General features: G+C 68.7%; 91 protein-coding genes and 1 riboswitch. Of the genes, 40 read left to right on the top strand and 51 right to left on the bottom strand.

The genetic code is table 11. The features are described 5' to 3' along the window. The first annotated feature begins 750 nt into the window (after positions 1 to 750). The 7 genes from EIP75_RS17985 (at position 751) to EIP75_RS17955 (ending at position 4909) form a co-directional block, all read left to right on the top strand. On the top strand, positions 751 to 1182 hold the full coding sequence (locus EIP75_RS17985) for a hypothetical protein (RefSeq protein ID WP_125244665.1): 432 nt from the start codon (positions 751 to 753) through the stop codon (positions 1180 to 1182). 189 nt (positions 1183 to 1371) lie between these two features. Beyond that, the gene (locus tag EIP75_RS17980) at positions 1372 to 1998 is read left to right on the top strand and encodes a class I SAM-dependent methyltransferase (protein WP_125244664.1); all 627 of its coding nucleotides are present in this window, start codon (positions 1372 to 1374) and stop codon (positions 1996 to 1998) included. A 306-nt stretch (positions 1999 to 2304) separates the two neighbouring features. Continuing rightward, positions 2305 to 2595, top strand: a complete 291-nt coding sequence (locus tag EIP75_RS17975; protein WP_199758640.1) for a DUF2628 domain-containing protein — start codon at positions 2305 to 2307, stop codon at positions 2593 to 2595. Positions 2596 to 2808: 213 nt separating this feature from the next. Further along, complete coding sequence (locus EIP75_RS17970; RefSeq protein WP_158622899.1) at positions 2809 to 3270, top strand: glutaredoxin family protein; 462 nt, start codon at positions 2809 to 2811, stop codon at positions 3268 to 3270. A gap of 129 nt (positions 3271 to 3399) precedes the next feature. Continuing rightward, positions 3400 to 3909, top strand: coding sequence for a GNAT family N-acetyltransferase (locus EIP75_RS17965; protein WP_125244661.1), 510 nt, complete (start codon positions 3400 to 3402; stop codon positions 3907 to 3909). 179 nt (positions 3910 to 4088) lie between these two features. After that, positions 4089 to 4421: a YnfA family protein gene (locus EIP75_RS17960; RefSeq protein WP_125244660.1), complete on the top strand. Its 333-nt coding sequence runs from the start codon at positions 4089 to 4091 to the stop codon at positions 4419 to 4421. A 98-nt stretch (positions 4422 to 4519) separates the two neighbouring features. Next, complete coding sequence (locus EIP75_RS17955; protein WP_125244659.1) at positions 4520 to 4909, top strand: hypothetical protein; 390 nt, start codon at positions 4520 to 4522, stop codon at positions 4907 to 4909. 13 nt (positions 4910 to 4922) lie between these two features. Here EIP75_RS17955 and EIP75_RS17950 read toward each other — a convergent pair whose 3' ends face one another. Then, positions 4923 to 6053, bottom strand: coding sequence for a fatty acid desaturase (locus EIP75_RS17950; protein WP_125244658.1), 1131 nt, complete (start codon positions 6051 to 6053; stop codon positions 4923 to 4925). Positions 6054 to 6229: 176 nt separating this feature from the next. Here EIP75_RS17950 and EIP75_RS17945 point away from each other — a divergent pair, with 176 nt between their 5' ends. The 5 genes from EIP75_RS17945 (at position 6230) to modC (ending at position 10010) form a co-directional block, all read left to right on the top strand. Next, the gene (locus EIP75_RS17945) at positions 6230 to 7000 is read left to right on the top strand and encodes an oxygen-binding di-iron domain-containing protein (protein WP_125244657.1); all 771 of its coding nucleotides are present in this window, start codon (positions 6230 to 6232) and stop codon (positions 6998 to 7000) included. An 11-nt stretch (positions 7001 to 7011) separates the two neighbouring features. Further along, positions 7012 to 7359, top strand: a complete 348-nt coding sequence (locus EIP75_RS17940; protein ID WP_125244656.1) for a winged helix-turn-helix domain-containing protein — start codon at positions 7012 to 7014, stop codon at positions 7357 to 7359. A gap of 76 nt (positions 7360 to 7435) precedes the next feature. Beyond that, positions 7436 to 8203, top strand: coding sequence for a molybdate ABC transporter substrate-binding protein (gene modA / locus EIP75_RS17935; protein WP_125244655.1), 768 nt, complete (start codon positions 7436 to 7438; stop codon positions 8201 to 8203). Positions 8204 to 8215: 12 nt separating this feature from the next. Continuing rightward, a complete protein-coding gene (modB, locus tag EIP75_RS17930; protein WP_125244654.1) occupies positions 8216 to 8923 on the top strand; it encodes a molybdate ABC transporter permease subunit in 708 nt (235 codons plus the stop codon). Further along, a complete protein-coding gene (gene modC, locus EIP75_RS17925) occupies positions 8916 to 10010 on the top strand; it encodes a molybdenum ABC transporter ATP-binding protein (protein WP_125244653.1) in 1095 nt (364 codons plus the stop codon). The genes modB and modC overlap by 8 nt, the downstream gene beginning before the upstream one ends. A 31-nt stretch (positions 10011 to 10041) precedes the next feature. Here the strand turns inward: modC and EIP75_RS17920 are convergent, their stop codons facing one another. Further along, positions 10042 to 11568: an aldehyde dehydrogenase gene (locus tag EIP75_RS17920; protein WP_125244652.1), complete on the bottom strand. Its 1527-nt coding sequence runs from the start codon at positions 11566 to 11568 to the stop codon at positions 10042 to 10044. Positions 11569 to 11697: 129 nt separating this feature from the next. Here EIP75_RS17920 and EIP75_RS17915 point away from each other — a divergent pair, with 129 nt between their 5' ends. Beyond that, on the top strand, positions 11698 to 12321 hold the full coding sequence (locus EIP75_RS17915; RefSeq protein ID WP_125244673.1) for a nucleotide-binding protein: 624 nt from the start codon (positions 11698 to 11700) through the stop codon (positions 12319 to 12321). Between the two features lie 21 nt (positions 12322 to 12342). Here the strand turns inward: EIP75_RS17915 and EIP75_RS17910 are convergent, their stop codons facing one another. The 3 genes from EIP75_RS17910 to EIP75_RS17900 are packed head-to-tail and all read right to left on the bottom strand — an operon-like array spanning position 12343 to position 15960. After that, complete coding sequence (locus EIP75_RS17910) at positions 12343 to 13740, bottom strand: aspartate aminotransferase family protein (protein ID WP_125244651.1); 1398 nt, start codon at positions 13738 to 13740, stop codon at positions 12343 to 12345. Positions 13741 to 13764: 24 nt separating this feature from the next. After that, positions 13765 to 15135 carry a glutamine synthetase family protein gene (locus EIP75_RS17905; protein ID WP_125244650.1) on the bottom strand — a complete coding sequence of 457 codons (1371 nt, stop codon included), beginning with the start codon at positions 15133 to 15135 and terminating at the stop codon, positions 13765 to 13767. Positions 15136 to 15150: 15 nt separating this feature from the next. Beyond that, complete coding sequence (locus EIP75_RS17900; protein ID WP_125244649.1) at positions 15151 to 15960, bottom strand: gamma-glutamyl-gamma-aminobutyrate hydrolase family protein; 810 nt, start codon at positions 15958 to 15960, stop codon at positions 15151 to 15153. Positions 15961 to 16212: 252 nt separating this feature from the next. Between EIP75_RS17900 and EIP75_RS17895 the strand changes: the two genes are divergently transcribed. From EIP75_RS17895 to hisC, 6 genes are all read left to right on the top strand, one after another. Then, complete coding sequence (locus EIP75_RS17895) at positions 16213 to 17001, top strand: hypothetical protein (protein ID WP_125244648.1); 789 nt, start codon at positions 16213 to 16215, stop codon at positions 16999 to 17001. Between the two features lie 135 nt (positions 17002 to 17136). Beyond that, entirely contained in the window at positions 17137 to 18636 is a 1500-nt protein-coding gene (locus EIP75_RS17890) for a sensor domain-containing diguanylate cyclase (protein WP_125244647.1), read from the top strand. Positions 18637 to 18678: 42 nt separating this feature from the next. Then, positions 18679 to 20577 carry an ExeA family protein gene (locus tag EIP75_RS17885; protein ID WP_125244646.1) on the top strand — a complete coding sequence of 633 codons (1899 nt, stop codon included), beginning with the start codon at positions 18679 to 18681 and terminating at the stop codon, positions 20575 to 20577. Between the two features lie 3 nt (positions 20578 to 20580). Then, positions 20581 to 21429, top strand: coding sequence for a general secretion pathway protein GspB (locus tag EIP75_RS17880; protein ID WP_125244645.1), 849 nt, complete (start codon positions 20581 to 20583; stop codon positions 21427 to 21429). Between the two features lie 98 nt (positions 21430 to 21527). Next, positions 21528 to 21680: riboswitch (FMN riboswitch) on the top strand. Between the two features lie 79 nt (positions 21681 to 21759). After that, positions 21760 to 22278 (top strand): 6,7-dimethyl-8-ribityllumazine synthase, encoded by a 519-nt coding sequence (locus EIP75_RS17875; RefSeq protein ID WP_125244644.1) that lies wholly within the window; start codon positions 21760 to 21762, stop codon positions 22276 to 22278. Between the two features lie 257 nt (positions 22279 to 22535). Then, positions 22536 to 23618 (top strand): histidinol-phosphate transaminase, encoded by a 1083-nt coding sequence (hisC, locus tag EIP75_RS17870; RefSeq protein ID WP_125244643.1) that lies wholly within the window; start codon positions 22536 to 22538, stop codon positions 23616 to 23618. A gap of 29 nt (positions 23619 to 23647) precedes the next feature. Here the strand turns inward: hisC and EIP75_RS17865 are convergent, their stop codons facing one another. Beyond that, entirely contained in the window at positions 23648 to 24190 is a 543-nt protein-coding gene (locus EIP75_RS17865) for an isochorismatase family protein (RefSeq protein WP_125244642.1), read from the bottom strand. Positions 24191 to 24305: 115 nt separating this feature from the next. Here EIP75_RS17865 and EIP75_RS17860 point away from each other — a divergent pair, with 115 nt between their 5' ends. The 4 genes from EIP75_RS17860 (at position 24306) to EIP75_RS17845 (ending at position 29400) form a co-directional block, all read left to right on the top strand. Then, on the top strand, positions 24306 to 25397 hold the full coding sequence (locus EIP75_RS17860; protein WP_125244641.1) for a recombination-associated protein RdgC: 1092 nt from the start codon (positions 24306 to 24308) through the stop codon (positions 25395 to 25397). Positions 25398 to 25760: 363 nt separating this feature from the next. Then, entirely contained in the window at positions 25761 to 27140 is a 1380-nt protein-coding gene (locus EIP75_RS17855) for an esterase-like activity of phytase family protein (protein WP_233584933.1), read from the top strand. A gap of 176 nt (positions 27141 to 27316) precedes the next feature. Beyond that, entirely contained in the window at positions 27317 to 28882 is a 1566-nt protein-coding gene (locus EIP75_RS17850) for an AlkA N-terminal domain-containing protein (RefSeq protein ID WP_125244640.1), read from the top strand. Next, positions 28879 to 29400, top strand: a complete 522-nt coding sequence (locus EIP75_RS17845) for a methylated-DNA--[protein]-cysteine S-methyltransferase (protein WP_125244639.1) — start codon at positions 28879 to 28881, stop codon at positions 29398 to 29400. The genes EIP75_RS17850 and EIP75_RS17845 overlap by 4 nt, the downstream gene beginning before the upstream one ends. 29 nt (positions 29401 to 29429) lie before the next feature. Here the strand turns inward: EIP75_RS17845 and EIP75_RS17840 are convergent, their stop codons facing one another. Both EIP75_RS17840 and EIP75_RS17835 read right to left on the bottom strand, forming a co-directional pair. Continuing rightward, on the bottom strand, positions 29430 to 30356 hold the full coding sequence (locus EIP75_RS17840; RefSeq protein ID WP_420797176.1) for a GAF domain-containing protein: 927 nt from the start codon (positions 30354 to 30356) through the stop codon (positions 29430 to 29432). Positions 30357 to 30412: 56 nt separating this feature from the next. Further along, positions 30413 to 31306, bottom strand: a complete 894-nt coding sequence (locus tag EIP75_RS17835) for an AraC family transcriptional regulator (RefSeq protein ID WP_125244637.1) — start codon at positions 31304 to 31306, stop codon at positions 30413 to 30415. A 64-nt stretch (positions 31307 to 31370) separates the two neighbouring features. Between EIP75_RS17835 and EIP75_RS17830 the strand changes: the two genes are divergently transcribed. The 3 genes from EIP75_RS17830 (at position 31371) to EIP75_RS17820 (ending at position 33590) form a co-directional block, all read left to right on the top strand. Beyond that, complete coding sequence (locus EIP75_RS17830) at positions 31371 to 32618, top strand: MFS transporter (protein ID WP_125244636.1); 1248 nt, start codon at positions 31371 to 31373, stop codon at positions 32616 to 32618. Between the two features lie 84 nt (positions 32619 to 32702). Then, positions 32703 to 33095, top strand: a complete 393-nt coding sequence (locus EIP75_RS17825) for a VOC family protein (RefSeq protein WP_125244635.1) — start codon at positions 32703 to 32705, stop codon at positions 33093 to 33095. Positions 33096 to 33191: 96 nt separating this feature from the next. Continuing rightward, the gene (locus EIP75_RS17820; protein WP_125244634.1) at positions 33192 to 33590 is read left to right on the top strand and encodes a phosphopantetheine adenylyltransferase; all 399 of its coding nucleotides are present in this window, start codon (positions 33192 to 33194) and stop codon (positions 33588 to 33590) included. A gap of 96 nt (positions 33591 to 33686) precedes the next feature. Here EIP75_RS17820 and EIP75_RS17815 read toward each other — a convergent pair whose 3' ends face one another. Next, a complete protein-coding gene (locus EIP75_RS17815; RefSeq protein ID WP_125244633.1) occupies positions 33687 to 34046 on the bottom strand; it encodes an ankyrin repeat domain-containing protein in 360 nt (119 codons plus the stop codon). 35 nt (positions 34047 to 34081) lie between these two features. Continuing rightward, positions 34082 to 35857, bottom strand: a complete 1776-nt coding sequence (locus tag EIP75_RS17810) for an amidase (RefSeq protein WP_158622898.1) — start codon at positions 35855 to 35857, stop codon at positions 34082 to 34084. Between the two features lie 533 nt (positions 35858 to 36390). On the opposite strand from EIP75_RS17810, the gene EIP75_RS17805 reads away from it, so the two are divergent. Next, positions 36391 to 36822, top strand: a complete 432-nt coding sequence (locus EIP75_RS17805) for a hypothetical protein (protein WP_125244631.1) — start codon at positions 36391 to 36393, stop codon at positions 36820 to 36822. 24 nt (positions 36823 to 36846) lie between these two features. On the opposite strand, the gene EIP75_RS17800 is transcribed toward EIP75_RS17805, so the two are convergent. Further along, complete coding sequence (locus EIP75_RS17800; RefSeq protein ID WP_125244630.1) at positions 36847 to 37419, bottom strand: TetR/AcrR family transcriptional regulator; 573 nt, start codon at positions 37417 to 37419, stop codon at positions 36847 to 36849. Positions 37420 to 37641: 222 nt separating this feature from the next. Here EIP75_RS17800 and EIP75_RS17795 point away from each other — a divergent pair, with 222 nt between their 5' ends. Next, the gene (locus EIP75_RS17795; RefSeq protein WP_158622897.1) at positions 37642 to 38913 is read left to right on the top strand and encodes a pectin acetylesterase-family hydrolase; all 1272 of its coding nucleotides are present in this window, start codon (positions 37642 to 37644) and stop codon (positions 38911 to 38913) included. Positions 38914 to 39009: 96 nt separating this feature from the next. Here the strand turns inward: EIP75_RS17795 and EIP75_RS17790 are convergent, their stop codons facing one another. Both EIP75_RS17790 and EIP75_RS17785 read right to left on the bottom strand, forming a co-directional pair. Beyond that, on the bottom strand, positions 39010 to 40404 hold the full coding sequence (locus EIP75_RS17790) for a dicarboxylate/amino acid:cation symporter (RefSeq protein WP_125244628.1): 1395 nt from the start codon (positions 40402 to 40404) through the stop codon (positions 39010 to 39012). Between the two features lie 134 nt (positions 40405 to 40538). After that, on the bottom strand, positions 40539 to 41216 hold the full coding sequence (locus EIP75_RS17785; protein WP_125244627.1) for a glutathione S-transferase family protein: 678 nt from the start codon (positions 41214 to 41216) through the stop codon (positions 40539 to 40541). Between the two features lie 95 nt (positions 41217 to 41311). Between EIP75_RS17785 and EIP75_RS17780 the strand changes: the two genes are divergently transcribed. Then, positions 41312 to 42046, top strand: a complete 735-nt coding sequence (locus EIP75_RS17780) for a 5'-methylthioadenosine/adenosylhomocysteine nucleosidase (protein WP_125244626.1) — start codon at positions 41312 to 41314, stop codon at positions 42044 to 42046. A 31-nt stretch (positions 42047 to 42077) separates the two neighbouring features. After that, entirely contained in the window at positions 42078 to 42497 is a 420-nt protein-coding gene (locus EIP75_RS17775) for an MAPEG family protein (protein ID WP_125244625.1), read from the top strand. A gap of 4 nt (positions 42498 to 42501) precedes the next feature. Here EIP75_RS17775 and EIP75_RS17770 read toward each other — a convergent pair whose 3' ends face one another. Continuing rightward, a complete protein-coding gene (locus EIP75_RS17770; RefSeq protein WP_125244624.1) occupies positions 42502 to 44028 on the bottom strand; it encodes a C13 family peptidase in 1527 nt (508 codons plus the stop codon). Positions 44029 to 44071: 43 nt separating this feature from the next. Further along, positions 44072 to 44926, bottom strand: a complete 855-nt coding sequence (locus tag EIP75_RS17765; protein ID WP_125244623.1) for a helix-turn-helix transcriptional regulator — start codon at positions 44924 to 44926, stop codon at positions 44072 to 44074. 126 nt (positions 44927 to 45052) lie between these two features. Between EIP75_RS17765 and EIP75_RS17760 the strand changes: the two genes are divergently transcribed. The 3 genes from EIP75_RS17760 to EIP75_RS17750 all read left to right on the top strand — a co-directional run bounded on the left by EIP75_RS17760 (position 45053) and on the right by EIP75_RS17750 (position 49293). After that, positions 45053 to 45832 (top strand): class I SAM-dependent methyltransferase, encoded by a 780-nt coding sequence (locus EIP75_RS17760; protein ID WP_199758639.1) that lies wholly within the window; start codon positions 45053 to 45055, stop codon positions 45830 to 45832. A gap of 120 nt (positions 45833 to 45952) precedes the next feature. Further along, on the top strand, positions 45953 to 47491 hold the full coding sequence (locus EIP75_RS17755) for a hypothetical protein (protein ID WP_125244622.1): 1539 nt from the start codon (positions 45953 to 45955) through the stop codon (positions 47489 to 47491). Between the two features lie 89 nt (positions 47492 to 47580). Next, positions 47581 to 49293 carry a YncE family protein gene (locus EIP75_RS17750; protein WP_125244621.1) on the top strand — a complete coding sequence of 571 codons (1713 nt, stop codon included), beginning with the start codon at positions 47581 to 47583 and terminating at the stop codon, positions 49291 to 49293. Positions 49294 to 49465: 172 nt separating this feature from the next. Here EIP75_RS17750 and EIP75_RS17745 read toward each other — a convergent pair whose 3' ends face one another. After that, a complete protein-coding gene (locus EIP75_RS17745) occupies positions 49466 to 50392 on the bottom strand; it encodes a LysR substrate-binding domain-containing protein (protein WP_199758638.1) in 927 nt (308 codons plus the stop codon). 97 nt (positions 50393 to 50489) lie between these two features. Between EIP75_RS17745 and EIP75_RS17740 the strand changes: the two genes are divergently transcribed. Further along, complete coding sequence (locus EIP75_RS17740; RefSeq protein ID WP_420797177.1) at positions 50490 to 51089, top strand: FMN-dependent NADH-azoreductase; 600 nt, start codon at positions 50490 to 50492, stop codon at positions 51087 to 51089. Positions 51090 to 51117: 28 nt separating this feature from the next. Here the strand turns inward: EIP75_RS17740 and EIP75_RS17735 are convergent, their stop codons facing one another. Continuing rightward, positions 51118 to 53088: an alkyl/aryl-sulfatase gene (locus EIP75_RS17735; protein WP_125244619.1), complete on the bottom strand. Its 1971-nt coding sequence runs from the start codon at positions 53086 to 53088 to the stop codon at positions 51118 to 51120. 103 nt (positions 53089 to 53191) lie between these two features. Between EIP75_RS17735 and EIP75_RS17730 the strand changes: the two genes are divergently transcribed. Then, positions 53192 to 54154 carry a LysR family transcriptional regulator gene (locus EIP75_RS17730; protein ID WP_125244618.1) on the top strand — a complete coding sequence of 321 codons (963 nt, stop codon included), beginning with the start codon at positions 53192 to 53194 and terminating at the stop codon, positions 54152 to 54154. Between the two features lie 27 nt (positions 54155 to 54181). On the opposite strand, the gene EIP75_RS17725 is transcribed toward EIP75_RS17730, so the two are convergent. The 23 genes from EIP75_RS17725 to EIP75_RS17615 all read right to left on the bottom strand — a co-directional run bounded on the left by EIP75_RS17725 (position 54182) and on the right by EIP75_RS17615 (position 88681). Then, a complete protein-coding gene (locus EIP75_RS17725; RefSeq protein WP_125244617.1) occupies positions 54182 to 56353 on the bottom strand; it encodes a TonB-dependent siderophore receptor in 2172 nt (723 codons plus the stop codon). Positions 56354 to 56553: 200 nt separating this feature from the next. Further along, positions 56554 to 60039: an eCIS core domain-containing protein gene (locus EIP75_RS17720; RefSeq protein WP_199758637.1), complete on the bottom strand. Its 3486-nt coding sequence runs from the start codon at positions 60037 to 60039 to the stop codon at positions 56554 to 56556. A 26-nt stretch (positions 60040 to 60065) separates the two neighbouring features. After that, positions 60066 to 63659, bottom strand: coding sequence for a hypothetical protein (locus EIP75_RS17715; RefSeq protein ID WP_125244616.1), 3594 nt, complete (start codon positions 63657 to 63659; stop codon positions 60066 to 60068). Positions 63660 to 63720: 61 nt separating this feature from the next. Further along, the gene (locus EIP75_RS17710; protein ID WP_125244615.1) at positions 63721 to 64578 is read right to left on the bottom strand and encodes a hypothetical protein; all 858 of its coding nucleotides are present in this window, start codon (positions 64576 to 64578) and stop codon (positions 63721 to 63723) included. 27 nt (positions 64579 to 64605) lie between these two features. Continuing rightward, positions 64606 to 65994, bottom strand: a complete 1389-nt coding sequence (locus EIP75_RS17705) for a hypothetical protein (protein WP_125244614.1) — start codon at positions 65992 to 65994, stop codon at positions 64606 to 64608. Further along, positions 65991 to 68099 carry an AAA family ATPase gene (locus EIP75_RS24360; protein WP_199758636.1) on the bottom strand — a complete coding sequence of 703 codons (2109 nt, stop codon included), beginning with the start codon at positions 68097 to 68099 and terminating at the stop codon, positions 65991 to 65993. Before EIP75_RS24360 ends, EIP75_RS17705 begins: the two co-directional genes overlap by 4 nt. Continuing rightward, entirely contained in the window at positions 68092 to 69648 is a 1557-nt protein-coding gene (locus tag EIP75_RS17695; protein ID WP_125244613.1) for a hypothetical protein, read from the bottom strand. Before EIP75_RS17695 ends, EIP75_RS24360 begins: the two co-directional genes overlap by 8 nt. Continuing rightward, complete coding sequence (locus tag EIP75_RS17690) at positions 69645 to 71783, bottom strand: phage tail protein I (RefSeq protein ID WP_125244612.1); 2139 nt, start codon at positions 71781 to 71783, stop codon at positions 69645 to 69647. Before EIP75_RS17690 ends, EIP75_RS17695 begins: the two co-directional genes overlap by 4 nt. 17 nt (positions 71784 to 71800) lie before the next feature. Then, positions 71801 to 74065 (bottom strand): putative baseplate assembly protein, encoded by a 2265-nt coding sequence (locus EIP75_RS17685; RefSeq protein WP_125244611.1) that lies wholly within the window; start codon positions 74063 to 74065, stop codon positions 71801 to 71803. A 16-nt stretch (positions 74066 to 74081) separates the two neighbouring features. Continuing rightward, positions 74082 to 74495: a GPW/gp25 family protein gene (locus EIP75_RS17680; RefSeq protein WP_125244610.1), complete on the bottom strand. Its 414-nt coding sequence runs from the start codon at positions 74493 to 74495 to the stop codon at positions 74082 to 74084. Next, on the bottom strand, positions 74492 to 76324 hold the full coding sequence (locus EIP75_RS17675; protein WP_125244609.1) for a hypothetical protein: 1833 nt from the start codon (positions 76322 to 76324) through the stop codon (positions 74492 to 74494). Before EIP75_RS17675 ends, EIP75_RS17680 begins: the two co-directional genes overlap by 4 nt. Before the next feature lie 5 nt (positions 76325 to 76329). Further along, positions 76330 to 77004, bottom strand: a complete 675-nt coding sequence (locus EIP75_RS17670; RefSeq protein WP_199758635.1) for a phage baseplate assembly protein V — start codon at positions 77002 to 77004, stop codon at positions 76330 to 76332. 4 nt (positions 77005 to 77008) lie between these two features. Beyond that, positions 77009 to 78103: a phage late control D family protein gene (locus EIP75_RS17665; protein WP_125244608.1), complete on the bottom strand. Its 1095-nt coding sequence runs from the start codon at positions 78101 to 78103 to the stop codon at positions 77009 to 77011. Between the two features lie 38 nt (positions 78104 to 78141). Next, positions 78142 to 78321: a hypothetical protein gene (locus EIP75_RS17660; protein WP_125244607.1), complete on the bottom strand. Its 180-nt coding sequence runs from the start codon at positions 78319 to 78321 to the stop codon at positions 78142 to 78144. A 28-nt stretch (positions 78322 to 78349) separates the two neighbouring features. Next, positions 78350 to 79600, bottom strand: coding sequence for a CIS tube protein (locus EIP75_RS17655; RefSeq protein WP_125244606.1), 1251 nt, complete (start codon positions 79598 to 79600; stop codon positions 78350 to 78352). Further along, on the bottom strand, positions 79597 to 80160 hold the full coding sequence (locus EIP75_RS17650) for a phage tail protein (RefSeq protein WP_125244605.1): 564 nt from the start codon (positions 80158 to 80160) through the stop codon (positions 79597 to 79599). Before EIP75_RS17650 ends, EIP75_RS17655 begins: the two co-directional genes overlap by 4 nt. Before the next feature lie 11 nt (positions 80161 to 80171). After that, the gene (locus tag EIP75_RS17645; protein ID WP_125244604.1) at positions 80172 to 82217 is read right to left on the bottom strand and encodes a phage tail sheath C-terminal domain-containing protein; all 2046 of its coding nucleotides are present in this window, start codon (positions 82215 to 82217) and stop codon (positions 80172 to 80174) included. 29 nt (positions 82218 to 82246) lie between these two features. Beyond that, entirely contained in the window at positions 82247 to 82696 is a 450-nt protein-coding gene (locus EIP75_RS17640) for a phage tail protein (protein WP_125244603.1), read from the bottom strand. An 18-nt stretch (positions 82697 to 82714) separates the two neighbouring features. After that, positions 82715 to 84628, bottom strand: coding sequence for a phage tail sheath family protein (locus tag EIP75_RS17635; protein WP_125244602.1), 1914 nt, complete (start codon positions 84626 to 84628; stop codon positions 82715 to 82717). 30 nt (positions 84629 to 84658) lie between these two features. Further along, entirely contained in the window at positions 84659 to 85573 is a 915-nt protein-coding gene (locus EIP75_RS17630) for a hypothetical protein (RefSeq protein WP_125244601.1), read from the bottom strand. After that, positions 85573 to 86193, bottom strand: coding sequence for a Pvc16 family protein (locus tag EIP75_RS17625; RefSeq protein ID WP_125244600.1), 621 nt, complete (start codon positions 86191 to 86193; stop codon positions 85573 to 85575). Before EIP75_RS17625 ends, EIP75_RS17630 begins: the two co-directional genes overlap by 1 nt. Positions 86194 to 86381: 188 nt before the next feature. Beyond that, positions 86382 to 87548: a GGDEF domain-containing protein gene (locus tag EIP75_RS17620; protein WP_125244599.1), complete on the bottom strand. Its 1167-nt coding sequence runs from the start codon at positions 87546 to 87548 to the stop codon at positions 86382 to 86384. After that, entirely contained in the window at positions 87545 to 88681 is a 1137-nt protein-coding gene (locus tag EIP75_RS17615; protein WP_125244598.1) for a GGDEF domain-containing protein, read from the bottom strand. The genes EIP75_RS17620 and EIP75_RS17615 overlap by 4 nt, the downstream gene beginning before the upstream one ends. Before the next feature lie 161 nt (positions 88682 to 88842). Between EIP75_RS17615 and EIP75_RS17610 the strand changes: the two genes are divergently transcribed. Continuing rightward, positions 88843 to 89208, top strand: coding sequence for a phage holin family protein (locus EIP75_RS17610; RefSeq protein WP_125244597.1), 366 nt, complete (start codon positions 88843 to 88845; stop codon positions 89206 to 89208). A 6-nt stretch (positions 89209 to 89214) separates the two neighbouring features. Here EIP75_RS17610 and EIP75_RS17605 read toward each other — a convergent pair whose 3' ends face one another. Continuing rightward, positions 89215 to 90159: a CysB family HTH-type transcriptional regulator gene (locus EIP75_RS17605; protein WP_125244596.1), complete on the bottom strand. Its 945-nt coding sequence runs from the start codon at positions 90157 to 90159 to the stop codon at positions 89215 to 89217. 275 nt (positions 90160 to 90434) lie between these two features. Here EIP75_RS17605 and EIP75_RS17600 point away from each other — a divergent pair, with 275 nt between their 5' ends. Continuing rightward, the gene (locus tag EIP75_RS17600) at positions 90435 to 91121 is read left to right on the top strand and encodes a response regulator (protein ID WP_125244595.1); all 687 of its coding nucleotides are present in this window, start codon (positions 90435 to 90437) and stop codon (positions 91119 to 91121) included. Next, on the top strand, positions 91115 to 92896 hold the full coding sequence (locus tag EIP75_RS17595) for an ATP-binding response regulator (RefSeq protein ID WP_125244594.1): 1782 nt from the start codon (positions 91115 to 91117) through the stop codon (positions 92894 to 92896). Before EIP75_RS17600 ends, EIP75_RS17595 begins: the two co-directional genes overlap by 7 nt. Here the strand turns inward: EIP75_RS17595 and EIP75_RS17590 are convergent. The 3 genes from EIP75_RS17590 to thiL form a co-directional block, all read right to left on the bottom strand. Continuing rightward, complete coding sequence (locus tag EIP75_RS17590) at positions 92854 to 93372, bottom strand: CinA family protein (RefSeq protein WP_125244593.1); 519 nt, start codon at positions 93370 to 93372, stop codon at positions 92854 to 92856. The genes EIP75_RS17595 and EIP75_RS17590 overlap by 43 nt on opposite strands. Further along, positions 93369 to 93962 carry a phosphatidylglycerophosphatase A family protein gene (locus EIP75_RS17585; RefSeq protein WP_125244592.1) on the bottom strand — a complete coding sequence of 198 codons (594 nt, stop codon included), beginning with the start codon at positions 93960 to 93962 and terminating at the stop codon, positions 93369 to 93371. Before EIP75_RS17585 ends, EIP75_RS17590 begins: the two co-directional genes overlap by 4 nt. A gap of 72 nt (positions 93963 to 94034) precedes the next feature. Then, positions 94035 to 95030, bottom strand: coding sequence for a thiamine-phosphate kinase (gene thiL, locus EIP75_RS17580; RefSeq protein WP_125244666.1), 996 nt, complete (start codon positions 95028 to 95030; stop codon positions 94035 to 94037). Between the two features lie 167 nt (positions 95031 to 95197). On the opposite strand from thiL, the gene EIP75_RS17575 reads away from it, so the two are divergent. Continuing rightward, complete coding sequence (locus tag EIP75_RS17575; RefSeq protein WP_158622896.1) at positions 95198 to 96712, top strand: TolC family protein; 1515 nt, start codon at positions 95198 to 95200, stop codon at positions 96710 to 96712. Positions 96713 to 96724: 12 nt separating this feature from the next. Beyond that, entirely contained in the window at positions 96725 to 97522 is a 798-nt protein-coding gene (locus tag EIP75_RS17570) for a SapC family protein (protein ID WP_125244590.1), read from the top strand. A gap of 22 nt (positions 97523 to 97544) precedes the next feature. Here EIP75_RS17570 and EIP75_RS17565 read toward each other — a convergent pair whose 3' ends face one another. From EIP75_RS17565 to EIP75_RS17540, 7 genes are all read right to left on the bottom strand, one after another. Further along, on the bottom strand, positions 97545 to 98360 hold the full coding sequence (locus tag EIP75_RS17565) for an efflux RND transporter periplasmic adaptor subunit (RefSeq protein WP_125244589.1): 816 nt from the start codon (positions 98358 to 98360) through the stop codon (positions 97545 to 97547). Between the two features lie 8 nt (positions 98361 to 98368). Continuing rightward, on the bottom strand, positions 98369 to 100426 hold the full coding sequence (locus EIP75_RS17560) for a preprotein translocase subunit SecA (protein WP_233584932.1): 2058 nt from the start codon (positions 100424 to 100426) through the stop codon (positions 98369 to 98371). 4 nt (positions 100427 to 100430) lie between these two features. Continuing rightward, positions 100431 to 102593, bottom strand: a complete 2163-nt coding sequence (locus EIP75_RS17555; RefSeq protein ID WP_125244587.1) for a PqqD family peptide modification chaperone — start codon at positions 102591 to 102593, stop codon at positions 100431 to 100433. Continuing rightward, entirely contained in the window at positions 102575 to 104506 is a 1932-nt protein-coding gene (locus EIP75_RS17550; protein ID WP_158622895.1) for an efflux RND transporter periplasmic adaptor subunit, read from the bottom strand. Before EIP75_RS17550 ends, EIP75_RS17555 begins: the two co-directional genes overlap by 19 nt. After that, on the bottom strand, positions 104503 to 105165 hold the full coding sequence (locus EIP75_RS24170; protein ID WP_158622894.1) for a hypothetical protein: 663 nt from the start codon (positions 105163 to 105165) through the stop codon (positions 104503 to 104505). Before EIP75_RS24170 ends, EIP75_RS17550 begins: the two co-directional genes overlap by 4 nt. 93 nt (positions 105166 to 105258) lie before the next feature. Further along, entirely contained in the window at positions 105259 to 112857 is a 7599-nt protein-coding gene (locus EIP75_RS17545) for an Ig-like domain-containing protein (RefSeq protein WP_125244585.1), read from the bottom strand. After that, a complete protein-coding gene (locus EIP75_RS17540) occupies positions 112851 to 113276 on the bottom strand; it encodes a right-handed parallel beta-helix repeat-containing protein (protein ID WP_476561144.1) in 426 nt (141 codons plus the stop codon). Before EIP75_RS17540 ends, EIP75_RS17545 begins: the two co-directional genes overlap by 7 nt. Positions 113277 to 113294 lie beyond the last annotated feature (18 nt).

The raw sequence follows: 113294 nt of genomic DNA, 5'->3' as shown, positions 1-113294 counted from the left end.
TCTGCAGCCTCGTTAGGCCTCACTACTGCTATGTACTCGAATCATCGCTGCTCTAATCCTTGCTAAGAATGCAGATAGAGACTCATACAAAGTTCGCCGATCACTACGTCGCCAGCTGCGCGACAACGAACGCATCCTCCGCAGTTGCGAACGGCGAGGCTATACAAGTTCTCATGTGCACAGACCTGAAGGCTGAAATAGGCAAATATTCAAGCCAGGGATTTATCCAAGTAGGTCATGCGCAGTTCGTTGGAAAAGGGAACCTGGGAGTGCACCGTGAGGCACGTGAACAGGCGGTGAAGGTTGGCGCCTCCGTCGTACTGTTCACATTAGTCCCCTGCAAATTGCGCGCAATCCGCAAGGCCCCAAGCGGCGAAATCGACATGCAGGCAGTACTTGATGATCCACCTTCAAGAATTTCACCCACAGGGCACTCTGTGCTCACCTCAGCTTTCCTTGCCAAAGCGCAGAATGAGGTTTAAAGCCAGCCGAAAAGTGCAACGCCATGAGGGACACAGCCGCTCAAGCATCTGCCACCAGCCTAACCAGTTGTATATGGACTCCCCCACGAAGGCAAGAGGCTGACTGAATGGTTGGCAGCTTGGCGCTCGCCTTTGTCGCAGGTGTCGTGATTTTCGGGGGCTGGCGGCCATATGCTTAGGCCACTAGGTGCTCGGGCGCTGCTGGAGCGCAAGCGTCGTGAGCTCGGTGAGTAGCAACCATCCACCTATTGCCAGCCCCGCAGAATCCATGGCTCTATCACGTACTTCTGCCAAGTTGCGCCGCGCCATGCGTGCTGTCGCCACAATCGCCTTCTGCGCCATATTTGGGGCAACGGCTTTCGTGGCGGGCGTGTTCATACATGCGATGGGAACGGTGCCCATCGAACAGTGGGCTGATTTGGTCAAGGTGGCATTGCTGTTCTCCATAGCGGGAGCCCTGTTTGGAACCATCCTGGCACTTGACCGCTCGGCCATCATCGCCTTGCCTCGCGCTCTCAAACGCTTCGAGGCTCCGGTGTCGCGCGTGGTGATCTGCGCTTGTTTCGGGTTCTTGGCAGTGCTCTTGTTGCGCTCATGGACCAGCCCGAACCTCCCTTTGGTGTGGGCAGGCATCGGCGCATTGATCGGGGGCACACTTGGATGGTTTGGCTGGCGTTGGGCTAAACATGTGAACTTCTGAAATCCATACGCTCCGAGCGTTGCCCCATGGAGGCACTGCAGTGAAACTGGAACCAGAGAACATCGATATACCGCTGTCCAAACCAGGCTGGTACACGGTTTGGATGTTTCCCTCCAGCATCGTCACAGCCTAGTTGTTCCGTCGTCCCGATTTCCGAATTGTTATCACTGCCATCGAAGTTCCAGTCACATGAGCCACGACATCCCCAGCCCAATCGACCTCAGGACCATGCATGATGCAAAGGAATGGGAGTCGACAGCGATGCAGAAGCGTCCGTGGAGAACGGATTTTTTTGAAACGGTCGCGCAGGAGATTCGAAGCATTTCACGGCTTCGCGGTGTTCACGTGCTGGAGCTAGGCTCTGGCCCCGGCTTTCTTGCAAAGCACCTGCTCGATCACACACCGAACATCGCTCGGTATGTTGCGTTGGATTTTTCTCCGGCCATGCATCGACTTGCCATTCAACGCCTTGGCGAGCAGGCTTCTCGTGTGGAGTTCGTTGAGCGTAGCTTCCTGCAGTCAACATGGCACATTGATCTGGGCACCTTCGATTTTGTCGTCACGCATCAAGCTGTACACGAACTTCGGCACAAGAGACATGCTACCTCCCTGCATGCCAGCGTTGCCCAGATTCTGAAACCATCTGGCCTGTATCTGGTTTGCGATCACTTCTCTGGTGCAGGTGGCATGAAGAACACAGATCTGTACATGAGCAGCGATGAGCAGGCTCAGGCGCTCACACAAGGTGGCTTCATGTCCGTGCGTTGTCTGCGTCAGGAAGGCGGCCTTGTCCTTCATGGCGCATCCATCGAGTGACAACACCCAGATGTTGGCCCTTGTCCTCGTCGGCTTCCTTGCGGCCTTGATCATTCCCAGCCTCATCGAGGCTCGATGAAGACGCGCATGATGTAAGAGGTGCGCCAAGTAGGCCCGCAGACTAACGGACGGCACCTTCATACAAACACAAACATCGAAAGCACACCAATGAATCAGCCAGGGAGTTTCGCCACAACAAGTGCTCGTGCATCTGAGCAGCCAGGGCATGCCGACATCCAGTCTCTGCCCGTGCCTGAATCATGGAAGCACAAATTTCTCCTTATCGCGAAGGCAGGGGGGCCGAAGTTGCCGAACCTGAAGGCCCTTTCATTTGGAGAGAGGTTCAAGATCAGTTTCAACATTCTGGGGTTCCTCCTCGGGCCACTCTACTATCTGGCAAAAGGCATGTGGAAGAAGGCGCTTTCCTACTTCGGCGCCGGCCTGCTGTTCCTTGTCCTTGCGGGTGCGGCGCTGGATCTTGTCGGCCAAGGCAAAGTCGCCGATGCCTTGGGCTATGGCTTGGCGGCGCTTTTTGGCGTCCGCGCCAACATCGACTATTACAAGAAGATGGTCCTCGGTGAGAACGGCTGGTGGTAGGAACGCATCGCGGCAAGGCGATCCCCCTTGAGATCTATCATGGGGTGCCCGAGGGCTGGCATGCCTGCGAGACCATTGCCGAGCAGGCATCACGGATGGCTGAAGCCGTCATGCCCCCATTGCCACGGCGCCTCTACCTTCGGCTGCCTGGCAACGTTCAACCCAGGGAACGCGACGCAAAGGATGGCGCCTGACCGGGCCGCAAGCACAAGCATGGTCATCAAAGCCCTTCACCATATGCAAAACAGATCTGTTCGGCTTCGCGCGATCGTGAGAACCGTGTTGCTCACGCTCATTGTCGTCATACCCGCACTTTTCAGTGCCTACTGCTACGTCCACCGCGACCGAATCTTTCCGGAACGAGGCACCATCGTGCTGTATGGCCGGGAGACCTGCGGCATCACCCGCATGGTTCGAGACGGGCTCTCCGCCAAGGGCATTCCTTACCTGTTTGCCGATGTGAACATCGCGGCCATCAATGATGAACTTCGCTACAAACTGGGCCCGAAGTTCAATGAGCCCCGCTATACCTACCCCGTCGTACATGTGGGCGGCAGGATCCTCCTCACGCCAACGGCCGACCAGGTTCTCAAGGTGCTCTCTGCCGAACAAGCCGCAAAGGAGCGCGACTACGCCACGTTCCTTCAAGGCGCAGATCCGGTGCCTCACTACTGAACCCGGCACGTATCAGCGCCTACCGAGGCGACGAGAAGATCTTCCACAGTGGCGCCATCGACAGGCTCCGCTGCGATGACTCGCTGAGCAACTGCATCAGATGCCCTGCAAACCCTCCGACAGGCCCTCATGAACATCGCCATCGTTCCAAGCTCAGAGCACCATGCCGAAGGCTTTCACGCCTGCCTGGATGCTGTCGCGCGAGAGAGGACATTCCTGGCCCGGTTCGAAGCGCCTCCGCTTGAGCGCATCAAAGGGGTGCTGCGCGACAGCGCGGCAAGCGGCGCCTCCCAGTTCGTTGCCGTCGATGAAACACAGGTGGTGGGCTGGTGCGACATCTTCCCCTACGGGCAACCGGCGACACGGCACTGCGGCTCGCTGGGGATCGGCTTGCTGTCCAGCCACCGCGGCCTCGGCATCGGCCAGCGCCTGATGTCGGCCTGCATCCTCCAGGCGCAGGCCAAGGGCATCACCCGAGTGGAGCTGGAAGTGCGCGCCGACAATGCACAGGCGGTCAGGCTGTACCAGCGCATGGGGTTCGTGCACGAAGCCACCAAGCGGCGCGGCATGCGCTTCGAGGGCACATACCACGACACCTGGCTGATGAGCCTGCTTCTGGCCGAAGTGCGCAGCACCTGAACGGTGGGAGACACTCATCCGTTCATGCGCATGGCGCACGCCTTGCGGGCACTGGGCAAGACGGTCACGCTGTTCCAGCCCGTCCTTCAAGGGCTTCGCGCTTTCAGAGCAGGTGCGGCGCCGCGAGGGGCTCACGTATGCGACCGAGACAGGCCAGCCATGACCTACCATCCCCCTCCATGCCCGAAGCAAAAACCATTCTGCTGTTCCTGATCACCGCCCTGGCGGAGATCGTCGGCTGCTACCTCCCCACGCTGTGGCTCACCCAGGGCAGGAGCATCTGGTGGCTGGTGCCCGCGGCGTTGAGCCTGGCAGCCTTCGCCTGGCTGCTTTCGCTCCACCCTGAAGCCTCCGGCCGTGTGTACGCTGCTTATGGTGGGGTCTACATCTTCGTGGCCGTGCTGTGGCTGTGGGCCGTCGACGGCATCCGCCCGGGGCCGTGGGACTTGATCGGCGCGGCAGTGGCCGTGGCCGGCATGGCCATCATCATGTTCGCGCCCAGGCCGGCCTGAGCCGCCGGCTGTGCGACCGGACGACACCACCGAGACAGGGGGCAGCCACCTGCGACTACACTGACCCGGCCCGCAACACCACACCGAGGAGTTCCCGGATGGCCATCAGCTGGTTGACCGTTCTGCAAGCCGTGCCCTGGTCGGATGTGATCCGCAACGCCCCCAAGGTGGCAGAGGGTGCCGGCAAGCTGTGGGATGCCGTAGGCCGCAAGGTGTCCACCAAACCGGCCGCTACCTCATCTGCGGGGTCGACAGCTTCGTCCCCACTGGACACCCGGCTGGCCACGCTGGAAGCGACCGTGGCAGATCTGCATGCACAGATGCTGGCCTCGTCTCAGCTGATCAAGGACCTGGCAGAGCAGAACACTCAGTTGATCCGGCGCGCCGAGATCAACCGGGTGCGCACCCTGTGGTTGGCCGCGGTCACTGCCGCCTTGGCCCTGGCCTTGATCGGTGTGTGGGTGAACTGGCCCACAGCCCCCACCTGAATCGACAGCCTCTTCAAGCCGCGCTGGCCATCGCCACGCGCGGCTCGCTGGTGGCGCGCCCCGCAAAATCCGTCCAGCACTGCCGCGTGAAATCGTAAAGCTTGCAGGCCCGCGCGGTGTCGAAATACCAGCGCCACGAGAAGCGCTGGATGATGATGCGCTCGGGCAGCAGGTGCTCCAGCATCGCCTGGGCACCCTTGAGCTTGTACAGCGGGATGCTCATGTCCACGTGGTGGGCCGTGTGCTCCATGATGTGGTGCACCAGGGCGCCGATCTTCAGGGGAAAGGTCAGGTGCACGGTGGTCGACACGAAGGGCTGCGCCCGCTGCCATGCGGCGCGGTCGTCGTGCCATTGCACGCGCACGTGGGTGTGGTGGCCGTAGATCACGAAGCCCATCATCGTGAACCAGAACAGCACCGGCACCACGAAGCCCACGGTGCACAGCAGCCAAACGGATTGCCCCGTGGCCAGCGCCGATGCCACCAGCCCGGCCAGCCACAGCACGGCAAAGCCGGTCACCAGCAGGCAGTCCCGCGTGAAGACCGGGCGGTGCGTGCCGCCAGAAGTGGCCGGGTTGGGGAACATCATCTTGTTCCACCAGATCTCGACCATGTAGTACAGGCCAGGGCACCAGCCGCTGCGGTACAGGCGCTCCAGCAGGCGGCGCCGGGGCGACAGGGCCTGGTACTCGGCCTGCGTGAGCGGCGCCCACACAAAGTCCACCCCCTTGAGGTTGGTGAAGCCGTGGTGCACCGTGTTGTGCCCCATGTCCCACAGGCTGTAGGCCGTGAGCGAGGGCAGGAAGGCGATGCGGCCCAGCCAGCGGTTCAGGCGGCGATGGGGTGTGAGGCTCTGGTGGCAGGCGTCGTGTCCGATGATGAACAGGCGGCCGACCACGAAGCCGGCCAGCACCCCACTGAGCAGCTTGAGCCACAGAGGCTTGAAGAACACCGCGGCGGCCAGGGCCGTGCCCAGCAGCAGGTAGTCCAGGCACAGCAGAAGCACGGCGTAGGCCGTGGTGCGCTCCACCAGCGGCACCAGCCACGAGCGGATCACCTTGCGGTGCGGCAAAGGCGCTTCGGGCGGCAGGGGCTGAGGCCACTGCAAAGGGGGCGCGGTGTCGATGTCGGAGAGATGCTGCATGGCCAGGGACGCCGGCAAAGGCGCCAGTCGAGACGAGGCGGCACCGTATCAGAGCCATGTGAAGCACTTGTGACGGGGATCAAGCTTGGCGGAATTTCACCGGCAAGCCCAGCTCAGCGGCATCCGTGCAGCGCAGCGCTGCCTCCACAATGGCCCCACACCCGCCTAGACCCGCCATGCCCACTGAACTGTTCCGCCACGGCGGCCACGCCTGCCTGATGTTCTCCGACCTGTGCAAGGAAGGGGGCGAGGCGGTGCAGGCCAACCAGTTCCTGATCGTGGACGATGGCACGGGCGCGATCATCGACCCCGGCGGCAACCTGGCCTATGGCGAGCTCTACCTCGGCATGTCGCGGCACTTCCCGCCCAGCAAGCTGTCGGCCATCCTGGCCTCTCATGCCGATCCGGACATCATCGCCTCGCTGGACCGCTGGATGACGGCCACGCCCGATGCGCGCCTGTACGTGTCCACGCTGTGGGAGCGCTTCGTGCCGCACTTCTGCAAACCGGGCAAGACCACGGGCCGGGTGGTGGGCATCCCGGACCGGGGCATGCGCATCAGCATCGGCCGCCACGAGCTGCTCGCCCTGCCCGCCCACTTCATGCATGCCGAGGGCAACTTCCAGTTCTACGACCCGGTCAGCCGCATCCTGTTCTCGGGCGATCTGGGTGTGTCGATGCTCAGCGGTGCGCAGGCAAGGCAGCCCATCGACTCGCTCAGCCCGATGCCGCCGGGCATGGTGGCCTTTCACCGGCGCTATATGGTCAGCAACAAGATCCTGCGGCTGTGGGCGCGCATGGTACGCCAGTTGCCCATCGAGATGATCGCACCGCAGCATGGGGCACCGCTGGTGGGCGCGGCCATCGGGCAGTTCATCGACTGGGTCGAAGACCTGGCCTGCGGCGTGGACCTGATGGACAGCAGCATCTACACCGTGCCAGCGTGACAATAGGCACCATGAAACCCAAAGTGCAGTTCCGCCTGCGCGTCTACCGTGACAGCGCCATCGCCATCGGCCCCGGCAAGGTGGCCTTGCTGGAAGCCATCGCAGCCACCGGTTCGATCTCGGCCGCGGCACGCGAGTTCGGTATGTCGTACCGCCGCGCCTGGACCCTGGTGGACGAGATGAACCGCGCGCTGAAGGAGCCCGCCGTGGACACCGCCACCGGTGGTGCGCATGGCGGCGGAGCAACGCTCACCAAGGCGGGCCAGGCCATCGTGACGCACTACCGAGCCATCGAGGCCACCGCCAAGGCCGCCGCCGCAAAGGACATTGCCGCGCTGACACGGCTGCTGGCGTCTTGAGTGGATGGGGCGCAGCGCTGCTCGATCTGCAAGCACCGTTGTATCATCACAGACATAACGACTGGAGTTTCGAATCATGCAGATCTGGAACCGTGCACGCCAGGCCACCTTGAGCGTCTGGCTGGCCCTGGGGGCCAGCTTGGCCTGGGCAGATGAAGTGCAGGTGGCCGTGGCCGCCAACTTCGCCGCGCCGTTCCAGAAGATCGCCACCGGCTTCGAAGCCGCCACCGGCCACAAGGCCGTGGCCATCGTGGGCTCCACCGGCAAGTTCTACACGCAGATCAAGGCCGGTGCGCCCTTCGAGGTCTTGCTGGCCGCCGATGACGACACTCCACGCAAGCTGGTGGCTGAAGGCTTGGCCGTGAAGGGCCAGACCTTCACCTACGCCACGGGCAAGCTGGTGCTGTGGAGCAGCCAGCCTGGCTTGGTCGATGCGCAGGGCGATGTGCTCAGGAAGGGCAACTTCTCTCACCTGTCGATCGCCAATCCGAAGCTGGCCCCCTATGGCGCGGCCGCCGTCGAAACGCTCAAGGCCCTGGGGCTGTACGACGGCCTGACCTCCAAGATCGTTCAGGGCGAGAGCATCGGCCAGGCACACCAGTTCGTGTCCACAGGCAATGCCGAGCTGGGCTTCGTGGCGCTGTCGCAGGTGGCCCCGCCCGACAAGCCTGCTGCCGGCTCGGTGTGGGTGGTGCCTGCCAAGCTCTACACCCCCATCCTGCAGGATGCAGCGCTGCTGGCCAGGGGCGCCGACAAGGCCGCCGCGCAGGCCCTGCTGAGCTACCTGCGCGGCGACGCGGCCAAGGCCGTGATCAAGTCCTACGGCTACGGGCTGAGAGGATGAGCGGCAGTACCCGTGCTTGATCCTGCAGACATCCAGGCCCTGGCCCTGACCGCCAAGCTGGCGGGGCTCAGCACGGTGCTGCTGCTGTTGATCGGCACGCCGATCGCCTGGTGGCTGGCGCGCACGCGGTCACGCCTGAAAGGCGCGGTGGCCGCCGTGGTGGCGCTGCCCCTGGTGCTGCCGCCCACCGTGATCGGCTTCTACCTTCTGATGCTGATGGGCGCGCAAGGCCCCATCGGCCAGTTGACCCAATCCATGGGCCTCGGCCTGCTGCCCTTCACTTTCACCGGGCTGGTGGTGGGCTCGGTGCTGCATTCGTTTCCCTTCGTGGTGCAGCCGCTTCACCAGGCGTTCGAGGCCATCGGCACGCGTCCGATGGAGGTGGCCGCCACCTTGCGCGCCAGTCCGTGGGACCGCTTCGTCACCGTCGCGCTGCCACTGGCCGCGCCGGGCTTCCTCACCGCCAGCGTGCTGGGCTTCGCGCACACCGTGGGCGAGTTCGGCGTGGTGCTGATGATGGGCGGCAACATCCCGGGCGCCACGCAGGTGCTGTCGGTGGCCCTGTATGGCCACGTCGAGGCGCAGGAGCTGGCCAAGGCCCATGTGCTGGCCGGCGGCATGGTGGTGTTCGGCTTCGGGGTGATGCTGGCCCTGTACCTGTTCAACGGGCGCCTGGGCGGGCTGCGGCCCGGCACCAGCGTGGGGGCCGGCCGTGTCTGACATCCATGCCGACCTGGCCTTGAGCTACCCAGGCTTTGCCCTGCAGGTGGCCTTGCGCCTGCCCGGTCGAGGCGTGAGCGTGCTGTTGGGCCCTTCGGGCTGTGGCAAGACCACGGTGTTGCGCGCGCTGGCCGGGCTCACACGGGCACGGGGCCGCGTGGCGGTGGGCAGCGCATGCTGGCAGGACGACGCCCAGCACACCTGGGAGCCCGTGCACCGCCGCCCCATCGGCATGGTGTTCCAGGAAGCCAGCCTCTTTGCGCACCTGAGCGTGCGAGGCAACCTGGATTACGGCCTCAAACGCACGCCTGCCGCCGAGCGCCACGTGACGCTGGATGATGCCGTGGCCCTGCTGGGCATCGGCCACCTGATGGACCGCCGGCCCGAGAACCTGTCGGGTGGCGAGCGCCAGCGCGTGGCCATTGCGCGCGCGCTGCTGACCAGCCCGCGCCTGCTGCTGATGGACGAGCCCCTGTCGGCGCTGGATGCCGCTCGCAAGGCCGAGGTGCTGCCCTTCCTGGAACGGCTCAACGCCCAGGCCGGCGTGCCCGTGGTCTACGTGACGCATGCGCTGGACGAGGCCGCGCGCCTGGCCGATCACCTGGTGCTGATGGACGCCGGCCGTGTGCAAGCCACCGGCACGCCGGCCGAGCTGTTTGCGCGCCTGGACCTGCCCTTGAGCCACCTGGACGAAGCCGCCGCCGTGGTCCAGGCCACGGTGGCCGCACACGAACCGGCCTATGGCCAGAGCCGGCTGGAGGTTGGCGGCCTGCCTTTGTGGACGGGCCTGTCACCTGCGGCCATAGGCCAGTCTGTGCGCGTGCGGGTGCTGGCCCGCGACGTGAGCGTGGCCTTGAGCCGGGCTGTCGACAGCAGCATCGTCAACATCCTGCCGGCCACCGTGGCCAGCCTGCGCGACGACGGGCCCGACACGGTGACACTGCAACTGATGCTGGGCACGCCGCAGGCATCGCACGGCAGCACGCTGCTGCTTGCAAGACTGACACGCCGCTCCTGCGAGCACCTGAAACTGGCGCCCGGCCTGGCCGTGTTCGCCCAGGTCAAGGGCGCGGCCCTGATGGGCTGAGGGGCGCCCCTCTCGACCTCGTCAGCCCGCTTCAGTCGATGCGGATCCAGGTGGTCTTGAGCTCGGTGTACTTGTCCAGCGCGTGCAGCGACTTGTCACGGCCATTGCCCGATTGCTTGACCCCGCCGAAGGGCACGGTGATGTCGTCCTCGTCGTACTGGTTGACGTGCACGGTGCCGGCGCGCAGCGCGCGGGCCACGCGGTGTGCCCGGTCGATGTGGCTGCTCCACACGCTGGCCTGCAGGCCGTAGCTGGACTGGTTGGCCAGGGCCACCGCCTCGGCCTCGTCCTTGAACCGGATCACGCTGAGCACCGGCCCGAAGATCTCTTCCTTGGCGATCAGCATGTCGTTGCGCACCCCATCGAACACCGTGGGCGTGACATAGAAGCCGCCGGTCTCGGCCCGCGCCTGGGTGCCGCCCGCCACACAGCGCGCGCCCTCCTTGTGGCCCGCCTCGATGTAGCCCAGCACGGTGCGCAGCTGGGCCTCGTCGACCAGCGCCCCCATCACGGTGCTCGGATCCAGCGGGTCGGCAGGCTGGTAGTTCGGGGTCTGCGCCAGCACCCGGCCCACGAAGTCGTCGGCGATGCGCTCGTGCACCAGCAGGCGCGAAGGCGCATTGCACGATTCGCCCTGGTTGAAGAAGATCGAGCCCGCCACGGTCTGCGCGGCGCGCTCCAGCGCGTCGCTGTCGTCGAACACCACAAAAGCCGACTTGCCGCCCAGCTCGTTGAACACGCGCTTGAGGTTGCTGCGGCCCGCGTACTCCAGCATCTTGCGGCCCACGCGGGTGGATCCGGTGAAGCCCAGGGCATCGACATCCAGGTGCAGGGCCAGGGCCTCGCCGGCCTCCATGCCGAAGCCGGGCACCACGTTGAGCACGCCCTCGGGCAGGCCGGCCTTGAGGGCCAGCTCACCCAGGCGCAGGGCGGTCAAGGGAGATTTTTCGGAGGGCTTGAGCACCACGCTGTTGCCCGCAGCCAAGGCCGGGCCCAGCTTCCAGGCGGCCATGATCATCGGGTAGTTCCAGGGCACGATGGCGCCCACCACCCCGACCGGCTCGCGCTGGATCAGCGCCAGCGCGTTGCGCCCCGTGGGCGCGATCTCGTCGTAGACCTTGTCGATGGCCTCGGCGTACCAGGCGATGCAGCGCGCGGCGGCCGGCACGTCCACGCCCAGGCTGTGCTGGATGGGCTTGCCCATGTCCAGCGTCTCCAGCAGCGCCAGCTCGTCCTTGTGCTGGACGATGAGTTCGGCGAAGCGCTGCAGCACGCGCTTGCGCGCAGCCGGCGCCTGGCCCGCCCAGCGGCCGTCGTCGAAGGCTCGGCGGGCCGAGCCCACGGCCAGGTCGATGTCGGCCTGGCGGCCCCGGGCCACGGGGGTCAGCAGCCGGCCGTCGATGGGCGAGCGGCACTCGAAGGTTTCCTCGGCCACGGCCTTGACGCGCTGCCCCTCGACCAGGCCTCGGCCGTCGATCAGGCCCTCGGCGATCAGGGCATTGGCGCGGTCGCGCCAGATCAGGGCCTGGCCCGTGGGGGGTAGGGAGGCGTCGGTCATGGGGCTGCTCCTCGTGTCGTTGGTGGGTCCACTCTAGCCAATCACGCCGCGGCCTGCAGCATCCAAGTCACCGGCATGGCATATAGTGGACGGCACCTGTCCATCCTGAACAAGCGAGAGGAGCGCAGCATGCCGGTGATCGTGGTCGCCAATCCGAAGGGAGGCGTGGGCAAGTCCACGCTGTCGAGCAATGTCGCGGGCTACTGGGCCAACCAGGGGCATGCCGTGATGCTGGGCGACATCGACCGGCAGCAGTCCTCGCAGCTGTGGCGGCAATTGAGGCCGGCGCACCTGGCGCCCATCGCCGCCTGGGACATCGATCAGGACGAGATCGCCAAGCCGCCCAAGGGCACCACCCACGTCGTGCTGGACACCCCCGCCGGCATGCACGGCAAGAAGGTGGACGCGGTGATGAAGCTGGCCGACCTGGTGCTGATCCCGCTGCAGGCCAGCGTGTTCGACATCTACCCCACGCGCGAGTTCATCGCCGACCTGGCCGCGCGCAAGCGCTCGGACAAGGTGCGCATCGCCGTGGTCGGCAACCGCATCAAGGACCACACCAAGGCCACCGAGCACCTGCGCGAGTTCCTGGCCACGCTGGATGTGCCCGTGCTGGGCCTGCTGCGCGACACGCAGAACTACGCCCACCTGGCCGCCCACGGCCTGACCCTGTTCGATGTGGCGCCCGCCAAGGTCGAGAAGGACCTGGCGCAGTGGGCACCGATCACGCAGTGGCTGGACGGCAAGGGCTGAGCGTTCTGCGGCCCTGGGGCCTCACACCCAGCCGCGCTGCTGCACATCCACCCAGGTCAGCTCCAGGCAGCGGCGGATGCGCGCCATCATCTCGTCGATCAGTTCGCGCGTGAGGATCAGCGGCGGCGCGATGATCATGCGGTCGCCCACGGCGCGCATGATCAGGCCGTTGTTGAAGCAATGGCCACGGCACACCATGCCCACCGACAGGCTTGAAGCGAAGGGCTCGGCCGGCGCGTCGGCCGTGGCTTGGCGCCTCACCAGGCGGATCGCGCCCATCAAGCCGCAGGTCTCGGCCTCACCCACCAGCGGGTGCCCCTGCAAGGCGGCGAACTGCTGCGCCAGGTAGGGCCCGGTGTCATCGTGCACGCGCTGCACCAGCCCTTCGCGCTCGATCACGCCCAGGTTGGCCAGGGCCACGGCGCAGGCCACCGGGTGGCCGCTGTAGGTGTAGCCGTGGTTGAACTCACCGCCCTGCTCGATCAGCACGCGCGCCACGCGGTCACCCACCAGCACCCCGCCCAACGGGATGTAGCCCGAGCTCACACCCTTGGCGAAGGTGATCAGGTCAGGCCGGACGCCGAAGCGCTCGCAGCCGAACATGTGCCCCGTGCGCCCGAAGCCGCAGATCACCTCGTCGGACACCAGCAGGATGCCGTACTGGTCGCAGATGCGCTGGATCTCGGGCCAGTAGGTGTCGGGCGGGATGATCACGCCGCCCGCGCCCTGCACCGGCTCGCCGATGAAGGCGGCCACCTTGTCCGGGCCCACCTCCAGGATCTTGTACTCCAGCCACGAGGCGGCCCGGCGCCCGAACTCATCATGGCTCTCACCGGGCTGGGCATGCTGCGCAAAGTAGGGCTGCTCGATGTGCACGATGCCCGGGATGGGCAGGCCGCCCTGGGCGTGCATGTCGACCATGCCGCCCAATGAGGCGCCCGCCATCGTGGAGCCGTGGTACGCGTTGATGCGGCTGATGATGGTGTGCCGCCCGGGGTGGCCCTGCAGATCCCAGTAGCGGCGCACCAGGCGCACGATGGTGTCATTGCCCTCCGAGCCCGAGCCGCTGAAGAACACGTGCTGGAACTGCGGCGGGCTGAGTTGCGCGAGCTTTTCAGCCAACGCGATGGAGGGTGTCGTGGCGGTCTGGAAGAAGGCGTTGTAGAAGGGCAGGGTCTGCAACTGCTGCGTGGCCGCGTCGATCAGTTCCTGGCGGCCATAACCCACGTTGACGCACCACAGGCCGCTCATGGCGTCGAAGATCTTCTGGCCCTCGCTGTCCCACAGCCACACGCCCTCGCCGCGCGTGATGATGCGCGAGCCCTTGGCGGACAGGGCCTGGTGGTCGGTGAACGGGTGCAGGAAGTGGGCGGCGTCGGCGGCCTGCCAATCCTTGGTGGTGCGGTCCAGCGTGTTCATGTTCGAGGAGTCTCCCTTGAGGTGTCAGACGTGCAGCAGCAGGTGCTCGCGCTCCCAGGGCGAGATCACCTTCATGAACTCGGCGTGCTCCACCTCCTTGATCTCGGTGTAGACGGTGATGAAGTCCTGCCCCAGCACCTGCGCCAGGTCGGCCTCGTCGCGCAGTTGGGCCACGGCCTCGCCCAGGCTGCGCGGCAGCTGGAAATCGGCCAGGTAGGCATCGCCCCGGCACTCGGGCGTGGGCTCGATCTGCCGGGTCATGCCCAGGTAGCCGCAGGCCAGCGTGGCGGCCAGCGCCACGTAGGGGTTGGCATCGGCCCCGATGATGCGGTTCTCGATGCGGCGCGAGGCGGGTGTGGCCACCGGCGCCCTGAAGCCCACGGTGCGGTTGTCGGTGCCCCACTGGATGTTGATGGGCGCGGCGTTGGAGCGCACCAGGCGGCGGTAGCTGTTCACGTACGGCGCGAACAGGGCCATGGCCGCGGGCGCATAACGCTGCAGGCCGCCGATGAACCAGTAGAAGGCCTTCGAAGGGCTGCCATCGGGGTTGCTGAAGATGTTCTCGCCGTTGTCCACGCGCTCGATGCTCTGGTGGATGTGCATGGCGCTGCCCGGCTCGTTGGCCATGGGCTTGGCCATGAAGGTGGCGTACATCTCGTGGCGCAGCGCGGCCTCGCGGATGGTGCGCTTGAAGAAGAACACCTCGTCGGCCAGGCCCAGCGGGTGGTCGTGGAAGAAGTTGATCTCCATTTGCCCGGCGCCCACCTCGTGGATCAGGGTGTCCACGTTGAGCTCCATCTTCTGGCAATAGGCGTAGATGTCCTCGAACAGCGGGTCAAACTCGTTGACGGCGTCGATGGAATAGGCCTGGCGCGAGGTCTCGGCCCGGCCGCTGCGGCCACGGGGCGGGCGCAAGGGCATGTTGGGGTCGATGCTGCGCTCGATCAGGTAGAACTCGAGCTCGGGCGCCACCACGGGCGACCAGCCCTGGTCGGCGTAGAGCTGGCACACGCGCCTGAGCACGGAGCGCGGCGCATAGGGGATCAGGTGGCCATCGCGGTCATAGCAGTCGTGCACCACCTGGGCAGTAGGGTCGGTCGCCCAGGGCACGATGCGCACGGTGCGCGGATCGGGCTGCAGGTGCATGTCCCGGTCGGTGGGCGTGATGACGTCGTAGTAGGGGCCCTCTTCGGGGAACTCGCCCGTCACGCCGATGGCCACGATGGCCTCGGGCAGACGCATGCCGCGGTCTTCGGTGAACTTCTCGCGCGGCAGGATCTTGCCGCGTGCCACGCCGGTGAGGTCAGGCACCAGGCATTCGATCTCGGTGACCCGCCGCTCATCGAGCCATTGTTCGAGTTCACTGAAGGACGTGGGCACTCTGGATGGCGGCATGCGGGCTCCGGTGGGTCAGCGTTGCAATCGCTGTGGTGATCGTTGCAATCGTTCGTCGCGGTGCGCCAGGCAGGCCGCGCCGAAGGTCTCGAAGATGCGTCGGGACACAGGGTTCTCGGCCGCCAGCCACTCGGGGTGCCACTGCAGGCACAGGCTGAAGGCGGCGGGGCGGCCATCGTCGGGCGCCCAGGTGAAGGCCTCGACCACGCCATCGGGCGCCAGGGCCTCGGCACGCAGGCCGGGCGCCAGGCGGTTCACACCCTGGCCGTGCAGGCTGTTGACCATGAACTGCCCGTCCTGGACCGCGCTCACACCTTCGAGGGTCTGTTCGAGCACCCCGCCGCCCTGGATGTGCACGGGGTGCGAGAAGCCGTATTCGATGTCGACTGGCTGCGTGTCGTCACCCCGGTGATCTCGCAGGCCGGGCTGCTGGTGCACGGCCTGGTGCAGCGAGCCGCCCATGGCGACGTTGACCTCCTGAAAGCCCCGGCAGATGCCCAGCACGGGCACGCGCTCTTGCAAGGCGCGGCGGATGATGGGCAAGGTCCAGGCGTCGCGGTCTTGATCGAGCGGCAGGCTGGGGTCGAGCACCTCTTCGCCGAAATGGCTGGGGTGCACGTTGGAAGGCGAGCCGGTCAGCAGCAGGCCATCGGCCAGGTCGAGCAGGGTGTCCAGCTCATCGGGCAAGGCCCCGGGCACCACCAGGGGCACGCACCCGGCCAGGCGCACCGCATCGAGGTACTTCTTGCCGGCCACATGGAAGGGGTGGCGGCCCAACACCCGCTGACAGGCGGGGACCAGCACGACTGGCGCAGGGCGGTTCATCAGGGCACTCATTCTCTTGTTGTTGCAGCCAGTGTGCCAAAGCCCTGGCCTGTGTCAACGGGGCGGCTCCGCAGTGGGAGGGGCATGGCCATGATGCGCCGCATGACATGGCCGACATAGCCCCCTGACCAGGCGGAAAACAGGGCAGCGCGTCCGCAATCCCCCTCTTTGCCTCGGGCAGCCGGGCCAGCCCCGCTACACTGGGCTGCAACAAACCAACAGCCCGCCAGGGCCCACCAGGGAACCCGTTCAGTGGACCGCTCGACCGCAGCAGCCAACGCCACCACTTCTGCCGCCCCCCGCGGCAGCAGCGCCGCGCAAGCGCTCGGCCAGTTGCTGGGCCACCGCCCTCCGGTGCTGCTGGACCTGCGGGCTGCCTGCCGACGCGCCTACCGCGTGGAAGTGGCCGTCAGCGCCGCCCTGACCATGGCCAGCCTGGTGTTCGGCTTCCTGCTGCTGATCTCGGCCCTGCAGCCCGCCACCGCCCAGGACCTTCACGCGCCCCTGCTGGCCTCCGGCGCCCTGGCCGGCGTGCTGCTGGGCATCTACCTGACCTGGCGCCGCTGCCGGCCCCAACCCGGCACAGGCTTTCGCGACACCCTCGAATCTCGCGAGATCGACATCGTGCGCGGCGTGTTCCGCATCCATGTGTATGACCGCCAGACCCTGGCGCGCCAGTCGCGCTGCGAGATCGGCTTCGACCGCCTGGTGGCCCTGTGCGAGGTGGACCAGCGCCACCGCCTGCTGCCCTGGCCGCGCCGACCAATGGCCCGACTGACCCTGGTCGAGCGGGGCACGGGCCTGGACGGCCCGCGCCGTGCGCCGCTGTGGGCCATCCACACGGCCCCGGCCGTGCGCGCCGCCCCGCGCCGCAAGGGGGCCGCCTCCGCCTGGGACACCGCACGCACGGCCTGGGTGCCACCCGCCGAAATGCACGAGGTGATCCAGGTGTTCGTGGCCTGCACCGGCCTGCACGTGCGCCACGCGGCCATCGAACCGGACACCAGTTCGTCGTCCGAGACCCTGTCCATCAGCCACTGAGCGTGGCGAAGCCGGAACATGCGCGCGTAAATCCGTGCTTTTTGTCACACCGCAGGGCGGCATGAAACGCTAGTGTGGCAAGAGGCGCCATCCGTGTGGCTGGCGCGACACGCCAGGGCCTCACGGCCCGCGACAATGACGCAATTGCGCGCATTACCCCGAGAGACCGTCGTGACCGATCTGTACGCCGACATGTTCGAACTGGCCCCGGTATCGCTGTGGCTGGAGGATTACAGCGGCCTGAAGTCGCTGTTCGACCAGTGGCGTGAGGAAGGGGTCGTGCACCTGCGGGCCTTCCTGCGGCAGAACCCCGCGCGGGTGGCCGACTGCTCGCGCCGCATCCAGCTGCTGCAGGTGAACCGCCGCACGCTGGAGCTGTTCGGCGCGCGCGACCTGGAGCACCTCAAGGCCAACCTGCACGATGTGTTCCGCGACGACATGTTCGACCAGCACGTCGAAGAGCTGGTGCAGCTGTGGAACGGCCAGACGCACTTCCGCAGCCAGACGGTGAACTACACGCTGCAGGGCCAGCGCCTGAGCATCTCGCTCAACGCCAACATCCTGCCCGGCCACGAGCAGGATTGGTCGCGCGTGCTGCTGGCCATCGAGGACACCACCGAGCGCACCCGTGCCGAAAAAGCCCTGCGCCATAGCGAGCTGCAGGCCAAGGGCCTGTTCGAGCACTCGCCGGTGTCGCTGTGGCTGGAGGATTTCAGCGGCATCAAGGGCCTGCTGGCCGAGGTGCGCGAGCAAGGGGTGGAGAACTTTCGCACCTTCCTGGACGTGCATCCCGAGTTCGTCACCCGCTGCATGCTCGAGATCCGCGTGCTGGACATCAACCGACAGACCGTGGACACCTTCCGCGCGCCGGACAAGGCCACCTTGCTGGCCCACACCGACAAGATCTTCCGCGACGACATGCGCGCCAACTTCGCCGAGCAGCTGGTGGACCTGTGGCATGGCCGCCTGTTCCAGCAGCGCGAGGTGGTGAACTACTCGCTCGATGGCGAGAAGGTGCACGTGTACCTGCAGTTCTCGGTGATGCCCGGCCATGAAGAGCGCTGGGACCAGGTGCTGGTGTCCCTGACCGACATCACCGCGCGCAAGAAGGCCGAGGCCTACCTCGAGTACCTGGGCATGCACGACGCGCTGACCGGCCTGCGCAACCGCTCCTTCTTCAGCGACGAGCTCAACCGCCTGGACCGGCGCGGCCCCTGGCCCGTCAGCGTGGTCATCATCGACCTGAACAACCTCAAGGGCGTCAACGACGAATCCGGCCATGCCGGTGGCGATGCGCTGCTGCGCCGCGTGGGCGAGATCCTGCGCAAGGCGGTGGAGCGCCCGGCCACGGCCTCGCGCATCGGGGGTGACGAGTTCGCCCTGCTACTGCCCGGCGTCGACCTGCGAGGCTGCGAGCACCTGGTCGAGCAGGTTCACGAGTTGCTGGCCCTGAACAACCAGTTCCATGCCGGCGGCACGCAGGTGAGCCTGTCCATCGGGGCGGCCACCAGCAAGGACAACGAGCGCCTGGAAACCGTGGTGCACCGCGCCGACCAGCGCATGTACGCCGCCAAGCGCGACCATTACATCCGCCAGGGCCGCGACCGCCGCGGCGCCGTGCTCACCACGGACTGACCCGCTGCGGGCCCGGCCCCGCGCGGCGTTATCCTTCGGGCCATGTACGCGCAACATTTCGGCCTGAAGCAGGAGCCCTTCTCGATCGCGCCCGACCCGCGCTACCTCTTCATGAGCGAGCGCCACCGGGAAGCCCTGGCGCACCTGCTCTACGGAGTGGGCGGCGGCGGCGGTTTCGTGATGCTGACCGGCGAGATCGGCGCGGGCAAGACCACGGTGTGCCGCTGCTTCCTGGAGCAGATCCCGCGGCGCTGCAACGTGGCCTACATCTTCAACCCCAAGCTGACGGTGATCGAGCTGCTGCAGTCCATCTGCCACGAGTTCCGCATCCCGCTGCCCGAGGGCCTGGGCCAGCACCGCCAGGCCACCATCAAGGACTACGTCGACCCGCTCAACGAGTTCCTGCTCAAGACGCACGCGGTGGGCCAGAACAACGTGCNGTTCCTGCTCAAGACGCACGCGGTGGGCCAGAACAACGTGCTGATCATCGACGAGGCGCAGAACTTGTCGGCCGACGTGCTGGAGCAGCTGCGCCTGCTGACCAACCTGGAGACCAGCGAGCGCAAGCTGCTGCAGATCGTGCTGATCGGCCAGCCCGAGCTGCGCGACATGCTGGCCCAGCCCGAGCTGGAACAGCTGGCGCAGCGCGTGATCGCGCGCTACCACCTCGACGCGCTGAGCGAGGCCGAGACGGCGCAGTACATCCTGCACCGCCTGGCCGTGGCCGGCAAGACACACGGCCACCTGTTCGACGCCAAGGCCGTGCGCCGCATCCACCGCTGGACACGCGGGGTGCCCCGCCGCATCAACCTGCTGTGCGACCGGGCCCTGCTGGGCGCCTACGCGCTGGGCAAGGACGTGGTCAACCGCGAGATCGTGGACAAGGCCGCGGGCGAGGTGTTCGAGCGGCCGGCCGGGCGCCATGACACGGCGCGCAGCCCCGAGGCCTCGTCCAGTCGCACGCGGCCGGCGCCGCTCAATGCCGACCGGGGCCGGCGCGACCACGCCCAAGAAGGCGCACGCGGCAACCCGGCCCGCACCGCCGATGCTGCCGCGGGTGGCCTGGGCGCCACCTTGCGTCGCCCGCCGGTCTGGGCCTGGGGCCTGCTGGCCGGGGTGGCCCTGCCCGCCTTGGCCGCGCTGGCCCTGTGGAACCGCCCGGGCGGGCTGCCGCTGCCAGGCAAGGCCACGGGCGTGGCGGCCCACGGAGCCTCATCGCCCGCCTCTCCCGTCCAGGGAGCGTCCAGCACTTCCGCCCAGGCTAGCGGGGCCAAGGCGGCCTCTGCCCTGGTCACACTGGATGCCCCCGCCCTGGCCCAGGCCCTTCGTGAAGCCCCGGCACAGGAAAGCACCGCCTTGCGCGAGCTGGCCGCGCTCTGGCAGGCGCGCCTGGGCGAAGGGGGCGATCCCTGCCAGGCCGCCCCCGCCCGGCAGCTGCAGTGCTTCCGGCACAACGGCGGGCTGGCCCTGGTGCGCCAGTTGGACCGCCCCGGCGTGCTCACCCTGCACAATGGGCAAAGCCCCGTCTACGCGCTGATCACCGACCTGGGGCAGGACAGCGCCACCTTGCAGCTGGGCAGCACCCGCTACCGCGTGCCGCTGGCCGCCCTGTCCACCGTGTGGCGGGGTGATTTCGCCACCCTGTGGCGCTCGCCGCCAGACTACCGCCGCAAGCTGATGGAAGGCGACAGCGGCCCCGCGGTCGACTGGCTGTCCGCCCGCATGGCCACCCTGCATGGCGACGCAGTGCCCGCCGGCACGCGCCGCTTCGACGAGCAGCTCAAGGCCCGGGTGCACGCCTTCCAGCTGGCCCAGGGGCTCACGCCCGATGGCGTGGCCGGCGCGACCACGCTGATGCAGCTCAACCGCCTGACCGGCGTGAGCGAGCCGCGGCTGGGCCAGACGCCCACCGCCCCGGCCGCACCCAACACAGGAACCTGAGCGATGTCCTACATCCTCGACGCCCTCAAGCGGGCCGACGCCGAACGCGAACGCGGCGCGGTGCCCGGCCTGCACGCGCAGCCGGCCGCCATGGCGCTGCCCGACGACGGAGCCCGCCGCCCCCTGCCGCCCTGGGCCTGGGGCGTGGGCGGGCTGGTGGTGGCCCTGGCGGGCATGCTGGCCTGGTCTTTGTGGTCGGGCAGCGAAACGCCGCCGCCCGGCGAGGCGCCTCAGATGGCGCAAGGCGGGCCAGGTGCGTGGAACCCGAGTGAGCAGGGCGCCACGCCGCAGGCCCACCGAGCCTCAGGCGCATGGCCCGGTCCACAGGGAGGGATGCGGCCGATGCATGAAGGCGGCCCGGCCCTGGGTGGCCCAAGCATGGCCCCGACGACCGAGGGCAGCGCCGGCCAGCGCCCGCACCGCCCCGGCATGCACGAGCCTCGTACCGAGCAGGGCGGCGCGCCCACCGGCACGGATCGACGCCAAGCCATGGCACAGCATGACCCGGCCTCTGCGGGCCAGATGCGCCCCGCACGCCCGAACCGGGAAGCGGACACCGTCGCGGCGCCCTCGCCGTCCGCTCCCACATCCACCACCCAGGTCCCCACGGCCGAAGCCAGCACCCGCGTCTACGCCCTCCACGAGCTGCCCGACCACGTGCGCCGCAGCCTGCCGCAGCTGGTCATCGGCGGCGCCATGTATTCGGACAACCCCGGCAGCCGCATGCTGGTCATCAACAGCCAGCTCTTCCATGAAGGCGACAAGCTGGGCCCCGACCTCACGCTCGAAGAGATCAAGCTCAAATCGGCCGTGCTGCGCTACCGCAACTGGCGCTATGGCGTGACGTACTGAGCAGCGTCAAACCCCCAGGCCGGCATCGGCCTCGGCGATGTTCGTAAAATGCGGCCTGTCAGCGTGTGTGGAGCAGCCATGCGCCATGCACGCCGGCAAAGCGTTCTCAGGGCGGGGTGAAAGTCCCCACCGGCGGTGATGGGCCTCGTGCCCTCAGCCCGCGAGCGCCTGCCAGGCCACGCCTGGCAGGGTCAGCAGACCCGGTTTGATTCCGGGGCCGACGGTCACAGTCCGGATGAAAGAGAGCGCGGCACCTCCGTGCGGATGCTTCATGCGCCGCGCGGTGTTGTTCGTGCGCCCTGATTTCTGGTCCCGCCTTTCGAGGTCTCCATGAATCAGTCTGATCTTCCCATTGCTTCCCTTCCCGCCGCCAACAGCGAGGCCTCTGCGCCGCTGCGCGTGGCCTTCATCCAGGCCAACTGGCACGCCGACATCGTGGGCCGCGCCCGCGAGGGCTTCCTGGCCGAGGTCGGCCGCCTGGGCGTGCCCGTCGATCCCGTCACCGTGATCGATGTGCCCGGCGCCTACGAGATCCCCCTGCACGCCAGCACGCTGGCCAAGTCCGGCCGCTTCGATGCCATCGTGGCCTGCGGCCTGGTGGTCGATGGCGGCATCTACCGGCACGACTTCGTCGCCGGTGCCGTGATCGACGGCCTGATGCGCGTGCAGCTGGACACCGACGTGCCGGTGTTCTCGTGCGTGCTCACGCCGCACCACTTCCATGAACATGAAGAACACCGCCGCTACTTCAGCGAGCACCTCGTGACCAAGGGGGCCGAGGCCGCGCGCGCCTGCGTGACCACCGTGCAGAGCCTGCGCCGCGTGCGGCATTTGTTGGCAACCGCCTGAGCGGCATGCCAAGGCAAGCGCCCCGCCGGTTGCCAGCCGGGCCGGGGCCGTGCCACACTGGGGCCATGAGCCAGTACGTCACATCGCTGCACCGACACCACCGTCCGCCCACCGGCGCCGGGGTGTTGCCCGACCGCGTCCGTGCCGGGGCCTGCTGACCGCACAGCCCCCACAGACCAGTCGACCAGACCAAGGCGCCTTCGGGCGCCTTTTTTGTTGGCCCGCGTTTTTTTGTGCCCCTGCTGAGGAGAACCACCATGAGCCGCTTCTGGAGCCCCCTGCTGAACCAGCTGACCCCCTATGTGCCCGGCGAACAGCTGGCCGTGCCGCACCTGGTCAAGCTCAATACCAACGAGAACCCCTACGGGCCCTCGCCCCGCGCGCTGCAGGCCATTGCCGATGCGGCTGGCGACGCGCTGCGCCTGTACCCCGATCCGCACGCCACGGCCTTGCGCACCGCCATCGCGCAGCGCCATGACCTGGCACTGTCGCAGGTGTTCGTGGGCAATGGCTCGGACGAGGTGCTGGCGCACGTGTTCCAGGCCTTGCTGAACCACGGCCAGCCCGTGCTGTTCCCCGATGTGTCCTACAGCTTCTACCCGGTCTACTGCAAGCTCTACGGCATCCAGGCCCGCACAGTGCCCTTGAACGAACGCTTCGAGATCGAGGTGGCCGGCTATGGCGGCGCCTGCGGCGGCGTGATCATCGCCAACCCCAATGCGCCCACGGGCCTGGCCCTGCCGCTGGCCGACATCGAGCGCCTGCTGCAATTGCAGCCCGACCGCGTGGTCGTGATCGACGAGGCCTACGTGGATTTCGGGGGCGAGAGCGCGGTGCGCCTGCTCGGCCGACACCCCAATCTGCTGGTGGTGCAGACGATGTCCAAGTCACGCGGGCTGGCGGGCCTGCGCGTGGGCTACGCCATGGGCTCGGCCGAGCTGGTGCAGGGCCTGGAGCGCGTGAAGGAGAGCTTCAACTCCTACCCGGTGGACCGGCTGGCCATGGCCGGCGCCACGGCCTCGTTCGCCGACGAGGCCTGGTTCGAGCACACGCGGCAGGCGGTGATGCGCACACGCTCGGCATTGAGCACCTCGCTGCGCGAACTGGGCTTCGAGGTGCTGCCCTCGTCGACCAACTTCGTGTTCGCGCGGCACCCGGGCTTCGATGCGGGCTGGCTGGCGCAAGGCCTGAAGCAGCGCGCGATCCTGGTGCGGCACTTCAGGCTGCCACGCATCGAGCAGTTCCTGCGGATCACGGTGGGCACGGATGAGGACTGCGCTGCACTGCTGGCCGCGTTGCGCGACCTGACGGCGACGCCCGCGAGCATCCAGGCGGCATGACGCCGATGGCCGCGGCGCGCGGCCACTGTTCAGCGGATGAAGCCGCGCAGAACGGATTTGAACTCCGGTGCACCCGCGTGCACCAGCCACTCGAAGGCCACCATCTCGCGCGAGACGATGTCGGCGCCGTGGCGGCGCATGCGCTCCAGCGCCAGGGCCTTGTCATGCGGATCGCGCGAGGCCACGGCCTCGTCCACCACGAAGACCTCGCGGCCCAGCTCCAGCAGGTCGAGCACCGTCTGCATCACGCACACGTGCGCCTCCATGCCGGCCACGATCCACTGCACACGCTGGCCTTCCGGTGCGCGGAACAGGCCGCCCTCGCTCACCGCGGAGAAATGCGTCTTGTGCACCACGGCCGAGGGCGGCAGCAAGGGCCGCAACGCGCTGACCGAAGGCCCCAGCTTGTCGGCACAGTGCTCGGTGGCGATCACCGGCACCCCCACCCGCTGCGCCACGCGCACCAACCAGAGAACTTCGGACATCGCGGCCGTGCCATCCGCCACCACGCCCGCCAGCCGCTCCTGGACATCCACGACCAGCAGGACCGATTGCTCCACACGCATGCGCATAACTGCCGCCGCTTCTTGTCTGTTTCACCCGCTTGCAGACTACCCTAGCCCCCGCGCCGGGTCACCCATGGATAATCCCGGCCTTTGCTGAAGATCTCACGAGACAAGGACCTCCGTGTTCAAGAATTTGACGGTGTACCGCATCGGACCTGACTGGACAGCCGATGCCGGCGCGATCGAAAGCGCCCTCGACAAGCTGCGCTTCGTGCCCTGTGGTGCGACGCAGCAAGAGTCCAATGGCTGGGTCGAACCCCGGGGCGAGGACCATGGCCCGCTGGTGGAAACCGTGGCCGGCCAGCTCTTTCTCAAGCTGAAGTTCGAGAAGCGCCTGCTGCCGGGATCGGTGGTGAAGGAGCGTGTGGACGAGATCGCCGAGAAGATCGAGCAGGAAACCGGACGCAAGCCCGGCAAGAAGCTGACGAAGGAGCTCAAGGAGCAGGCCGTGCTGGAGCTGCTGCCCATGGCCTTCAAGAAGCAGTCGTCATTGATGGTGTGGATCGCGCCGCGCGAGCGCCTGCTGGTGATCGATGCGGGCAGCCAGGGGCGCGCGGACGAGGTGGTGGCCTTGCTGGTGAAGGCGCTGGACGGGCTGGCCGTGGCGCATCTGCAGACGGAGCTGTCGCCGGCGTCGGCGATGACGGGCTGGCTGGGCACGGGCGAGCCGCCCTACAACTTCGTGATCGATCGGGAATGCGAGTTGAAGTCGCCCGATGAGATGAAGTCGGTGGTGCGGTATGCGCGCCATCCGCTGGACACGGAAGAGGTCAAGCAGCACATCACGCAGGGCAAGGTGCCTACGCGGCTGGCGATGTCGTGGCTGGACCGGGTGTCTTTCGTGCTGACGGAGAGTCTGCAGGTGAAGAAGCTGGCCTTCCTGGATGTGGTGCTGGAGGCGCGGGATGCGGGGGGCAAGCCGTCCAAGGACGAGATGTTCGATGCGGATGCGGCTTTGGCGACGGGAGAGTTGCGGCGCTTGATTCCGGACCTGATCGAGGCCTTGGGTGGGGAGTTGCAGCAGTTGCCTGGGGGCGCGCGTGTGGCTGATGAGGCGCCTGCTGATGCTTCCGCGGCTGCTGTGGCTGCTGTGGCTGGTGTGGCTGGTGTGGCTGGTGTGGCTGGTGTGGCTGGTGTGGCTGGTGTGGCTGGTGTGGCTGGTGTGGCTGGTGATGCGGGGACCACGGCTACTGAGACTGAGGCGCCCTGGTAAAGGTGCTTTTCGGGGGGCTCCGCTTGGGGTGGTCTGGCGCGCAGGCCAGGCAGAGCGGATGGGCGTTCTCCGGTCCCCACGCGGGGGACGACCGCGCTGGGCATCGGTCACCTCTTGAACACCGGCCAGGTGGTTCAGGAGCCATGACACCGCGAATGGTCCCTCCGCCCGCCCATCCGCTCTGCCCAGCCTTCGAGACACCTTGCGCTTCGCGGGGTCTTGGGAAGGATGGGGGCCAACGGGCGTTTGCTTGAGGCTCTGTTTCTGTGTGCTGCGCGTGATGAGTCGCTCGGCTCATGGGGTGCCACGGGATCGACATGGGGCTTGCTTAAGGTGGCGCTTCCACCTTCAGGAGCTGTCGCCATGTCCATGTCTTCGATGCGCGCAGGTCGCGCGCTGTCTTCCATTGCTCTGGCCTGCGGGCTGATGGGCTCGGCCTTCGCGGGCGGTGCCTCGGGCTCCGGGCCCACGCTGGAAGGCTTTGCAGTGATGCCGGCCAATACCCTTGCCGATGGCCCTACATCGGGGCAGTTCGCGGGCACGGGGCAGTTTGGCAATGTGCTGCCTTTGGTGGGCAGGCAGCCTGTACAGGGCCTGTCGGCCGTGCTGGCGGGGCCGCTGCCTGGCACGTTCCGGGTGATGACGGACAACGGCTTTGGCACGCAGGCCAATTCGGCCGATGCGCTGTTGCGTGTGTACGCGGTGCGGCCGGACTTCAAGACAAGGCATGGCGGCAGCGGCACGGTCAAGCCGGTGAGCAATTTCTTCGGCCTGCCCTTGAAGGGCTTCAACGGGGCCAGCCGCATCACGCTGCGTGATCCTGATCACAAGCTGGGCTTTGCGCTGGTGGCCGACAGCACGCATTACTACAACGTCGAGGCCAATCCGCTGGTCGATCCGGCGATCAAGGCGCAGCGGCTGTTGACGGGGGCAGACCTGGACATCGAGGCGATGCGGCGCGACAAGCGTGGCAACCTGTGGTTCGGTGATGAGTTCGGGCCGTTCCTGGTCAAGACGGACGCCACGGGCAAGGTGCTGCGCCGCGAGATTCCCTTGCCCAACTTCTCGGGTGCGGGCGGCAATGCACTGGTGCAGTCGCCGCAGTACCCAGGGCTGGTGGCGGGCACGAACAACCTGCGCAACTCCAACGGCTTCGAGGGGCTGGCCATCAATCCGCAGGGCGACACGCTGTATGCGCTGCTGGAAGGGCCGCTGATCCCGGACACGAACCAGAAGCGGCTGCTGATCAATGAGTTCAGCATCGATCAAGAGCGCTACACAGGGCGCACGTACGCGTATCGGCTGGAGCCCGAGGGCACGAACATCGGCGACATGACAGCTGTCAATGACCACGAGTACCTGGTGATCGAGCGCAATGGCGGCACGGCGACGACGGCGCTTGCACCGTTCAAGAAAATCTTCAAGATCGATCTGAAGAAGGTGGATGCCGAGGGCTTCGTGAAGAAGACGGAACTGGTGGATCTGATGAACATCGCGGATCCGCATGATCTCAATGGCGATGGGGGCACGCGGTTCACGTTTCCCTACGTGACGATCGAGGATGTGCTGGTGCTGGATGCGCGCACGCTGCTGGTGATCAATGACAACAACTACCCGGGTGGTGGTGGTCGGGCTTTGGCTTCGGACAACACGGAGTTTCTGCGGATCCGCCTGGATGAGCGGCTGGATATGGATTCAGGACCTGGTTTGTCATGGGCGTGGTCTTGGGGGGATTGGTACTGATCTTTTGGGGGGCTTCGCTTGGGGTTGTCTGGCGCACAGGCCAGGCAGAGTGGGTGGGCGTTCTCCGGTCCCCACGCGGGGGGACCAACGGGTGCATCTGAGGGAGCCCCAACGGGCTTGAACATCAAGTCCGAAAACGGCGAGCGTGATGTGGGGTTGCGGCTCACAATGGAGGCATGTCATCGATTCGCAACCCCCATCGGAACGCCGCCGCTGCTGAGCAGCCGGAGCACGCCGCGCACTATGCGGCGCTGGTGGCGCGGGATGCGCGGTTCGATGGTCGCTTCTTCGTGGGGGTCACGTCCACGCGGATCTACTGCCGGCCGGTGTGCCGGGTACGCACGCCCAAGGCGGCGAACTGCCTGTTCTTCGGGCATGCGGCGGCGGCTGAGCAGGCGGGGTTTCGGCCTTGTCTGCGGTGCCGGCCCGAGCGTGCGCCAGGGCAGGCGCCCATCGATGCCAGCTCGCGGCTGGCCTGGGCCGCTGCGCAGCGCATCCAGGCCGGAGAGCTCGATGAACACGGGATGGAAGGGCTGGCCGGGCGGCTGGGCATCACAGACCGGCATTTGCGCCGCGTGTTCGCCGAGGCGTTCGGGGTCAGCCCCATCGATTACGCGCAGACCCAGCGGCTGCTGATGGCCAAGCGGCTGTTGGCCGACACCTCGTTACCCATCACGGAAGTGGCCCTGGCCGCGGGCTTTGGCAGCCTGCGTCGCTTCAACACCCTGTTCCAGGAGCGCTATGGGCTGGCACCCAGCCAGCTGCGCCGCAACATGGCGTCCACGCAGGTGTCTGGTGGGGATGAGGCCGACACCGACGCCGCGAGCAGCCTGCGCTTCGAGCTGGGCTACCGCCCGCCGCTGGACTGGGCGCGCCTGCTGGCCTTTCTGAGCCACCGCTGCATCGCGGGCGTGGAGCAGGTCGATGGGCTGGCCTATCGGCGCACCGTGCGTGTCGGCCTCGGGGCGCAGGCACCCACGGGGTGGCTGGAGGTCACGCAGGCCACGGGGCGCGACGCGCTGGCCGTGCGGATGTCTGCCGGACTGTTGCGTGCGCTGCCCGCAGTGCTGGCCGGCATGCGGCGCCTGTTCGATCTGGATTGCGATCCGCAGGCCGTGGGCCTGGTGCTGGGCGAGCTGGCGTCGGACGCGCCAGGGCTGCGCGTGCCGGGCGCCTTCGATGGCTTCGAGATGTCGGTGCGGGCCGTGCTGGGCCAGCAGGTCACGGTGCGCGCGGCGCACACGCTTGCCGGCCGACTGGCCGCCGCCCTGGGCGAGCCGGTGCCCACGCCCTTCCCTGCCCTCACGCACCTGTTCCCCAGCCCTCGGCGTGTGGCCGAGGCCTCGGCCGATGAGATCGGCTCGCTGGGCATCGTGCGCCAGCGCGTGGGCGCCATCCAGGCCCTGGCGCGCGAGGTGGCCGAGGGCCGGCTGGACCTGGGGCCGGCCGCCGATGTCGAGGCCACCATGGCACAGCTGGAAGCGCTCCCCGGCATCGGCCGCTGGACGGCCCGCTACATCGCGCTGCGCGCCCTGGGTTGGCCCGACGCCTGGCCCACCGGCGACATCGCCCTGCACAAGGCCTTGGGCGTGAGCAAGGCCGCACACGCCGACGCGATCGCCGAGGCCTGGAGCCCCTGGCGGGGCTACGCCACCCTGCACCTCTGGCGCCGGCTGGGCGAAGGGCTGCCGACGCTGGCCCCGCCCACCGACACCCCTCTTCCAACAGGAGCACGATCATGAACCGCCATCATCACCATGTGTGGACCACCCACGACACGCCCCTGGGCACGATGATCCTGGCGGCCAACGACGTCGGATTGCTGGGCGCCTGGTTCGAAGGGCAGCGCCACTTCAGCGGCCCGCAGGCCCACTGGGTCAGCGATTCGAGCCATGCCCTGCTGCGCCAGGCCAGCCAGCAGCTCGATGCCTGGTTCGCCCGCGAACTCACACGCTTCGAGCTGCCGCTGGCGCCCGTGGGCACCGCTTTTCAGCAGCAGGTGTGGCAGGCCCTGGCCCGCATCGACTTCGGCGTCACGCAGGCCTATGGGCACGTGGCCCATGCCATCGGGCGACCCTCGGCTTCACGCGCGGTAGGCGCCGCGACGGGTCGCAACCCCTGGTCCATCATCGTGCCCTGCCACCGACTGGTGGGCCACGGCGGCGCACTCACGGGCTATGCCGGTGGACTGGACCGCAAGGAAGCGCTGCTGGCCTTCGAACGCAGCGACAGGGTGCCGCTGGTGCGCCGGGCAGCCTGACACCGGCGTGGCCTAGGCCGCCTCACGCGTCAAAGCGTCAGCAACACCACCTCGGACACCTCGCCCTCGCTGACCACGGGCACGGCCACCAGTGAGCCTTCGGCCTGGGCTTTGAGCTGCGGCACACCGCTCAGGTAGGCATCGCCCACCAGCCCCTGGGCCGGCCCCAGCGTCAGGCTGGCATCGCCCAGGGGGCCTTCGGTCTCGTCGAAGCCGAAGGTGCGTTGCAGGGTCTGCGGCGCATCACCGGTGGTCCAGCCTTCCACCCGCTGTGCCACCGGCGTGCGTGAAGACGACAACAGCGCCACCACGTACTCGGCCTGCGTGTGCGCCGGCCACGGCAAGGCCAGGCCGCGCTCGATGCCCGCATCACGCGCGCTCTCTCCACGCAGGAAACGCGGCGCACTGGCCAAGTCCTCCATGAACACCGTGCGGCCCTGCTGCCACGCCAGACCCGGCAGGCCGGTGCCCCGCGGCAGGTAGGTGTCCTGCGACACCGCCTCGAGCGCATCGGCGCCGTGGCTGTAGACGCCTTCGACCAGGGTCATGTCGGTGGTGATGCGCGGGTCGTTGCGCCAGACCTCGATGGCACCGGCCTGCTCGTCGTCATCACCGCAGAACAGCACCAGCACGGCGGTGAGCGCGCCGCGCACGAACACCGGCAGCGCGATGGCACTGCTCAGGCGCGCCGCCCAGGCCGCTTCCGCACGCAGAAAAGGCAGGCCATGCAGCTGCTTGAGCAGCATGGGCCGGCCCTGCTGCCAGGCCAGGCCCGGCAGCCCTTCACCAGGTTTGAAGCGCATGGCCTGGCTGCTGGCACAAAAGCCCTGCCCCTCCGGCCCCGACACGCCTGCGCCATAGGTGAGCACGGTGTGACCGGCATCGGGCAGCCAGACCTCGGCAACACGGATGAACGTCTTCATGGCGGGGACCTCGCGGGAGCAGATGACACCCACGAACGCGGCAAGATCCGCGCCAAGCCCGAGCCCGCGGCTGGCCAGCGCTTGAGCGCTTACTGCCCCAGCGCGAAGAAGCGGCTGGGCGGCATGCCCACCGAACGCGTCACCATGGCGGTGAAGGCGCTGGCGCTGGCATAGCCCAGTTCGGCCGCGATGTGGCTCATGGGCCGCTTCCGCGCGGACAGCGACAGGGCCTTGGCCAGCAGCACCTGCTGGCGCCACTGCGCGAAGCTGGTCTGAAGCTCATCACGGAACAGGCGGGCCACCGTACGCGGGCTGGCGCCGACCTCGGCCGCCCAGCCGGCCAGCGTGGTGTGGCGGGCAGGCTCGTTCAGCACGGCCTCGCACAGGGCGCGCAGGCGCTTGTCGACCGGCAGGGCCACCCCCAGGGGCACGGGCTTGGCCTGGCGCATCTCGTCGAGGATCAGGGCGGCCAGGCAGCGCTCGCGCTCCGAGGGCTCACCGACCGGGAAATCACCTGCCGCATCACGGCCGGGCGCCGGCACGCGGGCCAGCTCCAGCACCAGCTCGCGCATCAGCGCTGTCACCTCCAGCACCCGGCATTCGCGCCACACGGACTGCTGCGCCGCGGGCACGCTGGGCCCGACCTCGCCAGCCTGCTGGTGCACATAGACCGTGCGCATGTCGGCATCTTCCAGCACGGTGACCGCGTGCACCACGTTCGGCGGGATCCACACCGCCCGGGACGGCGGCACGATGAAGGTGCTGCGCCCCGCGGTGATGCGGGCCACGCCCGTGGCAGAAAACGCCAGCTGGCCCCAGGCATGGCTGTGCGGCTCCACCTGCAGATCGGCCGTGATCACGCGCGCCTTGGCACGCACCGGCCGCCCCATGCTGGGGCCATAGCGCTGCGGATCCAGCGGCGGAATGGTGCGCCGCCCCGGGGCCACAGGCGCCGAAGCGGTAGATGGTGCGCGTTTTGGCATGATTTCGACAGAACTTGTCGATCTATCGTAACCCGGACACACCCCCGGCGCCTACAGTGCGGGCATGAACACGACCACCCTCGCGACCCCGGTGCCCGCCAGCGCCCGGCAAGATGCCACCACCATCGGCCTGATCGGGCTGGCGCACGGCACCTCGCACTTCAACCACATGCTGCTGCCGCCGCTGTTCCCGCTGTTCATCCGGGATTTCGGGCTGACGTTCTCGGAGCTGGGCCTGCTGGTGTCGGTGTTCTTCGTCATCTCGGGCGTGGGGCAGGCCATGGCCGGCTTCCTGGTGGACCGCATCGGTGCACGGCCCGTGCTGTTCACCGCACTGGGCCTGTTCGTGTGCGCCTCGCTGGCCGCCGCCACGGCGCACGGCTACCACGGGCTGATGCTGGCCGCGGCACTGGCCGGCCTGGGCAACGCGCCCTTCCACCCGGTGGATTTCACCATCCTCAACAAGCGCGTGTCGGCGCCGCGCCTGGGTCATGCCTTCTCGGTGCATGGCATCACGGGCAACCTGGGCTGGGCGGTCGCCCCGGTCTTCCTGATCGGCGTGACGGGTTGGGCCGGCGGCCAATGGCGCACCGCCTACCTGGCCACCGCCCTGGTGTCCTTGGCCGTGCTGGTGCTGCTGGTGCTCAACCGCGATGCCATCGACGACCGGCAAGGCCAGTGGGAGGATTCGTCCAAGGCCGGCGGCCAGTCTGCATCCGCCCCCAGCGAACACCCGATGGCCTTCCTGAAGCTACCCTCGGTGTGGCTGTGCTTCTCGTTCTTCTTCTGGACCACGGCCGCGCTCAGCGCCATCCAGAGCTTCGCCAGCCCTGCGCTGATGCGCATGTACGGCCTGCCCGAATCGATCACGGCCTTCGTGGTGACGGGCTACATGCTGTGCGGCGCGGCGGGCATGGTGATCGGCGGGTTCCTGGTGGCGCGCGTGGCGCGGCTGGAACGCACCATCGCGGTGGCCATGGCGCTGGCGGCCTTGCTGCTGCTGCTCACGGCCACGGGCTGGCTGCCACCCTACATCGCCGCAGGTGCCGCCGCACTGGCGGGTTTCGGCACGGGCCTGGCCGGCCCCTCCCGCGACATGCTGATCAAGCGCGCCGCGCCTCCGGGCGCCACGGGGCGCGTCTACGGTACGGTGTACTCGGGGCTGGATGTGGGCTTTGCCGTGGCTGCGCCGGTGTTCGGGGCCATGCTGGACCATGGTCAGGCCAATGGCGTGTTCTATGGGGCGTCGCTGGTGCTGGTGCTGGGCATTGCGTCGGCGGCGCTGGTGGGGCTGGGGCTGCACCGACGCTGAAGCCCACCGAGCAGCATGCGCTGCTGCACGGGCAAGCGGGCATATGCGTATATTGCGCCAAGCAGATGAGGAAGGGGAAACGCTGTGTTTTCACACATCATGGTCGGCGTCACTGACTTTGACCGGGCGATGGCGTTCTACAAGCCCGTGCTCGATGCGCTGGGCATCCAGTTTCGCTTCCAGGAAGACGACCGGCCATGGGCCGGCTGGCAATCATCTCCAGACCCGAGGCCGCTGTTTCTGATCGGCCGCCCCCACAATCAGCAGGCACACCATCCAGGCAACGGCCAGATGGTGGCCTTCCTGGCAAGGTCACGGGATCAGGTTCGTGAAGTCCACGCCATGGCCATGGCGAGTGGGGGCACCTGTGAGGGCATGCCAGGCCTGAGACCGGAGTATCACGCCCACTACTACGGCGCGTATTTCCGCGACCCAGATGGCAACAAGCTCTGTGTCGCGTGTCATCACGCCGAGTAGAGCGCGTCTCGTGTGCCGGCCTTGACCTCTGAGGTCATTGCGGCTGTCATTCCAGCCTGATAGAAGTCGTGCATCGACGATCTGTCGGGAGCCGAGATGCGCTACTTCATTGCCGCCACCCTCCTCGCCGGGGGCCTCATCCACCTGCTGCCTGTCGTGGGCGTGCTCGGCCCCGAGCGCCTGGCATCCCTGTACGGCGTGTCCATCGTCGATCCGAACTCGCTCATCCTGATGCGGCACCGCGCGGTGCTCTTCGGCCTGATCGGCGGGCTGATGGTGTTGTCCGTCTTCAAGCCTGCTCTGCAGCCCCTGGCCTTCGGGGTTGGCCTGATCAGCGCCAGTTCTTTCCTGTGCATCGCCTGGAGCGTGGGGCAGTACAACGCGCTGTTGTCCCGGGTCGTGGCCGTAGACATCGTTGCCCTTGCATGCCTTGTTGCGGGCGCGATTGCGCATGCACTGCAACGCGCAGAGCAGACAGGTGCCTCGCGATCCTGAAGGCAGCCTCGGCCTCCGGCAGCGGCCCCGGATGACAGGTCCGCCAACGAAGAAAGGGCCCTCAGGCCCTTTCACCGCATCGCGAGGACAGCAGACTCAAGAGCCGTCGCGCAGCAGGCCGATGACATCGATCGCCTTCTTGTCGACGGCGTAGTCATAGGCGGTGCGGCCTTTGGCGTCCGTCAGCTCCTTGTGTGCACCGCGGATCATCAGCGTCTGCACAAGCTGGAAATGGCCGCCGGCCGCCGCCGCCATCAACGGGGTGACGCCGTCGCTGTCGCGCGCATCGGGGCTGACGCCCTGGTCCAGAAGGGCCACCACGGCAGTCATCTGGCCACTGCCTGCAGCCTGGACGATGGGTGACCTGGTGGTTTGCGCCTGGACGGCACCCGCCGCTGCCACAGTCGCCATGCAGAACGAGACGTTGAGGAACAGGGATTTGAGGTTCTTCATCATGGAATCCTAAGATGGGGTAATACCGCGCTGGGCGATCACAGCTCCGGCGCCAGGGGGCTGGTCACGCGGGGAGAAGCGATGCTCTGCCAGCTGTAGGCCAGGCGGAACAAGGTGGTTTCGGCGAACGGTCGGGCCAGCATCTCGATGGCGACAGGCTGCACGGCCGTGGTGGACGACGAAGCCGGCACGAAGGCCACCGGCACCGCCATGGCCGGGAAGCCCGTGAAGGGGCTCAGGCGGTTGTTGCTGCCAGAGTTCACGCTCGTGCCGTTGAAGCCTTGCAGCACGGGGTACACCAGCACATCGTATGCCACGCCGAGTGTGGCGCCGGTCGCGTAGTCCACGTTGTTGAGCGCTGCCGTGACACGCGGAATGACGTAGTCGTCGCGCGGCGTCAGGTTGTTCAGGTAGACGGAGTTCGATTCCTTGTTGGTACCTGCCGTGACATAGAAACCGAAGTTGGCCACCCGGGTGGGCTCGAGCGTGGTCATGGCCGTCTGCACATCCTCTGCCGTGCGCCAGTGGCCATCGCCCAGAGAGCTCCAGGAGCTGAGGTACTCGGTGAGGTTGTCACGGAACTCATAGGTCGACAGGCTGGAGTAGCTCGTGAGGATCGTCGTCCTGTCCGTCAGGACCACGTCTTCCACGATCGCGCCCGCTGCGCGCATCTGGGTGAGCGCGGCCTCGATGGCATCGAGGAAGCCCTGGTTGGCCGACGTCGCGGTCGGGAACATGGCCCGGACCACCCCGATGCGCGCCCCCTTGAGTGCCGTTGCGGCCGAGGAGGAAGGCACGTAGGTGGCCGGCTGCGAGGTCATGGCCGCGTAGGCGCTCGCGTTGCCGACGAGCGGCGCGTTGTAGGCCTTGGCAACACGCTGGTTGCTGCCCGAGGAGGCGTCATAGCCCGCCATGGCATCGAGGGTCAAAGCGCAGTCCTGGACCTGGCGGCAGAGCACGCCGGCCGTGTCCTGCCCGTGCGCCAGCGGCACGATGCCATCCTGGCTGACCAGGCGAAGCGTGGGACGCAGACCATAGAGACCCGACACCGCAGCAGGCACACGGACCGAGCCGCCCGTGTCCGATCCCAGGCCCACCATCGCGAGGTTGGTCGCGATGGACGTGCCAGTGCCGGAAGAAGAGCCGCCGGCGCTGTTGGTGGCGATGTAGGCATTGGCCGTCTTGCCGCCCACGGATGAGCTCCCGGTGAAACCGAACGCGAACTCATCGAGGTTGGCCTTGCCCAGGATGATGCCGCCCGCAGCCCGGATCTTCGCGATGATGTAGGCATCGTCTGGCGGCTGGTTGTTGGCCAATGCAAGCGAGCCGGCGGTTGTCTTCATGTCGGCCGTGTCGATGTTGTCCTTGGCCAGCACAGGCACGCAGTGCATGGGGCCGACCATCTTGCCTGTCTTGAAGAAGGTGGCATCGAGTTGATCGGCGCGGGCCAGTGCCGCTGCGGCATTCACCGTGATGACGCTGTGCAGTGCCGGGCTGGCAGGGTAGGCGCTCGACACATCGGCATCGTAGGCCTCGATGCGCTTGAGGTAGCCCTGGACAATGTCCCGGCAGGAGACATCGCCATTGGCCATCGCAGCATGGAAGCCGCTGACGGTCGCCTCCACCAGCGGGAACGCTGCGCGGTTGGCCTTGAGCTCGATGGCGTTGGTGGGGGTGGTGACGGGGTCCGGGGTTCCTCCGCCACCGCCGCCGCACGCGACGAGCGAGGCCGTGATGACCGCGAGGAGGGAGGCCGACGCGAACCGGCTTGGAAGGGACTTGGCGGGCTTGTGGGTACTGCTGCTGATCGACATTTGGTTTCTCGATGGCTTCGCTTGGGTAAATTGGCGAAGCACCACCAAACGCAACCTGTGTGCCAGAGACCGGGCCCATCGGAGCACAGTTAAACGGAGCAGTATCAGAGACCAAGTAAGCATGTGCTTATCGGTCACCTGAGCGCAAAAACCTCGCAGGATCGGACAAACCAGACCTTCTTGATGCGCATCGGAAGCCTTGTTTCGGGAGATGATTCTCGTCAGATGAGGACCGATTTCGTGAGAAATGCACGCATCGATGCAGCAGGTACCCAGGGTGGGGTGACGGGCGCCCCAAGGCCACTCAAACGGACAATTAATCGGTCAGCGCGGTTTGGGGGTGACACAGCCCTCCGCTGCGTAAGGACCACAGGTAGAAGAAGGGTGCGACCCTGTCAGTTCCGTCCTACGGCACTTTCGGACCACGCTGTCCTGGCAAACACGGTCCAGCCGACTACGCGTTCAGTGGCGGATTTTTAGACTGTTACCTTCGATCCGGGCCTGTCAAACAGGCCGCAACAAGGAACATCGCCATGTTTGATCATCCCCGCGTGTGCATGAATCCCCATCGCCTGCGCATGGTTGCCACCGGCGCCATGGCCGCCATGCTCAGCATCACCACGGCGTTTGCAGCCGACGGCACCACGGCCGGCGACGCCGGATCTCGCTACAGCCGCGAGCGCGCCGCCTGTACCGACGGCACGTCGCAGCAGGACCGCGCCACTTGCCTGAAGGAAGCCGGGGCGGCGCTGGACGAGGCACGTCGTGGGCGACTCGAGGCTGGCAACTTGCCCAGTAACGCCAACGTCACGGCACGCTGCAACGCGCTGCCGGCGAAAGACAGAAGCGACTGTGTCGCCCGCATCAATGGCGCCGGCACCACCAGTGGCAGCGTGCGGGAAGGCGGGATCTATCGAGAACTGGTGACCACGACACCAGCCCCACCTGCTGCGTCGCAGGAATGACGCGCGCATCGCGGTGTCAACCGACTAGGCAGCGCCGGTCACGGCGCGAAGCAGTATCAGCCTACACGCCTTGCGGCTCGGACGCATCTGACTGTTGACCACCTGCCCGAGCAAGATCCCATTGACGGTGGCGATCAGCCCCGTCGCCACATTCTTCGGATCCTTGATCCCGAGGCGGTCCAAGGCCGCCACGGTCGCGTCGACAAAACGTTGATGCAGATCCTCCACCACCTTCTGAAGCGACGGCTCGCGTGAAGCGATGATAAAAATCTCGATCTGAGCCACGACGCGCGAGCGCTTCGCGGGCGACATCCAATCGTCCAGACGACCGGCCAGTGTGTCGATGAAGCTGTCCAGGGATGGCCGGGCCGCAGCCAGACGCTCCGCGTCGTCCTTCAGATCCTCGAGATTGCGTGCGGCATGGCGGTTCAACGCCAGGGCCACGAGGTCGAGTCGAGTCCGGCAACACGATGAGGTGGAGCCCGGCGGCAATCCAGCAAATGCGTCCACCGCGCGGTGTGTCAGGCCTCGAGCGCCTGCCGTGGCCAGCAGTTCGAGCGCCGCGTCTGCGACGGTTGTTTTGCGATCTTTCGTCATGAGTTGCCGGCTGCCGAGGCTGGAGATCTCCCATTGTCTCCGCGCATGCCCTGGGCCGATCTCCGCGCGTGCATCTGGTTTCCACCAGTCCAGGTTGGTTGACGATGGCCATACATTAACTACACTTGTAGTTTTATTGTCATCAAGCAACGTTACGTGGAGCAGATCATGAGAAGCACATGGGGTTGGGCAGTGAAGAGGTCATGGGTCGGAGCTATCCTGGTGTCTATTCCTTTGTGGGGCCATTGCACCAGCTACTTCACCTGGGAGCGGGTCGACCTGCCGGCGGCCAGCGGCGCCTCATGCGGCAACGGCACGCCCTATCGCTTCTTCGTGAACCGCACACCGTTGACGACGAAGACCGTGGTCATCATGGAGGGCGGGGGCGCCTGCTATGACCAGGACGCATGCCTCTGGAAGGGCAGCTTTTTCGGGGGCAGCAATTCCAACGGCATCGCCACCAACTACATGAGCAGCCTGGTGTCGAACCAGAAGAACACGTCGGGGTCACCGTTCGCAGCCATCAACCAGGGGGCCTTGGGGCTGACACCGTTTGCCGCGCGGGTGAGTGCTGCCAAAGTCCAGACGCAGAGTTGGAACATCGTCTACATGCCTCAATGCACCGGAGACGTCTACACAGGCAACAAGGTCAATGTCTATGCGGATGCAGACGCTTCCAAGCCCCTGACGTACTTCCATCGTGGCGACGTGAACTCCCAGTTGGTGGCCAAGTGGATCGCCGCCAACCTGCCCAGACCGGAGCATCTGCTGATGTATGGTTTCTCGGCAGGGGCCATCGGTGTCACAGCGCACTATGGGGACTTCCGCGATGCGATCCAGCCTCGCAAGGCATCGCTTCTGGCGGATTCGGGCCCCTTGTACCAAGCGCCCGCAGGCGGCACTCCCGAGCAGTACCCCTCCCTTCCGTTGCACACCAAGATCCGGGCCTCGTGGGGCCTTGATGAGCGCACGGGCATCATCCCGCGACTGGTCGCCCGCTACCCAGGCCTGGGTGATCCCGGCAATCTCGCGTCGCTGAACACGGCGCTCGCCAGGGTGTACCCGCAGGACCGCATGGGCCACACCCTCCTGCAAGCCGATGTCGTGTTTGCCGCCTACTCGTACGACAAGTTCTTCCCCGCCATCAAGGCCGAGCCTTCCATCGAGAAGCGCAACGCACAGAGGCTGGTCAAGTGGCAGAAGGAGATCGTCCCATGGCTGGAAGACATGGGGCCATACGCCAACATCGGCTACTACATCCCTTACGCACGGCCGGGCACGTTCCACTCCCACTCAACGACCATGTTCAGCTTCAACGGGACAGACATCCCGGAAGCCGGGGTGCCCAGTGTGACGACCTTCGTCGACAACCTGCTCGATGGCAGGGGGCCCGTCATGCGGGTCGTTGAAAAGTCCCAGAAGCCTCACCGGCCGATACTCGATACGCTCTACGACTACCTGTCTGACCTGCTGTTCGAGAACCTCGGGCTCTGAATCCCAACAAAGCAAGAAGGGCGCTTGTGGCGCCCTTTCGCTTCTTCATCCCTGCGTGCGGTACTTCACCGCCGCAGGTTGATCACATCACATCTCTCAAGCAGCGCGGGCCGCCCCCTCATTGCTGACGACATGCGCCGGCGTCGCGGGCAACAGCTCTTCGATCGCATCGGCAGGCGAAGGCTCGATCTGCGCCGGTGCTGGCACCTTGCCGGCCAGCACCGCGTCCAGGCGCTCCGTGTCCAGCTGCTTGCACCACTTGGCCACCACCACCGTGGCCACGCCATTGCCCACCAGGTTGGTCAGCGCGCGGGCTTCGCTCATGAAGCGGTCGATGCCGAGGATCAGCGCCAGGCCGGCCACCGGCACACCGCCCACCGCACTCAGCGTGGCCGCCAGCACGATGAAGCCCGAGCCCGTGACACCGGCGGCGCCCTTGCTGGTCAGCAGCAGCACGGCCAGCAGCGTGATCTGCTGCACCAGGGTCATCGGCGTGTCCGTGGCCTGGGCGATGAACACGGCGGCCATCGTCAGGTAGATCGAGGTGCCATCGAGGTTGAACGAGTAGCCCGTGGGGATCACCAGGCCCACCACCGACTTGTGCGCACCGGCGTGCTCCAGCTTGGCCATCATGCGGGGCAGCACGCTTTCGCTCGACGAGGTGCCCAGCACGATCAGCAGTTCATCCTTGATGAAGCGGATGAAGCGCAGCACGCTGAAGCCATGGATACGTGCGATCACGCCCAGCACGCCCAGCACGAAGATCAGGCAGGTCAGGTAGAAGGTGGCCATCAGCTGCGCCAGCTGCTGCAGCGAATCGACACCGTACTTGCCGATGGTGAAGGCCATGGCACCGAAGGCACCGATGGGCGCCACCTTCATCACGATGCCGACGATGGCGAACAGCACGTGCGAGAACTTGTCGATGAAGGTGAAGACCACGCTCTGCCGGCCACCGAAGCGCTGCAGCGCGAAGCCGAACAGGATCGAGAACAGCAGCACCTGCAGGATGTCGCCCTTGGCGAACGCATCGACCACGCTGGTGGGGATGATGTTCATCAGGAACTCGGTCGTGGTCGCCATCTTGTGCGGGCCCACGTAGGCGGCGATGCTCTTGGTGTCCAGCGAGTGCGGATCGATGTGCATGCCCTCACCGGGCTTGACCACGTTGACGACCACCAGGCCGATGATCAGCGCCAGCGTGCTGACGATCTCGAAGTACAGCAGCGCCAGGCCACCCGTCTTGCCCACCTTCTTCATGTCGTCCATGCCGGCGATGCCGACCACGACGGTGCAGAAGATGATCGGGGCGATGATCATCTTGATCAGGCGGATGAAGCCGTCACCCAGGGGTTTCATGGCCTCGCCCGTGGCCGGCGCGAAATGGCCTAGCAGCACGCCGATGGCGATGGCGGTGAGCACCTGCACGTACAAGGACTTGTACCAGGCGCTCTTGGGTTGGTTCACAGTGGGTAGGGTCTGGGTGGTCATGGCATGCCTCGCAACGGTCGCAAGGATGCCGAAAACCGCCCTGGCGCGGGATTGTGGACTTCCACACACCTTAACCGGGTCTGCACGGCAGGCCACGATCCGAAAAGCCGCGCACCACCAAGGGGCGCCGGGGCTCAGCGCAGATCAGCCACCAGCGTGCCGTAGGCCAGGCAGGCGGCCTCGTGGCCCGGCTCACGCCAGGGCTCGGCCAGCGCCTGCTGCTGCCAGGCCCGCAGTGCGCGGGTCTGCAGCAGGTGCTGCGCGTAGGCCTGCGATGCCTCGCTCAGCGGCAGGCCATAGGTCTGCACGCGAAACGCCACCGGCGCGAAGAAGGCATCGACCGCGGTGAACCTGTCACCGGCCAGGAAGGGGCCACCGAACTTGTCCAGGCCATCGCGCCAGAGTTCGTCCACACGCGCCAGGTCTGCCTTGAGGGCCGGGCCGACTTCATGCAGGCGCACGCGGATGCCGCAGCTCATCGGGCACTGCGTGCGCAGCGTGGTGAAGCCCGCGTGCATCTCGGCAGCGGCAGAGCGTGCCCATGCGCGCGCGGCCGATTGCTCGGGCCACACGCCGGGATGGCGCTCGGCCAGGAACTCGGTGATGGACAGCGATTCCCACACCGTCAGGCCATCGTCCACCAGGCAGGGCACCTTGCCGTTGGGTGAGAACTGCCGGAACTCGTCCCAGTTGGAGCCTGCACCGAAAGGCACCAGCTGCTCCTTGAAGGCGATGCCCAACTCGGTCAGCAGCGCCCAGGGGCGCAGCGACCACGACGAGTAGTTCTTGTTGGCGATGTAGAGCGTGTACATGGGTGGCAATCCTGTGTTTGGGCTTGATGATGTGGAGGCATGATGGCGCCGGATTCATTGTCACACTGCCTGCCGCCCCCCTGAAAGGATCTCCCATGAGCCGCCTGGCCATCGTGGCCGCCATGCCCGAAGAACTGCAAACCGTGCTCGACGCCATCCCCGACGAGGCCCCGCGGCAACACGGCGGGCGCACCCTCTGGTGCGGCCACTGGCAGGGCCACGAGGTGGTGGCCGTGCTGTCCGGCATCGGCAAGGTGGCCGCGGCCACCACCACGGCCACGCTGCTGAGCACCTTCGAGATCGATGCCGTGCTGTTCACAGGGGTGGCCGGCGGACTGGGCGATGGCGTGCAGGTGGGTGATGTGGTCGTGGCCACCGAGCTGCTGCAGCACGATCTGGATGCCTCGCCGCTGTTCCCGCGCTTCGAGATCCCCGGGCGCGGCGTGTCGCGCCTGGCAACCGATGCCGCGTTGAGTCAGGCCGTGGCGCAGGCCGCCACGCAGGCGCTGGCCACGCGCGGCCCGGCACTGGCCGGCTTGTGCACACCGCGTGTGCACCAGGGGCTGATCGTCAGCGGCGACCGTTTCGTGTCCAGCGCCAGCGAAAGCACCGCCTTGCGCCAGGCCCTGCCCGATGCACTGGCCGTGGAGATGGAAGGCGCCGCGCTGGCCCAGGTGTGCCACGATTTCGGCGTGCCCTTCGCGGTGGTGCGCACCATCTCCGACCGCGCCGACGACACGGCGCATGTGGACTTCGGCCGCTTCATCGACGAGGTGGCCCGCCACGTGGCGCTGGACATCGTGCAAGGCACCCTCGACCAGCTGCGTTGACCACACCAAGCATCACTCACCGGAGACCCCCATGACCCCTGCCCTGCTGCAACCCATGGCCGTGCTGGCCTTGTGGACCCTGTCGGTGCTGTTGCTGGTGCCCATTGCGCGCTTCAAGGCGGGCGCCCGGGGCGAGGTCGATTTCGACGACTTCAAGCATGGCGAATCCGCGCGGGTGCCGGTGCACACGCGCGTGCCCAACCGCGTGTTCATGAACCTGCTGGAGGTACCGGTGCTGTTCTACGTGGCCTGCCTGGTGGCGGTGATCCTGCAGCACGTCACCCCCACGCAGATCGCCTTGGCCTGGGCGTATGTGGCCCTGCGCGTGCTGCACTCGCTGATCTACCTGGGCTTCAACAAGGTGCCGCTGCGCCTGACGGTGTTCGCCGTGAGCAATGTGGTGGTGGCGGTGATGTGGGTGCTGCTGCTCGCCCCCTTGTGGCGCGGGTGAGCAGCTACTCGAGACGGCGCTGCAGGGCATCGAGCACCGGGCCGATGCGCGCACCCACCCGGATCTGCGGGTTCGAGTAGCCATCGTCCTTGCCCGCTTCTTCTTCACGCTGCAGGATCAGTCCGCGCGCCTTGGCGTGCGCCTCGGTGAACGAGCGGGTCTGCGTGCGCAGCAGCTCGTCGTACATGGCCCTGCCGAAGAAGGTGAGCGGCGAGTAGCGGCCACAACCGTAGGAGGTGTGTTCGGCATCGGCCGCCGTCATCAGCAGCGAGTCCTCGTCCGCCAGAGGCGCGATCCAGCTGCCCGAATAGCAGGCCGAGATCGACACCACGCGGTGGCGGATGCCGGCGTCATCCAGCGCAGCCTTGAGCAGCGCGGGCGTGACGGCATCTGGGCGCACCGGCCACAGCGCTGTCGCCAGGACGCCATTGCGCGCGCCATGCGAGGTCAGGTGGATGAAGAGCACGTCTTCGCGCGGGTCCATCAACTGGCCGATGCGCTTGAGCGCACGGCGCAGGTTGTCGGTGGTGGCCCAGGGCAGTTGCTCGGCCGTGCGGGGGTTGTTGACCAGCTGCAGCGTGCGGCCCTGCGCATCGAAGCGCTGGGCCATCACGTCGGCCACCATGGCGCTTTCGCGGCGGAAGACCTCTTCATCACCATAGGGCGCAAAGGTGAGCACGTACAGATCGACCACGCCGGGGCGCTGGGGCTTGAGCGCGGCCAGTTGCTGCTCGGGCAGCGTGGCCTGGGCGCGCAGCACGGGCTCGGTCAGCACCAGGCGCACGGGCTCGTCTTCGCCCTCGCCCTGCCCGCCGGCCTGGCCTGGCGTCCAGATCTGCTGCGAGGGCATCAGCCAATGCAGCGCCATCAGGCCGGCCAGCAGGGCCACGGCGAACAACCACGGGCGCACATGGCGGTCACCCTGACGCCACAGGGCGGTCGCCATGGCCGCCATCCACCACACCATCGGGCCCAGCCACAGCAGCCAGATCACCCACACGCCCAGTTGGCGCAGTTGGCCCGCCGCCTGGGCCCAGCCCGCCAACACCCACAGCAGGCCACTGGCCTGGCTGACCACGAACTCCACACCCAGCACCAGGCACAGCAGGCGCGCCATGCCCAGGGCGGGTGGCCGCACCCAGGCGCACACCCAGGCGATGAGCGCCAGATCCAGCCCGCCCTGCAGCAGGCCCTGCCAATGGAAATCTGCCGGGCCCGACAGCGCCAGGCGCTGCCACATCACCTGCATCAGCAGGTTGATCAGCACCAGCCAGGCGACCACGGCGGGCGTGGCCTGCAGCGCTTGCAGTCCCTGCACCGGCCGGAAGGTGGCCGCGCGCGCGCCCGCCGCCCACCAGGGCCCCAGCACGCCGGGCCGCAGCGCTTCACGCGCCGGGCGCTCGGTGCGGGCCATGTGGCCTACCGGCAGGGCCGAAACGGCCTGGGCGGCCGCTTCCTGCTGCCACACCCGCATCCACGGGCTGTCGCCCGGGGGAAGGCTCACGGCCTTGCGGTCGGTGGTGTCCGTCATGGTGCTCCTTGGGTTTGATGCCCCACTGTAGCAAGCCGGTGCGTCAGCCCGTCCGGGGTGTGAGCACGATCAGCTTGAGCGCCGGGTGCTGGGCCACGCGCAGGGTGAACTGCTCGTATTCGCGGTGGCCCAGGCGGGGGTGCTCGAAGCCGCGCAGGCCCCCTTCGCGTGAGAGCACGGCCTGCGAACGCCAGGCAGCCTTGAAGGCCGGGCTGGCCCATTGCAGCTCTTCGACCAGGGCCTGGCCCACCGGGTCGTCTCGCCAGGAGGCCGTGTCGGCGCGGTACTCGGCCACCAGGCGGCGCGCGCGCTCATCCCAGTCACCGATCAGGGCGGGCGCCCCGGCATCGAGGAACACATATCGCAGCAGGTTGCGCCGGGCCGGCTCCTGCGCCGTGCGGCGCGCGCCACCCCCCAACCAATCCTCGAACAGCTGCGCAGCCGGGCGGTTCCAGGCCACAGCGTCCCAGTGGCGGTCGAGCACATAGGCCGGCGTGCGCACCGCCTCCACCAGCGCGTTCAGCGACGGCAGGTGTTCGTCATCGGTGGCGGGGGCCGACGCGGGCTGCGCGCGGGCCGCCAGCTCGAACAGGTAGGCGCGCTCGGCCGCCGACAGGCGCAGGCCGCGGGCCAGTGCGCCCAGGGTATCGGCCGACACGGCACGCGTGCGCCCCTGCTCGATCCAGGTGTACCAGGTGGGACTGATGCCGCACAGCACGGCCACCTCTTCGCGGCGCAGGCCGGGTGCGCGGCGGCGCGCGCCTGGCGGCAGGCCCACGTCACGCGGATGCAGGCGATCACGGCAGGCGCGCAGGAACTCGCCCAGGGCGTTGTGGCCGTGCCCCTCGGGGGACGGCGCCACAGGTGCCGGGGCGGACGAAGGGCGGGCGGTGGGCATGGACACGGGCCTGGCGGCTGACGGAAGAAGGTGCTTCACATAATAGGATAAGCAGCCAACTTGTACCAGGATTGATGTCACCCTATCGTGAGGTTTCTCCACACCAAGCCGATCACGGAGCTCCTCTTGAACGACGCAGCCCTTCCCCACCAGCAGACCATCCAGCAGCAGTTCGATCCGCAGGCGCAGGCCTACCTTGGCAGCGCCGTCCACGCACAGGGCCCGGATCTGGCCCATGCGCAACGGTTGGTGGCTGAGCACCTGCCGGCCGCCTCCGCCCGGGTGCTGGACATCGGCTGCGGTGCAGGCCATCTGGCCTTTGCCTTGGCGCCGCATGTGAAGCAGGTCACCGCAGCAGACCCGTCGCCCGGCATGCTGGCCACCGTGCAGCACGCGGCCCGGGCGCGGGGGCTGCACAACATCGACACCGTGCGGGCGCAGGCCGATGCCCTGCCTTTCGATGACGCGCACTTCTGTGCGGTGGTGACGCGTTACAGCGCGCACCACTGGACCGCGCTGGAAGCTTCATTGCGCGAGATGCACCGCGTGATCAAGCCGGGAGGCTGGTTAACGGTGATCGACATCCTGGGCCACGAGGATGCCTTGGTGGACACGCACCTGCAGGCGATGGAGTTGTTGCGCGATCGATCGCATGTGCGCAACCGGTCGGCATCGCAGTGGCGGGCCTTGCTGGGAGATGCGGGTTTCGATGTGCAGGCGCATGAGCAATGGCCCTTGCGGCTGGAGTTCGCCTCCTGGGTGGCGCGCATGCGCACACCCGCCTTGCAGATCGAGGCCATCAGGGCCTTGCAGCAGGGGGCGCCACAGGAGGTAAGCCAGGCATTGCACATAGAAGCAGACGGCTCTTTCACAGCCCGGACGGGATTGGTCTGGGCACAGCGCTGAACCGCGTTCGGACCTTCCCCGATCCCCCGAGGCGGGGGGGAAGCACACGTGTTCACCCATCTTTACAATGCTGCTCACAAAACTGCTCCAGCTGTCACGAGAGCAGTCAAGGGAGATGACGTGAAGTTGATCAAGAAATGGGGACGCCCGGCTGTCATGGCCTGCATGTTGGCGACGCTGAGCGCTTGTGGCGGCGGCGGCGGATCCGGCAAGGATGACCGCGCCGATCCAAAAAATGCCGCGGATGGCCTTGGCGATTACGGCGAGGTCCCCGGCACCGTCAAGCTTGGCCGTGTCACCCAATCCTCAGGAAGCGCTGGCGGGGGCATCTACAACGGCGTGACCAGTGCCCTGGACGACGCCGGCCGTGCGTTGGTGGCCTGGCGTGTCGATACTGGCTCCTTCACCACGAGCCAGGCGGCATGGGCCGAGTCCTCTTCCACAGGCGCGTGGAGTACGACCCAGTCCCTGCCCCAGGCCAGCAACATCTCCCTGTACGGCATGGCCTTGCGCATGAATGCCAATGGGGACGCGGTCCTGGGCTGGGTGGATGCAGGCAACAACACCACCCTCAGTTACGGCCGCAGAGCCATCCGATACACGGCGGGCGCAGGCTGGAGCACCACCATCCTTGACCTGAGCGGCGGCACCCAGTACAGCACGACAGGACACCCGATCGACTGGGATCTGCAGTTGCTGTCCGATGGCCGGCTCATCACCAAGGTGGCCGCCTCGGGAGGGCCTGCCTCTGTCTTGGAGATCGACACCGGCGGCAACCCGAGCACCGCATTGACTGCCACCACCGAGGCAAACCGCACGGCTTTCGCCTTCAGGCCCGATGGCAATGGCTACCGGTACATGCTGGAAGACTCGTCCTCCACCCCCGGGGCTGTGGAGCTGGTGTTTCAGCGGGCATCGGTCCAACTGGGCCCCCTGGGGCCTCTGCCCATCGCGACCTATGCCGGGCTGTGCTCCTACCCATCCTGGTATTCCGCGCCATCGATCACGGCCGCGACGGCCTCCTCCGAGCGCAGCGTGGTGGCCGTTCTCAGTCGGGAAACCAGCACCAGCAGCTGCGATACGCACAACCTGCAATTGCTCGCCGTGAGCGATCCGTCGTCGATACGGGCAGACACGCAACGTGCCAATGCCTTCGGTTCGTGGCTCCCGGTGCCTCCCACCCTGGCGATGGACCAGGCCGGCAACACCCTGGCTGTCTGGAAGGAGGCCACGGGCACCCAATACGGCGTTCAGACCGGCAACACCTACCGGCTGATGTGGGCCCAGGCACTGGCGGGCCAAGCCTGGTCCACCCCGCAGACGCTGATCCCCAACCTGGCTTCGCTGGGCACGATCCCCAATGACGGGCGCATCGTGGTCAGCATGAATCGCAGCGGACAAGCCGTTGCCGCGCTAGTGCTCAATGACCTGACCGGTTCGTCGATCAACGCATCCATCGTGCTCAGCCGCTTCGACTTCACCACCGGCTGGTCCGACTGGAAACGGGTGGCCAACAAGCTGATGGTGTCCGACCCGAGCGTCTCGATCAATGCCAGCGGCGCGGCGCTGCTGGCGTACACGGCCATCGATGGCCGTCGCATCGATGGCAAGGCACCCAGTGTCGTGTCGACATCGTTCGCTTACGCCTGGCGCTTCTGAGCCGCTGAAAGCCAGTCGCACCTGCATGTGCGGCACAGGGAGGCAAGATGAACAAGTCCATGACATGGGTGCGCGCCTCACTAGGCGGCATGATCCTGGCCGCATTGACCGCTTGTGGCGGCGGCGGCGGTGGGGACTCGCCCAACAAAGGCAATCCAGAAACACCGCAGCCGTCTTCGGCGCCGGGACTGCAGTTGTCCGCGCAACAAGTCAGCATGAGCGCGGAGCACGGTGATCCCGAAGCCGTGCGGACCATTGAAGGCGTTGTCAACAATGCCTCGGAGCCCGTTTACATCTACGTGCGCCACACGAACCGCGGCGTGAGCAATGCCTGGTTCAATCAGACGTCGACCAACGGCGGGCGGTTGACATTGCAGTTCAGGCCAGCGAAGAGCCTGACGCCGGGCAACTACGCCGACACGGTGACCGTGGATGTCTGCTATGACAGCTACTGCACCCGGCCGGTGACCGGCAGCCCCAAGAACATCAGTGTCAACTACGTCGTCACGGCTGCCGCGCCGCCCTCAGCGCTCATGCTGAGCCACGACGGTGTCGCGTTCACGAAAGCCCCTTTTGGTTCGCGCCTGCACCAGCAGATTGTCGTGACGCAATCGGGTGCCGTGCAAGGACGCTGGACTGCGACGACCTCGGCAAGCTGGCTTCAAACCACGCCCTCCGGTCAGCCAGGTGATCCGCTGCAGCTCACGGCCGACACGCAAGGCCTGGCACCAGGACAGTACATGACCTGGGTCACAGTGCAATCGGACGCCCCCACCAACACCAGGCCAGCAGCGATACGCGTCGGGCTTCATGTCACCGAAACCGCATCGTCGAATGTCTTCGCCAACCCGCTGGGAGATCAGGTTCAAATCGATCCGGCGCGCCCTTACGTTTATTCGCTGAGCAGCGCTGGCATCGCCATCGACCACCTCTACACGGGCCAGCGCCTGGGCACTTTGGCCGTTCCAGGAAGGCAATTGAGCGAAATGCGCGTGAGCCGCAACGGCAACCGCATCCTGGCCACGGACGCAGACAATAGCCGCGTCTGGATGTTCAACACCGATTCGTTTGGCGTCGAGGGCAGTTATGCCTTGCCACCGTCATTGGACAGTCCCATGGAGACGCGCCGCACGCCGGTGGCCCTCAAGGCCAACGGCCGCAACGTGATGGTGGTGGTCGGCCTGAGCCCCGATGAGCTCCGCAGCGGCTACTACATGGTGGACCTGGACACTGGCATGCCCTTGCCTGGCTTGTTCACGGCAGCGTTCTGGAGCTACGATGACCTCTACGTGAGCCCGGACGGAAGACACTTCATGGTGCACACGCGCCTGTCACCGAACTCGCTGTACTGGGGCACTCTCAACGAGAATTCGAAAGGCGTGATCTTCCAGGACACCCGGACGGGAGGCTGGTTCTGGGGAACAGGGCAGTACGCGTATCTGCAGTCGGACCTCATCGTCGGAGCAAGTCCAGAAGACAGCTTCACCTGCCAGGGAAACCTGTACCAGTCCAACAGTGAGTATGTCGTCGTCGACAAGGCATGGTTTGACCACGTGAGCTGGCAGAACACCCAACCCGACTACGTCGACACCGACTACCAAAAGCGCTGCAGGGGTATCGAGCGCTATGAAGACGAGCTGCTGTTGATCACCGATCACCTGCTCAGCGAACTGCAGCTTCGCCAGCGAGACGGCACGCTGGTGCGGAGCTGGACAAACACGTCAGGCCTTCAAGGCATGCTGCTTTCGAGCGACCAGTTGAGGGTGTTCGATACCCGAGTCATGCAGGACCTTCCCCGCTGAGACCATCTGCCCCCCCAACTGTGGGGATGGCAAACGCGCGCTCATCCATAAAATCAGCCGCAACAGGAGGGCCCTACGGGCCGCCCTGGTGGAGTGAGACAGACAAAGCACGAAGGGACCGGGTGGCGCGCCACTGTGCCGCCCGGCAACCCCTCCCATCCATCCCTTTCGATCACACGCCCAGCGGCCTGACTTCGCTCAGCGCGTCCAGCAGGGCGCGCACCGCTGGCGACAGCCCACGCTGGCTCACATAGACCGCCTGCAGGTGGTTGAGCTGAAAGCGCCAGTCCGGCAGCACTTCCACCAGGCGCCCGGCCTCGATCTCCGGCAAGGCGAACATCTCGGGCAGCATGGTCACGCCCAGGCCCAGCACCGCCGCCCGCGTGCGCAGCGCGAAATGGTCGCTCGAGAGGCGCGGCACCAGCGCCAGGCTCTTCACCTCGCCGCCCGGCCCTTCCAGCCTCAGATGCACCTTGCCATCGGGCGCTGCCGCGCCCAGGGCCGGTGCTGTTTCCAGTTGCGCCCAGGTGCGCAGGCCTCCATGGGCCTCCGCGAACGCCGGGCTGGCCACCAGCAGCGGCCGGGTGGGCGTGAGGCGGCGCGTGGCCCATTGCGGGTCTTCGTCGTCGGTGGCGCGCACGCGCAGGGCCAGGTCCACGCCCTCTTCGATCAGGTCGACACGTCGGCTGGTCTGGATCACATCGAGCGTGACCTTGGGGTGGTCCACCAGGAACTGCTCGAACACGCCGATCAGGCTGATGTCCAGCAGGTTCATCGGCAGGCTCACGCGCACACGGCCCGAGGGCTCGGCCTTGACCCGGGCTGCCGCGCATTCGGCGGCCTCGGCCTCGCGCAGCAGGGCCTGGCAGTGGGCCAGCACCTGCTGCCCCACGTGCGTGACGGTGATGCGGCGGGTGCTGCGTTGCAGCAGGCGCACGCCCAGGCGCGCCTCCAGCCCTGCCACCCGGCGCGACAGCCGTGATTTGGGAAGGCCAAGCTGCCGCGCGGCGGCCGAAAACCCCCCGCAATCCACCACCACGGCGAAGTAGCGGTAGTCGTTGAGGTCTGGCAACTCGCCAGCGGGGTTCATTTGAACCATGGATGGAACAGTCATTCCCAATTTCAGCGACTAGTGCTTTTCATGGGCCAAATATACGATGACTCCATCGAACAAACAACCTGACTTTCTGGAGCCCATCATGAAACTGCTGCACCTTGATTCGAGCATCCTCGGCGCCCATTCCACCTCACGCCTGCTGACCGCCGAAGTCGTCGAAGCCATCAAGCTGGCCGAGCCCTCGGTGAGCGTGGCCTACCGTGACCTGGCCGCCCCCGACGCCCTGCCGCTGGATTCCGCCGTGCTCGGCGCCCGCAGCACGCCGGCCGATCAGCGCACACCCGAGCAGCAGGCACTGGCCGCCAAGGCGGATGCCGTGATGGCCGAATTCCTGGCTGCCGACACCATCGTGCTGGGTGCCCCGATGTACAACTTCACGGTGCCGACCCAGCTCAAGGCCTGGATCGACCTGGTGGCCGTGGCCGGCGTGACCTTCCGCTACGGTGCCAACGGCGTGGAAGGCCTGGCCAAGGGCAAGCGCGTGGTGATCGTGGCCACGGCCGGTGGTGTGCACGCGGGCCAGCCCTCGGGCCAGGCGCACGTGGGTTACCTCAAGCAGGTGCTGGGCTTCCTGGGGATCACCGATTTCCGCGTGATCACGGCCGAGGGCCTGGCCCTGGGCCCCGACGCCCGCGACGCCGCCCTGGTGTCGGCCCGCAAGGACATCGCCACGGTGTGATGCCCCTGCCTGGCGGGCCGTGCGCCCGTCAGCGCGTGACGATCGGGAAGGTGCCTGGCGCCTTCTCGATCAGCGCGAAGAAGCGCCCCAGGTCCAGCTTGCTGCCGTCGATCTTCGTCTGGTCGGACAGCAGCAGATCCTTCGCCCCGGCCCCGCCGGTGACCATGCGCAGGAAGAAAGCCTTGGTCAGCGTGAGGGTGGCGTTCGCGTCGGTCGCCGGCGGCGCCTTCTTGAAGTGCAGCACACCGTTGTCGATGCGCAGCACGTAGCTCTCACCCAGCTCCGAGAAGACCAGGTTCACGCTCAGGCGCGTGTCGCCCGCCTTGGGGCCGTTCAGCGAAGCCGACATGGCCTCCAGGAAGCGCTCGATGGGCGTGTGCTGCAGCATGTCCAGCAGGGCATCGCGTGCAATGCCCTTGTCGGGCGGCCCCTGGCGCAGCTCCAGCGCCCCCGTGAGGTAGGCGTTGCGCCAGGCCGATGATTCGGCCATGTAGCCCATCTGCTCGAACGATTGGGCCATCAGCGCCTTGGCAGGTTGGTTGGAAGGCTCGGCGTAGACCGCGTGCTTGAGCAGCTCCGCCGCCCAGCGGTAGTCGCCCGCGTCGTAGGCCCGCTGTGCGCTGGCCACCAATTTATCGACCCCGCCGGCCAGGGCCACATAGCGCTTGGCAGCATCCACCGGCGGCAGCGGATCGAGGTTGGCCGGGTTGGCGTCGTACCAGCCCAGGTAGTGCTGGTACACGGCCTTGATGTTGTGGCGCACGGTGCCGTAGTAGCCGCGGATCGTGAGTTCATCCTGCAGGGCCTTGGGCAGCTCCAGGGTCTCGGCGATCTCGGGCCCCGTGAGCCCCGCGTTCATCAGGCGCACCGTCTGGTCGTGGATGTAGCGGTAGATGTCGCGCTGGCGCTCGATGGAAGTGCGGATGTGGTCCGCGCCCCAGACCGGCCAGTGGTGCTGGTTGAACACCACCTCGGCACCGGCGGACTGGTCCAGCGCGGCATCGAGGTAGCCGGCCCACTTGAGCGCATCGCGCACCTTGGCGCCGCGCAGCGTGTACAGGTTGTGCAGGGTCTGGCCCATCAGCTCGGCGCCACAGAAGGCCTTGAGATCGGGCAGCGAGAAGGTGAACTCCGAGGGCGCCTCGCTGCCCGGCACGTTGTGGAACACGAAGCGCACGCCGTCGAGCATCATTTCCTGCTCGGGCTTGTCGACCACCACGGTGGGCGGCAACAGGCCCACGCGGCCATAGGCCACGGCCTTGCCCAGGCCATTGTCGACCAGGCCTTCTGCATTGCGCGGCAGGCGGTTGCCATACATGTAGATGGAGCGGCGCCCCATGGCCGTGCCCATCAGCACGTTCTCGCTGGTGGCCTCTTCCATGAAACCGGCCGGGGCCACCACGGGCACCTGGCGCTGCTTGGCCTCTTCGGCCGAGATCACGCCCAGTGCGCCGCCGAAGTGGTCGACGTGGCTGTGCGTGAAGACCACGGCTGACACCGGCTGGTTGCCCAGGTGCTGGCGCGCGAAGGCCAGTGCGGCGGCAGAGGTTTCGCGCGCAGTGGCCGTGTCCACGACGATCCAGCCGGTCTTGCCCTGGATCAGCGTGATGTTGGCCAGATCGAACCCGCGCAGTTGCCAGATGCCATCGCGCACCTTGAACAGGCCCACGTGGTTGTTGAGCAGGGCCTGGCGCCACAGGCTGGGGTTGACGGTGGCCGGGGCCGGGCCCTTGATGAAGGCGAAGGCGGAGAAATCCCAGACCACCTTGCCATCGGCATCCTTGACCTGCCCGGTGGGCGCCGCGATGAACCCGCGCTGCGCATCGGCAAAGCTGGGGGGATCGGACAGATCGGCCGCCTTCGCGACGGCGGCGTTGGCTTGCTGCACGCTGGCCGAGGCCTTGGACGCCTCGTCCACAGGCGGCGTGGCGCGTGAGCAGGCCGTCAAGGCGAGGATGGCGGTCAGGGTCGGGATCGTCGATCTCAGCAGGTGTGTCATGTGATTGTCTCCTGCGGCGGCATCATGGAGAATGGCATACCATGTGTCAAATGCATTGAAAGCATATCGACCATGATTCCGTTGCATTGATCATTGAGCCCGCATGAACATCGAACTGCGTCACCTGAGGCACCTGAGTGCGCTGGCGGAACACGCCAATTTCAGCCGCGCCGCCGAGGCACTGCACATCACGCAGCCGGCACTGTCGCGCAGCATCCAGGCGCTGGAAGCCCAGGTGGGCGGGCCGCTGTTCGAGCGCCAGCGCGGCGCGATCGAGCCCACCGAACTGGGGCGCCTGCTGCTGCGCCATGCACAGGCCTTCGAGGCCTCGACCCAGGATCTGGAACACGAGATCCGCCTGGCACGCGGGCTGGAGCTGGGCGAGCTGCGCATCGGCGTGGGCCCCTTCGGCGGCTCAGCCTTGATCGGCCCCGTGGTGGGGCGCCTGAACCGGCTGCACCCCCAGTTGCGCGTGCGCCTGCTGGTGGCTCCCTGGCAGGAGCTGCCCGAGCGGGCGCGCGCACGCGACGTCGACCTGATCGTGCTGGAGCTCAGCGAGGTGGAGCAGCTCGATGACTTCGCCTCGCGCGCGCTGTCGGCGCACCAGGCGGTGGTGGTGTGCCGCGCCGGGCACCCGCTGGCCGCGTTGGCCTCACCCCGGCTGGACGATCTGTTCGATTACCCGCTGGCCGGCCCGCGCCTGCCGCCGCATGCCGCGCGGGCCCTGGCGGCCGAGGTGCCGGAGGCCCAGCGCGCCGCGATGGCGCGCACAGGGCTGCTCACGCTGGAGTGCGACAGCTCCAGCGTGCTCAAGAGCATGCTGCTCGAATCCGACGCCGTGTCGATGATGCCCCGCTTCATGGTCGAGGCAGAGGTGCGCGCCGGGCAGCTGGTGGTGGTGCCGGGCATTGCGCTGGGCACGCGCGCGCGCTTCGGGGTGGCGTGGCTGAAGCGGCGCACGGTGTCGGCGGCGGGAGAGCGGTTCGTGGGCTTGCTGGCCGAGCACGACACGGCTTTGTCCAGCGGTCACCAGGACACGCGGGCCCGGCGCAAGAAGGGCCGGTAGCGCCCGGCCCTTGGTCGACATCGCGCCTCAGAACTGGCCGCGCAGCACCAGCGTCGCGTTGCGCGGATCACCATAGACGTTGCCGTAGGTGGTGCCGCTCATCGAGCGCCAGTAGGTCTTGTCGGACAGGTTGTTGACCGACAGGGCCAGTGTGAAGCGCGGGTCGATGCGGTAGCTGGCGTTGAGGTTGAGCAGTGTGTAGGCCTCTTGCTCCCAACGCAACGCGCCCTGCACCACGGTCCAGCTGCTTTGCGTCGACAGGCCCCCGCCCAAGGTCCAGGCGCTGAGCGCGCCTGGCAGGCGGTAGCTGGTGTTCAGCCGCACGATGTTGCGCGGCGTGTAGGTGCTGAAAGTCTGCCCTTGTGCCCCGGTGATGGCGCCAGCGTTGCTGCGCTCGTCCTTCAGGTACTCCAGCACGTTGTAGGTGTAGCCCGCCGACACTTGCCAACCCGTGGTCACCTGCCCGGCCACTTGCGCCTCGAAGCCCTGGCTGCGCACCTTGCCTTCGGCCACGTAGCAGTTGGGCGAGAACACGGCGCAGGGAAAGTCGGCGTCCTGCTGGGCGCGGTTCTCCTGCTCGATGCGGAACAGCGCGAAGGAGGTGGTCAACGCGCCATCGGCCAGGTCGCCCTTGATGCCCAGTTCGAGGTTCGTGCCCATCAGCGGTGGAAGCAGGTCGCCATTGCGGTTGCGGTTGGACTGCACCTTGAACACGTCGGCGTAGCTGGCATAGGCGGACCACTGCTTGTTCAGATCCCACACCAGGCCAGCGAAAGGGGTGAAGCGGTCGGTCACCTTGAAGGACGCCCGGTTCGTGCTGGCCATCTGGCCCAGGGTTTGCCCATCGTCCTTCCAGGTGCTGACACGGCCACCGAGGATCAGCTTGACCGGGTCGGCCAGCGAGAAACGACCCACGCCCCAGTAGCCACGCTGCTTGTAGTCGTAGTGGTTCAGCAGCGAGTACGCGGGCGACACTGGCTGTGTGACAGCAGCCGGATCCCAGCTGGACGGGTTGAGTGCGCCAATGATGCCGGTGACATTGCGCTGATTGCGCTCTTCCTCCCGGAACGAAAGACCAGCCTGCAGCTCGTGCTGGCGGCCCAGCAGGCTGAACGGCCCACCTATGGAAGCCTCCAGCCCCCACTGCTGGCTGTCGTTGCGGTTGTCGCCCCAGCGGGACAGCACGCCCGTCTGCGTGGCCGGGTTCAGTGCCCCGTTCGAATACGCCACCTTGGAAGCACGCGCCGAATCCAGCGTGCTGAAGGACACCTTGGCCTTCCAGCTCTCGCCGAGGCGCTGCTCCAGGTCGATGAAGGTCTGCTGGGTTTCGAAGGTGCGCCAGTTCCAGTTCGCACCCAGGAAAGTGCTGCGCGGCAGGTAGAGGTGCTCCCCCGTGGTGTAGCGCGGCAGGCCGTCGGAAGACGGCAGCTCATCGATGCGCTGCCAGCTGGCGCCCAGGCTCAGCGTGGTGCTGCGGGTCAGGTCCCACTCCAGCACGCCATAGGCCAGCTGCTTGTTGCTGCCCACGTAGTCGATGTAGGAGCCACGCTCTTCCGTCACCGCGACCACGCGCCCGCGCACACGGCCATCATCGGAGAGCTTGCCGGTGATGTCGCCTTCCAGGCGCCAGGTGTCCCATGAGCCGACCGAGGCAGACACCGTGGCGCCAAAGGCTTCACGCGGACGCTTGCGCACCAGGTTGATGGCACCACCCGGGCTGCCCGCGCCCTGCAGCAAGCCTGCAGCGCCGCGCAGCACCTCCACCCGCTCGACCAGGGCCAGATCGGGGCTGGGCATCGCGGTGCCGTACACGGTGGCCGGCACGCCGTCGTACTGGATGGCGTCGATCTCGAAGCCCCGCACATAGACAGTCATGTCGTTGTAGCCGTTGAGCGTGACGCCGGGGACCATCTTGAGCGCGTCTTCCAGCGTGATGGCGTTGGTGTCCTCGATCTGCTGGCGGGTCACGACCGAGATCGATTGCGGGATCTCGCGCGGTGCCTGCGCCGTGCGGCCAATGTTGACGACTGGGGCCGTATAGGACTCGGAGCGCTCGACACCAGCGCCCCGCGTGGCCTTGACCGTGACGCCAGGAAGCGCCTGGCTGCTTGCACTGTCCTGGGCGTGAACCGGCGACAGCTGGGCCAGGATGGCGCCCACGATGGGGCTGAGAACGAGTGAGCGATGCAGGTACTTCATGGCGCGCCGCAGAAGGAAGAGTTGATGGAGGTTCGGCGCTCCCGAGCGGCCACAGACCGCTATCCCTGCGAAGGCAGGCCCACCCGCGGACCGCGGAAAGGCAGACAGCACCTTCGCACAATTTTACATGCGAATGCGAATGGTTATCATAATTAGGCGCATGTGTTGCTTTGATCCGTCGCCCTTTGCAGCAACCCTGCTCAGAAGATCTGCTCGCCCAACTGCCCGATCAGCGCCCCCGGATCCACGTCTGGCACTTCGAACTCCACGTCCTCCATCGACACATTGAAGGGCTCGCCTTCCACGTAGTGCACCGGGAAGTTCACGCCAAAGCGCATGTTCGAGCCCAGTTCGTAGGCGGCCAGTTGCCAGCGCTGGTCGTAGACGCTGAAGCCCAGCGCGGTCACGGCCACATAGCCCGACACATCGAACTTGAACTTGGGCTCGGCGTGGAAGGCCGCGTTGGCATCGATGCGCAGGCCCTGGCTCGGCATCCAGTCCACGTGCACGCCGGCCTCGGCGGCCCCATCGATGCCCAGGCTGCCGCCCAGTTCGATGCCCCCGGTGGCGCTGGCCCCGGTGATGCCCAGGCCGATGCCCGCGCGCGCGGCCAGGCGCAGGCCTGCGTCGGCCGGCACGTTCAGGTGGGCATCGCCGGTGACGTGGGTGTTCTCTTCATGCGCCGGGTTGTATTCGATGCCGATGCGCAGTTGGTCCAACACGCCCGGGCCGATGCCGGCCTTGGCCGACAGGTTGCCGCCCACTTCGGCCACGATGCCGGGCACGATGGGGATCTGCGTGGACAGGCTGAAGAGCGACTTGTTGATCTCCTGGCGCGGGAACATCTCGATGGAGCCGGGCAGGCCGATCTCGCCGGACACCGTCACCTCGCCGGTGGGCGAGAACCTGATGCCGGCCGTGCCCTGCAGCCAGGGCGCGATGCGCATCGTGGCGCTGCCGCTGCCATACACCACCAGCGGCGCGTCCGGATCACCCAGGCCGCCCAGGTTGCCCTGCTCGTCCACGCTGCGGTTGGTGACCCCCACCGTGACATTGCCGGACATCATCCCTCGCGCATAGGCCCCGCTGAAGCTGGCCGTGAAGGCCCCGTCGTCGTAGCTCACCTCCAGCTGGGAATCGACCCCGGGGATGTTGGGCTGGGCCGTGCCCGTGGCCGACAGCTTGTAGCCCTCGGCCTGCTCGGTGGCGTTGACATGGATGCGGCCCGAGCGCACCAGCGCGCTGGACGACAGGTTCACATCGCCATCGAACACCATGCCCTGGTCGGTCTTGCGCACGCTGACCGTGGCGTCGCTGACCCCTGGCACCGACAGGGCCGCGTTGCCCGTGAAAGACCAGTCGTTGCCGGTGACGCCCACCGTGAGGCTGGCACTGCGGATGCCCTTGATCTTGTCGGGCTGATCGATGCCGATGGTGCCTTCCGCCCCCATCTCGCCCTGGCGCCACCAGGCGCGCACGCGGGCCCGGTCGAACAGCCGGCTGTCGAAGTTGAAGGCGCCCTCCAGGCCGATGCCCTGCCCGGTCGAGAAGCTCGCGCTCAGATCGCCGCTGCCCACGCGGGCCACCGAGAAGAACACCTGGCCGCCGACGCCCAGCCCGCGCTCGGACGAGTAGAACAGGCGCACGGTGGAGTCGTCGATGCTCAGGCCCGGGATGGGCAGGCGCAGATCACCCGCGCTGTAGTCCATGGAAAAGGTGACATCGCGCCCCTGCAGCGTGACGCTGATGGGCGCGCCGAAGATGGGCAGCGAGGGCGTGAGCTGGCCCTGTGCCTTGAGCTGGCCATCGTCGGCCGAAACACTGTCGAAGGCGACGGGGCTGAGGTGACGGAACTCCAGCGCGGGCGTGGGGATGCGCGCGGGGTAGCCACGGTAGTCGCCATCACCGGCCAGGCTCATCGTCACGTTGGGATCGGCGGGCTGCCAGTCGGGCGGCAGGTCCCACTGCGCCTGGATGGAGCCCACCGTGGCGGCCGCCCCGGTGCCGGCGTCCTGCAGCGTGATCGACTGGATCACCATGCCGGCCAGGCGCCGTGCGGCCGCGCCCTGGGGCGTGATGGTGGTCACCGCCGGGTCGTGGCGAAAGCGCCCCACCTCGATGCCCCCGGCCGATGAGGACAGGATGAACTCGTCCGGCCGGCCCTCACGCGTGGGCGGCGCGGGCTGGGCCGTGGCCAGTGGTTCGGCGCCTTCGATGTCGGCCTTGCTCCACCAGGCGGAGGCGCCGGCCGGCGCCCCCGCGCCGCCATTGGCCTCGACACGCTCGAAGACGACGTCGGTGGTGCGCAGGAAGGCGCCGCGGTCGGGCCGTGGCGTGAAGGTGGCCAGGTAGGCATCGACGCGGGTGTAGATGCCGCTGCGGATCTGCCCGCCGGAGCTGCTGTTGCTGGGCTGGTCGAGCAGCTCCATGTTCTCGATCGAGTTGCCCACGCCACTGCCCATCTGCCCCGACACCTGCAGCTCGACGATGTGGTCGACCTGGAAGCCGTTGGCCGGCCGGGTGCCGCGCCGGCCCCATTCGGGGATCTTGAGCATGGCCTGGAGCTCGGGGATGGTGCGCTTGTAGTTGCGCCCGCCCAGCGTGATCGCGACCTTGTCGGTGTTGTTGCCCGGCGGCGCGATGCTGCGCGCGGTGAGCTGGCTGCGCACGGCCGCCTCGGGCACCTGGATGGTGCTGTTCCACACCGAGCGCTGGTTGGCGCCGTCGCGGCCATAGCCCTTGACGCGCTTGAGGTTGCCGGCCGCGGCCAGGCTGGCGTACAGCGGCAGGTGGCGCGACTTGACCCCGGGAATCTGCAGCGTGCCCAGGGCGGTTTCTGCACCCGGCGTGCTGGCATTGGCCACGTAGGTGGAGGCCAGCGAAGGATCGACGCGCCGGTGCACGGCGGGCACGCTGTCCTTCTGCTGCACAACGTGCGTCAGCTCGTGCGCGAGCAGCTGCAGGCCGGCGGGCGTGCCGGGCTGGTACTGGCCGCTGGCGAAGAAGATGTCGCTGCCCACGGTGAAGGCCTTGGCGGCCAGCTCCTTGCTGAGCACATCGGCCTGACCGTCGTGGTGGATGCGCACGTTGGAGAAGTCGTGGCCGAACTGCTGCTCCAGGCGGGGCGCCAGGTTCTCGGGCAGCGACTCGCCCTGGCCGAGTTGCTGCTTGATGCGGGACTGGGTGTCGTTGGGATCCTGGCGCGCGGCCGCCGCCCCCACCGCGCCCTGTTGCTGTCTGTCCTTGGCCTCGTTGGGCGAGGCCGCCTGGCGCAGGGCGGGCACCGCGCCGCTGGCGGTGCGGGCAATGGGCTGCTTCGCGGCCTGCTCCTGTGGCCTGGGGGGCTTGGCCGCGCCGGCCTTGGCGGCGCCACCCGCAGCAGGGGCAGCGTCTTCCTTCTGGGCCGGTGCCGGCTCGGCCACCTTGCGGCTGACCCGCTCGGCCACCTGGTCCGCCTCTTTCTCGACGGCATCGCCCGGCTCGCTGACGCTCAGCTTGGCGCGCACCGCCATGCGGTCCACGCGCTGCTGGGGCGTGACCTTGTCCTGCGCGCCCTGTTTGTCTGCGCCCTGTTTGGCCGCACCGCCCGCCGCCTTCTGCCCACCCGCCGCGGCCGGGCCGTCCTTCTTCTCCGCCGGCTGAGGCGCAGGCTTCTTCGTGTCGGCAACGGGTGGGGCGGTGGCCATGGCGGATCTCCTGTGCGCTGCAGGCCTTACTGCGGGTAGATCGGCTCGTAGACGATCACGGTCATCACGTCGGCGCCATCGCCGAGGTCCGTGATGGGCACGGTGTAGGCCGCCGCCACGCTGGCGCCCAGGGTGTCGGCCACGGCATCGGTCTGCTGTGCGGGCTTTTCGCCTGCGCCCACCGATTGCGACTGCAGGCCGTAGGCGGTCTGCGAGTACGGTGTCTCGCCGCCGCCGTTCTGCAGGATCCAGGCCTTGTCGGCCTCGGCCAGCTTGTCCTGCTGCGCCTTGGTCAGGGTGTTGTTCTTCACCTCGAGCGTGAGATCGATCACCACCTCGCCTTCGGACTTGATCAGCTCGGACAGCTCCTTGAAGGCCCCGGCCGGATCGCCCTTCTCGAAGCTGGGCTCCACGTCGGACCACAGGCCGTTGCCCACCAGCAGCACGCGGTGCCGGTTGGTCACGGTGTCTTCCTTGGCACCGGTGGTCACGACGATGAAGCCGCCATCGAGCGACTGGCCGGCCAGCGGGGCCGGTGCCTTGGCCAGCGTGGTGACGCTGCCATCGCCCTGCGGCGGCGGCGTGGTCAGGCTGGCGATCTGCTCCAGCATGGCGCGCAGGCGGAAGTGGTTCTGCCAGCCCTGGCCGGCGGTGGGCGTGGTCTCCCAGGCCCGGCCCAGCACCACCTGGCTGCCCGGCGAGGCCTGCTGCCACATGGCGTTCACCTTGGCCGCGGTTTCTTCGGGCTGGGTGCTGTCGTTGAGGTAGCGCAGCACGCCCACGGGCTGGAGCTTGAACTGGGCAAGGGCATCGGCGTCGTCCTGGTCCAGCGCGCTGCGCAGGGCCTGCAGCTCCTTCCTCGTCGCGACCTTGATGTGCCAGACCTGGAAGGCCTCGACATCGGCCTTGGGCGGCGCCACGCAGACCGGGTCGCAGAAGGTAGGACGGCGGCGGCGGAACAGCACCCAGTCGAGCACGGCGGTGATGTCCTGCTGCCCTGAGGACTCCAGCGACGGAAAGAGGCGCTTGCGCGCACGCGCCAGGAAAGCGCTGTCGCTGGTGGCCTCCGACAGGCTCACGAGGGTGTTGAGCGCCTGGGCGCCGATGGCGCTGCCGGGCTGCGGCGCCTGGTTCAGGCCCTGCAGCCTGGCCAGGGTGATCGTGCCGGCGACGTCACCCTCGTCCGTCTGCTGGTCACCGACGTAGATGTCGGCGTGGCCGGTGCTCATGGCACGCAGCATGTGGCCCAGGGCCGATTGCGGTGCGGCGCGGCTCATCGTGACGGTGGCCAGGCGCGGCGTGTCGTCCCAGTCGATGTGGAGCGGGGGCGACTTCTCGTCGAACTGCTCGTCGTCGATCAGCAGCACACCGGTGGCGCCATCGCCCTGGCGCACCAGGCCCAGGCGCTGCACCAGCCGGGTGTTGCGCGTCTGGGTCTGGCCGTTCTGGCGGATGACCTTGACGCTGGTGACCAGGTCGACCTCCACGATCAGCACGGTGCGACCCTGGCCCTTGGGTTGGCGCGAGAGCACCGACAGCGTGCCGGACAGGCGCACATCGGCCACGATGCCGAAGTCGCCGAAGCGGATCAGCTCGCGCAGTTCGGCCTTGAGCGTGGTCTCGTCGCCCACGGCCAGATCGAAGGGATCGGTGGCGATGTCGGCGGCCAGGTAGAGCGAGAGCGCAAGGTTTCGGCCCTCCTCATCGTTCTCGCCGCCCTCGGTGTCCTGCACCTGCTTGTAGCGGGCAAGGGATCGGCGCAGGCTCTGGGTGTAGGTGGTCTGGCCATAGGGGTCGTAGGCCGCATCAGGGTCCAGCGACACGGCCAGCGCCAGGCCGACGCTGTCGTCCTCGCGTCCGCCTTCGGTACGGGCCAGGCCTTGCAGCGGCAGCTTGCCGTCGTCGGCCAGCTGCAGCTGGGCGGCATCCCCGGCCTTCTGGCTGGTGTTGATGCGCAGGCCGGCCGGCTGGGCTGGCGCGCTCGCCTTGCCGGCCTTCGCCAGCTTGGCTTCGGCCGCCTGGGCCTTGAGCCTGGTGGCCGCATCTTGCGCCTCGGCTTCTTGCTCGGTTTCCTCGCCGGCGGACACCAGGTCCGACAGCAAGGTGATGGCCTGCGTGCTCATGTCCACCGACCACCAGGTGCCGGGGTGCTGCTCGGCCACCGACACGGCCTGACCATCCGGCACGAAGATCTCGACCTCCTCCAGCGCGCTGGGCAGGTCCAGGCCCTTGGTGAGCGAGATGCGCTCCATGTGCTGCGCTTCTTCCAGCAGGTGCGGCAGCACATCGGCGCGGGCGGCGCGCAGGAACAGGCGCACGCCCTCGCCGAACAGGCGCGAGAGCTGCTCGGCCAGCGGTGTCTTGCCCGGCTGCACCGGCAGGTAGCCGGCCGGCGGCAACTGCACGAAGCCGCTGTTGAGCAGCAGGCGGTTGGCGGGCAAGGCGCCCTGCCCGGCCTCCACCCCCGACAGCTTCTCGGACAGCTCGAACAGATCGGCGTAGCTGCCCTGCACCTGGTCGGCCAGTTGCTGGGCTTCTTCCTTGCTGGGCTTGCCGCCGGCCAGGGCCTCGACGAGCTTCTTGGTGCTGTCGGCGTAGGTCTTCTGCAGGGCCTCGATTTCCTTGCGCGTCTCGTCGAGCACGGCGCGGATCTGGTCGCAGTCGTCCGGCACGGTCACGACCACGTCGCTGTCGCTGAACACGCCCGAGAGCTGGCACTGGAACTGCAGGATCTGCGCGAGGTAGACGTTCCACGGCCGCATGGCCATGCGGCCCTGCCAGTGGCCGCGCGCCTGTGCCTCCATGCGCTCGCGCCGGCCCGACCAGGCGTCGATCACCCGGTTGACGCCCCCGTCGCGGGCCAGCAGGCCGAGCACGACCTCGTCGCGCCCATAGAGGCTGGCGGGCTGGCACCACACGCCGCTGGCCAGGCCCGAGGCGCTCAGGGCAGGCGGTGTCGAGCCCGGCTCGACCGCGAAGTAGGCCGAGGCCATGCGGTTGCGCAGGTGCACGGTGCTGAAGGGCACGCTGGTGCTCACAGGCAGCTTGAGCGTGATGGGGCGCAGGCGCAGCACCAGGCCTTCGCGCCACCAGGGATGGCGTGAATCCGACACGCAGGCCGATTCGCACAGGGCGCCGTACACCGGCTCGTTGCCGCACAGGCCTTCGATGGGACCGACCGTGATCTCGTACAGGCCCAGCGCAGCCGTTTCCTGCACACCGCCTGCGGGCTTGCCGGCGCATTCGCCGAACTCGGCGTTGCCGCCCGGCGTGACGCTGGCCGTGGCCACCTTGAGCAGGTCGGCGATCCTGGCCTGCACGTCACCCACCGCGAGCACGAAGTGGCCGGCCGGCGTGATGGCCAGGCCGCCCCCCACGGTGAGCTGATCACCCGTCAGGCCGATGCCCAGGCCATGCACCACGCCCCAGCCGCCCGCCAGGTTGCTCAGGCGCACCTGGGTGCGGTGGTAGGCCTGCTCCTGCGCCAGCGCATCGGCCTTGAGGAACTTGCCGTCGAAGTAGTGCAGCCGGGTCAGCGGGCTGGCCTGCTCGATGAAGGCCACGCCGTCTTGCGTGTCCAGCTCGACGGAGCCGGCCGTGATGTCGTTCTGATTGCCCATGGCTAACCTCGGTGGATGGTGGTGGGTGGATGTCGGGTGGGGCTGTGGCAACGCGCAGGCACTACGCCAGCAAAGGCAGCAGGAGCTGCTGCAGCACGCCGGTGGACAGCAGCAGCGGTCGGGTGCCCAGGTCGATCGCATCGAGCGTGGCGGTCCAGCCGTCGGCGTCCTTCTTGAGGTGCACGCCGCGCAAGGTGGCCAGGGTCAGGCACAGGTCGGCCGTGTCGATGGGGTCGGGCGGCGTGGTGTCGATCTGCGAGAGCAGCAGGGCCAGGCCTGCATGGGTCTTCGCGGCCTCGGTGATCGAGGGCACCTCGGCAGGGGGGATGGCGTCGGGCACATTGGGATCGGCCGGAGCCGGGGTGGGCGCATCGACCGGCGGCACGCGGCGGCGCAGCAGCAAGCTCACGGTTTCGCAGACGCGTGAGTAGGCGATGTCCGATGCGTTGCCCGCACAGGGCTCGGCGATGGCGGGCACGGGGCTGCTCAGGCAGGTGCTGTAGCAGACACGCACATCCAGGTCGATGGTGGCGTCCTCCAGGCTGGCCAGGTCGTCGAAGGCTTCATCTTGCTGGTGCCTGAGCCACCACTGCACGAGGTTGACGCACTGGCCGGCCTCGAGCGCCAGGTCACGGCCCAGCGCGTCGATGGCCAGGCCGGGGCCCACCTGCAGGTCGAAGGTCTCGTCATCGAACGCGAGCGGATAGCCAGCCACCACGCCGGTGCCATGCAGCAGGCGCTGATGACGGCGTGAACGGCCGATGTGGAAGCCCTGCTCGGTGCGCAGCTCGTCCACGCCCAGCATCATGCCGAAGTGGACGTTGAGCGTGCACTGCGGGTTGTCTGGCAGCGTGGCGTCGCAGCGCTGGCTGTCGGCCGTGTCCAGGCAGCCGGAGGGCGACAGGTCTTTGAGGTTCATGGTCTGGGGCTCCAGCAACGGCAGGGACTACAGGGGTGCGGTGTCACGCGAGGCCGCCTTGGCGCGGCGCGCGGCCGTGGCCTGCTCGGCCTGCCAATGGCCCAGCGCCCGCAACGCCGCCTGCTCGGCGATGCGCTGGGTGCGGGCCGCCAGGCGCGCGGCGCTCAGCGCGTTGACCAGGTCGGTCTCGCGCGCGGCCAGGTCCTGCAGGCGCTGGGCCGGCGTGGGCGCCCCCTTGAACACCAGGAGGCGCGCGATGGCGTTGTCGAGCTGGTCGAGGGTGTCCCACAGCAGCTCGGGCACGGCGGCGAACCAGGCCTGCAAGATGGCGTAGGCCGCGGGATCGGCGGTGAGTTCGGCGCGCTTGGTGGCGCGCGCCTCGGTCTTGGCGACCAGCGCATCGAACTCGGTCTTGACCTCGGCACCGTTGAGATCGTCCACGGTCTTGCCCGGGTTCGCCTTGAGGGCGACGTTCAAGGCCTTGTCGTAGGTGGCCTGCGCCAGGCGCCAGTCCTTCTCGGCCTCGTCGGCGGCGGTCAGCTTGACCAGGGCCGCTTCGCGCGCGGATTTGAGCGAGGCATCAAAGAGCTCGTCGTGCTGGGCGGGGGTGAGGATCGGGTAACTGGCCGGAGCGGCGGGGTGTGCTGCCGGCAGCGCGGCCAGGCGGACCAAGGTGTCGCGGTCATCGGCCAGGCGCGGGGCGGTGTCGACCAGCGCGCGCACGGCCTGCCAGGCCTGGTCGAACTGGCGCTGGGCCTGCGTCAAGGCGGCCGTGCTGGCCGTGGCACTGGCGTTGGCCACGTCCTGTGCCTGGCTGGCGCTGTCCAGCACCAGCGCGCGGCGGGCGCGCACCCGTGCCAGGAAGTTCTTGCTGGCGGTGGCGTGGGTGGGGAACTCTCCCTCCACGCGGGCACGCGCACCGGCTTCGGACGCGCTCAGGGCCTGGGCCGCATCGGCCGCCAGTGTGGCCCAGCGGCCACCGGCCTCGAGCGCCGCGATGGCCGTGGCGCGCTGCAGGGCGGCCTTGCTTTCAAGCTGCTGCGCGCTGCGCGCCTCGGCCAGCGCCAGTTCAAGCGCGGCTTGCAGGGCCTGCAGGCGCTCCACCTCGGCCTTGGCCGTCTGCAGGGCCAGGTCGGTGCTGGCCTGGGTGTGCAGGGCCTCGTGCCAGGCGATCAGGGCCTGGCTCATGGCCAGCAGCAGCGGATCGCCATCGGCGGGTGTGGGGATGCCGGCCAGGGCCTTGCGCGCCAGGGCCACGGTGTCGGAGGCCAGCCTCACGGCGTCCGAGGCGATGCGGTGTTGCGCCTGCGCGCTGGCCTGCGCCAGGCGCGCGCTGCCGCTGTCAGTGCGGACAGCGCCCAGGGCCAGGTCCAGGCGGATGGCTTCGTCGATCCAGTATTGGGTCAGGGTGCTCATGCGGTGCTCCTGTCGGGGTCGGGTGCGTGCTGCGATGGAAAGCCCGGGTGGGCACGGCCGGCCTTGTCGAACTCGCGTTCGATGGCCCAGAGGAAATGGCGCTGTGCAATGCGCTCCTGCGCTGAGGCGGCCAGGAAAGCGGCCGCCAGCGCGGCGTTCTTGATCTGGGCCCCCGCGATGGCGTACCACTCGGCCAGCTCGCGCAGGTTCACATCGGGCGCCAGGGGGGCGGCGGCTGGCAGGTGCAGCCGCCACAAGGCCTCGCGCACGACGGCGTCGGGCTCGGCGAACTCGACGATGGTCTCGAAGCGGCGCGTGAAGGCCTTGTCGAGCTGGCCGCGCAGGTTGGTGGTGAGCACGGCCACCCCTTCGTAGCGCTCCAGCCGCTGCAGCAGGTAGGCCGTCTCCATGTTGGCGTAGCGGTCGTGGGCATCCTGGGCATCGGTGCGCTTGCCGAACAGCGCGTCGGCCTCGTCGAACAGCAGCAAAGCCCGTGAGCGCTCGGCCACGTCGAACACGGCGGCCAGGTTCTTCTCGGTTTCGCCGATGTACTTGGAGACCAGGGCCGAGAGGTCGACCACCAGCAGGTCCACGCCCAGGGCGCGGGCCATCACTTCGGCGGCCAGGGTCTTGCCCGTGCCGGGCGGGCCGTAGAACAGCATGCGCACGCCGCGGCGCCCGGTGCGGCCCTGGGCGAAGCCCCAGTCGTCCAGCACGGTGATCTGCTGCGTCACGCGGCGCACCGCCGCCTGCAGCGGCTCGATGGCCGCAGGCGGCAGCAGCAGCGCAGACCAGTCGGCCTGCGGCAGCACGCGGCTGATGCCGGGGCGCGCATGCCAGGCGGTGCGGGCGCGCACGCAGGCGCCCACATCGTCGAGTGCCAGTGGGTGGCCCTGCAGGCGCTGGCGCAGCGACAGGTCGCGGACCACGTCACGCGCATCGTCAGGCTCGATGGGGTAGCGCGCGGCCAACTGCGGCACCTGGTCTCCCAGCTGCGGCAGCAGTGCCTGCCACAGTGCGCGGCGGGCCACCGCGGCCAGGGGCTGCACGGACAGGCGGATCTGCGGCAGATCAAGCACCGGGCAGCGGCGCTCGGACGCGGCCGAGGTGATGATGGGCAGGGCCTGGGCCAGGGTGGGCTGGTCATCGCCCGTGGTCGTGGGTGTGTCGGCTGTTTCGCTGTGCCGATCCTCCAGCCACAGGCAGGACTGGTAGAGCCAGGCCGCGGCCAGGGCCTGGGCGATGCGATTCTCTCGCTGGGCCGTGTCGGCCTCGTCGAGCGGTGCCAGCACGGCGCTGGTGTGCGCGGCGCCCAGCAGTGCGCGGGCGCGGGTGTGGCGCATGGCGGCGTCGCCGCCCACCAGCAGCACCTGGCAGGGCAGGCCACGCTGCAGGGCCAGCACGGCCTGGCGCACATCGGCCTGCGCCAGCCAGGCTTCCAGCCCGGGCACCTGCGAATAGCCCACGGCCAAACGGGCGTCGTCGCCCGCCGGGGCACGGCCGGTCAGGGCCGCCCACACGAAGGGCGCCGCGCGCAGCGTGCGGCCATGCCAGGGGCCGTCGCCCTCCAGCCTGAGCAGGCCCAGGCGGGCCAGCGGGCCGTGGCACAGCAGGTCTTCGATGGCATCGCGCGTGGTGCAGGCATCCACGTCGGCGCCGGCCTCATGCTCCAGCCAGTGCAGGGCCAGGGCCGCCGTGGGCCAGGGTTGCTGGGCCGGGTGCACCAGGCGACACAGCGTGGCCAGCCCTTCGTGGGCCTCGGGCAGGCAGGCCAGCAGCACCAGGTCCACCAGCACACGGGAGGAAGGCGGCTGCCCTGCAGAGGGCAGTTGCGACAGGCGGTTCAATGGATGGTGTTCAGGCCAGGCGGCCTCCACGGGCAAGCGGGGCAGGCTGGCCTCGTAGTCATCCACGAAGCGCAAGGCCTGCGCCAGATCGTCAGCGCCCTGGCCGGCCCCCACGGCGGCAGGCGAAGGCATCAAGCGCGCGGCGAGGCTGCGGGCCAGGCGTCGCGCCACATCGGCCAGCGCATGGCGGGTGTGCAGGCGCAGCGCGGCGGTGGCGTCCGTGGACGGGTTCAGATCATGGCGTGCCGGTTCATTCATAGCGGATCCTCAGCACGCAGCCCAGCCAGGGCAGGTAACCCGGGTCCAGGTCCAGCCCCAGGCGCCGGATGCGGGTGTCGACCTGGTCCAGCGACAGGTGCAGCTCGATCCAGCCGGGCTCGAAACGCAGGCGGCCCGGCCTCTGGCACACGGTGCGCAGGCGCGGTTCGGCCAGCTCCGGGGCGACCTCGTCCAGCCAGGAGGCCCAACGCGCCGCCTGCGAACGGGCAGCCTGCATCAAGCCGGGTTGCGGCACCCCTTGAGGGAACACACCGCCCACGAAGGCGCGTATCGCGGCATCCTGGGCGGGCACGCCCAGCGCGGTGGCCAGCGCGGCCAGGGCGTGCCCTCGCGAGTCGGCACCCTCGCCGTGGGTGGGGCCCATCAGCTCTTCGAGCACGCCCGGCGCCTCGAGCGCACGCAGCCAGAAGAGCGCACCGGCCCATGAGGTGGGCAGCCATTGGTCGCCCTCCGGCAAGGCCGGGGCGGCCGGCAGCTCATCGGGCGTGTCAGGCACCGCCTGTTGCGCGGCCTGTCGCGCCTGCGCCTGGTCTGGCGGTACGTGGCGCGGCGAAGCACCTTCCGTGTTGGCCGCGCGCGTAGGCGGACTCGCCGCCCAGCCGGACGCCATTGGTGTTTCACGCCCCAGGGCCGGTGGCGCCGCGCCCTTGCCCGCCACCACGCGCCAGGCCGCGTCCAGGCGCTGGCGCAGCAACCCGATGCCGCTGCCCTGGTCCGGCCAGGCCACGGCCGCCATCAACACGGCCAGCACCTCACCGTGCGAGGACGCCAGCCAGGGCCGTGCCGCCAGCCATCCTGAGAGCACCTGCGCATCGGTGTTGAGCGCAGGCCAGGCCAGGTCATCTTGGCTGGAGAGGGCCTGCCCGCCTGCGGCTGGCATGGGCATCTGCCAGCCAGCGCGCTGGTGCGCCGGGCCCCCACGCCACTGCAGCACCGCATAGCCCCGGCTGGCCATGCAGGTGCCCAGCCAGCCCTGCCATTCGGCCGCGGGCACCACATGCAGCAGCGCGGTGAGTGCCCCCGTGGACGGCTCGGCCGCCACCCACTGGCGCAGCAGCGGCCACACCCAGCCCGGTTGGCCGCGCAGGTGCCCCAGGCCTTGCGACAAGGCGCGTGAGGCGCCCATCGACAGGCCATCGAGCCAGCCCATGCGGTGCCAGGCCCACTGGCGCCGGGTCTCGCCCAGGGCACTGCGGTAGATCAGGTCGGACAAGGCCTGGCGGCGCCCCCGGTAGCGCACCACATCGGCATGCGCGGGGTCGGCCATCAAGGCCCGCACAGCGCCCTGCAGGGCCTGGGCCCAGTCCTGGCCGGCCTCGGCACGGGGGCCATCGGGGCGCCAGTGCATGGCCACCTCCAGGTGGCGGATCAGCAGCCATTCCTCGGGATCGCTCACGTCCAGGGCCAGGTCCGGCATGCCCGCGTCCTGCACGGTCTCACGCCAGCGGCGCAGATCCTGTTCGGACAAGGGCTGCGCACTGCGCAGATGGCCGCGCAGCCGGGCGATGCGCAGGTCATCACCGCTCATGGCCGGCCTCCCAGCACGAAGCCGTGACCGAGCGCGGCCGGGCCGACCACTGCGGGCTGGAAGCCGCCCGAGGCGCCCACCACCGTGCCCATGCCCACCTGCGAGCCCAGGCCGACGCGTATGCCGCTGCGGGCCGTGCACACCTCGAAGGCCGTGTGCGCGGGTTTATGCACCTCGATCAGGCGGCGCACACAGGCCAGTTGCGCATCGCTCAGCGCGGCCACCACGGTCACGGTGAAGCGGTGTGCGTGGCCGTCGAAATCCACCGGGCCGGCATCCGCCATGGGCCTGGACTCGGGCTCTCCGAGCAGTCCGCCCACCCGGAACCCCACGCCCAGCACGGCCTGCGACTGGTTGACCTGCGGGTTGCCCGCCACCCCGCCGCCGCGCAGGCGGAAGTGTTCCAGGATGATGACCTCGGCACCCTCGCTCAGGATCTCGATCATGCGGCGCAGGCTGGGCACGGTGCCACGCGTGCGGAACAGCGGCGCGGCCTCGCGCACCATCGCGCGCTGCACGGCCTCGGGCCAGCACGGGTCCATCGCCAGGCCCATGAAGGAAGCCAGCCAGGGCAAGGCTTCGCCCGGTGCGATGCGGCCATCCAGCAGGCGGTGGCGCTGGCTGGACACGCCATCCCACTCGTCCAGCATGGCGGCCATCGGCATCAGGAAGCGGTACAGGAAATCACGGGCTGCGGGCTCGCGCCACAGGGTTCGCGGCAGCTGGCGCAGCAGGCTGTGGCCGGGGTAATCCACCCGGGCGCTGCGCAGGCGCGGGCTCTTGCCCCGGGTGCCGGTCAGCTCGAACACCAGCCACAGGAAGCGGCCGGGCGGCGCCAGCACCGGCGCCTCGTACAGGGCAAAGCCCTCGGCCACGGGGCGGCTCAGCGGGCGCTGCGAATCATCGCGGTGAAGCCGTGCAGGCTCGCCAGCCTGTTGCAGCCAGGTGTAGCTGGATGGCAGCGGGGTGTCCCCCGGCAGGGCGATGTCGCTGAGCGCCTGGCCGGCCGGGGGCATGCGCGGCCAGGGGTCGTCATGGTCGATGTCGTCGCGGGTGAAGGTCCACAGGCGCAGCTGCGTGCCGGCGGGCAGGCAGGCCTCGATCAGCACGCGGCCCCAGGTGGTCTGGTCCTGGCCGCTGTCCAGCGCGTGGCCCATCAGCACGCCGCGGGGCTTGTAGTGCGCGCGGGCCGGCGCGGCGTGGCGCAGGCCTTGTGATGTCCAGTAGGCCACGCGGCCATCGGGCGCCAAAGCAATGGCGGCCCCATCGTAGAAGGGCGCGCTCAGGCCCGGCAGCAGCGCCGGCTGCTTGCCCCGCCAGCGCAGGCGCACAAACTCGTCGCCCGGGCGCATGGCCAGCACCAGCAGAGTGCCGAACTCGGCATCGTCCTCACCGGCCAGCAGGTCGCGGGCATCGGGCACGGCGTAGGGCTTGGGATCGTCGAGGTGCAGTGCATACAGGCGGGCGTTCGGCGTGCCCGGCGCGGCCAGCACCCAGGCCAGGCGGCGTCCGTCCACGCCACGCGCCACCGTCAGGCGCGCGGCGCCTGCGATCTGCGGCCAGGGCAGGCGGCGCGGCTCCTCGCAGGGTGCGAGTTGCCAGGTGCTGCCGTCGGCCAGCAGCACGAAGACATCGCCGCCGCACGAGGCCAGGTCCAGCGGCGCCTGGCCCATGTCGATGCGGCGCGTGACCTCCTGCTTCCAGGTGTCGACCACCCAGATGGCGGGGCGGTCCGGATCGGCCACGTAGAGCAGGTCCTGCTCGCCCGCGGCCAGGGCCTCGGGGCGCAGCGGCAGGTCGGCCCCGGGCAAGGGCTGGCCGTTGTCTTCCGTCTCTGGGCCGGTGACGGTGAAGGGGTGTGGCGCCACGTCGTGCACGCCCAGCTGCGTGGTCGCGCCCCACAGCACATACTCGATCGCACTTGGCGTGGGCAGGGCATGGAACAGACGGCAATGCGCGTCGAAAGCCAGGCCGGCCCAGGGTGCCGCGGGCGGCGCAGGAGCGTTGGACACGGGCGGCACGGCCGGCGCCAGCGTGACGATGTCGTCGGCCAGCGTGGTGTCCATGAACGCTCCCCGCAGCCAGTGCGCGCGGCCGCGCATCAGGAGGGTGCCGGAATCAGGGGTGAGCCTCATGGTGGTTCTTCAGCCCTTCAGCATTCGTCGCGCAGCACCGGCACAGGCACGGGTGGCGTGCCCGGGGGCGGGCTGATGTTCTGGCCCGGTGCGGGCAGGGCCGTGGCCTCGTCCACCACGGTGACGGCGGCCAGGTGGGGCAGCACCCACTCGGGCAAGGTCAGCACGTCGATGGACGACCACGACGGTGCGCTGCCTTCAGGGCTGCCTGCAGGCGGCGGCACCTCGCGGTCCAGGCGCAGCGATTGCACATAGGACACGCCCTCGACCTGCATGACGACCCCTTCCAGCTCGCGGGCCAGCACGCGGCGGCCCAGCGGCCAGCCGCGGCCCTCGGGGCCGTGCGGGGGCAGCGGGGCCAGGTACTGGCGCAGCAGGGTGCCGATCCAGTCGCGCACGGCGTCCAGGCCATAGCCCTCCTGAACCTGCACGGCCACGGCCACGGCGATGCGCTGGTAGGTGGGCGGGATCACGTGCAGCTCGGTGGTGACGAGGCGCCACTGGTCCAGCCAGGCACAGACCTGACCGATCTCCAGCGCATCAGGCAATGGCGCCTCGGGGTGCACCGGGTCACGTTCGGGCCAGACCACCACGCTCACGTTGCCAGGCTTGGCGCTCTTGCTGGGCGGGTGGAACAGGGGCAGGCATTCGGCGCGGCCCAGGCTGACGGTGGGCGTCTGCAGGGCCAGCTCGGCAAAATCGCTGCGTGTGACGGCACGGCGGTTGCGCCGCAACTCCGACGGGATGCGCTGCAGCGCCGCGTCCAGGCTTTCGCTGTCGATGCCACCTTGCGCAGGCAGCGGGTTGAGCACCGTGAGGGCCACCTGGCCGGGCCGCTTGAGCGGCGGCGCAGGCACGGGGCCCTGCAGCACATCGCCCCACTTGTCGATGGCCCCGGCGGGCACATTGCCCGAGGCGCCGCCGCCCCAGCGGTAGCGGTTGACACGCACACGCTCACCCAGCTGTGGGAAGCGCTCGCCGAAACGCACGGTGCCGGCTTCGGCATCGAGCGTGAAGTGCCGATCATCCGGCGTGCTGGCATCGAGCGTGTCGGCCTGGGCCCAGTCGGTCCACACCCCGCTCTCCTCCACCTGCAGGCGCACCGGGTCGGCGGCATCGGCCAGCACGGGCGCGTACGCCAGCTGGAAGACCTGGTCGGGCTGGCCGCTGCCCGATCCCAGCAACTCCGGCGAGGCGGTGATGCTCTGCACCACCGCCAGCGGGTTGAGCGTGAGCAGCTGCACCGGGCCGATGCGGCTGCCATCGGCCCGCCACGCGCGCAGCCAGAACCACAGGCGGTCGGCCTGCTCGTCGTCCAGCTCGGGGGGGTAGTCGCCGGTGCCAGCCAGGCCCGGCGGCGCCACGGGCACGCCCAGCGGGGCCAGGTCGGAGGGCAGCTCCAGGCGCACCACGCCCTGGCGCGTGAAGCCCTGCGATGTATCGCCCGACACGCGCAGCGGCTGGTAGTCAGGGCCGCCATCGCGCGCCGGTGCGGCCAGCGAGGCCTGCCACCACAGCGACGGGCCGGCGCCCTCGCCGCACTGGCCGGCCTGGTCGATGTCGGGGAACCAGGCGGCAGGCGAGAAGCCCAGGCTCAGCGGCAGGGGCTTGCCCTTCTCGCGCTGCAGGTCGGTGGCCGGATCCGTGATCGCCTTGGGGTTCTTGAGCACGGCGACCCACACGCAGCCATCGACCGTGTCGCTGAAATCCAGCGGGGGCGACTGGCCGTCCGATCCCAGCGTGAGGATCTCGTAGGGGGCCACGGCCTCCAGCGTGCCCTGGGCCTGCTTGAGCGCGTCGATGCTGCCCTGCACCGTGGTCTTGAGCTCGGGATCGAGGCCGGCCATGAAGGCCAGCACCTGCTCGGGCTGGTCACCGGCCACCAGGCGGCGGCGGGCCACGGCCACGCTGTCCAGGGGCCACACGGTGGCGTCCTGCGTGACGGTGAAGACGGTCTTGCCCGACCTGAGCTGATCGCCCGCGTACACGACCACGCCCTGGGGCACGTCGCTGCCGGCACGCAGCAGGGCCGTGGCCGGACGGGCGCCGCGCAAGGGCAGATCGAGCAGCTTGAGGAAGGCCAGCTGCGTGGCCTCGGGGATCTGGTTGAAGCGGAACTGCAGGCCCTCGCCCAGGTAGGCGAAGAGCTGCAGCAGGGTGATGCCGGGATCGCTGTCCTGGTGGTCCGTCCACTGCGGGTTGTAGACCGGGATGCGGTTGCGCAGCTCGGTGAACAGGTCCTCGAAACCGCGGTCGTCGAGGATGGGGGTGATCAACGGCATGGTGTGCCCGGGCCCGTCAGGCCTGCTCCAGGTAGAAGGGGTAGACGAGGATGTCCTGGCGGCCATCGAGCACGTGCGCGTAGCGGATCTCGATCAGCACGGTGGCGCGGTCGTCGGTCGTGTTCACGGCCACGTCCATCACCTTGATGCGGCTTTCCCAGCGCGACAGAGCATTGCCGATGTCGCGGGCGATGCCGGCGCGCGTGGCCGGGCTGTTGGGCTGCATCAGGTAGCGGCGCAGTCCGCAGCCGAAATCCGGCCTCATCACGCGCTCGCCGGGTTCCGTGTCCAGGATGGTGAAGATCGATTGGCGCACCTTCTCGGGCCCGTCCACCACGGGCAGTCGGCCTTGTGCATCGGGCGCGATGGGCTGGCCCAGGCCGCGGCCGAGGCGGTCGAAGCGGTTGAGCTGGCCCAGTGGGGTGCTCATGCGGTGGCCCCCCGCAGCGTCCACACCGGCGTGACCGGCTCTTCATAGACCAGCGGCTCGCCCACGGGTGGCACCTCGGGCAGATGGCCCTGTGCATCGGGCTGGCGCGCCGCCGCATCCTGCAGCGACTGGTCGATGGCGCCCAGCGCGTTGTTGCCCAGGGCGTCCAGCACGGGCACCTCGTCCATGCCGGTGTCCTTCTGCACGCGCAGCTCCATCGCGCCGTTGTCCTTGGTCAGTGCATTCTTGAGCTCATCGGGCTTGACCAGCACGTCCAGGCCATTGACCTTCACGCTGAACTCCGCGTCCAGGTCGATGCCCGGCGGCGTCACCGCCAATGCGGCATCCAATCCGGCCGCGGCCTGCACCGAAGGCGGGATGCAGAAGCGGAACACCAGCAGGAACCACAGGTTGAACACGAACACCACGATGGGCAGGAACAGGTTCAGCACGAACAGCGCGATGATCGTGATCAGCGGGATCGAGAAGCTGCAGATGGCCTCGCCGCCGACCTCGTTCTCGATCGGCTTGCCATCGTCGATCTTGGGCGACAGGTGCTGCGGCTGCACGAAGCGCACGGGCGAGAGCCGGCCCTTGGGCCGCAGCGCGGCCTGCGCCGCCAGCTCGCGCAGGTCGGGCATCTTGATGGTGATGGGGCGGTTGGCCGAGCCCAGCACGTCGAAAGGCGCGGCCACGCGGAAGGGCTCGGTGGGCCGGCTCCACACCAGCGGGCCGTGGCAATCGGGTGCCTTGCCGGCGCGGCCGGGGCAGGCGTGGTGCTGGCGCACGAAGCAGCGGATCTCGTAGGTGGCCTGGTCATCGAAGCGGGCGCGGGCCTGCGTGTCGTGCTGCAGGCCGCCGGTGGGCACCAGCCCGTGGTACATCGTGCGGCCGGCCGCATCGTGCGAGGTCTCGCGCGGATCGGGCACCAGCGGGTACAGCGGGTAGGTGTGCTCGCCGCTGGTGATGTCGTGCTGCTGCTCGGCGGCACTCAGCGCCTTCCACTGTCCGAAGGTGGTGCTGGGCTTGCCATTGACCAGCACGGGGAACCAGCCATCCACCGCCACGGTGATCTGGTGCTGCTCGTACCACTGCTGCAGGGCCTGGCGCTGGGCGGCCAGCGTGTTCAGCGTGTGCTGCACCAACGCAGACCAACTGGGCTGGCCGGCCTGGGCGGCCAGCGCGTTCTGGCGCGCCTGCGTGTTGAGCTTGAGTTCGGCGCTCGATTGCGGGTCGCTCACGGCGGCGTCCAGCGTGCGCAGGTCCATCAGGTCGGCCTCGAGCTTGCGCACGGGCGCGGTCTGCGCTTCGATGTCGCTGGCGGTGATGCCCGCCGGCACCACGCTGCGGCGGCGCCGCACCACGAAGCCAGCCTGGCAGACCTGGTCGCGCTTGACACGAGGAAAGCCTGGCGCATCGCAATGCAGGCTGCAGGTGACCAGGTAGTGGCGGTCATGCGCAGGCTGGTAGAGCTTGCGCAGGCTGCCCGGGGCCACGCGCGGCCGGTACAGGCCCGCGGCCACATCGCCCGGCTTGGCGACCTGGCCTTGTGCGTTGAGCGCCAGCAGCAGGCTGCGCAGGGTGGCACCCGGCACCTTGACCAGGTCCTGCGTCTGCACCACATCGACCACCGGGTCGTACCTCAGCGAGTGCTGAGGCCGCGCCAAAAAGTCGGTGATGAAGTCGTTGCCCGCGAACTTCTGGATCGCGGGGGCCGACAGGCGGCCATCCTCGGGCAGGCCTGGGCGCGCCCAGCGGTACCAGGGCCCGACCAGGCGCCATGGTCCCGAGTCACCGGCCACGACGGGCGACTGGGCTTGAGGGGCCACGGCGTTCACCATACGTTGCCCGCCCCGGGCGTGTAGCTGGGCGAGACCACGCCCGTGCTGGCGATCAGCGTCTGGCACTGCAGCACGCCGTCGCAGGTGACCATGGGCGCATGCAGGTTCACGGCCGAGGCGTTCACCTCCACCGTGGCATTGGCGGTGATGCTGACCTGCCCGGCCACGTTGATCACGATCTTGCAGCCGTTGCTGTGCTGGACGGTGAGTTCCTGCATCGCGTCGTCCAGCACGATCTTGTGGCCGCTGTCCATCGACACCGTCACCTTGGCCGCACCGATCGTGTCATCGAACTGCAGCACGCTGCCCGAACGGGTCTTGAGCGTGCGCAGGTTGTTGGCGCTCTGCGCCGCTTCGGGCAAGGCGGCGCGGCCGTTCCAGCAGCTGCCCACGATGTAGGGCCGCGACGGATCGCCCGCCTCGAAGCCCACCACCACCTGCGAATCCACCTCGGGCAGGATCTCCAGGCCCTGGTCATCGTCGGCGTAGGGCGTGATCAGCGTGGCCCAGGCGCGCACACCCTGCCCTGCTTCGCCAAAGCTGGGGAAGCGCACCTGGATGCGGCCCTTGCGGTCCGGGTCGACCAGGTCGGTGACGATGGCCGGGTACAGCCCGAACCAGCGGGCGCCATCGCCGTCGGCGGGCATGCGGAGATCGTGAGCGCTCATGGCATCAGCCCTCCTGCCCGATCCAGGCACGCTCGGCCTCGAAGTGGGTGCGGTAGCCGTTGCTCAGGTCGAACTGGTGGCGCACGCGTGTCACGTAGTAGCCATCGCCCTCGAACAGCGGCGTGACGCGCTCCATCTTGAGCACCGTGCCCACGCGCAGATCGGTGTTGCCATCGGCGATGCCCACCGCGCGCACGAAGCGGCGGGCCCGCGTGAGCAAGGCTGCCTTGGCCAGGGCGCGCGCCTCTTCGCCCTTGAGCGGTACGTCGCGCACACGGTGGCTGGGGCGCGCGCCGAAGGCCCGCTGCAGCACGTCCACGCCGTGGGTGTGGCCCTGGGCTTCGGCGGCCACGATGGCGTCGGTGGCGTCCTCGTCGATGGACTCCAGGCGGTCGTCGTCGTAGCCGCCCACCTTGACCTCGCTGCGCTGGTGCGCCACGTCGGCCGACAGGCGCACCTGCACCAGCGTGTTGCCCTGGATCAGGGTCAGGCGCGGGCCCTGGCGGCGGTCGCGTGTGGCCAGGTGCAGCGTGCCCTGCGCCACCCAGACATCGGCACCCAGGCGGCGCGCCCGCTCACGCAGGAAGGCCAGATCGCTCTGGTTCCACTGCTGCACCATCGCCAGGGTGGGGCCGCTCACATCGGCCTGCGCGCCCAGGCCGTGCTGCGCCGCGATCTGCTGCACCAGGTCGGCATCACTGACCTGCTCGTAGGTCTTGAAGCGGCGCGTCATGCGCAGGTCCATCAGGCCGTCCTCGGCCAGGCAGCACACCTCGGGAGCACGGCCTGCCTCCATGGTCAGCTCCAGCGCGCTGACCTTGCCGTCGAACAGGTCCACACGCGCCGTGCTCGGGCCCATGCCCACGCGCAGGGCCTTGCCGAAATCCAGCACCCGGCCGTCCAGCCAGTTGATGCGCTCGCTCTCGCCGGCTTCCGCCGGGCCCATGGCCATGAAGCGGGCCTCCAGGCGGCACAGGCCGTCGATGTCTTCGTCGATGCAGACATGGGTCACGTCGCGCTCCATCGCGCTCTGCAGCTGGCCGCCCACGGTGAAGCCCGGGCGGGTGGACGATTGCAGCGAAGGCTGGGTGGCGGGCATGGTCGGGATGGGTGGGTGAATGGGCGCAGTGCGTGGGGTCAGTCGTCGAAGCCCCAGGCCGAGGTGCGCTCTGCCCGTTCGCGGACCAGGCGGGCCAGCGCCATCCAGCGCTCCTGCTCATTCGTCGACGGCGCCTCGGCACCGGACGAAGGCTCTTCGGCCTGGCCGCGGGATTGGACGTTGACGTTGGCGTCGATCTCTTCGATGTGCACGGGCATGGGAAGGCTCCAGGGGTGGGGATGCGGCTCAGCGGCCGTTGCGGGATCGGCGGCCCTTGCAGCCGCAACCACGGGACACGGGCGTGCTGTCGCGATTGGCACGGGGGGTGGTGCGGCCGGCCACCGCCGTGGAGGCATCGCGCGGCACCGCGCTGCCCAGGGCCATGCGCGTGGCCACAGGCTCGTGAGGGCCGGCCTCTGCCGCGCCGCCAAAACGCGGGCGCAGCGGCACACCCATGCCCCAGGGGCGGTCGTCGGTGTCGGCCGTGCCCTGGCTCCCCAGCCCGAAGGCGCCCAGGCTCAGCCGGGCACCCTGCTGGTGGACCTGTGCCTTGACCTGGCCGATGGCCGGGCCCAGGCCGCCCTGGCTGGCGACGGCCTGGCCGCGCCGCAGTGCATCACCCGGCGCGGTGCGGCCCATGCCCGGGCCCACATCGGCCACACCATTCAACGCACGGGCCGACGGCCCGGCCGAGGCCGGCACACTGCCTGCCCCCACCAGCGGCAACTGCGCATTGCTGCGGGCCGGATCCTGCCCTTGCGCCTGGCGCCCCGTGGCCGCGCCCTGCCCCAGCCCCGGCGGCAGGGCCACCTCCTGGCCCAGGCCCAGCTTGAGCGGATTGCCCAGGCCATCGGCCAAGGCGCGCCAGGCCGAGGGGTCCAGACCGTGGCGTGCGGCCAGCTGCTGCAGGCTTTCGCCCGGCATGGCCTGCACCACACGGTCGGGGGCCTTGGCGCTGCCCTGGGTGCCTGGCGCGCCGGGGTTGCTGGGCGCATTGGCCCCCGAGGGCGCCGGCTGGGGTTGGTAGGCCCAGCGCGGATCCTGGCCCTTGATGGTCACGGCCACCTTGGCGCGCAGCGGCGTGCCACCGGCATCGAACAGGTCCAGGTCCAGGTTGGCGCTTTCCATCGTGCCCTGCACCAGGAAGCTCCCCCATTCGAACAGCACGCGCGGCGGGGCTTCCTCGCCGGGCTTGCTGCTCTTGGGCCGCACGAAGCGCTCCACGTCGGCCGTCCGCTTGAGCACGTCGACGCCCTTGCCGCCCGCGTCGGCCTCGTCGGCCGTGTCGAACACCAGGTCGAAGCTGACCTGCATCTCGCCCGTGCCGGGCCGCTGGCGCGCCTGGGCGCCGGCCTGCTGGCCGCCCGCTGTCTTGTTGGCGATCTGCACGCGCAGGGAGGTGGGGTTGAACTGCACGTTCACCGAGGTCTTCTCGACCTCGGTCGGGTTGTCGGTGGCCGTGATCTCGGCCAGCCGGGCCTTGGCGAGCGCGGTCATCGCGGCGCCTCCATCGGCAGCAGGCGCAGCCCTTCGTGCGCGATGGTCAGCTCTTCGATGGCGACTTCGCCGCTGCGGGCGTTGAGCTCGGGGCCCTTGATCTTGGCCGGCAGGCCGCGGTCGAACATCCATGTCGCGCGCACCGTGCCCTCCGGGCTCATGACCTGGATGACGCCGTCGTAGCGCGGCACGGGCCGCTCGCCATTGATGATGCGCTGCATCCAGTGCCACAGGGCCGGATCGACCGTGGCGCCGGGCTCGCGCGCATGGAACATGCCGCGCTTGAGCACCAGGGGCTGGAACTTGGCCCGGCCCACGCGGCGCACGACACCATTGTTGCGCCCGCCCTCCAGGTATTCCTGGACATCCATCTCGATCTCCAGGCCCGAGCAATCCTGGAAGGCGCCTTCGGCCAGCAGCTTGCCGCCGGCAGGGGGCCTGTAGCCCTCCTGGTCCTGGCCCTTGCCGCCGGGCAGCACCTGGCGGCCGGCCTGCACCTGCGGCGATTGCAGCAGGCGCACCTCGAAGCGGAAGGCGGTGAGCAAAGCGTTGTCGGCCATGGCGTGCTTTTTCAGCTTTCCAGGTTGAGGGTGCCATCGCCTTCGCGGCGCAGGCGCACGAGGATGAACTCCAGCGGCTCGGCTGGCGCCACCCCGATCTCGACCAGCAGCTCGCCGCGGTCCAGCCGCCAGGGCTCGGTCAACACCCGCACGAAGAAGGACTCGGCCTCGGTGCGGCCCGCGAAGGTGCCCACCTGGAACAGCGTGCGCAGCAGGCTCTCGATGGCGTGGCGCAGATCGCTCCACAGGCGCGGGCCGTTGGGCTCGAAAACGGCCCACTGCATCTCCACCAGCAGCGTGCGGCGCAGCATCAGGATCAGGCGACGCACCGAGAGCTGGCGCCAGTCACGTTCACTGGACAGGGTGCGCGCCGCCACCAGCTCGATGCCCGATGGCCCGCGCACGAAGCAGTTGATGCCCAGCGGGTGCAGCACGTCGGCGCGGCCTTCGGGTTGGCTTTCGGCCACGTGGATGACCTGGCGCGCCACCTCGTTGGCCGGACCGTACTGGATGCCCTTGTCGAGTTCGCGCCGCGCGACGATGCCTGCGGCCACGGCACTGGGCGGCAGGGGGCGCATGCGCACCGTGCTGGAGGCCTGGCCGATCAGGGGCTGGTCCTGGCGGCGCGCAGGCAGCAGCCAGGGGTGGTAAGCCGCGGCCCACGAGGAGTCGAAGCGCGCGCGCCATTGTTCGATGCGGCCTTGCGATAGGCCCGGTGGCACGTCCAGCAAGGCGATGCGGGCCTGCGTGGCCTCGCAGAAGGCGACCACATCCGCTTGCAGGCGGATGATGGTGTCCAGATCGCCCGACAGGCGCGGATCCAGGATCAGGCCCGTGAGCGCACTGGGCGGCACGGCCTCGGCGGCCGGTGTGCTCACCGCGTCCACACAGGGCGCGAACTCGGCCCCGGCGGCGCCCATCACCTGGCCCGGCACCGGCGGTGGATCGGCCCATTGCGCGGGCACGTACAGATCGGGCAGCACCAGTTGCGTGACGCCCCCTGTGCCCGCCACGGCCGCGGCATCGACCGGGGCCAGCGCGGTCAGCCCTTCGCCCGGCACATCGTCCGCGGGGGACCAGGCTGGATCGAAGAAGTCGGAGGGGATGATCTGGTCGTAGGCATCGTCTCCGCCACTGAATGGGGCGCCAGTGCCCCGCAGCAGTTCGACCCGCACGTCGGCCGGCAGCAGGCGCAGCCCGGCCCAGTCCTTGTGGGGCCACACCAGGGTCGAGCGTTCGCACAAGGTGGTGGACAAGGCCTGCGGGTGCTCGGGCGACAAGGCCAGGTGCTCGAAACGCTCCTGCCGGCCCGCGCCATCGTGGATCTCCAGCCAGGCCTCGATCAGCTCCACCCGCACCGGCGAGAACGCGGGAGGCCCGGCCAGCGCGGCGGACCAGCGTGTGGCCGGGTTCAGGCCGTCCCGCTCGGCCTGAATGGCATCGACATGGCTGAGCACGGCCACGCCGGCCGCATCGCTCAGCCGCAGTAGCGCGCCCGCCTGCACCGTGGTGTTGAACGGCAGCGCCAGCTTGAACGCCGGCGCCATCGTGGCCTCGAAGTTCAGCGCCGTCGCCGTGAACCCCGAGGCCAGGCGCAGGCCCCGCCCCCAGCTGCCTTCGTTGCGGGCGGTGAAACCCAGCGGCAGGCTGAAGGCGGTGTGCAGCGTGCCGGTGGCGCAGCCATCGCCGAACTCGGCGCTGCGCGCGTGCACGATGCGCACCACCCAGGCCTGGCGTCCGCCCTGCTCAAAGTAGCTGGCCACCGCGTGGGGCAAGGTGCCTGGCCCTTCGAAGCCGCCGAACACGTGCACGTAGTCGTCGAAGCTGCGCACCGGCACGGCCACGCTGCGGCGCAGCGGCCGCCCCGAATCCTCATCGACCATGTCCCAGCGCAGCGGCCAGCGCTGGTCCACCACGGGCACATGGGCCGGGCCGCGCGGCGCCACGCCCACGAAGGCGCACACGTCCATGCGCTGGGGGTTCAGCGATGGCTCGATCACCTCGGGCAGCGCGTAGGCGCCCGGGGTGCCCAGGGGGATGCGTGCGGACTGGAGCATGGCGGTGCGGTGTCAGGGCATCACGCGCGTCACTCGTAGAACACGCCTTCGTGCGTGAGGTGCAGCTCTTCCATGGCCACCTCGCCGCCGCCCTTGGCCGCCAGCGTGGGGCCGACCCACTTCTTGGGCTGGGCGTTGGTGAGCTTGAAGGCCGCCACGGGGTTGCGCGCCTCGTCGAGCACGGTGATGGTGACAGAGCGGCGGCCATCGGCGCCCTCGCGCACAGCCTTGACCCACTGGAACAGGTCGGTCGAGCCGATCAGGCCGCGCTTGAGCGTCACGTCCTCCTGCTTGAAGGTGTTGGGCACCTTGCGCACGGTGTTGACCAGGTCGTTGCCGCTGCGGTATTCGGAGTAGTTGATCTCGGTGCCCAGGCCGCTGACATCGGAGAAGCCGGCGATCACGCTGGTTTCGTCGCCGGTGCCCAGCGAGACCAGGAAGTTGAAGGCGCCGTAGGGGTTGTTGCGTAGGGTTGCCATGGTTCAGCGCTCCAGTGCTCAGGACTTGGCGTCGGCCGTCCACTGGCCGACACGGAAGATCACGAATTCGGCGGGCCGGCTGGGGGCCACGCCCACCAGGCAGATCAGGCGGCCGTTGTCCAGGTCGTTCTGGGTCATCGTGCTGCGGTCGCAGCGCACGAAGTAGGCCTCTTCAGGCTTGGCGCCGATCAAGGCACCGTCGCGCCACAGCACGTAGAGGAAATCCTCCACCGTGCGGCGCAGGTTGGTCCACAGCCGCTCGTTGTTGGGCTCGAACACGGCCCACTGCGTGGCCTTCTCGATGGAGTGCTCGAGGTAGATGAACAGCCGCCGCACGTTGACGTACTTCCACTCGGGGTCGGAGCTCATGGTGCGCGCGCCCCACACGCGGTTACCGCGCCCTTCGAAGAAGCGCAGGCAGTTCACGCCTTCGGGGTTGAGCACGTCCTGGCGCGACTTGTTGATGTTGATCTCGAACCTGGTCAGGCCACGCACGATCTCGTTGGCCGGCGCCTTGTGCACGCCGCGCTCGATGTCGTTGCGGGCGTAGATGCCGGTGACGAAGCCCGACGGCGGCAGCAGCAGCTTGCGCGGCGGCACGCCGGGCACGGGCGGGAACAGCGGGTCCAGGATCTCGATCCAGGGGTGGTACAGGGCGGCGTACTTGCTGTCGAACTGGCCGCGGAACTCGCGGATCTCGGTCAGCGAGCTGTTGGCCTGGCCATCGACCACGGCGATGCGGTAGCGGTACTTCTCGGCATGGCCGATCAGGGCATCGGCCGCGGCCTTGACGGCATCCTTGCTCAGCAGCGCGCCGGCATCGGGCAGGGCCACGATGGCGATGTCCTCGATCTCGCCCAGCGCCTCCAGGCCCGTGGCCTTGTTGGTCACCACATCAGGATCGGCCTCCTGGCCCAGCAGGTCGTCGGGACCGGGCAGCTCGCCATCCTTGCCGCCGGCCAGGCGCTTGTCGGCCGACTGCAGGCCCACGGCCAGGCTGGCCGGCGCCCACTCATCAGCGCCGGGGGCCCACTGCAGCCACACCAGCGCATTCTCGTCTTCGGGGTCGTTGAGCTCGAGCACCTTGCCGATGTAGCGGCGCTGGTCGGGGTGGGTGGCCAGCTCGTTGACGGCGTCCAGGCGGTTGTCGGCGCCGTACACCGTCACCTTCAGCTCGACCAGGGCGGCCTGCACGCCCGCCTCTTCGGGCAGCGGGCCTTCCACACCGGCGTTGTTCACGAAGGTCTGCTTGCCATCCGCATCGACCTTGACCACGTACAGACGCGCCGGCACCAGGGTGTCGTTGCCCACCAGGGGCTTTTGCGGCGGCACCTCGGCCGAGGGCAAGGTGAGCTCGATCACGGCGCCATGGCGCACGTTCTTGACCTGCAGGCCCCAGGTGTGGCGCGCCAGGATGTCACCGGCCACCACCGGGTACTTGAAGGCCATATTCTTGCTGCGCACCGCCTGGGTGTCGACCAGCACATTGCCGTCGGCGCCGGGCCAGCGGGCGCGCCACTTCGCCGCACCGGTGGAGGTGGGCACGGTGAGCTGGGCGATGTAGTCGTCCACCGGCTTGCGTGCGCCGGTGACGATGTCGGCCACCTCGGTCTGGAAGACGCGAGAGACATACAGGCGCTGGCCGCCGTTGTTGAAGAAGGCCCGCGCGGCGTGGGCCACGTAGGCCACACGCCCCGGATCGGCCGCCAGCTCCAGGGGATACAGGCTGCCATAGACGCGCTCGAACTCGGTGAACGAGGTGATCAGGCGCGGCTCGGTGGCGGTGGCGCTGACATCGCCCACGGTGTAGGGCACAGGCCCGAAGCGCGTGACACCCGCGTAGCCGGTGGTGCTGGTGGGCACGCCTTCGATCGATTTGGCGCGAAAGCTCACCTCCTCGACATAGACGCCTGGTGCTAGGTACTCGGGCATGGTCTTCCCCTCCGGTTGAACACGGGTGAATTACACGAACAGCAGATCGGCATCGCTCATGGTGCGCACCTCGCCCAGGGCCAGGCTGAGGCTGCGCACCGCTTGCGGCGCATAGGTGGGCGGCACGGCCATCCCCTTGAGGACATCGTTGAGCACGGCGGTGCCGGCGTTGTCCAGCGGCAGGCTGGCCAGCGGATCGGCCGCGTTGAAAAGAGGCAATGTGGGCGGCAGGAACACCCACACGTTGAGGTTGAGCGCCGCGGGCAGATCCGCCGCGCCAGAGACGGCGCCGTTGCCCAGCACCAGCAGGAACTCGCCACGGTCATCGCCATGGGCCCAACCGATCTGAGCTTCGGTGTTGAAGTTCGCCGGGCCGGCGCCCGCGCGCGTGGCGATGACCCGGGCCCAGGGCACGGTGGCGTTGACGCCTGGCGAGACCTCGCGGCGGATGCAGCCACGCAGGCCGGTGCTGCGGCTGGGCAGCGGATAGGCCGCACCAGGCCACAACCAGGCGGTGCGTGTGTTGACGATGCTGGCGGGTGGCACGCCACTGGCCAGCACCGGCGTGAAGGCCACCCGGCGCGGCACGTAACGGCGCGGATCCTGCCCGATGGCATAGGCCGCCAGGCGCGGATCGCGCATGCCAAAGGCCCGCACGGCGTGGTCCAGTGGATCGGCTTCGGCCACCGTGTGGTCGAGCAGCTTGCGGTAGCGGCCCGCATGGCGCAGGGCCTGGCGCCCCTGGCTGTGTGCCTCGAAGCGCTGCGCGAGCGGACGCGTGCCAATGGCCTCCAGATCGCTCAACCACGCGGCACCGGCCGGCGATTCGACCGGGAGCTGTGTGAGCGCATCGATCCACTGCACTCCCAGCGCCAGCCGATGGCCCACGCGCGCCACCTCCACGGTCTCTTCCAGTCGCAGATCACGCAGCGCGGCTTCGGCCATCAGTCGCTCCGCAGACGGATGTCGGCGTCGACCACCGGAGGCTGCAGTGTCTCGCCGCGCGTGTCGATGCGCACGACGCGCGCCACATAGGGCACGGACAGGCGGTAGTCGCTGGGCAGCGAATCGAAGGTGCGCATCAGCGCCTCGGTGGAGATCTCCTCGAGCACCAGCTGCACCGAATCGGTGGGCGCCATCACCGGCTCGCCGTCGTACATCGGCTTGTTGGGCAGGGTGGGCGTGTAGAGCAGCGGGCCGCTGAGCATGGGCACCTGCTCCAGCGTCTGCATGGCGCGCCCGATGATCATGTGCTGGTACTCGGCGTTCTCGGCCCAGGGCGTGATCAGGTAGTGCAGATCGAGCGCGAGGTGGCCTTTTCCATCGCCATGGCCCACGGCGGACCAGGTGCCGCGCATCGCCTTGTTGAAGTCGACGCGGTAGAGCAGGATGCTCAGGGCGTACTCGCCGATGTTCTTCGCGACGAGGTCGTCGGCCAGATCCTCGGTGCGGATCAGCACGGCCTTGGTGGTCTTGCCCGGCACGGGTTCACGCTCGGCGAAAGCCCGCGCCAGCAGGCGCTCCAGGCTTTTGCCGACGGCCGCGATGCTGGTGTATCCACCCACTGGTGATCCCCCCGTTGTTCATCCGCCTGGTCCATGCGCAAGGCACAGGATCACCGACACAGGCTTGTGCTTGTTGATGTTGGAGGCTTCCGCAGGCCCTTGAAGAACCTGTGAAAGCGGACGGCCAGTGTGCGCAGATGGGCCCGGTCGCGGCCATCCCTAGGGATAGGGGGCGTGGGAACGTGGCGTCAGGACATCGCCACCGGCTCGCTGCCCTCGGCGGCGACCACTCGGTCACGGCCTTGTCGCTTGGCCTGGTAGAGGCAGTCGTCGGCACGGCGCAGGGCCTGTTCGCCCTCGCCTTGGTGCACCTGCGCCACACCGGCGCTGACGGTGACCGGCAGCAGGTGGCCGGCATGCTCGATGGGCAGTGCCCGGAGTGCTTCAACGATCTTGCGGGCCACGCGTTGCGCGCCCTCGGCATCGGTCTCTGGCAGCAGCAGCGCGAACTCCTCGCCGCCCAGGCGCGCGGCCAGGTCCACCTCCTGGCGCACATTGGCGCGCACCAGGGCGCCCAGGCTGGCCAGCACGCGGTCGCCGGCCGGGTGGCCGTGCGTGTCATTGATCTGCTTGAAGTGGTCCACGTCCAGCATCACCAGCGACAAGGGCTGATCGCCGCGACGCTGGCGCTGCGACTCCTGCACCAGGCGGGCCATGAACTCGCGGCGGTTGGCCAGGCCCGTGAGCATGTCGGTGCGCGCCAGGCTTTCAAGCTCGGTGCGCTGGCGGGCCAGGCTGGCAAAGAGGTAGAACACCGCGGCCGCGAACGGCAGCACCGAAGCGTTGAACATGATGCGCAGCCACCAGGTCCACCAGTCGGACAGGCCATGGCCGTCGAACATGGGCCGGGACAGCAGGGGCGCGTAGGCGGCGACCTCCAGGGCTTGAAGCAGTTCATGCCCGACGATCAGCACGGCACCCAGCGCCATCCAGGCCTTGAGGTCTCGCAAGGGGAAGAAGGCCCGTGCGAACACCAGGATCTCGACCAGCAGCATGCCCATCGGCGTGTCCTGCACGCCGTAGAGCAGCGCCAGCACCGACCAACCCGTCAGCACGGGTGCCAGCGCGCCCGCGGCCCACCAGGGCGCATGGGCCGCGATCACCTCGCGCCGCTGCCAGGCCAGCACGGCCACCCCGGCCTGCCACAGCACCAGCAGGCCCACGCCCCATTGCGCCGCCAGCAGCCGGCCGGGCTGGAAGTAGGCCAGCACGTCAGGATGCGTGAGCGCCCAGGCCTGCAGGCACCACACGATCAGCAGGAAGGGCACGGTGAGCAGCGAGAAGCACACGCAGGCCGTGGCCGTGCGGCGGCTGCGCAGGGCCGCATCCACCCCGTCGCGCAGATCCCGGATCATGCGGAGGCCTCCGCCAGGGTGGGGCCCAGCACGGAGTAGATGGCGCGGTTGCGCCCGGCGTCCTTGGCGCGGTAGAGGTTGTGGTCGGCCTGGCGCAGCAGGTGCTCGGGCACCTGGCCCAGTCCTTCGACCACGCCCATGCTCACCGTGATGCGCAGGGCCTCGCCAGAAGGGGCCGTCAGCCGCTCGCCCGCCAGACGCTGCTGCACGCGCCAGCACACGGCTTCGGCCTCGTCCAGGGTGGTGTCGGGCAGCAACAGGGCGAACTCTTCGCCGCCCAGGCGCGCGGCCATGTCCACCGGCGTGCGCACGCCCAGCGAGAGCAGTCGGCCCAGCATGGCCAGCACCTCGTCGCCCACCGGGTGGCCGTGCTGGTCGTTGACGCGCTTGAAGTGGTCCGCATCGACCAGCACCAGCGACAGGGGCCGCTGGGTGCGGCCCTGGCGGCGCACCTCGGCATTCAGGCGCTCCATGAAGGCGCGGCGGTTGGCCAGGCCCGTGAGCGCGTCGGTGGCCGACAGGCGGTTGAGCTCGGCATGCACCGTGTCGAGCCGGCCGAACAGCATGAAGATCAGGAAGGCGATGACGATCCAGCCCACATGGAAGACCATGTGGCGCCACAGGCTCCACCACCACACCGGCTCGCCCGCATCGAAGGCGCGGGCCGTGATGGCCGGGGCATAGGGCAGGACGTCGACCACCATCAGCACATCGAACAGCGCAAAAACGGGCGCGCACACCCCGAAGGCGATCAGCATGGTGCGGCGCTGCAGCAGCATCAGGCCGATGGTGAGCACGCCCATCAGCACCTGTGTGGGCCCGGCCATGAAGGCGCCGGCGCACACGGCGATGGCCACGTAGCCCAGGCCGATGCTCAGGGCCGCCATCACCTCGACGTGCGGCACCGGCTCGGACCGGTGGCGGCGTGGCCACAGCCAGGCGGTCGAGGCAAGCAGCACCAGGGTGCCGAGCGCCAGTCCCCCCTGCAGCACCCACAGCACCGCCGGGCGCAGGCCGGGCCGGATGGCATCGGACATCAGCGCATAGTGGTGTAGGCCCAGGTAGACGATGAAGAAGGGCGTGGCCAGGCCGATGGCCATCAGGCACCGGCCCGCAGGCGTGGTGCCGCTCATGAAGCGTTCGATGCTTCGGCGCGAGGAATCCAGGAGGTTGTACACAGCAGTAAGACTATGCCGCCTGTTGCGCCCCGATCGCCGGTAACTTCCCTCGTGATGGCCCCTGAAGTGACAGCTATGTCACGCAGGAGCCACGCCAGCAGCGCTATGCTGTCCGCATGAAACTGATTCTGAAATGGCTGCTGCTGTCGGCAGCGTTGCTGCTGGTGTCCCAGTGGGACAGCGGCATCGAGGTCAAGAATTTCGGCGCCGCCATGCTGGCCGCGCTGGTGCTGGGCCTGCTCAACGCCGTGGTGCGGCCGCTGCTGGTGATCCTCACCCTGCCGGTCACGCTGCTCACGCTGGGGCTGTTCCTGTTCGTGATCAACGCGATCACCTTCCAGATGGCCTCGGGCCTGCTGGAAGGCTTTCATGTCGACAGCTTCTGGGACGCGCTGCTGGGCTCGGTGCTCTACAGCCTGTGGGGCATCGTGATCGACATCGCGCTGGAGCGCCTGATGCCGCCCCGGCGCACGGACGCCTGAGCGCCCTCAGATGTCGAAGGATTCCCCCACTTCGGCGCGCATGGCCTGCTCGACCACGCGGCGCGTGAGCGGCGGGGCAAAGGTCTCGATGAACGAGTACACGTAGCCACGCAGGAAGGCACCGCGCCGGAAGGCCAGTCGCGTCATGTTGACGGCGAACAGGTGGCCGGCGTCGATGGCGCGCAGGTTGCGGTCGCGCTCTTCGTCGTACGCGATGGAGGCCACCACGCCCACGCCCAGGCCGAGTTCGGCATAGGTCTTGATCACGTCGGCGTCCATGGCGGTCAGCACGATGCTGGGCTGCACGCCCTCACGGGCGAAGGCCTCGTCGATGTGCGAGCGGCCGGTGTAGCCCGCGTCGTACGTGACCAGCGGGTGGCGCGCCAGGCGCTGCAGGGTGAGCGGCTGGCCGTCGAGCAGCGGGTGGCCGATGGGCACGACCACGCTGTGGGTCCAGCGGTAGCACGGCAGCGTGACGAGCTGGTCGTACTGGGCCAGGGCCTCGGTGGCGATGCCGATGTCGGCCTCGCCGCTGATCAGCATCTGGGCCACCTGGCGGGGCGAGCCCTGGTGCAGGTTCAGGGTGACCTGGGGGTAGAGCAGGCGGAAGTCACGCACGGCCGATGGCAGGGCGTAACGCGCTTGTGAGTGAGTGGCCGCTATCGACAGAGGGCCCGCGTCATGCTGGGAGAAGTCTCGCGAGGCATTGCGCAAGTTGTCCGAATCGGCCAGCAGGCGCTCGATGATGGGCAGCACCTGGGTGCCCGGTTCGGTCAGGCCCGTGAGCCGCTTGCCGGCCCGCACGAACAACTCAATGCCCAGTTCGTCCTCCAGCTCACGGATCTGGCGACTCACCCCGGGCTGCGAGGTGTGCAGGGCTTGCGCCACCTCCGTCAGGTTGAATCCGCGACGGACCGCTTCGCGAACCGATCGCAATTGCTGGAAGTTCATATCGACCTCTCTTAATGCGGTCTTCGCATTTTGAACAGGCCTCATTATGAATAAAACAACTATTTTGTTCTATCGATCTGCGGAAAGCGAAGAAGGGCGACCCAAAAGCCCAGCCCTCCTGCTAAACGAAGGTTTAAACATATGGCGCGACAGAACCTTTCGCTGACAATCCTGCGCAACAGATCGGCATACGCTGTCCGGTCACAACGACAAAAGGCATTTGCTCAGGGGCCCATCATTGATCTCCCAGACGGTTGGCGAGGTAACGTACAGCCGTGCATGTTCTGATCATTGATGACCACCCGCTCTTTCGTGAAGGGCTCAAGAGCCTGCTGCTCACGCTGGACCCGACCACCCAGGTGCAGCAGAGCGCGCGGGTGCTGGACGCCTGCGCCCTGCCCGAACCCGACGGCTTCGACCTGGTCCTGCTGGACCTGAACCTGCCCGGGGCCAGCCGCCTCGAGGCCCTGGCCGCCGTGCGCCAGCACTTCGAAGGCGCCAGCGTGGTGATCGTGTCCGGCGACGACGACCCAGCCACCATCGAGGCCTGCATCCAGGCCGGCGCGGCCGGGTTCATTCCCAAGGAGGCCGATCCGGCGGCCATCGTGCTGGCCCTGCGCTGTGTCATCAGCCAGGGCATCTACCTGCCGCCGCAGGCCCTGCTGGCCCGCACCCACCGTGCGCCTTCACCCACGCCCTTCGCCACGGCCCCGCACCTCGTGGCAGAAGCGTTCAGCGAGCGCCAGATGGCGGTGCTGCGCAGCCTGCTGCAGGGCAAATCCAACAAGCTGATCGCGCGCGACATCGGCATCGCCGAGGGCACGGTCAAGGCGCACCTGTGGGCCGTCTACCAGCGCCTGGGGGTGAACAACCGCGCCCAGGCCATGTACCGTGCCCACGAACTGGGCCTGATCGGCCAAATGGACCCACGCCCTGCCCCCCGCAAGAAGCGCGAATGGTAGCCCCCGGCCATCAGCCGCTGCTCACGCCGCCCCGGCCCGCCGAGCACGAGGTGCTCGGCCTGGTGGCACGGCACGTGTCGCGCATCCCGTTCCCGGTGTTCCTGGCCGCGCTGCTGATCGCGGTGATGGCCTCGCGCACCCACGCCACGGCCCCCGTGGCCGCCTGGCTGGCGCTGACCACCCTGGTGCTGGTGCTGCGCTGGGTGCTGCTGCGGCGGCCTCCGGCACCCACCGAATCCGCGAGGCCGGCCATGCGGCGCGCCGTGGTGCTCAGCGGCCTCAATGGGGTGGCCCACGCACTGAGCCTGCTGTTCTTTCCGGGCATGGGCGATCTGGAGCGGGCCGTGCTGACCATGCTGCTGACCGGCCTGTCCAGCGCGGCGGTGGGCAGCACCTGTGGGCACCCGCGCATCTACCCGGCCTATGCGGTGCCGGTGATGGTCGCGCTGGCCGTGGCCTGGGGCTTCACGCCAGAGCCGGCAGGCCCCGACGCCAGGGGCTGGCTGGGGCCCTCCATGGGCGTGCTGATCATGCTGTACCTGGCCGTGCTGTTGTCCCTGGCGCGTGACAACCACCGGGCGCTGACGCAGGCCGTGGACCTGCGCCGGCGCGAATTCAAGCTCAATGAAGAACTGCGCCAGGCCCTGACCCTGGCCGAACAGGCCAACGCGGCCAAGACGCGCTTCCTGGCCTCGGCCAGCCACGATCTGCGCCAGCCGCTGCACACCCTGTCGCTGTTCAGCGCCTCGCTGACCACGAACGAGCTCTCGCCCCGCGGCCAGGCCATCGTCAACCACATGAACACGGCGCTCAAGGCCCTGGGCGAGCAGCTCTCGGGCCTGCTGGACCTGTCGCGCCTGGACGCCGGCATCATCGACTCGCGCTCCCGCACCATCGCCCTGGCCCCGCTGCTCACTCAGCTGCACCAGGCCTGCGCGCCGGTGGCCGAGGCCAAGGGACTGCGCCTGGTGCTGGCATGCGACGACGACCTGCTGGCCGCCCACACCGACGAGGCCCACCTGGCGCGCATCGTGCGCAACCTGCTCGACAACGCGCTCAAGTACTGCGATGCCGGCACGGTGTGGATCCGCGCCGGCTGGCGGGGCGGGCGGGCCCTGGTGTCCATCAAGGACACCGGCCGCGGCATCCCTGCCGAGCACCACGCCCGCGTCTTCGAAGAGTTCTTCCAGCTGAACAACCCGGAGCGGGACCGCAGCAAGGGCCTGGGCCTGGGCTTGTCCATCGTGCAGCGCCTGTCGCAGTTGCTGGGCATCGAGCTGGGCCTGGTGTCCGAGCCCGGCGTGGGCACCGAGGTGTCGCTGCTGCTGCCGGCGCCGCAAGGCGCCCTGCCCACGGCCACCGAGGATGCCACCTCCACCGCCGCGGCCATGCCGTCCTGCCACATGCTGGTGATCGACGACGAGGCCGATGTGCGCACCGCCATGGAGGTGCTGCTGACCTCATTGGGCTGCCGGGTGACCGTGTGCGCCTGCACCGACGACGCCATGCGCCTGGCCGCCGCCGACCCGCCCGACATCGTGCTGGCCGACCTGCGCCTGCGCGGCGAGCAGAGCGGCATCAAGGCCATCCGCAAGCTGCGCCAGCAGCAGCCCGGCCTGCCAGCCCTGCTGATCAGCGGTGACACGGCCCCCGACCGGCTGAAGGAAGCGCGCGCCGAAGGCCTGGTCCTGCTGCACAAGCCCGTGGCCGTGGACACCTTGCTGGCGGCGATTCAGCAGGCGCTGGAAGCCGACGAGGACACGCCCGCGGCCTGAGCCAGGGCCAGCACGCCGTCCAGCGCCACCACGCAGGTCTGCCTGCGCACCTCGGCGCGGTCGCCGGCAAAACGGTGCACGGCCGCATGCGTAGCGTGGCCCCGGCAGGCCCAGGCCAGCCACACGGTGCCCACCGGTTTGTCGGGCGAGCCGCCGCCCGGCCCGGCGATGCCCGTCACCGCCACAGCCACCTGGGCCTTCGAGCGGGCCAGCACGCCCTCGGCCATGGCGCGAGCCACGGGCTCGCTCACGGCGCCATGCGCCGCGATCAGGGCGGCGTCCACGCCTAGCAGCTCGCTCTTGGCCTCGTTGCTGTAGCTGACCACCGCCCGGTCGAACCAGGCGCTGGAGCCCGCCAGCTCGGTACAGGCGGCTGCGATCAGTCCGCCCGTGCAGGACTCGGCCGTGGCGAGCATCCAGCCGCGTGGCGGCAGGGCCTGCGCCAACCGGGATACCAGGGCCGACACCTCGCTCATGGCCAGCCCCAGCCCGTGCACTGCCGCAGCGACACGCCCAGCGCCATCACGATCAAGGTGCACAGCGCGGCCACATAGTCGTCCAGCAGGATGCCCAGGCCCTGGGCCCAGCCGATGCCTTGCCCGGGGCGGTGCTTGAACAGGCCATCGGCCCAGGCGACCGGCCCGGGCTTGGCGGCATCGAAGTAGCGGAACAGGCCGAAGGCCAGGGCCTGGCCCCAGAAGCCCGCGGGCGACACCACCCACAGCACCAGCCAGAAGGCCAGCACCTCGTCGACCACGATGGAGCCCGGGTCGGCCACGCGCAGGCTGCGCGCCGTGTGGGTGCTGGCCCACCAGCCCACCAGCGTGCCCAGGCCGATCAGCCAGGCCCACTTGAGGTCGGCGGCTTGGCCCTGGCCCCACCAATGGTCGATCACCAGGAAGCTGGCCCAGGCCCACAGCGTGCCCACCGTGCCGGGCGCGATCGGGCTCAGGCCACTGCCCGCGCCGAAGGCGATGACATGCGCAGGGTGGCGCAGCATCAGGCCCACGGAGGGCCGGCGTGGCGAGGCGTCGGCGTCTGCGGGAGAAGGCAGTTCGGCGGTCATCGGGGGATTGTCACTCAGGCTGAAAGGCCGCCACGGCAGCGCCGTGTTCCCGGCAGGGGCACGGGCACCTCGTCAGCTGGATTTGAAATGGTCGAAGGAGGTCCAGCGGTTGGCGATGCCTGCGCCCTGAGGCCCCTCGGCGCCCCAAGCACCATCGCGCAATCGCAGGCCGGCATCGGCCTGCACCAGCCCGATGCGGTGCACGGGCACACCCGCCGCCTGCCCGGCTGCCAGCACATCCGCATGGCGTGTCGCCGGGGCCGTGAACAGCAGTTCGTAATCGTCACCGCCGGCCAGCACGCAGTCGTGCTGCTGGGCCGGTGGCCTGGCCGCCAGCCAGGCGCTGATGGGCAAGGCGCCCAGCGCGATCGCGGCACCCACCCGGCTGCGGCGCAGCACATGGCCCAGATCGCCCAGCAGGCCGTCCGACACGTCGATGGCCGAGGTGGCCAGCCCGCGCAGGGCCAGGCCCAGTGCCACGCGCGGCGTGGGCCGCTCCATGCGCAGGCGCACAGCCTCGAAGGCTTCGCCATCCAGCGGCGGGGCCAACGTGCCCCGGAACGCCTCCAGCGCGAGGCGCGCCTCGCCGGGCCAACCGCTCACCCACAGCTCATCGCCCGGGCGCGCCCCGCTGCGCAGCAGGGCCTGCCCCGGCGGCACCTCTCCCATCACCGTGATGCCGATGGCCAGCGGCCCGGCCGTGGTGTCGCCACCGATCAGCTCGCAGCCATGCTCATCGGCCAGGGCCAGCAGGCCGCTCGAAAAGCCCGCCAGCCAAGCCTCGTCGACGCGTGGCAGGGTCAGGGCCAGCGTGAAGGCCAGCGGCTGCGCGCCACAGGCGGACAGGTCGGACAGGTTCACGGCCAGGGCCTTGTGGCCCAGCCGGGCCGGATCCACCGTGGACAGGAAGTGCCGCCCCTCCACCATCGTGTCCGTGGACACGGCCAGCTGCATGCCGGCGGCCGGCGCGATCACGGCGCAGTCGTCGCCATTGGGCACGACGGCATGGCGCGGGCCCTGGCTTTCGGCGCGCTGGAAATAACGCGCGATGAGGTCGAATTCACCCAAAGACATGGCGCATTGTCGCGCAGGCCGCGGGCCGCCTGAGCGTTCGTGGTCTTGATGCAAGCCCGCTTGCGCGTCCTTGCCCATCCCACGTTTGAAGTGCTGCCATGTGCCGGCCCGAAGGCACAATCGACTCAGCCTCCTGTCTGTCCCAGCCTTATCGCGAGCCCATGAGTGTTGTTCGATCCGTCGTGACGAGTGCATGCTGGGCCCTCGTCGGTTCTGGCGCGGCGCTGGCCTACCCCACCATCGATCCCTGGCGCGTGATGCCGCCCGATGCACCCCCGGTGCAACTGGCAGGCGACGGCGGCCAGGCCGTGCCCATCTGCCAGGGCGGTGAGCCGGCCCAGCCCCTCACCCTGCACCAGGCCGTGGAGTTTTCGGTCTGCCACAACCCGCAGGCGCGCCAGGCCTGGGCCACGGCCTTGTCGCAGGCGGCGCAATACGGGCAGTCGTGGGCCGGCTTCCTGCCGTCCGTCAACATCAGCCTGAGCAAGAGCCGCGACCGGATCACCAGCCACCAGCAGGCCGCCACGGCCGGGCAGCCGCCTCTGCGCAACGACACCGATGTGCGCGCCTATGGCCGCAATGTGACCCTGAGCTACGTGCTGCTCGATTTCGGCACGCGCGCCGCCAACGTGATGCAGGCGCACCACCTGCTGAGCGCCGCACTGGCCAGCCACGACGCGACCTTGCAGGCGGTGTTTTCCAACGCCGCGCAGACTTACTACGAAGCCCTGGCGGCCCGCGCCGCCATGGACGCGACACGCGAAGCCGAAGCCGCCGCCAAGGAGAGCTTCCAGGCCGCCCAGGCGCGCGAGGCCGCCGGCTCGGGCTACCGGGCCGAGGTGCTGCAGGCCAGGTCCCTGCAGGCACAGGCCGTGGCCGCGCGCATCAAGGCCGATGGCGCCCACCGCCAGGCCCTGGGAGGGCTGGCCAACATCATGGGGCTGGACGCTCGCACCCCGCTCGTGCTGGACCCGCAGGCAGCCCAGGATGTGCAGCCCGGCAGCCCTGACCCTGGCCTGGACACCGAGCGCTTCCTGGGCGATCTGGACCGCCTGATGGACCAGGCGCTGCGCGAGCACCCCACCGTGCGTGCCGCCGAAGCCCAGCTGGCGGCAGCCGGCGCGCGCCTGGATTCGGTCACCGCCGAAGGCCAGCCCAGCGTGAGCCTGAGCGTCGGGCGCTACATCAATGGCCGCCCGAACACGCCGCTGTCGCCCTCGCGCAGCGTCGAGACGCTGACCGCCGTGACCTTGTCGGTGCCCTTGTTCGAAGGCTTCTCGCGCAATTACAAGATCCGCGAGGCCATGGCCCAGGTCGATGCGCGCCGGGCCGACGTGGCCAGCGCGCGCAGCCAGGCCAGCCTGGACGTGTGGCGCAACTACCAGGCCCTGCAGAGCGAGACAGCCAGTCTGGCGGCCTCGCTCGATGTGCTGAGCAGCGGCCAGGAGGCCTACGACGTCGCCCAGGCGCGCTACCGCTCGGGCGACAGCCACATCGTCGAGGTGCTCGACGCGCAGAAGGACCTGGCCAATGCGCGCCAGGAACGCATCCGCGCGCTGGCCGCCTGGCGCACGGCGCGCCTGCGCCTGCTGGCCAGCCTGGGCCGCGTCGGCTTCTGGGCACTCGACACCCCGAGCGCCGACACACCCACCCCTTCGTCAACCACGCAACCCTAGGAGGATCCAGCCATGACCCAGCTGCTGTTCTACGAACGCCCGGTGCCCCTGAACCGCGAACGCCACCTGACCACCCGCCTGGCTGTGGCGGGCGACCATTTCCGCTTCGCCGCCAAGACCAATGCCGTGCCCATCGCCAGCACCGAGTTCCTCGATGCGGCGCGCGATTACCCCATCGTGTTCGTGGGCGAAGCCGACGGCCCCATCTCGGTGGCGGCCCTGGTGGGTCTGCGCCAGGCCGAGAACCTGATGGTCGACGACGAAGGCCGCTGGGCCGCCGACACCTACATCCCGGCCTTCGCGCGGCGCTACCCCTTCGTGCTGGCCAAGACCGACACCGAGGCCGAGAGCCAGCAGCTCACCGTGTGCATCGACGAGACCTATCCGGGCCTGGGCGTGCACGAGGGCGAATCACTGTTCGACGACCAGGCCCAGGAATCGGAGTACCTGCAGCGCATCCTGGGTTTCCTGCAGCGCTTTCACGCCGAGGTGCAGCGCACCACCGCCTTCGCGCAGCGCCTGCGGCAGATGGGCTTGCTGGTGCCCAAGACCATCCAGGTCGAGCGCCACGGCCAGCAGCAGGTGCTTCAGGGCGTGTGGGTGGTCGATGTGGAGCGCTACCGCGGCATCGACGATGCGCGCGCGGTCGAGCTGTTCCGCAGCGGCGAGCTGTCGTGGATCGAGGCGCACCTGCTGTCGCTGGGCAGCCTGGTCCGCCTGGCCGCGCGCCTGGACCTGTACAGCAAGGCCAGCGCGGACGGTGAAACGCTGGACCCGACCAGCCCGCCGCCCGACACGCCCAAGCACTGAGGCCCTGCCCGGCCCCAGGGGCTCACAGCCCCTTGAAGGCCACCTTGCACTTCACGCCGCCGGGCAGCGCGTTGTTGGGGTTGGGCAGTTCCATGCGCACCTGGAAGGTGCCGCTGGCCGCGTCCACCACCTTGTCGACGATGGTCACGGTGGTGGCGTAGCGGCCCGGCAGGGGCTTTTCAGGCACGACCTCGGCGCCCTGCCCCGGCTTCATCCGGGTGTACAGCGCCATCGGCAGGATGGCCTTGACCCGCAACGGGTTGATGCGCGCGATCTTCAGGATGGACGGCTTGTTCTCGCCGACCTCGGCCAGCTCGCCGGGGTGCATCGACTGGTCGACCACCACGCCGTCGATCGGACTGCGCAACTGGCGCTGGGCCAGCTGGCTGGCGGTGTAGTTGTATTCGAGCTGGGCGTACTGCTTGTTCTCGCGCGCGGTCAGCGCCTCGGATTCGGCGATGCGCCGCTCGGCGTCGGCGTCGTCGCGGTCCTGTGCCGAGGTGTAGTTCTTGTCGGCCAGCTCGGTCTTGCGGCCCAGCTTCTTCACGGCATGCGCCAGGCGGGTCTCGCTGGACTTGAGCGGACCGTCCATGCCCGACTTGAAGCGTGCCAGGTCCACCGCCGCCTTCTCGACGCTGGACTCCAGGCTCACCAGTACCATGCCGCGCTTGACCGCGCCGCCGCGCTCCACGTAGACCTTGTCGATCAGGCCCGACACCGGGCTGCGGATGTCGATGACCTGGGAGGGCTCGATGAGGCAGTCGTAGTCGCCAGGGGCCGCCTGCGCGGCCAGCGGCATCGACACGGCACAGGCGATCAGGCCGCAGGTCGTCTTCATCGTTCTCGTCACTCGGTGGCTCCAGAAAAAGCGAGTTGCGTGCGCATGTGGTGATCGGCCTTGAGTGTGTGCCGCCGCTGCGCCGCGTTGTGGGATTCGGCCGCGCCCTGCGCCGCCTTCTGCAGCCAGGCCATGGCGTGCTCGGGCCAGGGGCCGCCGCCGTAGCGCGCCTGCAGCATCTTCAGGGTGGTGCCGCCATGCTTGTCGATCACCTCGTCGTCGAGCGCGACGATCGTGCGGCAGCTGCCGGGCTCGCCCTGGCGCGCGCCCCGGCCCACCAGCTGGCGGTCGATGCGGGCCGACTCGTGCCACTCGGTCAGCACCACGTGCAGGCCGCCACGGGCCAGCACCTCGGGCGCCACGGGAATGTCGGTGCCGCGGCCGGCCATGTTGGTGGCCACGGTGACCATGCCCGGCTGGCCGGCGCGCGCCACCAGCTCGGCCTCGTCGGCGTTCTGGCGGGCATTGAGCACCTGGTGCGGCACGCCTGCAGCCGTCAACGCCGCGCTGATGTCCTCCGACGCGCGCACGGAGCGCGTGCCCACCAGCACCGACTGGCCCACGGCCAGGCGCTCGCGCACATCGTCGACGATGGCGTGGTGCTTGGTGGGCTGGTCGGGCAGCAGGCGCGGCGGCAGGGTCACGCGGCGGCTGGGGCGGTTGGGCTCGATGCGCACCGTGCGCACCTTGAACACGCCGGCCGTCTCGCGCGAGACCTCGCGCAGGGTGCCGCTCATGCCCGACAGGCGCAGGTAGCGCGCGAAGAAGGTCTGGTAGGTCAGGCGGGCCAGCGTGCGGTTCTGCCCGCTGATCTTGCAGCCCTCCTTGACCTCGACCAGCTGGTGCAGGCCCTGCTCCCAGCTGCGGTCTGGCAGCAGGCGGCCGGTGAACTCGTCGACGATGACGATCTTGCCCTCGTGCACCACGTAGTGCTGGTCGCGCTTGAACACGTGCAGCGCGCGCAGGGCCTGCACGATGTAGTGCTCACGCACCCAGGCCACGCGCCAGAAACCCATCAGGGCATCGGGGCCCGTGTCGCCGTCGTGCTCGTCCCGTGCATCCATCTCGCGGGCCAGGTCTTCCAGCAGGGCCCGGCCTTCGTCCTTGAGCTCGGGCTGGCGGTGCGGCTCGACGAGGCGGTAGTGCAAAGGCGCCTGCATCGAGGCGGCCACGCGCAGCAGGTGTTCGTAGGCGCGGGTTTCTTCGCCGGCCTCGCGCGCGGCCGACAGGATCAATGGCGTGCGGGCCTCGTCGATCAGGATGCTGTCGGCCTCGTCGACGATGGCGAAGTGCAGGCCGCGCAGGCGCAGCGGCTCCTGGCTGTGCACCTGGCCGTGCAGGCGGCGCACCGTGAGCTGCGCGCGGCTGTGCACGCCGCGCGCGTTCACGCGGTCGCGCAGGTAGTCGAACACCACGTCCTTGTTGGTGCAGTAGGTCAGGTCCTGCGCGTACTCTACGTGGCGCAGGGCCTGGGCCACGCCGCTGTGCACCACACCCACACGCAACCCCAGGTAGCCGAACAGCGCCGACATCTTCTGCGCATCGCGCTGGGCCAGGTAGTCGTTGACGGTGATCACGTGCGTGGGCACGCCGGCCAGCGCGCCCACGCAGGCTGCGATGGCGGCCGTGAGCGTCTTGCCCTCGCCCGTGTCCAGCTCGATCAGGTGACCGCTGACCAGCATCCACGCACCATAGACCTGGGGCGGGTAGGCCAGCAGGCCCAGGGTGCGGCGGGCGGCCTCGCGCACCAGGGCCAGGGCGCGGACGCCCGCCTGGGCCTGACCGGTCACGAAGGCGCGTTCGGCGGCGGCGCGGGCCTGGGCCAGCAGCTCGGTCTGCGACAGCCCGTGCAGGGTCTCGCCCAAGGCCACCACCTGCGCCACGAAGCGCTGCTGCCGGCGCATGGCCTGGCGCTTGGGCGAGGGGCGGCTGAGCCACCAGCCCGAGGCCCAGCGGTCGAGTGCCCAATCGCCTTCATCCCGGCGCTCGACGAACAGGCGCGAAGCCAAGGGGATGTTCACCGGCGGCCAGGCGGCCAGTCGTTCACCACCGACGGGTCCACGCATCGACTCACGCATGGAAGTACCCCAGGAACAGGCGCCGCACCGAGCGCCACAGCCGGTAGCCCACCGGCTCCATGTCGTGCTCGAAACGCACGCTGGCGCGGCTGCCGATCAGGTGGTACGGAAAATCATCGGGCAAGGCCAGCTCATACTCGAAGTGCGAGATCAGCGCACGGCGGCCACTGTCGTCGCGCGGGTCGGTCACCACGCCACCGCCGCCCTGGCGGCCCAGCGCCGCGCTGGGCAGATCGCGCGAGGCCGAGGGCACGGCGCGCACCACCGTGGCCGGCCAGGCGCGGCCCGGGTCGAAGGGCACCTTGACCAGGATGCGGCGGGTGTGCGCGCGGATCAGGTTCTCGTCGACCTGGTCGACGATGATGCGCACGCGCGGCGCGGTGGGCGTGACCACGTAGGCCATCACCTGGCCCTGGCGCATGTAGCGGCCCTGCAGGTCTTCGCTGGCCGGCAGCCACAGCTGGCCGCTGGCGCCGCTTCGCACCACCAGTCGCTCATGCCGCTCATCGAGATGCGCCAGCACCTGGTTCTCGCGGGCCAGCGCGGGGGCGACCTGCGCGGCGAGCGTGGGGTCGACCGTCACGGCCGCGTCGTAGCGGATCTGCACGGTGTCGCGGCGGGCCTGCTGCACCGCGCGCTGGGCCGCCAGCACCGGCTCGACCAGGTTCAGCACGGGTTGGCCCGGGGCCAGCCGCTGGCCGGGCTGCGCCTGCATCTGCTCGACGAAGCCGCGCTGCCCGGCCCGCACGATGGCGTTCTCGGGCAGCCACAGCACGCCGTTGACCTGGGTGCGCAGGGGCATCGGGATCGCGAACAGCAAGACCAGCAGCGCACCCAGCACCGCGAGTGCGGCGCGCTGTCCACGGCGGCCGGCCTCGCGCGCCACCACCAGAGACCAGAAGCGGCCCAGGCCCTTGTACAGCGGCATGCCCAGGGTCATGCCCACGCTCCACACGGCCAGCAGCATGCCGATGGCGTAGTACTGCGTGGCCACGAAGATCGCGATGGAGAACATCACGATGCAGCGGTAGACGAAGGCCAGCGGCGCGTAGGCGATGAACCAGCCGGACTCGCCGGGCGCCATCGCGGGCGACAAGGCATCGCGCCGGCCCAGCAGGCGCGATTCGAACAGGTAGCCCCAGTAGCGCGTGGCCCGCTGCGCCAGGTTGGGGATTTCGATCGCATCGCTGAGCACGTAGTAGCCGTCGTAGCGCAGCAGCGGGTTGCCATTGAACAGCACCGTGGTCACGCTGGCCAGCACGGCCACGTCGTAGGCCAGGGCCTTGGGCGTGCCCGGCTCCAGCCAGAGCCACAGGTAAAAAGCACCGGCCGCGATGGCGATCTCGATCAGCATGCCCGCCGCGCCCACCAGCATGCGGTCGCGCTTGCGCGGAAAGGCCCATGAGCTGGAGGCCTCCACGTAGGGCACCGGCAGCAGGAGCAGCAGCATCACGCCCATGTCGTGCACCTCGCCGCCGCGCATCTTGCAGGCGATGCCGTGGGCCAGTTCGTGCAGCGCCTTGACCAGCGGGAACAGCAGGGCCAGCATCAGCAGGTTGTCCAGGGCCAGCAGGCGCTCGCTGACGTTGTGCGTGAGCTCGGGCCAGTGCGAGGCGGCCAGCACGATGGCCGGCAGCACCCACAGCAGCCAGGCCAGTGCGCCACCGCGGTTGAGCACCGGCCGCAGCCATTCGACCAAACGCCCCAGCAGGCGGTCGGGGTCGAAGATCGGCACGCGGATGGCCAGCGGGTTCATCACCTTGGACCAGCGGCGCTTGCGCGCCTGCCGGTGGTCTCGATCGCCCACCTCGCCCAGGTCGGGCAGGGTGTCGGTGGCCAGCAGGTCCATGCCGTGCAGCTGGCCCAGCAGCGCGAGGATGTCGTCCTGGCTGGGCGTGGCCTCATCGGCCTCGGAGGCCAGCTGCTGCCAGACGGCCTCCAGCGTGTGGCGGCCGTCGAGCAGGCCCATGATGCGCCAGGCCTGCGCATCGAAGCGGTGGAACTTGCCGTTCAGGCGGTCTTCGACCACGGTCCAGGGCTGGCCGCGGTAGCGGTGGGCGTGCAGGCGCAGGTGGTCCCGCAGGCGGGGCGCGATGCCCGCCACGCGGTACCAGTGGCTGCTGACCAGCTGGGCGCCTAGAGTCCCAGCGTCCATGCCGTGTACCGGATCCAGTTGCCCAGGCGGTGGAAGGCCTGCCACGCCAGGCTGTGCTCGCCCACGCTGACCTTGCCGACGCCTTCCATGCCGGGCTGCAGGTGCTCGGACCCGCCCTGCCCCGGCGCCTGTGCGTTCACCTCGGCCTCGACGCGGAAGCTGTTGCGGCCATCTTCTGCCGTGGCCACGGGCGACACCTTGCTCACCTTGATCGCCAGGCGCTCGCCGGGCAGGCCGGCCAGCACCAGCTCACCCACCTGGCCCTGGCGCAGGTGCACGATGTCGTGCTCGTCGACCTTCATCACCACGCGGTAGGCATTGAGCGGGGCCACCTCGAACAGCACCTTGCCCAGTTCGACCGGCGCGCCCAGCTGCTGCGACAGGTCGCCGCGCACCACGATGCCGTCGAAGGGCGCGGTGATGGCGACGCGGGCCAGCTTCTCGGTGACCATCGACAGCTCGGCATGCGCCTGCTCGGCCTCGGCCTGGGCCAGGCGCACATCGACGGGCTGGCCGCGTGCCATGGCCTCGCGCAGCTTGCGCTCGGCCAGTTCGGCCTCGGCCTGCCACTTGGCGGACTCGAGCTTGAGGTCACGGTCATCGAGACGGGCCAGCACATCGCCCTTCTTGACCGTGTCGCCTGCGCGCACCCGGGCCTCCTTGATGAAGCCCTCGAAGGGCGCCACGGCCGAGCGCTGCACGCGCCCCTCCACCGTGGCGGGCGAACGCACGCGGAAATCGACATTGACCACGCTGGCCAGCACCAGGGCCACCAGCGTCACGCCGCCGACCAGCTTCCAGCCTGGGTGGCGAGGGCCAACCAGTGCCGCCCACAGCTCGGCCGCGCGGTCACGGCCATGGGCCCACCAGCCGCGGGTGGCCGCATCTTGCAGGGCCAGGCCAGGGGCGAGGGCCAGCGCCAGGGTGTCCAGGAAGGTTTTCAGGTCATCCGACACGCGCTGGTCGAAATCGAGCAGCAGCGCGCCACGACAACGTCCCTGGTGTTCGAGCGGCAAGGCGATCACGCAGCGGGCCTGGGCCTCTTGCGCGTAATCGGCCAGCGCGCTGGCGGTGAGCAGCGGTGCGGTGCCTTCATCGATGTCCTGCACCGGGTGCACCTGCGCCTGCCCGCTGTCGGCCGCCTCGCGCAAGGCCTCGCGGGCCCGTGCGATCAGCGTCGAATGGGGTTCGAAGTGCGCCGTGCCGGACACGCTGACCACCTCGACATCGGCGCCCAGGCCCCCGCGCGTGACGCGGCCCAGCAGGGCACGCCGGCATGGCAGGGCTTCGGCCAGGCGGTTGACCACCCAGCGGCCTGCCTGCTCCGGGCCGGCCTCGGCCATCACGCCCAGCAGGATGTCCTGGAGCATGGCCGAGCGCTTGAGGCGCACGTCGCGCTCGATCAGGTGGCGGCGGTCGAACAGGCCGACCAGCCAGCCCGCGCCCCAATGCAGCAGGCGCAGGGCCTCTCGCACCGAGGCATCGCCACGGGACACCACGTGCAGCACCACCACGCCATAGGCCTGGTCGGCGCTCAGCAGCGGGTAGGCGCACTGCGCCAGGCCATTGCTTTCTTCGCGGACCACGCCGCGGCGCTCCACCAGCGCCTGCTGGGCCACATCGCCCAGGAAGGACATGTCCTGCTCGGGATCGGGCCAGACACCGGCGGGCGCGTAGCGGTCACCCTCGTCGTGCAGCAGCAGCAGGCCGGCCTGGGTGCCCGGCACCCATTGGCACAGGATGCCGAGCCAGGCACGACAGAGCTGATCAGACGTTTGCGCATTGACGAGCAGAGACCAGAAGTCCGCGCTGGCGCCAGCCTCGCTGCTGGTGCTGAAGCCGGTGCCCCAGCGCGGTTCGGAGCTGACCGCACCGACCACCGCGGCGGGTGTGGCGCCAGGCGCAGCGCTCATGCCAGGGCGGGCGCGTCCTGAAGCGTACCGTGCTGCGTGCGATCCTGCGCGCGGCGCCGGGCCAGCACGCCCGTGGCCACCCCCAGCCCGGCCAGCGCCAGAAGGCCGGCATCGGCCTCGGGCACGGCGGTGACGGAAGCGGTGCGGCTCAGCGTCACGAAGTCGCCCTCGTCGCTGTCGAAGTACTCGAAGGTCAGGCCAATGACGGCACTCTGCCCGACCGAGAGGCCTGCCAGGTCGTAGGTGTAGGTCAGGCGCAGCAGGCCATACAGAGGATCGGCGGACAGCGCCACACCTGCGGTGTAGTTGGGGCCCCAGGTGCCCGACGCATCCGTCAGTGCTGCCGGCACGGTGAAAACATCGTTCAGGGGCTGGCCGTTCCACGAGGCCGAACCGCCGCGGAATGTCAGCGGCACCGGCAGGGGATCGTCCAGTTGCAGGAAGAAGTCGAACACGGGCGCGCCCTGGTTGAAATCCAGCTCGAACGACACCGAGGCCGTGCTGTCCGGGTAGCCGCTGCCATGGGTGACCTCCAGGCCCACGGCCTGGGCCGTCGAGGCCGCCCAACAAAGACCCGCCACCGCCAGCGCCACCCCTTGCCGGGCGATGTGCGAGAAAGGACTCGTTCGGGCGGGAACAGGGTGGATCGCTTGATTCATGGCCGGGACTTCCTGAAGGCTGTAGGCTGATGTCGAGAGAGGTGGATGGGCTGGCAGGCAGCCCCTGATTGATAGCACAAACAGGGGCCTGCCTCAATGTGTGTTCGTGGGGGTTGCAGATGGCTTCGGTGCGGCTGTCAGCGTCCATGCATTGGCCTTCTTGCTGGATTTCGCCGCGTCGGACACCCAGCTGTCCAGCCAGATCCCGCTGGAGGTGCCCAGGTCGAAGGCCTTGGGTGCACCCGCGAAATCAAAGGCCGGCGTGGCCGCCACCTGCGGCGCAGGCGATGCGGCCGGAGCGGCCTGCGCCACAGGGGCCACGGCCGCGGCCCTGGCGAGCGATGGCGTGGGCAGCGGCGCCGGGATCGGCGGGATCTCCTTCTGCGGCCTGCCTGCCGCCTGCTGGTTCAGCAGGCTGGCATCGGCCAGGCTGAGCACCCCGTCGGCCTTGACGTCGCTGAGCAACAGCGGATCGACCAGCGGCCACGCCGCGTAGCCGGTGTCGGTGCGGTTCATCACCCGCTGCAGGCGCTGCACATCGGTCGCGGAGTAGGCGGCATCGCCCGAGGTGTCGCCCAGGTAGGCCACCACGTGCAGGCCGTCGTCGCTGCGCACCGGGCGTGCGCCGGCATCGATCTGCACCTGGCTCAGCCGCAGCAGGTGGCTGGCACCGTAGGCCGCGTCTGCCGGCACGTTGGCGGCCAGGTTGCCCAGCACGATCCTGCCGGCCCCCAGCGGGGCCGTCGTGACGATGCTGACCGTGAGCTGGCCCGCCACGCTGGTGTCGACCGACACGGTGCTGCCGGCCGGCAGCGTGCCGCCCGTGAAGCCCGTGACGTTCAGCAGCGCCGGGTCGTAGCGCAAGGTGAAGGCGATGCGGGTGGCACCGGCCGCGTTGTCCAGCGTGATGGGGAAGTTGAAGCCCGAGGCCGCGATGGCCAGGGCCTGGCCCGGGCCGCGCGCGATCTCGCCCACCGACAGAACCGCCGAGCTGCTGGGGGCCACCGTGAAGGTCTTGAGGTAGGCATCGCCCGCGGTGCCATCGCCATTGCCGTCCAGCAGGATGCCGTCGGCGGTGGCGAAGCCGTTGGCGCGCGAGGCCAGGCTCAGGCTGTAGCTGCCCGAGGCCAGCACGCCGCCGGTGCGCAGGAAGGTCAAGCCCGCGCCATCGGCGTCCAGCACCAGGCTGCCGCTGACCGGCTTGCCGTCCGGGCCGGTGAGGACCAGGTCGGCCGCGCCCAGGTTGGTCGGATCGCCCGTGTAGAGGTTGAGCTGGCTGGCGTCGACCGCGCGGTTGAAGCGCAGCGTGAAGCCCGAATCCGTCTGCGTGAAGGTGCTGACTTTCAGCGTGGGCGGGGCACTCACGGTGATGCTGACCGTGGCCGTGCGGGTGCTCAGGCCATCGCTGACGGTGTAGCTGAAGCTGTCGGTGCCCACGAAGCCCGCGGTCGGCGTGTAGCTGAAGCTGCCGTCGGGCAGCAGGGTGCCCGCGCCATGGCTGGCCGCCGTGCTGCCAACGATCACCAGGGCGTCGCCATCGACATCGCTGTCGTTGGCCAGCAAGCCGGCCAGCACAGGCACCGTCAGGGTCTGGCCCGAGGTCACGGTGTAGGCGTCGTCCGTGGCCACCGGCGCGTCGTTCACCGGCGTGACGCCGATGGTCACGGTGGCCGAGGCACTGCCGCCGCGCCCATCGCTCACGGTGTAGCTGAAGCTGTCGACACCATGGTAGTTGGCGGCCGGCGTGTACAGCACGGTGCGTGTGGCCGGATCGAAGGCGCCCAGCGTGCCATGCAGCGGTGCGGTGGTGAGTGCGAAGCCCAGCACATCGCCATCTGGATCGGCCACGCTGAGCACGATGGCCCGAGGCGTGTCCTCATCAAGGGTGACCGACTGGTTGCCGGCGATGGGCACGCCATTGGGCGCCACCACGTGCAGGGCCAGCGGGGCCGAGGTGTAGCTGCCATCCTCATCCGTCGCGGTGACGGTGATGGCGTAGTTGCCGCCCTGCGCATAGGTGAAGCTGGCGCCGGTGGCGCCGCCCGCCAGGGTGGTGGTCTGGCCATTGCCCCAGTTCACCACCCAGGCGCTGATGGTGTCCTGGCCCGGATCCGTCGCACCGAAGGTGATGGCGTACGGCGTGCCTGCATTGACCGAGGCCCCGCCCTGGACGGTGAGCGCCGGCGCCACGTTGGTGACAGTGACGCTGAAGGTGGCCTCCGTGCTGAGCGTGCCATCGCTGACGCGCACCGTGAAGGACTGCGTCAGCGCGCCGTCGGCCGGTGTCCAGCTGAACAGGCCCGTCGCGGCGTTGATGCTGGCACCCGGCACGCTGCCGACCAGGCTGTAGCTCAGGGTGCTGCCATCCGGATCGGTGCCCGGGATGGGCAGGCTGAGCGTCTGGCCTTCGGCCACGGTCTGGGGCGGGATGGCCGCGATCTGCGGCGCATCGTTCAAGGCGCGCACCGTGATCGTGACGGTGGCGGGCGCCGAGGTGGCCGCATTGCCGCCCGCGCCATCGGGATCGCCCCGGTCGGTGACGGTGTAGGTGAAGCTGTCGGTGCCGTTGAAATCGGCGTCGGGCGTGTAGACCCACACCCCGTCGGCGCCCTGCGTGAGGGTGCCGTGCTGCGGCGCCGTGCCGAGGTTGAAGGTGAGCTGCTCGCGCGGCGTCTCCACGTCCTGGGCCGGCAGCAGGATGCTGATCGCCGTGTCCTCGTCGGTCGCGGTGACCACGCCGGCGGCGGTGGGCACGTCGTTGACCGGCGTGACGTTGACCAGGACCTGGCCTTCGTCGCTGCCCAGGTTGCCATCGTCGACGCGGAAGCGGAAGCTGTCCGTGCCGTTGAAGTGGGCGTTCGGCGTGTAGCGGACGGTGCGCGCCACCGGATCGAAGTTGGTCAGCGTGCCGTGCTGCGGCTGGCCGACCAGGCTGAAGGCCAATGGGTCGCCATTCGGGTCGGTGCCGTTCAGGGTGATCAGGATCGAGCCATCCTCGGCCACGCTGGTCGTCGCGTCGGTGGCCGTCGGCGGGGTGTTGCCGGTGCGGTCGATGCGGAAGGTGCGGACATAGCTGTCGCCGCCCGTGCCATCGTTGTTGCCGTCGAGCGTGTTGCCCGCGGTGTCGAAGACACCCAGCACGCTCAGGCGGTACAGGCCGTTGGCCAGCGGGCCGTCGGGCAGTTGCAGCGTGAGGTTGGTCTCGGGGAAGGAGTAGCCCGGCTTGAGCGCGATGCGGCTGTCGTCGGAGGTGCCGAAGACGCCGTCGACACCGGCCGAGAGCAGCTCGTAGTTGGCCGGGCTGCGCGCCGAGACGCCGTCCAGCGCCTCGCTGAAGTTGATCTGCAGGCTGCTGAAGGCCGCGGGCGTGCTGCCGCCGTCGGCCGGCAGGTTGCTCACGCTCACCACACGCGGCGGGGTAGCGTCGCTGGAATCGCCCTGGAACTCATAGGCGCCGATGTCGTAGTACACCAAGCCCGGCGTGGGTGCCCACGTGAGCGAGGCCATGCCCGACAGGTCGCTCTGGCCATCGTACGGCGCGAGCACGTAGGTCTGGCCGTTGCCGGCAGACACGCCCACCGTGGGCGTGAGGCCGTTGGCGCTGGGGCCGTAGTCGAAGCGGAAGCTGCCGTTGGCGAACAGGGTGACCGAGAAGTTGACCGGGTTGGCCGTGCCCTCGACCACCGCTGCCCAGCGGATCGTCACCTGGCCGGCGACGGAGGCGTCGGCATAGACATCGCGCGTCGCGTCGGTGCCGGAGTAGGTGTTGAGGTTGTCCCACAGCGGCGCGATGCGGACGTTGCGCAGCAGGCCTTCCAGCGAGTTCTCGTTGCCATACCAGGACTGGTCCGGCCCTTCGAACTGCAGGAAGCCGTTCACGTTGATGGCGACCTGGGTGTAGGTCTTGCCGTAGAAGGTGAAGGCGAACGGCAGGGTGTAGTTGGTCGAGCCGTCGCTGGTGCGGTAGTTCAGCTTGGTGCCGCCGGCCACGAAGCTGCTGCCGGCACCGGCCGTGGCCACGTACAGCGGCAGGCCATCGCCGGTGTTCGGGCGGCTCGGGTCGTCGCGGCGCGGGCGGCCTTCGATGTCGGCCGCGGTGGCGACGTACATGTTGGCCGCATCGATGGCGGCCGAGTTGGCGCGCAGGCCGAAGTTGTCGTCGAAGCCGTTGCCGGTGATCAGGCCCTTTTCGCCCAGCACGTTGTCGGCACCGTCGATGTCCAGGAACAGCGGGTTACCCGCCAGGCTGTGCGCGTCCTGGCCGCTGGCCGTGCGCCAGGCGGCCAGCGTGGCCTGCTGCGTGCCGTTCCACAGGCCCACGCGGCCACCGGCCAGGGGGGTGTGGAAGAGGTTGTGGTCGGCCAGCAGCGTCGCCGTGCTGCCCGCCGCCACATTGACGCCGTAACCGGCATCCACCCAGACGATGTTGTTGTGGAGCTTGACGTTGGTTCCGGTGACGAGGATGGCATCGCCCACCGGCTGGTAGACGGTGTTGTTGCGCACCATGTCAGCGGCCGCATGCGCGCCGGCCACGGAGATGCCGGTGTTGGCATTGGCGTAAACGACGTTGTTCTCGATCAGCGAGTCGCGGTTGTCATGGATGCCGATGGCATTGCTGAAGACGCGGTTGCCCGAGATGCGCGCGTCGACACCGTAGATGCCGACCCTGGTGTTGGCGAACACCTGGTTGCCGGCGATCAGCGCGCCGTTCTGGCCGTAGATGCCCGAATCGTTGCGGTACACCAGGTTGCCGGACGCCTCTGCATTGGCGCTGATCAGCGAGATGCCGTAGACGTTGCTCGTCAGGTGGCTGTAGACCTCGTTGTGGCTGACCTTCACCCAGTTGTTGGCCTGCACGCCGCCCGAGGCGTTGTCGTGGACCAGGTTGTTGCGGATCTGGATGGCCTGGGCCTGCGTGCTGCCGTAGGCGTCGATGCCCCACTGGCTGTTGCCGTAGATCTGGCTGTTTTCGATCACGCCGCCCGCGCCCGACATCCACACGCCCACGCGGTTGCCGTGCACCGCCGAGCCCTGGATGGTGAAGGCATCGTTGCCGGTGTCGATGTAGAAGCCGTAGCCGGTGTTGGCCTGCGTGAAGCCGTAGACCTTGCTGGCCGCGACCGTGTTGCGGTCGCTGTCTGCCCCGCTGGCGGCCCACACGCCGATGCGTGCGCCGGTCAGGCTGACGTTCTCGATGCGCACATCATCGGCGCCCTGGAACTCGAACACCGCCGTGCCCGCGTTCGTGTTGCCGCGGTCCAGGATGGTGGCATGGCCCGGCTGGCTCGCGCCGCGGATCACCACGCCGCTGTCCTGCTCGCCCAGCACGATGTTGGTCGCCAGGCTGTAGGTGCCCGAATCCACATGGACGATGTCCCCGGGGTTCAGGTCGTACGCGCGCAGCAGCGCCGCCAGGCTGGCCATCGGCTTGTCCGCGCTCTTGCCCGAGTTCGCGTTGTCGCCCACCGCCGTCGTGTACTCGTCGCCCGCCAGGCTGGCGTCGTTGACGTAGTACACCTTGCCGCCGTTGGCGATCAGGAAGGCCTCGTCGCTCACGTCGCTGACCACCACCGGCCCCGAGGCCGGGTTGATCGTCGCCGTGGCGCGGATCAGCGCCGTGTTGCCCGCCGTCTCGGCCGTCGGCACCCACGTCGTCTGGCCCTGGCCGTAGCGGTCCACCCCCAGGCCCGTGGCGATCGTCGTCCAGCTGGCGCCGTTGTCCAGCGACACTTCCAGGCTCACCACCGGGTTGGCCACGCCCTGCGGGTTGAGGCGCCGCAGCTCGATGCCGCTGAGCACCGCGCCCCAGCTCGCGTTCTTGTTGATCAGCTCCAGGTTGATGCCGGCGCCACCGGCTGCATCCACCATGAAGCTGGCCGTGGTGGCCGTGCGGATCGCGCCGGCCGCCGTGCGGATGTCGTAGCCCGCCGCCTCCACCTCGCCATTGACGACGATGTCGAAGCTGCGCGTGCCGGCCGCGACGTTGTCCGGCTCGATGAAGTGCAGCACGATCTCGTACTGGCCGTCGGCCGCCGGGATCTGGTAGGCCATCTTGCTGCCCACGCCGCCCGGGGCATAGGCGTAGCTGCGGTACACGCCGTCCGGTGCTTCGCGCCCGGCCACGCCGCTCAGGTCGATGGCGGTGCCCGCCGCGATGCTGCCGACGTAGTTCGTGGGATCCAGCCGGTAGCCGCCCTGCGCCAGCCAGCGGCCGGCGCCCACGTTGCTGCCCGCATCCAGCAGGAACACCGTGTCGTAGGGCAGCAGGCCCGCGCTGCGCCAGTCGATCGTCACCGGCTCACCGGCCTCGATCTTCTCCAGCCCGTTGGGGCCCAGCACCTGGATCACCGGGTTGGCGCTCGGCGTGGCCTGGGCCGTGTTGCCGTAGGCGCCCAGGTCGATGCGCCCGCCGCTGGGCGCGCCTTCTGCCACGCTGGGGCTCAGCGGGTCGCCGCGGTCGATGGCCGGCGAGCTGGCCTGCAGGTGAAGGTTGTCGTCGGCGCCGAAGTCCCCGCCCACGCGCTCGATGCGGATCGCGTCTGCCGCCGTGCGCCCGATCAGGTTGTCCAGCACCACCTTGAGCGTGTCGCCCTCGATCCTGACCATGCCCAGGTTGACCCAGTTCGTGCCGCCCTCGGCAAAGCCACCGCTGGCCGCCCAGTACTGGCCGTAGCCGGCCGTGCCGATGGCCGTCTGGCCGTCGTAGGCGGTGTACACGCCTTGCGGGTTGTCGTTGCCCTGCAGCGCTGGCCAGGTCACGGCGATGCGGTAGTAGCCTGCGCTCAGGCCGCTGAAGGTCCAGCTGGCCTGGGCACTGCCCTCGCCCTGCACCGCGCCGCGCACGGCCTGCTGGCTGTCGCCGCCGCGGCCACTGGCCGGGCCTGGCGTCCAGGTGCCGCTCGTGCTGTAGCCGGCATCGCCATCGTCCAGGACGCGCACGCTGCCCGCCACCGTGCTGCCGTTCCAGCCCACCAGGTTGTCCACCCCGCCTTCATCGACGAAGCGCGGGTCGGCCGTCAGGCTGTTGCGGTCGAAGCCCACCTCGTAGAACCAGTCCACCCGGTTGGCAAAGGCGCGGTCTTCCCAGTACGCCAGCTTGGCGCCGGCGGCCAGGTGGAAGAGGTTGTAGTCGCTCTTGAAGCCCTGCTGGCTGTCGGAGGCCACGTTCAGCGCATAGCCGCTGCCGCGCACGCTCAGGATGTTGTTGACGATGCGGACGTTGTTGCTGCCCTGCACCACGATGGCGTCGGCCACGGTGGCGATCACCGTGTTGTTCTCCACCCGAGGCACGTCGCTGCTGATGGCCGCGCCGCTGACCAGGATGCCCGCGCCGCCGTTGCCTTCGATGACGTTGTTGTGCGCGTACGGCTGCCAGCTCGACAGGTACAGGCCCACGCCGCTGTTGCCGTGGACGTGGTTGCCCCAGGCCTCGGCCGAGTTGCCCAGGCTGATGCCGGTCACGTTGGCGAAGCTGCGGTTGCCTTCCAGGCGCCCGCTGTTGAGCGCGTACAGGCCCGTCGTGCTGCCCCACACGGTGTTGCCTGCCGCCAGCGTGTTGGCGCCGGAGGCCGTGATGCCCACGCCGCCGTTGTCGTCCTGGCCCCAGACCTCGTTGCCGCGCGCCTCGCTGTAGCCGCCCAGGTTGATGCCGGTGCCGCCGTTGTCGAACACGCGGTTGCCCTCGATCACCACGCGGTTGGCCTGNAGCCGCCGTTGTCGAACACGCGGTTGCCCTCGATCACCACGCGGTTGGCCTGGCTGGCGCCGCCACCCGTCGTGATGCCGCCGCTGCCGTTGCCGTACACGTTGTTGTCCGACACGCGTGAGCGGGCGCCCGTGAGGTCCACGCCCCAGCCGGCGTTGCGGTAGATCTCGTTGCCTTCGACCACCGCGTCCGTGCCGCCGATGGCCACCCCGCCGCTGCCGTTGTTCCACACCCGGCTGCCGGTCAGCGTGAAGAAGTCATTGCTCGTGTCGACCCACACCCCGCGGCCATTGCTCGCATTGCCGTAGATCCGGCTGTCCGACACCGTGATCCGGTCGCTGTCCGTGCTGCTGCCGGCGTACACGCCGTACCGCGCGCCGGTCAGGCTCAGGTGCTCCAGCTTCACATCATCGGCGCCCTGGAA

The organism is Aquabacterium soli (genome assembly GCF_003933735.1).
In the GTDB taxonomy this organism is placed as follows: domain Bacteria; phylum Pseudomonadota; class Gammaproteobacteria; order Burkholderiales; family Burkholderiaceae_C; genus Aquabacterium; species Aquabacterium soli.
This window is presented reverse-complemented; position numbering and strand designations above follow the sequence as displayed.

Bases quoted from the DNA above. Each gene is read 5' to 3' on its own strand.
- EIP75_RS17690 (WP_125244612.1), bottom strand. From the start codon at position 71,783: ATGAGGCTCACCCCTGATTCCGGCACCCTCCTGATGCGCGGCCGCGCG.
- EIP75_RS17805 (WP_125244631.1), top strand. From the start codon at position 36,391: ATGTTTGATCATCCCCGCGTGTGCATGAATCCCCATCGCCTGCGCATG.
- EIP75_RS17830 (WP_125244636.1), top strand. From the start codon at position 31,371: ATGAACACGACCACCCTCGCGACCCCGGTGCCCGCCAGCGCCCGGCAA.
- EIP75_RS17550 (WP_158622895.1), bottom strand. From the start codon at position 104,506: ATGAGCGCTGCGCCTGGCGCCACACCCGCCGCGGTGGTCGGTGCGGTC.
- EIP75_RS17750 (WP_125244621.1), top strand. From the start codon at position 47,581: ATGATCCTGGCCGCATTGACCGCTTGTGGCGGCGGCGGCGGTGGGGAC.
- EIP75_RS17905 (WP_125244650.1), bottom strand. From the start codon at position 15,135: ATGCCGCCATCCAGAGTGCCCACGTCCTTCAGTGAACTCGAACAATGG.
- EIP75_RS17710 (WP_125244615.1), bottom strand. From the start codon at position 64,578: ATGAACCTCAAAGACCTGTCGCCCTCCGGCTGCCTGGACACGGCCGAC.
- EIP75_RS17735 (WP_125244619.1), bottom strand. From the start codon at position 53,088: ATGACACACCTGCTGAGATCGACGATCCCGACCCTGACCGCCATCCTC.
- EIP75_RS17855 (WP_233584933.1), top strand. From the start codon at position 25,761: ATGTCCATGTCTTCGATGCGCGCAGGTCGCGCGCTGTCTTCCATTGCT.
- EIP75_RS17725 (WP_125244617.1), bottom strand. From the start codon at position 56,353: ATGAAGTACCTGCATCGCTCACTCGTTCTCAGCCCCATCGTGGGCGCC.
- EIP75_RS17865 (WP_125244642.1), bottom strand. From the start codon at position 24,190: ATGCGCATGCGTGTGGAGCAATCGGTCCTGCTGGTCGTGGATGTCCAG.
- EIP75_RS17570 (WP_125244590.1), top strand. From the start codon at position 96,725: ATGACCCAGCTGCTGTTCTACGAACGCCCGGTGCCCCTGAACCGCGAA.
- EIP75_RS24360 (WP_199758636.1), bottom strand. From the start codon at position 68,099: ATGAATGAACCGGCACGCCATGATCTGAACCCGTCCACGGACGCCACC.
- EIP75_RS17640 (WP_125244603.1), bottom strand. From the start codon at position 82,696: ATGGCAACCCTACGCAACAACCCCTACGGCGCCTTCAACTTCCTGGTC.
- EIP75_RS17940 (WP_125244656.1), top strand. From the start codon at position 7,012: ATGAAACCCAAAGTGCAGTTCCGCCTGCGCGTCTACCGTGACAGCGCC.
- EIP75_RS17850 (WP_125244640.1), top strand. From the start codon at position 27,317: ATGTCATCGATTCGCAACCCCCATCGGAACGCCGCCGCTGCTGAGCAG.
- EIP75_RS17685 (WP_125244611.1), bottom strand. From the start codon at position 74,065: ATGCCGTTGATCACCCCCATCCTCGACGACCGCGGTTTCGAGGACCTG.
- EIP75_RS17645 (WP_125244604.1), bottom strand. From the start codon at position 82,217: ATGCTCCAGTCCGCACGCATCCCCCTGGGCACCCCGGGCGCCTACGCG.
- EIP75_RS17630 (WP_125244601.1), bottom strand. From the start codon at position 85,573: ATGGCCGAAGCCGCGCTGCGTGATCTGCGACTGGAAGAGACCGTGGAG.
- EIP75_RS17970 (WP_158622899.1), top strand. From the start codon at position 2,809: ATGGTCATCAAAGCCCTTCACCATATGCAAAACAGATCTGTTCGGCTT.
- EIP75_RS17810 (WP_158622898.1), bottom strand. From the start codon at position 35,857: ATGTCGATCAGCAGCAGTACCCACAAGCCCGCCAAGTCCCTTCCAAGC.
- EIP75_RS17730 (WP_125244618.1), top strand. From the start codon at position 53,192: ATGAACATCGAACTGCGTCACCTGAGGCACCTGAGTGCGCTGGCGGAA.
- EIP75_RS17765 (WP_125244623.1), bottom strand. From the start codon at position 44,926: ATGCCCACCGCCCGCCCTTCGTCCGCCCCGGCACCTGTGGCGCCGTCC.
- EIP75_RS17560 (WP_233584932.1), bottom strand. From the start codon at position 100,426: ATGCGTGGACCCGTCGGTGGTGAACGACTGGCCGCCTGGCCGCCGGTG.
- EIP75_RS17650 (WP_125244605.1), bottom strand. From the start codon at position 80,160: ATGGCCGACAACGCTTTGCTCACCGCCTTCCGCTTCGAGGTGCGCCTG.
- EIP75_RS17890 (WP_125244647.1), top strand. From the start codon at position 17,137: ATGACGCAATTGCGCGCATTACCCCGAGAGACCGTCGTGACCGATCTG.
- EIP75_RS17800 (WP_125244630.1), bottom strand. From the start codon at position 37,419: ATGACGAAAGATCGCAAAACAACCGTCGCAGACGCGGCGCTCGAACTG.
- EIP75_RS17705 (WP_125244614.1), bottom strand. From the start codon at position 65,994: ATGAGCACCCTGACCCAATACTGGATCGACGAAGCCATCCGCCTGGAC.
- EIP75_RS17820 (WP_125244634.1), top strand. From the start codon at position 33,192: ATGCGCTACTTCATTGCCGCCACCCTCCTCGCCGGGGGCCTCATCCAC.
- EIP75_RS17605 (WP_125244596.1), bottom strand. From the start codon at position 90,159: ATGAACTTCCAGCAATTGCGATCGGTTCGCGAAGCGGTCCGTCGCGGA.
- EIP75_RS17790 (WP_125244628.1), bottom strand. From the start codon at position 40,404: ATGACCACCCAGACCCTACCCACTGTGAACCAACCCAAGAGCGCCTGG.
- EIP75_RS17565 (WP_125244589.1), bottom strand. From the start codon at position 98,360: ATGAAGACGACCTGCGGCCTGATCGCCTGTGCCGTGTCGATGCCGCTG.
- EIP75_RS17815 (WP_125244633.1), bottom strand. From the start codon at position 34,046: ATGATGAAGAACCTCAAATCCCTGTTCCTCAACGTCTCGTTCTGCATG.
- EIP75_RS17880 (WP_125244645.1), top strand. From the start codon at position 20,581: ATGTCCTACATCCTCGACGCCCTCAAGCGGGCCGACGCCGAACGCGAA.
- EIP75_RS17875 (WP_125244644.1), top strand. From the start codon at position 21,760: ATGAATCAGTCTGATCTTCCCATTGCTTCCCTTCCCGCCGCCAACAGC.
- EIP75_RS17900 (WP_125244649.1), bottom strand. From the start codon at position 15,960: ATGAACCGCCCTGCGCCAGTCGTGCTGGTCCCCGCCTGTCAGCGGGTG.
- EIP75_RS17985 (WP_125244665.1), top strand. From the start codon at position 751: ATGGCTCTATCACGTACTTCTGCCAAGTTGCGCCGCGCCATGCGTGCT.
- EIP75_RS17660 (WP_125244607.1), bottom strand. From the start codon at position 78,321: ATGCCCGTGCACATCGAAGAGATCGACGCCAACGTCAACGTCCAATCC.
- EIP75_RS17695 (WP_125244613.1), bottom strand. From the start codon at position 69,648: ATGAGCGGTGATGACCTGCGCATCGCCCGGCTGCGCGGCCATCTGCGC.
- EIP75_RS17610 (WP_125244597.1), top strand. From the start codon at position 88,843: ATGAAACTGATTCTGAAATGGCTGCTGCTGTCGGCAGCGTTGCTGCTG.
- EIP75_RS17680 (WP_125244610.1), bottom strand. From the start codon at position 74,495: ATGAGCACCCCACTGGGCCAGCTCAACCGCTTCGACCGCCTCGGCCGC.
- EIP75_RS17910 (WP_125244651.1), bottom strand. From the start codon at position 13,740: ATGAACACGCTGGACCGCACCACCAAGGATTGGCAGGCCGCCGACGCC.
- EIP75_RS17615 (WP_125244598.1), bottom strand. From the start codon at position 88,681: ATGAGCGGCACCACGCCTGCGGGCCGGTGCCTGATGGCCATCGGCCTG.
- EIP75_RS17620 (WP_125244599.1), bottom strand. From the start codon at position 87,548: ATGATCCGGGATCTGCGCGACGGGGTGGATGCGGCCCTGCGCAGCCGC.
- EIP75_RS17780 (WP_125244626.1), top strand. From the start codon at position 41,312: ATGAGCCGCCTGGCCATCGTGGCCGCCATGCCCGAAGAACTGCAAACC.
- EIP75_RS17635 (WP_125244602.1), bottom strand. From the start codon at position 84,628: ATGCCCGAGTACCTAGCACCAGGCGTCTATGTCGAGGAGGTGAGCTTT.
- EIP75_RS24170 (WP_158622894.1), bottom strand. From the start codon at position 105,165: ATGAATCAAGCGATCCACCCTGTTCCCGCCCGAACGAGTCCTTTCTCG.
- EIP75_RS17920 (WP_125244652.1), bottom strand. From the start codon at position 11,568: ATGACCGACGCCTCCCTACCCCCCACGGGCCAGGCCCTGATCTGGCGC.
- EIP75_RS17665 (WP_125244608.1), bottom strand. From the start codon at position 78,103: ATGCCCGCCACCCAGCCTTCGCTGCAATCGTCCACCCGCCCGGGCTTC.
- EIP75_RS17745 (WP_199758638.1), bottom strand. From the start codon at position 50,392: ATGGTTCAAATGAACCCCGCTGGCGAGTTGCCAGACCTCAACGACTAC.
- EIP75_RS17585 (WP_125244592.1), bottom strand. From the start codon at position 93,962: ATGACCGCCGAACTGCCTTCTCCCGCAGACGCCGACGCCTCGCCACGC.
- EIP75_RS17960 (WP_125244660.1), top strand. From the start codon at position 4,089: ATGCCCGAAGCAAAAACCATTCTGCTGTTCCTGATCACCGCCCTGGCG.
- EIP75_RS17965 (WP_125244661.1), top strand. From the start codon at position 3,400: ATGAACATCGCCATCGTTCCAAGCTCAGAGCACCATGCCGAAGGCTTT.
- EIP75_RS17670 (WP_199758635.1), bottom strand. From the start codon at position 77,004: ATGAGCGCTCACGATCTCCGCATGCCCGCCGACGGCGATGGCGCCCGC.
- EIP75_RS17845 (WP_125244639.1), top strand. From the start codon at position 28,879: ATGAACCGCCATCATCACCATGTGTGGACCACCCACGACACGCCCCTG.
- modA (WP_125244655.1), top strand. From the start codon at position 7,436: ATGCAGATCTGGAACCGTGCACGCCAGGCCACCTTGAGCGTCTGGCTG.
- EIP75_RS17945 (WP_125244657.1), top strand. From the start codon at position 6,230: ATGCCCACTGAACTGTTCCGCCACGGCGGCCACGCCTGCCTGATGTTC.
- EIP75_RS17785 (WP_125244627.1), bottom strand. From the start codon at position 41,216: ATGTACACGCTCTACATCGCCAACAAGAACTACTCGTCGTGGTCGCTG.
- EIP75_RS17720 (WP_199758637.1), bottom strand. From the start codon at position 60,039: ATGGCCACCGCCCCACCCGTTGCCGACACGAAGAAGCCTGCGCCTCAG.
- EIP75_RS17915 (WP_125244673.1), top strand. From the start codon at position 11,698: ATGCCGGTGATCGTGGTCGCCAATCCGAAGGGAGGCGTGGGCAAGTCC.
- EIP75_RS17575 (WP_158622896.1), top strand. From the start codon at position 95,198: ATGAGTGTTGTTCGATCCGTCGTGACGAGTGCATGCTGGGCCCTCGTC.
- hisC (WP_125244643.1), top strand. From the start codon at position 22,536: ATGAGCCGCTTCTGGAGCCCCCTGCTGAACCAGCTGACCCCCTATGTG.
- EIP75_RS17980 (WP_125244664.1), top strand. From the start codon at position 1,372: ATGAGCCACGACATCCCCAGCCCAATCGACCTCAGGACCATGCATGAT.
- EIP75_RS17595 (WP_125244594.1), top strand. From the start codon at position 91,115: ATGGTAGCCCCCGGCCATCAGCCGCTGCTCACGCCGCCCCGGCCCGCC.
- EIP75_RS17950 (WP_125244658.1), bottom strand. From the start codon at position 6,053: ATGCAGCATCTCTCCGACATCGACACCGCGCCCCCTTTGCAGTGGCCT.
- EIP75_RS17715 (WP_125244616.1), bottom strand. From the start codon at position 63,659: ATGGGCAATCAGAACGACATCACGGCCGGCTCCGTCGAGCTGGACACG.
- EIP75_RS17770 (WP_125244624.1), bottom strand. From the start codon at position 44,028: ATGACGGACACCACCGACCGCAAGGCCGTGAGCCTTCCCCCGGGCGAC.
- EIP75_RS17555 (WP_125244587.1), bottom strand. From the start codon at position 102,593: ATGGACGCTGGGACTCTAGGCGCCCAGCTGGTCAGCAGCCACTGGTAC.
- EIP75_RS17955 (WP_125244659.1), top strand. From the start codon at position 4,520: ATGGCCATCAGCTGGTTGACCGTTCTGCAAGCCGTGCCCTGGTCGGAT.
- EIP75_RS17835 (WP_125244637.1), bottom strand. From the start codon at position 31,306: ATGCCAAAACGCGCACCATCTACCGCTTCGGCGCCTGTGGCCCCGGGG.
- EIP75_RS17775 (WP_125244625.1), top strand. From the start codon at position 42,078: ATGACCCCTGCCCTGCTGCAACCCATGGCCGTGCTGGCCTTGTGGACC.
- EIP75_RS17655 (WP_125244606.1), bottom strand. From the start codon at position 79,600: ATGACCGCGCTCGCCAAGGCCCGGCTGGCCGAGATCACGGCCACCGAC.
- EIP75_RS17590 (WP_125244593.1), bottom strand. From the start codon at position 93,372: ATGAGCGAGGTGTCGGCCCTGGTATCCCGGTTGGCGCAGGCCCTGCCG.